Here is a 102,950-nt window from a genome sequence, read left to right on the forward strand (position 1 = left end):
CCGTCCTCTCCCCGAGGCCGGGGGTTTTTTTATGGCCGAGGTTCAGGCCGCTCGCGTTTCGCCGCCTAGCAGCGTTATGATTTCGCCATTGATATAGCTGGAGTCGCTGTTCGAGGCGAAAAACACAAACGCCGGTGCAATTTCTTCCGGTTGCGCGGGCCGCTTCATGGGGGTATTGCTTCCATGCTGGGCGACTTTTTCGGCCGGTTTATCGACAACATTCAAAGGCGTCCAGACCGGACCCGGTGCAACGCAATTGACGCGGATGCCCTTTTCGATCAGATTGAGCGCAAGCGATTTTGTGAAGGCATGAATGGCGCCTTTTGTGGTAGCGTAATCGATCAAATGCTTGTTCCCTTCCAAACCGGTAATAGAACCGCAGTTAACGATCGCATCGCCGTCTTTCAAATGCTTGACCGCGGCCTTTGCCATACGAAAGTAGCCGTAGATATTGGTTTTAAACGTTTTATCGAATTGCTCATCCGAAATCTCTTCAATGGACTCCTGGTTTTGCTGGTAAGCCGCGTTATTGACCAGGATGTTCAGCTCACCGAATTCCTGAACGACTCTCTCCACTGCGTTTTGGCAAAATTCCGGACTGGTTACATCGCCGGCAATCAGCACACAACGGCGGCCTTCTTTTTCGACTTGCCGTTGCGTCTCTTCGGCATCTCTTTGCTCTTCGGGGAGATAAGTAATCGCGGAATCAGCGCCTTCGCGCGCAAAAAGAACTGCTACCGCACGGCCGATTCCCGAATCGCCTCCCGTGATTAATGCGACCTTATCTTTTAATTTATCTGCGCCCTTGTAAGTGGGGGCAAGATATTCAGGTCGCGGAGTCATTTCAGCTTCAATTCCGGGGCGTTCCTGATGCTGAGCGGGCAACGGGCTTTTCGGATATTTTTCGCTCGGCGTTTGTTCTCCGGGCGAGTAAGATTTAGCTTCTTTGGCCATAAGCTTCCTCCTGTCATTACACTATACACTTGATTTTTCTATCAGGCCTAACTCCGGCACTGGAATACGATTTTCAGTCCCTTATCGTTGGGATTATATTTCGGATTCGATTGTTCAATCGGTCGAGGGGATGGGCGAATAATCGGTGGAAAATACAGTTGGGAGAAGCGAACCTCGCGGCTCCTATTCGAAAATGCGAAGCATGAAATCTTGATGATTGGCGCGGACGGGCTTCCAGAGCGGAGTCCTTATTTCTTGGTGGTTGGATAGATTTGAAGCAAATGGCTGAGAAATTTGGATAAGTGTGTGGCAGCTTTCAGTCAGCCGTGCAAGCCAAACCAGTCTACAGAGTGAAATGAAAGAGAATTCGCGGACTTTGCATGTTGGGCCTGAAAAAAATCTTCGATGATGTATTCCAGGCCATAAAAACTGATGCCATTGAATTCCTGGCAAAGCGATTCGAGCGGAGAGCTCGGGTTATGGACCGGTGCATTCTGCATATCAAATTCATCCATTTTGGCCTCCTGTGCATTTGGTCATAAGCGTCCTGCAAGCGCAGGGATACATACCCGATTAACCTGCATGAGACAAATAATTCGGAGAACGGCTTCTCTTCAATAAAATATAGTCAACAGATGCTGAATGCAGAGTGAACGAAATAAATAATCCTTTAGATGGGCCTTTCTATAACAAGGCGAAGCGAAGGCTAACGCCAGTGGATCGCCAGCCAGATGGTTTCCAGAACAGGATCCGTCCATTCGACGCGGTGGCGGCGATGCGCAGGTATGAGTAAATAATCGCCGCGCTTCAGATGCACGGGGTTAGCCTCATCTTGATAACTCAACGTCGCCCGCCCCTGGAGTAGGAGTACCCATTCATCCCAGCTTTGGTCATACCATTGATTCTCCGGGGTCGCATGACCTTTGGAAACGATCCGTTCGATTTCGATTCCGCCTTGTTTCAGAAGGGTTTCGAACAGTTCGTCCGGTAAGTGCTTCGGAACATTTGAGAAAAGATTGCCAAGCGTTGTCGAATGCATGTGTTATCTAATCGATTCGAAAACTGGGATTATAGTGGAAGGCCGAATTTTGAACATGAACCATTTATTCTGCGAGCCGCCGGGAAAGAATATGCCGAAAGCACAGTCACAGCTTCCGCATTGGGAACACTTCGATCATGACGCCGATATGGGAATCCGGGACATTGCGCCGACGCTTGCCGGAAGCTTTGAACAGGCCGCCCTGGCTTTGACCGCGGTCATCACCAATCCGAATACCGTCGGGAATACTCGGGCGCTTTCAATAAAATGCCAAGCACCGGATAATGAATTGTTATTCTTGGATTGGATCAACGAGTTGATCTACCAGATGTCGACGCAGCATTTGATTTTCGGTTGCTACAAAGTAAAAATTGAACAAGGCAAGCTGACCGCTACGGCCAGCGGGGAAACCGTGGACCGGGAAAGGCATCAGCCTGCCGTAGAGATCAAAGGCGCCACCTTTACCGAATTGCGGGTTTACCGGAACGAAGAGGCCATGTGGATCGCGCAATGCATTGTCGATGTCTAGGAGAAACGCGATGAATATCGGTCAGTTGATTCGACGCGGCGAAACCTGCTGGGAAATTCCGCCCACGAGCGCCATGCGGGTGCCGGCTGTCATCTATGCGGATGAAGAGCTGATTCGCGCGATGGACCAGAAGGTCTACGAACAAATTACCAATGTCGCGACTTTGCCTGGCATCGTGGAGGCGGCGTATGCGATGCCCGATGCGCATTGGGGCTACGGTTTTCCGATCGGCGGTGTGGCCGCGTTCGATCCTGATCAGGGCGGCGTGGTTTCGGCCGGCGGCGTCGGTTTCGATATTTCCTGCGGTGTGCGGACTTTATATACCGGCTTGACGATGGATATGCTTAGATCAGGCCTGCATCGGTTGGCGGATGAACTGTATCGGGCGATTCCGGCCGGGGTCGGCAGCCGCGGAAAAATACATTTGAATCCGCATGAAATGACCGCGATGCTGAGCGGAGGCGCACGCTGGGCGGTCGATCGGGGATTCGGGGAAGCAGCGGATCTGGAACGCATCGAAGAAGGTGGCTGCATGGCAGGCGCCGATCCGGCCCAGGTTTCAGCGAAAGCCCGGGAGCGGCAGCGGCAGGAAATGGGCACGTTGGGATCGGGTAACCATTATCTGGAAGTGCAGCGCGTCGTTGAAATCTATCACAGGCCGATTGCAGAGGAATTCGGTTTACGGACCGACGGCATCGTGATTACGATTCATTGCGGCTCCCGGGGGCTGGGCCACCAGATCGGCACCGAATTTTTGAAAGAAATGGCGATGGCGGCTGCCCAATACAAAATCGCCTTACCCGACCGCGAACTCGCCTGCGCGCCGATCCGTTCGCCGCTGGGCCAGCGCTATCTCGGTGCGATGCGCGCCGCGATCAATTGCGCACTGGCCAACCGCCAGATACTGACGCATCTGACCCGGAAGGCGGTGGATACGTTGTTTCCCGGCGTCCGCTTGAGATTGCTGTATGATGTTTCGCACAACACCTGTAAAGTGGAAAAATACACGGTAAACGGCCGCAAAAAGGAGTTGTATATTCACCGCAAGGGCGCAACTCGCGCTTACGGGCCGGGCCATCCGGATTTACCCGAGGCATTTCGCGGAGTCGGTCAGCCGGTGCTGATCGGCGGTTCGATGGGTACCAGTTCCTATGTGCTGTGCGGAACCGAAAAAGGCGCAAGCCAGGCTTTCAGTTCCGCTTGTCACGGTGCCGGTCGGGCAATGAGTCGGCATCAGGCTACCAAACAGTGGCGCGGCCGCGAACTGGTGGACGAACTGGCACGACAGGGCATCATCATTCGCAGCCCTTCGTTGCGAGGAATCGCCGAAGAGGCTCCGCTGGCGTATAAAGACGCCGGAGCGGTCGTCGACGCGGCAGACAAGGCCGGGCTGGCGCATAAAATTGCCAGACTGGAACCGGTCATCTGCATCAAAGGCTAAGTTACCGTTCCTATGCTAAATCGGATATTTGCCGACCTGACCGTAGTGATTCACTTCGCCTTTATCCTGTTCGTGATATTCGGCGGGCTGTTGGTATTAAAATACCCCAGGATGATCTGGGTGCACCTCCCTGCCGCGATATGGGGCGCGATGATCGAATTTGCGGGGTGGCTATGTCCCCTGACCCTGCTCGAAAACCGGCTGCGCTCGACGAGCGGCGATCATTACGCGGGCGGATTCATCGAGCATTACATCGTACCGATCATTTATCCTTCAATGTTGACCCGAGACATACAGATCGTATTGGGATTTTGCGTGATCTTACTGAACCTGGCCGTTTACGGAACGGTGTATGCGAGATGCCGCAAAATCAGCTAGTGCATCAGTTAAGAAACGGCGCATAGATCATTTGACGGAATATTCGGGGCGTTTTTGGATGATCGGTGACTTTGCCGTACATTGTTTTGAACGTCGGACGGTTATTAGCGGGCATCCCACCATCGCCGACCCATTCGATGCCGGCAGCGGCAGTCAGGCTTCCAATTCTTTCCATAGCGTGAATTCCGCGCAAACGGAGAGTGCTGTTTCGTTACGTTCAATAGCGACTCTTTGTTTCTCACTGGCCTGTAATTAGGGCTTTTCAATCATAGACGGATAAAATGCCGAAAGGGTAACGGCTCCACTTTATCGGGTTTGACCATGCAAGTAAAACAGATAGAAAGCATCGGCGATGTCGCCGACGCGAACTGGAATGCGCTGGCCGGGAGCGATTATCCGTTTATCCGTCATGAATTTCTGGCGGCGCTGGAAGAGAGCGGCTCGGTTTCGGAGTCAACCGGCTGGGTGCCGCGGCATCTGCTGGTATACGATGACGCAGAGCTGATCGCGTTGCTGCCTTTGTATCTGAAAACCCATTCGTACGGAGAATATGTGTTCGATCAGCAATGGGCGGCGGCTTACCGCCAGCATGGCCTGGCCTATTATCCGAAATGGCTGACCGCAATCCCGTTTACGCCGTGTCCGGGACCGCGCCTGTTAGTTAAAGAGGCGGTCAACCGGGCAAGCGTGATGCGGCTGATGCGTGAATTCATCCGGGAGCAGTCGATAGACGAGGGGATATCTTCATGGCATTGTCTGTTTCCTGTCGAACAAGAGGCCGGACAATGGCAATCGCAGGGATTATCGTTGCGTGAGGGTGTGCAGTATCATTGGTTCAACAGAGGCGCCCGGAGTTTCGGCGATTATCTGGAAACGTTCAATGCGGCCAAACGCAAGATGATCCGGCGCGAACGGCGAAAGGTCGGCGAAGCCGGGGTCGAGATGCGGCGCGTGCCGGGCGATCAGGTCACCGATGGGGAGTGGCAGGCGTTTTACCGGTTTTATGCCCTGACCTATTTGAAAAACGCTTCGAGGCCTTATTTAACGGCTGATTTTTTCAGGCGTTGCGCCGCCGCAATGGGAGGCCGAATGCTGCTGGTGCAGGGGCTCAAGCATGGAAAGACGGTCGCTGCAGCATTGAGCTTTATCGGCAGCGATACCTTGTATGGCCGCTATTGGGGCTGTGCCGAAGCATTCGACTCCCTGCATTTTGAGGCCTGTTATTACCAGGGATTGGAGTATTGCATCGAACACGGTTTGCAACGCTTCGATTCCGGTGCGCAGGGCGAGCATAAAATCGCACGCGGCTTCGAGCCGGTCCCGACCTATTCGCTTCACTGGCTGAAGGACCCCGCTTTTGCCGAAGCGATCGAAAATTTTTTGACGCGTGAACGGCAGGCGGTAAAAATCTACCGGTTAAATGCGGCGGATTACCTGCCGTTTAAAAAATAATCGGCGATGGCGGTTTGAAAATGGCCGGAGAACTGATACAGTCAATCATTTGTCTGATTCCGCACAAAACGCGGAACCGCATTTTTGTTTTACCCAAGTTTTTCCAAAATAGAGGAATGATCATGTCGGATTACAAAAGATACCAGTGCACGATTTGCGGGCATATTTACGACGAGAGTGAAGGCGATCCCGACAGCGGCGTGGCGCCGGGCACCCGTTTCGAAGACATTCCGGACGATTGGCGCTGCCCCGAGTGCGGCACCGTCAAAAGCGATTTCGAGTTGATCGGTTAGGATTGGTACGGGATATCGCATGCAAGTCGTGATTATTGGCTCTGGCGTTGCCGGGGTGACTTTTGCGGAGAAATACCGTGCTCTGGACGCCGATGCGGAGATTACCCTGGTGACCCGCGAGAATGACGGCTATTATTCCCGGCCCCTGCTTTCGCGCGGCTTCAGTAAGGATACGATCGAAGAAACGATCGTTCTGAAGCCGTTTTCGGCGCTTAGGGAAAACCGTATCGAGGTGATCAGCGGCGCCGATATCACCGCGATACATCGCGTCCCGCGCCGGGTCGATGTGGGTGGCGCGTGTCAGGAAAAATCGCTCAAATACGACAAGCTGATCATCGCGCAGGGCTCTTCCGCATTCGTTCCGCCCCCACTCAGGCCTTACCGCGAGCTGTTTTTTTGCCTGAACAGCTTGACCGATTTAAAGACGCTGCGCAAGTTCCGCTACGGTATCGTGAGCCAAAACCGCCGGCCGGACTGGGCGATCATCGGCGGCGGCTTGATCGGTTGTGAGGTCGCCTCCGATCTGGCCGTTTCCGGCGACAGCGTAACGCTCTACCATGCGACGAGCCGGTTAATGGAACGCCAGCTGGTCGAAGAGGATTCGCTGTCGCTGCTCGAAAACCTGAATCACGCCGGCGTCGACGTGCTGTTGAACCAATCCGTCCATAGTCTTGCCGACGAGAACGACAAGGTGTGCGTGCTGACCGAAGCGGCGGCCGAATTCGATGCGGTGATCGTGGCGTGCGGCTTCAAGCCGCGCACCGGACTGGCCGAACAGGCGGGGTTGGCGGTCGGGCGCGGGATCAAAGTCGACGATTGCCTCAGAACCGAAGACGAGCATATCTATGCGCTGGGCGATGTCGCGGAACTGCCGAACGGCAGGCTGTATGCCTACATCATGCCGATACGCCATCAGGCGAACTGGCTGGCGGCCCATCTGGCTGGTCAGGAACGCGGGAGCTGGACGCCGCCGGTTTTTACTACCAAAGCGAAGGTGCACGGTTTCGAAGCGGCGCATCCTTATCATCTCTAAGTTTTGCATCTCCGGCGAACGCTCGATTCTTACCGGTCCAATGACTGAACACCGTTATTCCGAGACGGAGCGCGCCGCCGTCTACCGGGCGATCTACGAGCGCCGCGATATGCGCCATTTCCTGCCCGATCCAATTGCTTCCGATGTGCTCAGGCGTCTGCTCGAGGCCGCGCACCATGCGCCCAGCGTGGGCTTCATGCAGCCGTGGCGGTTCATTCGGATTACTTCGAACGCCTTACGCGGGCAAATCCATGCGCTGGTCGAACAGGAGCGGGTCCGGACCGCCAAAGCATTGCACGAGCGCGAAGACGAATTCATGAAACTGAAAGTCGAAGGCATTCTCGACTGCGCAGTCGTACTGGTTGCGGCGCTTTCCGACCGGCGCGAGAAAGCCGTGTTCGGCCGGCGCACGATGCCGGATATGGACCTCGCTTCGCTGGCCTGTGCAATTCAGAATATCTGGCTGGCGGCCAGGGCGGAAGGCTTAGGCATGGGCTGGGTCTCGCTGTTCGAGCCTGAGGAACTCAAACGCCTGCTGGCGATGCCCGAAGGCAGCCAGCCGGCCGCGATCCTGTGCCTGGGCCATGTCGAACGGTTTTACGAAAAACCGATGCTGGAGCAGGAGCAGTGGGCGGAGCGGATGCCGCTCGACGATCTATTGTTCGAAGATCGCTGGAACAGCCGTGCCGACCCTGTTTGATGTTCGGCCGCTGCCCCGGGCCCTGGAGCGGGCTTTGCAGGCCAGAATCGATCAAAAGACCAAACCGCTCGGTGCCCTGGGGCAATTGGAAACATTGGCGCTGCGGATCGGGCTGATACAGAACAGCCTGACGCCTTCGTTGGATAAGCCCTGCATTATCGTATTCGCGGGCGACCACGGCATCGCTGCGGCCGGCGTCAGCGCTTATCCGCAAACGGTTACCGCGCAGATGGTCGCCAATTTTGCCGCGGGCGGCGCAGCGATCAATGTGTTTGCCAGGCAACATCAAGTTGATCTGCGGATTGTCGATGCCGGCGTGAATGCCGACCTTTCGGCGCTGCCCGGTTTGATTCATGCCGGTATCGGCAAGGGTACGGCCAATTTTCTGGAACAGCCGGCGATGGCGCCCGAACAATGCGAAACGGCGCTCGGCAGGGGGGCCGAACTGGTGCGGCAGCAGTATGATCGGGGCTGCAACTGCATCGGTTTCGGCGAAATGGGAATCGGCAATACGTCCTCCGCGGCGTTGATCATGCACTGTTTGACCGGCTTGCCGCTGGAACGCTGCATAGGCCGGGGGACCGGTCTTGACGATGCGCAGCTGCATCATAAATTCGAGGTTTTAAAACGGGCGTTAACCCGCCATCCGGAATTGACCGGCGCAGCCGAAGTATTGGCCACCTTCGGCGGCTTCGAGATCGCGATGATGACGGGCGCCTACCTGAAAGCCGCCGAACTGCACATGCTGATCGTCGTCGACGGCTTTATCGGGTGCAGTGCCCTGCTGGCGGCAGCGAAGATTTATCCTGCCGTGCTTGACTATTGCGTTTTCAGCCATATGTCAGAAGAACTGGGGCATCGGGCCTTGCTGGAACAGCTGAATGCAGAGCCTTTACTGAATCTGGGCATGCGGCTGGGCGAGGGTTCCGGTATCGCGCTGGCCTATCCGCTGTTGCGGTCAGCGGTCGCCTTTTTGAACGAGATGGCCAGCTTCGATCAGGCCGGCGTCGACCAAAAACTGTGAAGCTGTTGAAAATCCCTATCTTCACGATCACTTTTCGCCCTACGGAAAACTGAAGCGAGCATGAAGCGATTTTTTATCCTGATACTGAGAATCTGGCGGCAGCAATTGAAACTGTATTTGGCCGCGGCCTTGAACGGCGCGCTGATCGGCGTGCTGATTCTGGCGCCGAGCTACGATTATATCAGCGCGCGCGAGCAGTCTGTGGATCCGCTCTCTTCGTTCGAGTATATGTTCGGGCAAGTCGCCGACATGGTGATGGGCAGGATTTCGCACAATAATTTGATGCTGCTGATGTTCTATGCGGAAATCGGCGCGGTGGTCGGGCTGTTGTCGCTTTTTTTATTCAGAGTGATCCATCAGCGTTTCGTCCATATCGATTATTTGAAAATGGAACTGGACAAGGATTTGCCTTCGATCATCCGCCAGGGCGAGGGGCCTTACCTGGAATTCAAATCGTCGCTGCGCTGGGACATGGCGGAATCGCGGATCAATCGTGCGTTGGAAGGCGTGATACTGAAAACGCTGGCGGGCTTCTTGAACAGCCCTATCGGCGGGACGCTGCTGATCGGCGTGGCCGACAACGGCGAAGTGATCGGGCTGGAGAAAGATTATCAAACCTTGAAAAGACCCGATCAGGACGGTTTCGAACAGGCGGTGATGACGGCGATTTCGGCGAATCTCGGCGCCGACCTGTGCGCTTTCGTGCATGTGCTGTTCCATGTGATCGACGACAGGCATGTCTGCCGCCTGATCGTCTCGCCGGCGAACCGGCCGGTGTTCGTCGAGCAGGGCAACACGCAAAAATTCTATGTGCGAACCGGCGGCGCGACCCGCGATCTGAATATCAAGGAAGCGCTGGATTTTATTGGCGGGCGCTGGAAAGGAATCAAGTAAACATGGAAGGCAGTCGTTCCCGGGGCTTCCGAATGATTTATCCTGAACGCTTCTGGCTGGCGCTCGGTTTCTATACCCGCCTTCCGTGCCCTCCAAGTCTCGATTACCGGCAATTGCCGCAAGCGGCGGTTTTTTTGCCGATGGTCGGCTGGCTCGTCGGCGCGTTATCGGGAGCGGCGTTTTATCTGGCGGCGCTGCTCTGGCCGCCGACGGTCGCGGCGGTGATCGCGTTGATCGCGGGGATTTGGATCACCGGCGCTTTTCACGAAGACGGCTTCGCGGATGTCTGCGACGGTTTCGGCGGCGGTTACGGCAAAGAGCGCATTCTCGCCATCATGAAGGATTCGGCGATCGGGGTATACGGTACGCTCGGTCTGATGCTGCTATTGCTGCTGAAGGTCGGCTTGCTCGGATCGATGGACGTTCGAATTGCGCCCTGGATTTTGCTGTCGGGACACAGCGTGAGCCGGCTGATGCCGCTGCTGTTGATGCGGCGATACCGTTATGCGCGAACCGAAAACAGCAAAAGCGGCGGGGCGATGTTCATGCCCAGGTTCGCCGATCTGTCGTTTGCGATGGCTATCGCGCTGCTGCCGTTCGTTTTCCTGCCGGCCGGTTGTCTGCTGGCGGCATTGCCGCCCGTGTTTTCCACACTGTGGCTGGGCCGGTATTTTAATCGGCATATCGACGGCTATACCGGCGATTGCCTCGGCGCCTGCCAACAGGTCGCCGAAATCGTGTTCTATCTGGGCATCGGCGCGTTATGGACATCTATCTGATCCGTCATACCCGGACCGCAACCGAAGCCGGACTGTGTTACGGCCGGACCGACGTGACTTTGTCGCCCGGCTTCAGCGAGGACGTGGCGATACTGCAACGGAAGCTGCCGGCATTGACTGACGGCTGTACGGTATTCAGCAGTCCTTTGACGCGCTGCATGCAATTGGCCGAAATTTTATCGCCGAGCGTGATTGTCGACGACCGGCTGCTTGAACTGAATTTCGGCCAATGGGAAGGCCGGCGCTTCGACGAAATCGACCCCGAATTGCTCAGCCGGTGGACCGGCAATTTCGTCGAGACCGCGCCGCCCGAAGGCGAGAGCTTTGCCGATCTCTGCGAGCGCGTCGGCGGTTTCTGGCAGGAACTGTTGCGCCAGCCGCACGAAGAGGTGCTGGTCGTGACCCACGCCGGCGCAATCCGTGCCCTGCTTGCGCGGGTGCTGGAGCTGCCGCCGGCGAATGCATTCCAATTGCGCATCGATCCCGGCTCGGTGCACAAGCTGCGCCGCCAGCACGATTATACCTATATCGATTATCTGAACCGATGATGAAACCGTTGGCTGTATTCGGCACCAGTTCCGATGCCGGGAAAACCACCCTGGTGATGGCCTTATGCCGGATTTTCGCCGACCGGGGAATCAGGGTCGCGCCATTCAAGGCGCAGAATGTCTCGAACAATTCGGCGGTGACCGTCGAAGGCGGGGAAATTTCCAGGGCGCAGTGCCTGCAGGCTGAAGCCGCGCGCGTCGAGCCGAGCTGCCGCTTCAACCCGGTGCTGCTGAAATCGCAAGGCAGCGGTTCGGTGCAGGTGATCGTGAACGGCAAGGTTTATCGAAATGAGTCGATCGCCGATTATTACGACCACATCGGCACGTTGCAGGCCGAGGTTGAGAAGGCGTTCAACGGCCTTCGAGAGGATTTCGACCTGGTGGTCGCCGAAGGCGCGGGCTCGCCGGTCGAGCTGAACCTGCTCGACAAGGATTTATCGAACACCTTCGTCGCCAAAACGTTCAACACAAAAAACATCCTGGTCGCCGACATCGAGCGCGGGGGCGTGTTTGCGTCGATTTACGGGACGCTCGAATTGATGGACCCGGTGATGCGGGCGAACCTGGTCGGCGTGATCGTGAACAAGTTCCGCGGCGATCGGCGCTTTTTCGACGAAGGCGAGAAAATCATTGCGGAACGCTTCGGCGTGCCGGTGTTGGGCGTCGTGCCGTTCCGGCCGCTAAATATCGACATGGAAGATTCGCAGTCGCTGCAGAACTACCGCCAGCGCCTCGGCGCGGTCAAAGTCCGGGTTGCGGCAATTGCCTATCCGGGGCTCAGCAATTATAACGACCTGGACGCCCTGATCGCCGATCCCGAACTCGACGTCGAGGTGCTGCACGGCTACCGCCCGTTGGCCGGCTTCGACATGGCGCTGCTGCCGGGCAGCAAGACCGTGATCCGCGATCTGCACTGGTTAAAGCAGCAGGGGCTGTTTGCGGAACTGCGACAGTTTACCGGGCCGATATTTGGTCTCTGCGGCGGCTATCAGATGCTGTGCAACAGGCTGCACGATCCCGATGCGCTCGAGCATGATGTGCCCTGCGTGGAAGAAGGGCTGGGGCTGATCGACGACGAAGTAATCTATCGAAGCCCGAAAATCCTCGCGCGCGGCGCCTACCGGCTATTTTCGGAAGAGGCGGTGCAGGGCTATGAAATCCACTGCGGCCGCCTTCAGAAACATCCGTTGTTCTATCGTCAGGGCCGGGTTTCGGGGACACACGTGCACGGGGTGTTCGATCACGATGCGTTCCGTACCGGCTATTTCCGGGCGATCGATCCGGCTTACCGGGGATTTTGCTATCCGGATTACCGCGAGGCGGAAATCAGCCGATTTGCGGAAACGGTCGGCGCGCATGTCGACATCGACCGGATTCTGGAAGCGTTATGAAAACCTTGTTTACCGGCGGCGTCAAAAGCGGCAAATCGCGTCTGGCCGAAGCGTATGCTCTGGAACAGGCGGGCGGCCGCAAGCCTTATTATTTGGCGACGACCGAGTTTGTGGATGATGAAATGAAGGAGCGGATCATGATTCATCGGCAGCGCCGTCAGGACAAATTCGTCACAATCGAGGCGCCGGTCAATCTGCTGGCGGCCTTGCAATGCTGCCCCGGCCCGGTGCTGGTCGAGTGCATCTCGATGTGGCTGAACAATCAGCTCTTTCACGGCGTGCCGGAGGCGGACATCCTGGCCGAACTGGAAGCGGCGATGCAATTGCCGTGCACGATGGTGTTGGTGCTGAACGAGGTCGGCCTGGGGATCATTCCGGACAATGCGCTGGCCAGGCAGTATGTCGATTTGTCCGGCAGGGCCGCGCAACTGATCGCGGCCCATTGCGAGCGGGTGTTTTTCTGCAGTGCGGGGTTAAAGCTGCAGATGAAATAGACAACCGTCAGGTAGGATGGAAAACGATGCCGTTAAGTTAAGCCGTCATCTCGGCAGGGATTGCCGGAATGACGAGTTTACCTTAACTTAATGGCATTGGGTGGAGAAGCAGTAGCGCATCCACCTCGCGAGAGAGACGGTTTATTAAGCCGAGGTGTGGCGGCTTTGAAGCGCCGGCAAAAAAGCCAGCAATTTGACCAGAGCGTAGCCCGCCGCGGCATAAAGCAGAGTCGAGCCGACATAAGGCAGATAATACGGCAGGCCGCCAGCAATATAGGCGCTCAGGGAAACCTCGTCAAAACGCCCGGAAAGCAGGTAAAAGCTGCCGTTCGAAATGATGAAGGCCGCCGTCGAGGCCAGCATCAGCATACCGACGTTCAAAGGCAGACCGATCCGGTCGAACGTTTTATATCGGCCGCAATAACGGCCGGCCAGCCACATCACCCCGTAAGTCGGAATCATAAAAACATAGGCCGGCGAAATGCAGTAAGCGCTGGTACCGTTCGCGATCGCCAGATAATCGATCAATCCCGCCAGGAGTAAAAGGAATGCGAGCAGGGCGGGTTTCCGGTAGAAGCCGGCAAAGAAAAATACCGCCAGCGACGCATCGGGCAGATGCAGCGCATCGCCGAAGTGATGATAGCGGGTCAGCACCATCAGCGCGATCAGCGGAATGGGTAAATACTTTGTTTGCAGCCATTGTGTCGTATTCATCAGATTATCTCCTGTCAATCGGTTTGCGAGTCTGTCCGCCCGGCGGCCGGTTATTATAAAGGATAAGGGCGGAGAAGTTTCGCTCCGCAGAAGATTAAAGTATCCAACAGTTGGGGGCGTTTATCCAGCGGATTATTGCGTTCGACGCTTAACATGCGGTTGGGGTTTGGTAGGCTGTCAAAAACGGTAGCTGACGGAGCCCTGAAAAGTACGTTGGTAATTGGTGGGGTATACCACGGGGTTATTGGTCCCGAAATCGACGAATTGCCCGTTCGCGCCGTTGAACAAATTTTGGATCGAAAAATCGACCGTCCAGTGTTTCCGGTCCGCCAACTGGTAAGTAAAGGTGGTCGCGTTGTAAGCCTGTTGTTTGCCCACTGAGTTGTCGAAGTCGCCTTCCGCATAACTGTCCGATTGATATTTATGGGAAAGGCTGATCGTATGATAGGGGAGCGGCAGCAGCGTACTGGTGAATTGTTTGCCGAGCGTCGCGAGTACGATGTGTTTCGGTTGGGCGGCGATTTGATAGGCTTGCGAGCCGACCTTGGCGCGCGTATCCGTATAAACGTAGTTGGCGCTGGCGTAAAAAAGAGCGAAATCCTTGTATACGGAGAGTTCTACGCCGTACTTGGAAGACGAGTCGTAGTTAGTGTTGGTGAAGGTGGAGCTGTTATAGAAAATCTCGTTGTTCAAATCCGAATAATAAAACTCCGCTTTCGCTTTAAACGTATCTTCCAGGTGTTTATACCCGATCGAATAGGTGTCCAATTCCATCGTATTGATGAAACCGTTGAAGATCTTCCCGATCAGCGTAAAGTCGGGGGCATACACCGGAGAAAAGAAACGGTCGATGTCGGGCGATTGAAATGCATGCACGTAACCGGCAAACACGGCATCGTTCCTGGCCAGGGAGAAATTCACCGCCGCGTTCACGCTCGCAGGGTTGACGGTTTTCGATAAAGGATTATTCGCTCCGTCGTTGTTGTGTTTGAAGGTGATGAAAGCCTGCCGGAAACCCGCATTCAAAGACAAACGTTCGTTCACGAAATAGTCGGCCGAAATAAAGCCGGCGACGTTGTTTTTTTCGGTGACCTGGCCCGGCTCCGCGCGCAGATTGTCGTTCAAGTCGAAACCGGCCAATACGGCGAAATCGTCCTGAATCGTCTGCAAGGTGAAGCGATGGTCTTCCCCTTCGTAATGCGGCAGATAATTGTAGGCAGGGTATTTCAAGTCCTTGGTTTTATTGGCATAGGTATAGGCCGCATTCCAGCGGTCGCTGAATTTGTACTTCATCGTGGTCACCCAGTCTTCCTTGTGTACGATATTGCGCGAACCGTTGGTGACGGCGGCATTGGGGTTCCGATTGAAGGTGTCCAAGGACATCGGGCCCGTATAGACGACATTGGAGTCGTCCTTGATGAAAGAGGTGAGGATTTCGAAATTGTCCTTTTGCAAACCCCAGGTCGCTTTGCCGTTTAAATTTTCGGTCGTATCCTTGCTGCCGTCCGCGAGCACCGGTTTTTTGCCTTCCGCATCGAGGTACGTGAAATTGCCGTCCGCCAAAATCTTGAACCCTTTGAAGTCGGTAACGGAGCCGAGATTGATGTGCTCGAGCTTGGTGTTGTAGGTGCCGAAACCCGACCTTACCGAGCCGTACCACGGCTTCCGGTCGAAAGAATTGTTGGTGCGGATGACGATAGTGCCGGCGCCGGCATAATCGCCGTAAAGCACTGAACCGCTGCTTTTGACCACTTCGATTTTTTCGATCGAATCGATGGGAACGGAGCCCAATTGCTGCGGCACCATGTCGATTTGATTCAACGAAACGCCGTCGACCAGGATGTTGATGTTTTGATAGCCGTCGCCGTTGCCGAAGCCGCGCATCGACAGTCTGGGCGTAATGACATTGCCAAAACTGGGGTCCGTCTGGATTTCGGTATTGTATTTGAAGAAATCCAGCAGATTGCTGACGCCGCTCTGCCGGATATTCTCTTTCGAATAGATGGTCACCGACTTAGGGGACAGCAACTCGTCCGCTACCGACGAGCTGGCAGTAACGGTAACCGGAGAAAGCAAGGCTTTATCCTGCGCTTTGACGTTGTAAGTTTCGACCGCTTCTTTCGCCGAAGGCAATTGATAGGAAGGTTTGACTTCTTTTTCTGCTTCGCTTTGGATGTCGGCGTTTTCCGCGGCCCATAATGGCGCCGAAAAAACCAGACCGGAAAATAAGAAGTAAAATCGTGAATCGAGCATTTTATCCTCTGCGCCGCCCGCGCATCTGGGTGATTGACAGGGCGGAGGATAAAACGCAGAGAAAGACGGGAGCTGCCGCGACTTTATCGTGCACAGCCCTCCGCTGTTCCGAATGATGCTTTCTCAGGCCGGTCTCCGGGCTTATAAGCGGCTGGTTGCCGGCATCATCGCCTTCCCATGCCTTAGCACAGTGGCGTATCGATGACGCTTGACTTATTTACCGTTGCGGGGGCAGCGCCGGTCTTGGAATTTCCTCACCGGCTTCCCGTTTAACCGTTGATCCTGAAGAACCAACGGAACCTTAAAGCAGGCGGCAATTATAGAGGGTGGGGGGAGGATGTCAATGAAAAAGGAGTAATTGCGGATTTTGCATCTTTCCGGATTTGTACGATTGGGCTTTGCTGAATCTACCTACGGCCTTAGCGATTTGCGCGGCTAAATTCATTTCTCTTCAAACTTTAACGCCTAATCCGGTGTTTTGGAAAGGGAACGACTTTATCCACAATTTCTGTGGATAAGTCTGTGGGTAAAAAGTGAATGGCGCGGCTAAAATCTGGAATTTACACAGGTTCCGTTAGATTGGCCACTTTTAAGTCAATACGGATTTGATATAAATAATCAATAACTTACGGGTTAATGTGTGCTAGGCAATAGACAAACTTTTAAATTCGGACTGAATCATTCGCCGCACTTCAACTGTGCATAAGTGACGGTAAAAAAATCCGGTTTGCATGCGGTACAATACGGCGTTGCTTATTGCGTTCTCCGGTCCTTACGAGCGCAATCCGAACTATTCGAGTTCCTGGTCCATCTGTTCGTCAATCCTTTCCTGATCTTCGGGCGAACAACCGCAAACGGCGTAGATCAGATTCTTTAAATTGTAGCTGCTGTTGGTTCCGATGGGACCTTCGCAGGTCAGACCGCCATAGTATTCGCCAACCTCGTAGCATTCGATTTTTTCGCCATTATTGGAACAATTGCCCGCCACCCCGATGCGGTCGGCGACATAAATATCCCGTTTATTGACAATATCGCAGGCAGATAAAGGACTATTGATAAGAAGCGCGACTAAACCCGTTAACCCAACCATTAGTTTCATAGTTCCTCCTCGTTATTGTGGCAGAGGGTATTGAATGGCCTTTACGCAACCCATGACAGGAAATACAGCGATAAGTTACATAAGGTTCCCAGTTTGACTGAATCTGGGCTGAGGGGGTTAACCGCTTTGCCGTTCACTCAATACGTCGATGCATCGCGTAAGCGGTGCTGAACCTTGCGCAACGCATCAAGCGCGAACAATGGATTTCCCTCGTCAGCCCGCCACTGCTTATTACATTCGCTGTTGTAGTAAATTATGAACGCGGTCTCTATTGGCGATAACGCCCTGATGCTGCATTTCGACCATGGCTCGAATATCGGCAGGCAGATCCTCATGCAAGGCTTTTTCGTAGGCCTCTACAGCATGCTGTTCACCGATTTCGCAGGCTTTCAGGATCGACTCTTTATCGTTTCCGGCTACTGCCGTTTTCAGATTCGACCACATCCGATGAGCCGCACCCGAAAAACTGCCTTCGGTTTTCGGTTCGCCGCCCAGGCGGCTTACCTCTTTTTGTAACATCGCGGCGCCTTCAGTGCAGCGCTGCGACGTTTTAGTGAAAAAATTCAAAAGTTCCGGATCGGCGACTCTCTCCGCACAATCGTTGAATTCCCGCTCGCCGTCTTTTGATATTTGAATCAGATCGTTAAGGACTGAAATTGTTTCTTCGTTGGTCATCGTGATACTCCTCGAAAGTTTCCCGACAGGAAAGGGTTAGGGTATTTCAGCTTGATCATATCGATCGGTAACAACTCGATTAGGCAGATAGGCCATTGCGGAAGTTCATGCCGGTTATGAATGAACGATGTACCGCCTGTTGATAGTTGAGCAGGTTCGATTCTCAGGAACGATTCCTAATGTCCGCCCTGGGATGAACATGATAAACTGAGTGTTTCGTCAGTCACTTTCCGATAATCGTTGCCGCCGCTCAGCTTATATATCCACATTCCCTGGTGCATCAAAAAATGCCCGTACTGTGATTTCAATTCCCATGCGGTGAAGGACGGTGCGCCGGAGGCGGCTTATATCGGTGCCTTATTGCGCGATTTGGACGAGGATATCCGGCGTTATGCGATAAACAGGCCGATCCGGAGCATTTTCATCGGCGGCGGCACGCCGAGCCTGTTTTCGCCGGAAGCGCTCGACCGCTTGCTGGACGGAATTGCGGAACAGGTACAGTTGCAGGACGACGCCGAGGTCACGCTCGAAGCGAATCCGGGTACTTTCGAAAGCCATAAATTCTCCGAATTCCGGACGCTTGGGATCAACCGGCTGTCGATCGGGATTCAGAGTTTCGACGACCGTTTTTTGCAGGCGCTCGGCCGGGTGCATTCGGCGCGCGAAGCGCTCCGTGCGGTCGAGATTGCGCAGCAGTCCGGCTTCGACAATCTGAACCTGGACTTGATGTTCGGTTTACCGGACGCAAGCGAAGGCAGCGCCGTCAACGACATTCGGACCGCGATCGGCCTGGAGCCGGCGCACATTTCGTTTTACCAATTGACGCTGGAGCCGAATACCTATTTCCATAAATTTCCGCCCCGGCTGCCGAGCGACGAGTCGATTTTCGCGGCGCAAAAAGCCTGTCAAGCGCTGCTGGCCGAGCACGGCTATGCGCAGTACGAGATTTCGGCTTACGCCCGGCCCGGCCGGCAGTGCCGGCACAATCTGAATTATTGGCGATTCGGCGATTATCTGGGCATCGGCGCCGGCGCGCACGGGAAAATTTCCCGGGCATTGCCGGGAAACATCGTCCGTACCTTCAAACCGAGAGGGCCGGAGCAATACCTTGCCGATACGCACCGGCAAGGCGGGGAACAGGCGATTGCCGAGCGAGATCTGCCGCTCGAATTTGTAATGAACCGTCTGCGTCTGAAGCAGGGTTTTATGCTCGACGACTTCTCGGCGGCGACCGGCCTTGCGCCTGCCGCGCTGGAACCGGGTTTGTCGGTCAATTGCAGGCAAAACCTCCTGATCCGGCAGGACGACCGTTTTGTGTGTTCCGAAAAAGGCTGGGATTTTCTGGATACGGTTTTGCAGAATTTCATCGCCTGAAGCTTTCTTTACTCTTAAAATATCTTTATTGCCATGCATGATTATCAAGCACAGTTCATCCGTTATGCGCTCGAGTGCGGAGTCCTGAAGTTCGGCGAATTCCAGCTGAAATCCGGCCGCAGCAGCCCCTATTTCTTCAATACCGGTCTGTTCAATACCGGCGCGAAGCTGGGCCGGCTCGGCCGTTTTTACGCGCAGGCCCTGATCCAGTCCGGCATCGAAACTGACGTCCTGTACGGGCCTGCCTATAAAGGCATTCCGCTGGTCAGCACGACGTCGATCGCATATGCGGAATTGACGGGAGGCGATATCCCTTTCGCATTCAACCGCAAGGAAAGCAAGGATCACGGTGAAGGCGGCACGCTGGTCGGTGCGCCTTTAACGGGGAATGTCGTGATTCTGGACGACGTGATCACGGCCGGCACCTCGGTCAGGGAATCGGTCGAGATCATTCGCGCCGCAGGCGCCGTCCCGGCCGGCGTGGTGATTGCGCTGGACCGCCAGGAGAAAGGCCTGGACGACCGTTCGGCGATTCGCGAAGTCGAGGAACGTTACGGTATGCCGGTCGTTTCGATCATTACGCTGTCCGATATTATCGGTTATCTGACCGGGCATGCCAGAGAGCTGCCCGGCGTACTGGAGGCGATCACAGCCTATCGCGACCGCTATGGTGTCTGACCGTATATTCTGCGGGGCAGACAAAAAAAAACCATTCCGTTACGCCTCGATTAATTATGGTCTACACTTAAAAGCAAATTCGCCTGAGGAAACGCTTGCGTTTCCGATAGCCCGGGTTGTTTTCTTAACAGTTTGAATTTCAACATCTTGTTGGTCCAGACATTCGACTCTTAACCGACGCATATCGAGTAATAATAAGGCTTGCCATGAGGAATCTGGAATTTAAAGAGCAAATGCGCGAGTATTCACAGTGGCGTTCGAAGCTGATGCAGGCGATCGAAATGTATCAGCAGTGGCGCCTGCGCTATGGCATGCATGACGCCGAAAGCGATAATACGATTTTGAACCTTCTGAGCGGCCTCAAATCCGATCGCATTACGTTGGCGTTTGCGGCTGAATTTTCCCGGGGCAAGACCGAGCTGATCAATGCGCTGTTTTTCGCCGAAACCGGCCTCAGGCTGTTGCCTTCCGCGCCGGGCCGCACCACGATGTCGCCGACCGAATTGTTCTGGGACGAAGAGGGCGGCAGCTATATTCGCTTATTGAACATTGAAACGCGTCTGGAAGATGTTTCGCTGATCGAGTTGAAGCAAGAGCCGCAACGCTGGAAGCATATTCCGCTGGATTGCAATTCCCCTACACAAATGCAGGAAGCATTCAAGGAGTTGATGGCGAAAAAATCAGTGGATCGCGAGGTGGCCGAAAAATTGGGTTTATGGAGCAAGCGCGAAGCCGCCGAACAAGGCAACCTCAATCCCGCCAAAGTCGAAATTCCGTGCTGGCGCCATGCCCTGATCAGCTTTCCGCACCCTTTGCTGAAGGAAGGCCTGGCTATTCTCGATACGCCCGGCTTGAATGCACTCGGCACCGAGCCGGAACTGACTTTAAGCATGCTGCCGAGCGCTCAGACAATCGTGTTCCTGCTCGCCGCAGATACCGGCGTGACCAAGAGCGATCTCGAAATGTGGCGCAGCCATGTGTTCAGAGTCAGCAGCGGTAGCAAACAGAGCGTCGCTGTCGTCATGAACAAGATCGATGCGATGTGGGACGATTTAACCGGCGACAAAGGCTATGAAAATGCGATCCACTCGCAGATCAAGGCGTCGGCCGACATCCTGAAGATCAATGAAAAAGCCATTTTCCCCATATCGGCCAAGCAGGCCTTACTGGCGAAGGTCAAGCACGATCCGGAGCTTCTGGAGAGAAGCCGGCTGGCGACGCTGGAAAATTATCTGGCCAACGATATTCTGAAAGAGCGCCGGACGATCCTGATGAATGCGATCGTCCGCGACATCGGCTTCATGGTCAACGAATCTTTGAGTCTGGTCGATGTGTCTTACAGCAATGCGATTTCCCAGCTTGAGGAAGTCAAGAAGATCGATTTCGAAAACAAGGACATGACCGGCAAGCTGCTGGCCGAAATGCGCGACAGGCAGAATCAGTACATGGCGACGGTCGAAAATTTCCAGACCAGCCGTCAGGTGTTTCTGACGCAGGCGAAAATGCTGGTCGATTCGTTCGGCAAAGAGCGGGTCGACGAGATCGTGAAACGGACCCGCGAAGACATGGCGAAAAGCCTGACGACTTACAGTATGAAGCAGAACATGCGCAAACTGTTCGACGAACTCCGCGATCTGTTGCAGGATTCGGTCGATTTGACGAACGAAACCCGCCGGCTGATCAAGGCGATTCACAAAAAATTCAAGGATGAATACGGTTTTGTCGAAATCGAGCCGCAGCTTTTTTCGATTTCGACCTATCAGCTCGAACTGGAGCAGATTTTCGCCGAAGGTGAAGCATTCCGCGCCAGCGCCAAAACGACGATGACCGAGCAAAGCATCGTAATCAACAAATTGTACGGCACGCTGATCGCGAAGGCGCGGCATATCCTAAAACAGGCGCACGACGACGCGGCGACCTGGAGCAGCAACGTGATGACGCCGCTGATGCATCAGATCAAGGACTACAAGAAACAGATCGACGGCCGTCTGCTGATGCTCCGGAAGATCAACGAATCGAAAGGCAACGTGGCCGAAAGCATTACTTCCCTCGAAGAACAATTGAAACAGATCAGAAAGCAGCGGGAAGAGCTGGTTTTTATGATCAAGATGATGCGGACGGAAGGTCTGCAGTTCGACAATAAGTGATATAGATCGGCTGTTATTCGATATCTCTTCTTGGCGAAGACCTGCCAGGTTTTTAAAACCTGGCAGGTCTGCACAACAAGCTCAGACCGCTCAGGGCTTGCTGAAGATCAGATCCCAAACTCCGTGTCCCAGCCTGATCCCGCGCTGTTCGAATTTTGTTAAGGGGCGGTAGGCGGGACGTTCGCAAAATCCTCCCGCTTCACTGGTATTCGCCAGCTTGTCTTGTCCGGACAATACCGCCAGCATGTGTTCGGCATAGGGCTGCCAGTCGCTGGCGGCATGAAAATATCCGCCCGCTTTGAGCTTTTTGCTCAGCAGTGCGATAAAGCCGGGCTGCACGATCCGTCTTTTGTGATGTTTCTTTTTCGGCCAGGGGTCCGGAAAAAACAGGTGGACGCCGCTCAGGCTGTCGTTCGGAATCCGTTTTTCGAGAATCTCGACCGCATCATGGCAATAGATTCTGACGTTGGTCAGATTCCGCTCCGCCAACAGCATTAGCAGGTGGCCGACGCCGGGCCGATGTACTTCAATCCCGATGTAATCGATCTCCGGATTTGCCGCCGCCATCTGCGCCAGGCTTTCCCCGTTGCCGAAGCCGATCTCGACGCAAAGCGGCGCATTGCGTTCGAAGACCTGGGCAAAATCATAATCGGCGTTCGGATCGAGTCCGTAAGATTTCCAGCGATGGTCCAGCGCATGCTGCTGGCCGGCGGTCAGCCGCCCCTGGCGGCGAATGAAACTCTGGATTTTGCGGGGAAATGAAACTTCGGTAGAAAACATACGCGCGTTAATAGGGTACGCTGCGCGTACCGCTTCTGATGATTTCGGGTTTTTCGTTAAATCGGCAAAGTACGCACTCGGCAACCGCTCCCTGCGTTGCTCTAACTCCTGCCTCCCTGCAGTCGTCGGCAATTGCTCTGTCCATGACCACCCTTGTGGTGGCATTGCCCTCGATCGCGTGTTTCCGACGCGATCTATCTTCCCCCCCCATCCATGGGGTCGTACCTCCTGCGCCCGTGCAGTCGAGCATACCCTGCCATTCTGCAAAAAAGAGAGATTAAAAAAACAGCCCTTCCAGCGGCGAAGAGGCGGAAGCAAAACGTTTCTTCGGCATTCGTCCCGCCAAAAAGGCTTCGCGGCCGGCCTCAATGCCTTTCTTCATTGCGGAGGCCATCAACACCGGATTTTTCGCGGCCGCGATCGCGGTATTCATCAATACGCCGTCGCAACCGAGCTCCATCGCGATCGCCGCATCGGAAGCGGTGCCGACGCCGGCGTCGACCAGAATCGGCACTTTGGCGTTTTCGACGATCGTCAAAATGTTATACGGATTGCGGATGCCGAGGCCCGAGCCGATCGGCGCCGCCAGCGGCATCACCGCGACGCAGCCGATTTCTTCGAGTCGTTTCGCGGCCACCGGATCATCGTTGGTGTACACCATGACGTCGAAGCCTTCCTTGACCAGCTGCTCGGCCGCGACGTAGGTCTGCGCAACGTCCGGGAACAGCGTTTTGGGGTCGGCCAGCACTTCCAGCTTGACCAGTTTATGGCCGCCCAACAGCTCCCTGCCCAGGCGGCAGGTACGGACGGCTTCTTCGGCGGTATAACAGCCGGCGGTATTCGGCAGGATCGTATATTTATCCGGCGAAATCACGTCGAGCAGATTGGGCTCGTCCTTGTTCTGGCCGATATTGGTGCGGCGGATCGCCACGGTCACGATCTCGGCGCCCGAGGCTTCGGTCGCGCGCCGGGTTTCTTCGAGATCCCGGTATTTGCCGGTGCCGACCAGCAGGCGCGAGCGGTAGGATTTGCCTGCGATCACGAACGTATCGTCCTGGCCGCCGCCGATCGCATGCACGATCTCGATGCGGTCGCCGTCTTTCAGTTCCTGGGCGGCGTATAGGTCGTAAGGCAGGATCTCCCGGTTCAGCTCGACCGCGATTTTTTTACCGGTCAATTCCAGCTCCGAAATCAGTGCGGCGACCGTACTGTGTTCGGCGCATTCGCGCGCCGAACCGTTGATAATGATATTCATGCGTTAACTCTTTTGTTATCAAATGACCGGCGCGCGCGCACGGCTTCAGCCAGTTTGCGCAACAGCGGTGCGGTATCCTCGAAACTGATGCAGGCATCGGTGATGCTCTGGCCATAGATCAAAGGTTTGCCCGGTGCGACATCCTGTTTGCCGGCAACCAGATTGCTTTCGATCATCGCGCCCATGATTCGGTGATCGCCGCCGGCAACCTGTGCGGCCACATCTTCGCCGACGATCAGCTGGCGCTGGCATTGCTTCAAACTGTTCGCATGGCTGAAATCGATCATGATGTTCGGCCGGAGCTTCGCGGCGATCAAACCTTCCGCGACCTTCTCGACGCTGACCGCGTCGTAGTTCGGCTGGTTGTTGCCGCCGCGCAGGATGATATGGACGTCTTCGTTGCCGGTAGTGGAGAAAATGGCCGAATGACCGCCCTTGGTCATCGACAGGAAGTGGTGCGGGCTCATGGCAGCACCGATCGCGTCGATCGCGATCTTGATCGTGCCGTCGGTCGAATTCTTGAATCCGATCGGACAGGAAACGCCGGAGGCCAGTTCCCGATGCCCCTGGCTTTCGGTAGTGCGCGCGCCGATCGCGCCCCAGGCGATCAGGTCGGAAATGTATTGCGGGCTGATCAGATCGAGGTATTCGGTTGCGGCCGGCATGCCCAGGCTGGCGACATTGAGCAGCAGGCGGCGCGCGATGCGCAGGCCTTTATTGATGTTGAAGCTGGAGTCGATATCGGGGTCGTTGATCAGGCCTTTCCAGCCGACGGTGGTACGCGGCTTTTCGAAATAGACTCGCATCACGATTAGCAAGTCCTCTGCCAGTTCGTCCTTGAGTTCCTTCAGGCGTTTGGCATAATCGATCGCTGCCATCGGATCGTGGATCGAACAGGGGCCGACTACCACCAACAGGCGGTCGTCTTCGCCGGTCAGAATGTGATGAATTTCCTGGCGCGCTCTTGCGGTGGTCTCGGCCGCTTCGTCGGTAATCGGCATTTCATCGTGAACCTGAAACGGTGCGATGACTTCCTTCGTTTCGCAGATTCTCAGGTCGTCGGTTTTGTATTTTGTATGCATGGGATACTAACGGGCAAAAGCCGAATACGGTTTAAAATCTCTTATTCTACTCTTTTTTGGCGGTTTGCGGATAGCTCTGCTGCGCAGTCAGCCTTCGTCGAAAAATCGCTCGGGATATTCGGCAGCGGAAAGATGCGAGCTATGAAGGTAGGCCTCGGACTGCATTTCCATTAGCCGCGAAACCGTACGCTCGAATTCGAAGGCGCCGTCGCCCTCCAGATACAATTCCCGGGGAGGGGCTTCGGCGGTGCAGATCAGTTTGACCTTGTGTTCGTAGAGCGCATCGATCAGCGTCACGAAGCGCTTGGCTTCGTTCCGGTAGGCGGCGGTCAGCTTGGGAATGTTCGCCATCAGGACCGTGCCGAATTCGCTCGCGATTTTCATGTAATCCGCCGCGCCCAAAGGCTGGACGCACAGTTCCTCGAACGAAGTGTAGGCGACGCCGCGATGAGCGGCGTTCAGGCGCACAGTGCGTCCGAAGACCGGCAGCTCGACAGGCCGCATGGCGGCGAAATGCGTCAGTTCGTTATAGCTTTGCAGGAGAAACGCATCAGCCTGTTCGTCCAGCGGATAGGAATAGGTCGTTTTCGGAGCCTCCGGATGGCGCAGGCGAAAATCTTTTTTAGCCGCCAGTTGGAGGATATTGGCCTCTTTCTGCAGGACTTTGATGAAGAACAGAAATTGTTCGCGCTGCAGGCCGCCCTGGTAAAGATCGTTCGGATGGCGGTTCGAAGTCATCACGGTGACGACCCCGAGTTCGAACAATTTGCTGAACAGCCGGCCCAGGATCATCGCGTCGGCAATGTCGGTCACATGGAATTCGTCGAAGCAGAGAAGGCGGGTCGATTTTCGGATTTGCCGGGCCAGTACGGGCAGCGCGTCGGGCGTTTTTTCCTGCCGGCAGCGGTGCACGAAGCGGTGCACCTCGGTCATGAACGTGTTGAAATGCACGCGCCGTTTTTGCGGCAGCGGACAGGTTTCGAAGAACAATTCCATCAGCATCGATTTGCCGCGGCCGACGCCGCCGTAGATGTACAGGCTTTTACACCGGGGCAGGCGGGGAGAGAAAAATCTCTGCGGTGCCGGTTTGGCGGCGTGCGCGGCATGCGCGACAAGGTCGTTCAGCAGATCCTGCAGGTGCGCCAGTACGCCGTGCTGAGCGGCATCGTATTGAATTTGGGCGTGGTCGATCAGCTCGAAATAGCGCCGTTCGAGTTCGCCCGACAGGTCGGGCAGGGGAGAGGTCGGTCGGGTTTTCTTCAGGAATTTTTTAAGCATGAAAGAGGATTGCAGCGCCTCCAATCTCAAACCGGGCAATTATTGATCGTTCCCAGGCCGGAGCGTGGGAACGATTTCTGCTTCACCGATGGGCTACGCATTTAGCGCGACTTTGTCCGCCTTCTCCCGGTAATTCTTGATCCGGTCGAAATTCAGGTAGCGGTAGGTATCGTCTGCCGTTTTGCCGATTTGCGCGGCATACTGCATGTATTCGTCGACGGTCGGAATCTTGCCGAGGATCGAGCAGACCGCCGCGAGTTCGGCCGAGGCCAGGAACACGTTCGCGCCGTTGCCGAGCCGGTTCGGGAAGTTACGGGTCGAAGTCGACACCACGGTCGAATTCTCGCGTACCCGCGCCTGATTGCCCATGCACAGCGAGCAGCCGGGCATTTCCATGCGTGCGCCGGCCTTGCCGAACGCGCCGTAATAGCCTTCTTCGGTCAGCTGGTTCTGGTCCATCTTGGTCGGCGGAGCCACCCAGAGCCGGGTCGGCAGGTCGCCTTTCTGCTGGTCGAGCAGTTTGCCGGCGGCGCGGAAATGGCCGATGTTGGTCATGCACGAGCCGAGGAAGACTTCGTCGATCTTAGTCCCCGCGACTGCCGACAGCGGCTTGATGTCGTCCGGATCGTTCGGGCAGGCCAGCAGAGGTTCCTTGATTTGGTCCATATCGATCTCGATGATCTCCGCATATTCGGCATCCGGATCGGGCTCCAGCAGCACCGGATTCGCCAGCCAGTCTTCCATCGCCTTGATCCGGCGTTCGAGCGTGCGTTTGTCGCCGTAGCCTTCCGCGATCATCCACCGCAACAGCGTGACGTTCGAGTTCAGGTATTCGCGGATCGGCGCTTCGTTCAGCCGGATCGTGCAGCCGCCGGCCGAACGTTCGGCCGAGGCGTCGGACAGTTCGAACGCCTGTTCGACCTTCAGGTCCGGCAGCCCTTCGATTTCGAGAATCCGGCCCGAGAACACGTTTTTCTTGCCTTTTTTCTCGACCGTCAAAAGGCCTTTCTGCAGCGCGACGTACGGAATTGCATTGACCAGGTCGCGCAGCGTGATGCCGGGCTGCATCGTGCCCTTGAAGCGGACCAGCACCGATTCGGGCATGTCCAGCGGCATGACGCCGGTCGCGGCCGCGAACGCGACGAGCCCCGAGCCGGCCGGGAACGAAATGCCGATCGGGAAGCGGGTGTGCGAGTCGCCGCCGGTGCCGACCGTGTCGGGCAGCAGCATCCGGTTCAGCCAGGAATGGATGATCCCGTCGCCGGGACGCAGCGAAACGCCGCCGCGGTTCATGATGAAGTCGGGCAGGGTATGCTGCATTTCCACGTCGACCGGCTTCGGATAGGCCGCGGTATGACAGAACGACTGCATCACCAGGTCGGCCGAAAAGCCGAGGCAGGCCAGATCTTTCAGTTCGTCGCGGGTCATCGGCCCGGTCGTATCCTGCGAGCCGACCGTGGTCATGTGCGGCTCGCAATAAGTGTTCGGGCGGATGCCTTCGACGCCGCAGGCGCGGCCGACCATTTTTTGGGCGAGCGTGAAGCCCCCGCCGCTGTCCTGTACCGCGCCCGGACGGCGGAAGGCGGTCGAAGGCGGCAGGCCCAGCGCTTTCCGCGCCCGGTCGGTCAGGCCGCGGCCGATGATCAGCGGAATCCGGCCGCCGGCACGGACCTCGTCGAGCAGCACGTCGGTCTTCAGTTCGAACGTGCAGACGAGTTCGCCGCTATCGTGGCGCTTCACCACGCCTGCGTACGGATAAATGTCGACCACATCGCCCATCGCCATGCCGGTCACGTCGCATTCGAACGGCAGCGCGCCGGAATCTTCCATCGTGTTGAAGAAGATCGGCGCGATCTTGCCGCCGATGCAGACGCCGCCTTCACGCTTGTTCGGAATATAAGGAATGTCGTTGCCCATGTACCAGAGCACCGAGTTGGTCGCCGATTTCCGCGACGAGCCGGTGCCGACCACGTCGCCGACATAGGCGACCGGAAAGCCTTTCTTTTTTAGTTCGGCGATCTGTTCCGGCGCGTTGGTGATGCCTTCGCGCGGCATTTTCAGCATCGCTTTCGCATGCAGCGGAATGTCCGGGCGCGACCAGGCGTCCGGCGCCGGCGACAGGTCGTCGGTATTGGTTTCGCCGGTCACCTTGAACACGGTCACGGCCAGTTTTTCGGGGACTTCCGGCTTCGCGGTAAACCATTCCGCCTCGGCCCAGGACTGGAGCACCTGCTTCGCAAAGGCGTTGCCGGCTTCCGCCTTGGCCTGTACATCGTGGAACGCGTCGAAGATCAGCAGCGTATGCGACAGCCCCTTTGCCGCGATCGGCGCGAGATCGGGACGGTCGAGCAAGTCGATCAACGGTGCGACGTTGTAGCCGCCGAGCATCGTGCCCAGCAGGCGGGTGGCCTCAGTGGGTGACAGAATCGGCGAGGTCGCCTCGCCTTTCGCGATCGCGGTCAGGAATCCGGCTTTCACGTAGGCCGCCTCGTCGACGCCGGCCGGAATCCGGTTGGCAAGCAAGTCCAGCAGAAAATTTTCTTCGCCCGCCGGGGGATTTTTGATCAGTTCAATCAGTGCGGCGGTTTGAGCGGCGTCGAGCGGCTTCGGCACGATGCCTTCGGCGGCGCGTTCGGCAACGTGTTTACGGTATTGTTCTAGCATCAAAGGCTTCCTCTGTTCGGGATGGCGCGGGAGCATTCTCCAAGGCCGGAGAATGCTTCAGCCGGCAAATTTCATCTGTTCTGACAGCAACTTAGCTATTGCGTTCATTCCATCGCGTCGACGATCGCATTGCCCATCTCGATTGTGCCGGTCTTGGAGTTGGGATTCAAATCCGGCGTGACATGCTTGCCTTCGCTGACGACTTTTTCGACTGCCTTGATCACCCGGTTCGCCGCTTTGGGTTCGCCGAGATGGCTCAGCATCATCGCGCCGGCCATGATTACCGCGGTCGGGTTCGCGATGTTTTTGCCGGCGATATCCGGCGCACTGCCGTGCACCGCTTCGAACAGGGCCGCATCGTTGCCGATGTTCGCGCCCGGAATCAGGCCCAGGCCGCCGACGAGACCCGCAGTCAGGTCGGACAGAATGTCGCCGAACATGTTCGTGCAGACGACTACATCGAATTTTTTCGGATCCATCACCATGTGCATGCAGGCCGCATCGATGATCTTTTCGTCGAACTGGATGTCCGGATAGCGCGCCGCGGTTTCGCGGGCGACGTCCAGAAACAGACCCTGCGTATATTTCAGGATGTTGGCCTTGTGGCAGACGGTGACCTTTTTGCGGTTGTTCTCGCGCGCGTATTTGAACGCATAGTCGATGATCCGCTCGGAGCCGCTCCGCGTGACGACCGCCAGGCTTTCGGCGATGTCCTTTTTGGGAGTCAGGTAATGCTCGAGTCCGGCATAGAGGCCTTCGGTGTTTTCGCGGACGATCACGATATCGACGTCGTCGTAGCGGGTCTTGACGCCGGCCCAGCTCTTGGCAGGGCGGACGTTGGCATACAGTTCGTATTTCTGGCGCAGTGCGACATTGATACTGCGGAAGCCGGAGCCGACAATTGTGGTCAACGGCCCCTTGAAAGCGACCCGGGTCTTGTCGAACGATGCCATCGTTTCGTCGGGCAGCGGCGTGCCGAATTTTTCGTGCGCGCCGAGGCCGGCGTGCGCTTCTTCCCATTGAATCTTTGCGCCTGACGCGTCGATTACTTTGACGGCCTCATCCATAATCGAAGGGCCGATACCGTCGCCTTTTATCAAGGTCACCAAATGCATTCAAAACTCCATAAATTTAAAGAAAAAACAAAATCAATAGCTTGGATGCCCATTTCGGGCAAAGGCCTTACAATACCGAAACCACCAGCGCAAACACGAACACGAAGATCACGAACAGCGTAAATTTGGCGCGTCCGCCAAGCCCGGCCCACCAGCGTTTTACTTCGGCCTTCAGCGCGAGCTTGACATTGCCGGTTTGAAAGATGCGCCGGCATTGGCCGCGGAACGTTTGTTCCTCTTCGGCAGCGGCTTCCTGATCGATCAGCTCGATGATTTTCGAGTAATAACTCCCGCATTTGGGGCATTTCTTCTCGGGAAGCGGGTTTTCATGACCGCAAGCAGGGCATTTTTTCATCATGCAGCACCTTAACCGGGGACCGAAGCAAAGAATACGCCAATCCTTCAGAGGTTCGGCTTTTATTTTGGTGTGGCTATTGTAACTCGAAACGGCCGGTAAACGTGTGCAGTCTCATGGGCACACGGCGGAATCGAAGACGCAATATCCGGCTGTATCATGGCGAAAGCCGGGCGAATGCTCAGCCATGTAGAAAGCCATGGCGGATATTCGACGGTGTTTTGGGGAACGTCCGCTCTGTCCCGTCATAAATCTTCCCTGAGTCGTTCACTGGATTGCCAACCCGTTCATCGGTTGCTATGATATTAAATCAATCGATTGATTTATTTTCGAGCAATTTACCGGGGCGGCATGGCCAGAAACAGAAATATCGAAACAGAACTTCATGATGCGCGCAGTCGACTCGTCAGCTCGGCATTGCGTCTGTTTGCCGAGAAGGGGTTCGAGGCGGCCACTACCCGCGAAATCTGCGAAGCGGCGGGGGCGAATATTTCGGCTATCCGCTACTATTTCGGCGACAAGGCGGGCCTTTACCGGGCCGCCTTCACTGAACCGCTGGGCGACGCGCCCTGTCACTCCGATCTTCAGGCTTATTCAAGCCTCCCGTTGGCCGAAGCGCTGGGCCGGCTGTTCCGGGAATTTCTCGAACCGTTGAAAAAGGGCGAGGAATTCCAGCTGGTGATGAAGCTGCATTTTCGGGAGATGATCGAGCCGACCGGCGCCTGGCAGCAGGAAATCGATGCGGAGATCAAGCCGCAGCATGAAGCACTGGTGGCGCTGCTCAAGGCGCATTTGCGGCTTCGGGATGTCGATGTGGATGTGCATCGGCTGGCTTTTGCGATCATCGGCATGGCGGTGCATTTTTATGTGGGCCAGGATGTCGTTTCCGCTATTTCGCCGCCGGTATTGACCGGTCCGAACGCGATCGATGTGCTGGCGGAACGTCTGGCCGGTTATGCCGTTTCGATGATCGAAGGCGAGGCCCGGCGGCGGGCGCAGGAGGCCGGTTGTGAGATATAAGCATCTGCGGCTGCTCTTTCCGGGCTTGCTGCCGTTTTTGCTGTCGGCCTGCGGCTTCGGCGGCCTGCTGGCCACGGTGGGCCCCGATTACCGAAAGGCACCAGTGCCGGCAGCGGCGAGTTGGCAGGCGCCCATGCCCGGCGACGATCATTTGCCCGTTGCCCACCGGGGCGAGCCGGCGGAATTAAACCGCTGGTGGGCGCGTTTTAACGATCCTGTGCTGAGCCGTTTTTTGGGGTCCGCCCAGCAGGTGAGCGCCACCGTTGCCGATGCCAAGGCGCGCATCGAGCAGGCCAGAGCCAACCTGGTCAGCGCGGATGCGGCCTTATTGCCCAGTATAGACTTTAGCGGCGGCGCCACGCGCTCCTCGGCGTCCTTCGGGGGCGAACCGTTCATTTGGAACCAGTTCCCGTTCGGGCTCCAGTCCCGCTGGGAAATCGACTTGTTCGGCGGCCTGGCCCGCCAGGAAGAGGCGGCGCGCAGCCAGCTGGAATCGAGAGACGCCGCCTGGCACGATGCCCGGGTGGCGGTGGCGGTCGAAGTCGCCGATGCGTATCTGGCGTATCGCTATTGCGAAGCGCAAGTGCAAATCGTAAAGGCCGACACCGAGTCGCGCCGGGAATCGGCGCGCCTTTCGGATATCGCAGGCCGGGCCGGATTCCGTGCGCCGAGCGACGTCGCGCTGGCGAACGCCAGTGCCGCCGAAGGCAACAGAACGTTGCTGCGGCAACAAACGGAATGCGAACGCTCGATAAAAGGCCTGGTTGCCCTGACCGGCCTGCCGGAAACTGAAGTACGCCAATTACTGACAGGAGTTCCGGAGCATCTGGCCAAGCTGCCCAGCCCGCCGGCCTTCCGAATCGGTTCCGTGCCGGCGCGCGTGCTGATGCAGCGGCCCGACCTGACCGCCGCCGAACGCGATATGGCGGAAGCCAGCGCCAAAATCGGCGTCGAGCAGGCCAAACGGTTTCCAAAATTGAGCCTGTCCGGAAACATCACGCCGACCTTGCAAAACATGAACGGAGCGGCGTTTTTTCTCGCGGAAACCTGGTCCATCGGCCCGACGCTCAGTCTGCCGCTGTTCGATGCGGGCAAACGGGCGGCCGATGTAGAGGCGGCGCGAATCCAATACCAGGCGACAGAAAGTCAATTCCGCAGCAAGGTGCGCACGGCGGTAAAAGAAGTGGAAGACGCTTTGGTGCGCCTGGACAGCGCCAACCGGCGCCTGCCCGAGGCGCAACAGGCCGTCAGCGGTTATCGCGCCCATTTTCAGGCGGTCCAACAGCTTTTCGACGTCGGCCTGGGCAATTTGCTCGACGTCGAGACCTCACGGCGCAGCCTTTTATCCGCCGAGATGGCGCTCAAAGAGTTGGAACAGGAGCGGGTCAGCGCCTGGATCGCCCTTTACCGCGCCGCCGGGGGCAGTTGGGACGGGAATGAGGATTCGGGGAAAAGCGGCGCGGCCGCCTCGGCACTCCCCAAAAACCGGAGCGGTTTTTTAGATCGGCAAGTCGGTTTCACCGAAGGTAAATCATGACAAAAGGTAAAACGAGGGTGTTCCTGGTCGCCCTAGGCGTATTGATCGGTTTAGGCGTTTTTATCGGCGGACGCAGTAACCAGCCTGCCGCAGACACGGTTGCCGCGCCCAAGCCCGCACTCAGTGTGACGGTCGTCCAGCCGGTCCTGCGCGATATCGCCATGAAACTGAACGCGAACGGTTCGATTGCCGCCTGGCAGGAGGCGGTGATCGGCTCCGAAATCAGCGACCTGCGGTTGACCGAGATCAATGTGCAGGTGGGGGACAGGGTCAGGAAAGGGCAGGTGCTGGCGGTTTTTTCCGACGAGAGCGTATTGACCGATGTCGCCCAGAGCCGCGCGGCACTCGCCGAGGCCGAGGCGAATCTGGCCGATGCGCGCGACAATGCCGAACGGGCGAAGCAGATCATGGCTTCCGGGGCATTAAGCGGTCAGCAGGTGAACCAGTACCTTACCGGCGAAAAAACCGCCAAGGCCAAGGTGCAATCGGCCAAAGCGCAGCTGGATTCGCAGCTCTTGCGTCTCAAATACACCAAAGTGCCGGCCAGCGACGACGGCGTGATTTCATCCCGTAGCGCCACCCTGGGCGCGGTAGCGGCAAGAGGGCAGGAATTGTTTCGCCTGATTCGGCAAAATCGGCTGGAATGGCGGGGGGAAGTCACCGCCGCCGAAATGGCGCAGCTCGAAGTCGGCATGGCTGCCAGTGTCGAGGTGCCCAATGTCGGCCGATTGCAGGGGCGAGTCCGCGCGCTGGCGCCGACCCTTGATGAAGACAGCCGCAATGGCCTGGTTTACGTGGATTTACCGGATGCCTCGGAGCATGGCCTACGCGCGGGAATGTTCGCCCGCGGCGAATTCGACATCGGCACCAAGGCCGGCCTCACGGTGCCTCAAACTGCGCTTTCCCTACGCGAAGGCTTCAGCTATGTATTCAGACTGGGCGAACAAAACGGCGATTTGGCCAAAGTTTCGCAGGTGAAGGTGCAATTGGGCCAGAGGAACGGCGACAGTTTCGAGATTCTCTCGGGGATTACACCGGAAGATCGCCTGGTAGCCGGCGGCGCCGCCTTTCTGGCCGACGGCGATACGGTAAAGGTGGTGCAGCCATGAACGTCTCCGCCTGGTGTATCCGCAACCCGATGCCGGCGCTGATGCTGTTCGTGCTGTTGAGTTTCGGGGGAATATTGAGTTTCCGGTTGATGAAGGTCCAGAACATGCCGGATCTGGACCTGCCTACCGTAACCGTATCGGCTTCGCTGCCCGGCGCCTCGCCGTCGCAGCTGGAAACCGAGGTGGCGCGGAAAATCGAAAACGCCGTCGCCACCTTGCAGGGCCTGAAACACGTCACCACGAAAGTGCAGGACGGCAGCGTCACGATCACTGCCGAATTCCGGCTCGAAAAGCCCGTCCAGGAAGCTCTGGACGATGTGCGTTCGGCCGTTTCCAAAGTGCGCGCCGACCTGCCGGGCGATCTGCGCGATCCGGTCGTCACCAAGCTGGATGTGGCCGGCTCCCCGATTCTGGCCTTTACTGTCGCGTCCTCGCAGCGCGACGACGAAGCATTGTCCTGGTTCGTGGAAGACACCGTCGCCAAAAAACTGCTCACCGTAGCCGGCGTGGGCCAGGTGAACCGGGTGGGCGGTGTCAGCCGGGAAGTGACCATTGCCCTGGATCCGGTCAAATTGCAGGCGCTGGGCGCAACGGCTGCCGATATTTCCCGGCAGCTCCGCGAAATCCAGCGGGAAAGCGCGGGCGGCCGCGCCAACCTCGGCAGCGGCGAGCAGCCGGTGCGTACCCTGGCCAATGTTGCCTCGGTTGAAGAAATGCGGCCTTTGCCCATCGCGCTGGCGGACGGCCGCCGGATTCGGCTCGACCAGGTCGCGGCCGTCGACGATACGGTGGCCGAGCCCCGTTCCCTGGCCATGCTCAACGGCAAACCGGTGGTGGCGTTCGAAGTGACGCGCAGCCGCGGCGCCAGCGACGTGGAGGTGGGCGCCGGCGTGCAAAAGGCATTGACCGAGTTGCGCGCTGCCCATCCGGATATCGAGTTTACCGAGGCCTTCGATTTCGTCACCCCGGCCCGGGAAGAATTCCGCGGTTCGATGACCATGCTGTACGAAGGCGCCCTGCTGGCCGTGCTGGTCGTCTGGCTGTTTTTAAAAGACTGGCGGGCGACTTTCGTTTCCGCCGTTGCGCTGCCGCTGTCGATCATTCCGGCCTTTTGGGGCATGAACTATTTCGGCTTTTCCCTGAACGGGGTCACCCTCCTGGCCTTGTCCCTGGTGGTCGGCATTCTGGTGGACGATGCGATTGTCGAAGTCGAAAACATCGTGCGCCACTTGCGCATGGGCAAAACACCCTATCAGGCGGCCATGCAGGCGGCGGACGAGATCGGCCTGGCGGTGGTCGCCACCACGTTCGCGCTGGTGGCGGTATTCTTGCCGACGGCCTTCATGAGCGGGATTGCCGGACGCTTCTTCAAGCAATTCGGCTGGACCGCGGCGCTGGCCGTGCTGGCTTCTCTGGTGGTGGCGCGGATGCTCACGCCGATGATGGCGGCCTATCTGTTGAAGGGTCGCGGCCATGCAGAGCCGTCGGAAGGGCGCCTGATGCGGGGTTATATGAAGCTCGCTGCCTGGTGTCTGCAGCACCGCCCGACGACGATGATCGCTGCGGCGGCGTTTTTCATCGGGTCCCTGTTTCTGATTCCGTTGTTGCCCCAGGGTTTCATCCCCCCCGACGACATTCCGCAGACCCAGGTTTTCGTCGAATTGCCGCCCGGCGCCAGCCTGGTACAAACCCGGGCGGCGGCGGAAGCCGCCCGGCACCTGGTGGCGGGCGTGCCGTACGTGAAATCGACTTACACCACCATCGGCAGCGGTTCGGCCGGCAGCGATCCTTTTGCGGCCTCGCAAGGCAGCGAAGTGCGCAAAGCCACGCTGACGATCCTGCTGGCTAATCGTCAGGACCGCCCCGTGCGCAAGCAGGCGATCGAGCAGGACATTCGCCGGGCGCTGCAAGATTTGCCCGGCGTACGCACCAAGGTCGGCCTGGGCGGCTCGGGCGAGAAATACATCCTGGTGCTGAGCGGCAACGATCCGCAGGCGTTAAGTGCCGCGGCCCGCAACGTGGAGCGCGACCTTCGGACCATTCCCGGTCTCGGCAGCATTGCGTCCAGCGCCGCGCTGGTCAGGCCGGAAATTGCGGTAAGGACCGATTTTGCCCGCGCGGCCGATCTGGGCGTCACCACCACCGCGATCGCGGAGACGCTGCGCATCGCCACGCTGGGCGATTACGACTGGTCTTTGCCCAAGCTCAACCTCGCCCAGCGTCAGGTGCCGGTGGTGGTGAAGCTGGCTGCGGGCGGACGGAGCGACCTGTCGGTGCTGGCACGGCTCGCGGTGCCGTCTCTCAAGACGGGGTCGGGATCGGTGATGGTGAGCCAGGTAGCCAGCCTGGAGCTATCCAGCGGGCCGGCGGTGATCGACCGTTACGACCGCTCGCGCAACATCAATTTCGAGGTCGAACTTTCCGGGCTGCCCCTGGGCGAAGTGGCGGAGGCGGTGCAAAACCTGCCGAGCATCCGCAATCTGCCCGCCGGGGTAAAGCAGATCAATATCGGCGATGCCGAAATGATGGCGGAGCTTTTTTCCAGTTTCGGTCTGGCCATGCTCACCGGCGTGCTGTGCATCTTTATCGTGTTGGTGCTGCTGTTCAAAGAGTTTTTGCAGCCGATCACTATCCTGGCGGCGCTGCCGCTGTCTTTCGGCGGCGGCTTCGTGGCGTTGCTGCTGACCGGCAAGGCGTTTTCGATGCCGTCCCTGATCGGGTTGGTCATGCTGATGGGCATCGCCACCAAGAACTCCATATTGCTGGTCGAATATGCGATCGTTGCCCGCCGCGATCACGGCATGTCCCGGCCGGCGGCGCTGCTGGACGCCTGCCGCAAGCGCGCCCGGCCCATCGTGATGACGACCATTGCGATGGGGGCAGGCATGCTGCCGATTGCGGTCGGCGCGGGCGAAGCGGACGCCTCCTTCCGCAGCCCGATGGCGGTTGCCGTGATTGGCGGCCTGGTGACTTCCACTTTGCTCAGCCTGCTGGTGATCCCGGTGGCTTATACCTATCTGGACGATTTCAAGCAGTGGAGCAAGTCGCTCCGGAAGCGCTCTGCCGGCATTAAGGCATCCTCCGTTGCGGGATCGAAATGTTCGAGCTGAGGCCGCTATACGGGATTGGGGCAGATCATTAAATCCATCGGTTGTCCGGCGGGACCAGCGTTCAGGTCGAACGGTCGGGGTTGATTTCGTTCATGGTTCGATAAACGCGGGGCTTAATCCAGGCTCAACTTGAATACTTTTGGAGCTTACGAGAATCGCTGGGCAGGTGCCGGGAGTTATCGCAATACATTATTTTTAAAATGTATTGTCATATTTTCAGAAAACGGTTGTTGATAATATTCAACGTCGAGAATCTGTCGTAGGCTCAAGCCGGGCGATTAGGCGGCGAAGAGTATAAAATCAATGAATCAGCTGGATGAGTCACCTTGGCTTTTCCTGGAGAATCAACTGGAAATAAGCATAAAATGCCGCATCCAGCTAAGATTTTGAATAAATTATTGACATTAGTTACTGCAATAACTTTACGCTGAAAAAAAGCGTCATTATTTCGTGTCGCTATCTATTTAGGGAGTTTTAATCGAGCTGCTGTGCATTGACTCCTCGGGATCTCTAGCCCTAATGCTTTCATACGTTCAATATGTCCTGCGATGGCTTTCCTCAATGCTTCTTGTGCATCGTATTTAGTTGCTCCTTTCACCGAACATACGGGAATATCGGGGCTATAAGCCGTAAAACCAGTCCGAGTCGGTTCGATGATTGCTAAATATGTCATGTATAAAAAATCCTTTAATAATCGCTATCGTTATGTTTTTGCCTCTCCTTGCTTGCGTTCGCTCTCCCTGTCACCGAGGTCAGTCGGCAATTCAAGTATAAAATATTGGGAGTATTGCAATACCCGAAATAATGGATAAGTTAGAGATAGAGAATAGGTAAATAAAGTATCCATACCTGGGAAGGGTAAATCACGATCTATGCAAGAAAAGGCTGGGTACAGACATTCCATTGGATTTTAAAACCGTGGCTCGTTCACGAAAATAACGAAAAATACTAAATAAATCAAAGTAATAGTCTGTGCGGATTGATTAGCCGCAGAGCGCCGCTTTTATAAGCAATAACTTAGATATAAGTAATAACTTACTGAAGTTTTTTGTGATTTTGGTGTGTTCCGTCGACCGGCTGTTTTTTTAGATTGAACGTTTTGAGGTAGCTTGATCCAATCGGCCGATAGCGCCATCACTGCGTCTCCACAAACAATAGGGGATCGTCTGTTTCTCAGGACATTGGGGCAGGCGATCAGGTGGAACGCTTACCGTACAAGTGTTAAGTTTCCGTATTTCATTGGCCTAAAAGGATTATTCGCGCGTCCGAATTTTTAACTGCGATATTTGGGTTAAAATGCCCGGCTTTTCAACCTTTAACAGCCTGCCATGTCCGAAAATACTGTTCCCCAAGTTGCCGTTATCGGCGGAGGCCCGTCCGGGCTGATGGCTGCCGAAGCGTTGAGTCTTGCAGGCGTACAGGTCGATGTGTACGACGCGATGCCGTCGCTCGGCCGCAAGTTTTTGCTGGCCGGCATCGGCGGGTTGAATATCACCCACAGCGAAGACTATGCCGCCTTCTGCGCCCGCTACGGCGATCGCCGGCCGCAGCTGCAAGCCATGCTCGACCGGTTTCCGCCCGAAGCCTTGCGGGGGTGGGTGCATGGACTCGGTATCGAGACCTTCGTCGGCAGTTCGGGCCGCGTCTTTCCTACGCAGATGAAGGCCGCGCCGCTGCTGCGGGCCTGGCTGCATCGCCTGCGCAGCGCCGGCGTGCGTTTCCACGTGCGTCATCGCTGGCTGGGCTGGGATGTAGACGGTGCCTTGCGGCTGGCCAATCCGGAGGGTGAAGTGGCGATCAAGCCGCAGGCGACGGTGCTGGCTTTAGGCGGCGCCAGCTGGCCGCAATTGGGGTCGGATGGCGCCTGGGTGCCGTGGCTGCAAGGGCGGAGCGTTGGAATCGAGCCGCTGCAAAGCGCGAATTGCGGCTTCGAGGTGGCGTGGAGCCGGCATCTGCGCGACAAATTCGCCGGCGCACCGCTGAAGTCGGTCGCGCTGACATTCACCGATGCGCAGGGCCGCACCGAGCGGCGGCAAGGCGAAATGGTAGTCAGCGCGCACGGCGTGGAAGGCAGCCTGATCTATGCGTTTTCGCAGCGGCTGCGCGACTGCCTGAATGCCCACGGCAGCGCCACCTTTTCGCTCGATCTGGCGCCGGGACGCGGCGCGGAGCGGATCCTAGCCGAACTCGGCCGGCCGCGCGGGTCCCGGTCGCTATCCAGCCATCTGCAAAGCAGGCTCGGCCTTGCCGGGGTCAAGGCGGCCCTGCTGCATGAGGTACTCAGCAAGGAACAGTTTACCGATCCGGCCGCGCTCGCGGCGGCGATCAAGGCCTTACCCATCACGGTACGCGCACCCTTTCCCCTCGCCGAAGCGATCAGCACCGCCGGCGGCGTCCGCTTTGACAGCCTCGATCCCAACCTCATGCTTACCGCGCTGCCCGGCGTTTTTGTCGCGGGCGAGATGATCGATTGGGAGGCGCCCACCGGCGGTTATCTGCTCACGGCCTGTTTCGCCACCGGCCTGCACGCAGGTTTGGGCGTGCGCGACTGGCTGAGTTGTCACCTTCCATCCTGAAAGATTGGCGGAGCCGTGCCGGATGATCAGGCCCTTCTCCGGCCTAATATTTTATGCATTGCATCTTGCCGATGCTGATGATGAGGGATTCCGGCGCCGTTTTTTCAGTGAGTTTCTTTAAAAGTAAAAATTCAATTACAATCGCGGGCTAATGCGCTTCAATGGGTCTGCTGGGAGCAAAACTGGCGAGTATCGGAGAATAGCCTATCCTTAACGCTTAAACGCCATAATTTTTACTCCAAAACAGAGAATAACCTATGCATAACGCCAAGGGATTTTTTCTACAGTTTATCGCGCTGGCAGGCCCCTACTGGAATTCTGAAGACAAGGCCGTCATCCGTAAGCAGGCCCTGGCGCTGATTCTGCTCACCATCCTGCAGATCGCGATGGCGATCCTGATCAATGCCTGGAGCGCGGATCTTTTCGATGCGCTCGAGCAGCATTCAATGACGGGGCTCCTGAAACAGATCGGTCTTTTGGTGTTGATTTTCGTGGCCGGCATTCTGATCATTTCGAAGCACCTGACGGTCAAGCGCAGCCTGCAGATCGGCTGGCGCCGCTGGCTGACCGAGCGGGTCAGTTCGAAATGGATGGACCATGGCAAGCAATATCAGGTCATCTTTATGCCGGGCGAGCACGATAATCCGGACGGACGTATCGCCGAGGATATTCGCATCGTGACCGAAGAAGCGATTCAACTGCTGCATTCGCTGTTCTACAGCCTTTTACTGCTGATCAGCTTCACCAAGATTTTATGGACGCTTTCGGGTACGTTGACTTTCACTCTGGCCGGGACGGAGATTGAGATTCACGGCCATCTGGTCTGGATTGCCATCATTTATGCGATAGGCGCTTCCGTTCTAGGCTGGTGGGTCGGACGGCCCCTGGTCAGCGCGACCAATGTAAGGCAAACGGTGGAAGCGAATTTCCGTTTCGGATTGGTCAAGGCCCGCGAAAATTCGATGGCGATTGCGCTGATTCATGGCGAAGGCAACGAAAAAGAACGCTTCAAAACCTTGTTTGAAGCCATTTCGGAGGCTTACGACCGGCAAACCCTGGCCTGGCGGGATATCATGATGTTCACTTCCGGCTATTCGGTGCTGTCGATGGCCTTTCCGATTCTCGTTTCCGCGCCGCGTTATGTATTGGGCTCTATTTCGCTCGGCGCCTTGATGCAGTCGGCGCAGGCCTTTCAGCACATGGCTTCGGCGTTGTCCTGGCCGGTCGATAACATGGCTGCGGTTGCCAACTGGCGCGCGTCGGCGGACCGCGTGTTGGGATTGGTACAGGCGCTGAGCCATCTGGAAGAGGAAATCGCCTGTGCCGGGCAAGATCGAATCTGTCTGTCCAAGTCGCAATTACCGGTTCTGAGTGTGCATGATCTTTGCCTCACTAAGCAGGACGGCGAAGTGATCGCGTCAGGTATCGATTTGGAAGTCAAGCCGTTTGAACGCGTCCTGGTAAACGGCAATACTGCTACCGGCGCAAGATTGTTCAAGGCAATTGTCGGACTCTGGCCGTGGGGCAGCGGGCGGATCGAACTGCCGGACGACGAACCGATGTTTTTCATGCCGCCGCGTCCTTATCTGCCGAGCGGCACGCTCAGGGAGGCGATCTGTTATCCGCACCGGCCGGACGATTTCAGTACGGCGAAGCTTAAAGAAACCCTGAACAAAGTCGGCCTTGGCGAGTTGCAGGAGCAACTGGATGGCGTCGAAAACTGGGAAACTGCACTGAGCCGCGAGCAGCAGCAGCGCTTGGGCGCAGTACGGTTATTGTTGGATCGTCCCAAGTGGATACTGTTGCAGGAGGCATTCGATTCGCTGGACCCGCGCGGCGAAGTCGAGATGCTGCGCCTGATCCGCGAAGAACTTCCCGAAGCCGCAATGCTGACCATCACCAACCAGCCGACTGCGGATGCGTTCCATCAGCGCCGCATCGTTTTGCCGTAAGCGAAGCGGAATCAACGGTGTTCCGCGGGGCGGCTACAGCATTTCCGTGGCGCACGTCTCGTCGTTAATATATACATCCTGCAGAACTCAAGCATCGGAGTTCTGTGAACGCAGTCTAATTTAAAATCCCCCCTGCCCCCCTTTTTCAAAGGGGGGAAAGCGGCAGCCCTGTCAAACGTTATCCGTTATCGATGTGGTCAATACTCCTGCCCTCCTTTGAGAAAGGAGGAGAAGCGGCATTGTCAAAGGGGATGCGAGGGCAGGAGTCGCTTCAACAGCGGCTAAAACGACATCTCCCTTTGAAAAGAGAGCGAGTCTGCCGGCAACATTCCCCCTTTGAAAAAAGGGGGGGCAGGGGGGATTTGCTCTGCAAATAGTGGATGGGGCAACGCTGATGCAGCGCTTAATTCGCATTAAAACCGGTCTTTGGCGCGGAGATGCCAGAAATCCATCGCCAACTGCTGCGCCGCTTCCTGCGTATCCGCTTTGCCGAGCAGTTTTAACGCCACCGCCGCGGTGCCGGTGATCGCGGCAGCGGCAAACTCATCTTCGGTCTCGCCCCGCCACACCTTCGCCAGTTGCGCCGGATCGAGCGCTTCGGGTTTCACATGGCGTTTCGCAAACAAGGCCGGCCATTCCTCGTCGAGCAATTCGCCGCGATGCACGCTTTGCACGAGGCAACTCATGTCCGGGTTACGCTCGGTCTCACCGCCTTCGCCTTTCAGCACGGCGGCGTGCGGCTGTTGCAATAACTGCGCGGCGAGCTGGTGCACGGGCCGGTAGCCGGGATGGAAGATGCCTTGAATGCTGTAATCGGCGTCGAGCGGGTTCAGCAGCCGCACCAGCGTGTGCACCGGCGAGCGCAGGCCCAGAATCGGGCGCAGCTCGATGATCTCGTGCAGTTTCGGGCAGAAATTTTCCAAGGACAGATAGCTGAATGAACGCTCGGCCAGCTGTTGTTTGGCTTCGGCGATCGATTGCGCGGGCGAAAGCCCCAGAACAGCCAGCATGTCTTCGGTATAAAGCCGCCCGGCCGCCGGTCCCTTGGCGCCGTGCATCAAGACCTTTACGCCGTTTTCGGCAAGCAGGAGCGCCGACAATAAATACCAGGGCAGATGCCGGCGTTTGCCCGCGTAGGTCGACCAGTCCAGATCGACGAGATTCTGCGTGTCGCCCACATCGAACGATTCGCGCGCGGCCTGCACGAACCCGGCCAGCTCTTCCGGCGTTTCCTCCTTCACCCGCATCAGCATCAGAAAGGCGCCGAGCTGGATCGGCAGCACTTCGTCCGCCAGGATCATCCGCATCGCCCGGTAGGCTTCTTCCCGGGTTAAGGGTCGCGAGCCGTGTTTGCCTTTGCCGAGAATCCGGATGGTTTCGGCGAACGGGTGTTCGGGCGTGGAGGTTTGCAAATGGTGCGAAAAAGTCATGGTTTTATCATCACGTAATGATCGAGCAGCAATACCGCGAACAGCACGGTAATATAGACAATCGAATAGCCGAAAGTCTGCATGGCGGTCTTGTTGTCCTTCCGGCGCATCATCAGGATGGCGAGATAAATGAACCCCAGCCCCAGGAGCAGTGCGGCGGCGAGGTAAATCAGGCCGGTCATCCCGGTCAAATAAGGCAGTAAGGTTACGATCAAAAGCAGCAGCGTATAGAGCAGGATCTGCAGGCGCGTGAATTCGTTGCCGTGGGTTACCGGCAGCATCGGGATGTTCACTTTGGCGTACTCTTCGCGCCGAGCGATCGCGAGCGCCCAGAAATGCGGCGGCGTCCAGACGAAGATGATCAGCATCAGAAGCAGCGCGTACGGATGCACTTGGTTGGTCATCGCGGCCCAGCCCAAGAGCGGCGGAGTCGCTCCGAAAACGCCGCCGATCACGATGTTTTGCGGGGTCAGCCGTTTCAGGTAGACGGTGTAAATGAACGCATAGCCGAACAGCGACACGAAGGTCAGCACCGCGGTCAGCACGTTGACCTTAATTACCAGCAGCGCCATCGACGCGATGCCGAGGACCGCGGCGAACGCGATCACTTGCGAAGCAGTCAATTCGCCTTTCGGCAGCGGCCGGTTTTCGGTCCGGCGCATCACGGCGTCGGCCTTGCGGTCGATAAACTGATTGATCGCAGCGGCCGAAGAAGCGGCCAAAGCGATTCCGGCGACGCTGTAAGCCAGGGTATCGAGCGGCGGCATGCCGGGCACCGCCAGCAGCATCCCCACGACTGCGGTAAACAGCATTTCCAGGACCACATTCGGCTTACACAGGGTCAGGTATTTTTTCCAGGCCAGGGCCGGAGAGAGGCTCGTCATCGTAAATCACACCATCCTTCACAATTCTTATAGAATACAGGGAACGCTAGCTGATGGAAATAGTCGGAAGCGCTAACATTGGTCAACAAGAGGGAGTCATGAAAAAGCGATTATTTTGCGCGCTATTGCTCGGCCTGCCGGCCTATGCCGGCGCCGCGGAGCCGAAAGTTTCGGAACATATACTCAAAAACGGCCTGAAAGTTTTGGTCCAGGAGGATCACCGTTCGCCGGTCGTGGTCTCGCAGGTTTGGTACAAAGTCGGTTCCAGTTACGAGCCGGGCGGCATCACCGGTATTTCGCACATGCTCGAACATATGATGTTCAAAGGCACAGACAAGTTGAAACCGGGAGAGTTCTCGCGGATCATCGCCGAAAACGGCGGCGAGGAAAATGCGTTCACCGGCACCGACTACACCGCTTATTTTCAGACGATGAACGCCTCGAGGTTGGCAGTCAGCTTCGAACTGGAAGCCGACCGGATGCGGCATCTGCATCTGTTGCCCGAAGAATTGAAGAAAGAACTGGAAGTCGTGACCGAAGAACGGCGAATGCGTACGGAGGATAATCCGCAGGCGAAAGTCGGCGAATATTTCTCGGCCGCGGCCTATACGAACAGTCCTTACCAGCATCCGGTGATCGGCTGGCCGAGCGATATCGCCCATTATACGGTCGAGGATCTGAATGCCTGGTATCAGCGCTGGTATGCGCCGAACAATGCGACCCTGGTCGTGGTCGGCGATGTCAAGACCGACGACGTGTTCGCGCTGGCCGAAAAATATTTCGCCGAACTGAAGCCGAGCGAAATCAAGCCGATCAAACCGCAAACCGAAGTGCCGCAGCTCGGCGTGCGCAGGATCACCGTGAAGGTGCCGGCCAAACTGCCGTACTTGGCAATGGGCTATAAGGCGCCTTCGCTGGCGACCGCGGCAGAGGACTGGGAAGCCTATGCGCTGGAAGTGCTGGCCGGCGTACTGGACGGCGGCAACAGCGCGCGGCTGTCTTCGCGTCTGGTACGCGGCAAACAGATCGCGGTCAGCGCGGGCGCGGGTTACAGCCTGGCTTCGCGGCTGTCCTCCCTGTTCGAACTGGAAGGCACGCCGGCGGAGGGCAAAAAAGTGGGCGATCTGGAAGCCGCGCTGAAAAAAGAAATCGCGGAGCTGCAAAAAACGCTGATCGGCAAAGAAGAACTGGAGCGGATCAAGGCCCAGGTGCTGGCCAATCAGGTCTATCAGCGCGATTCGAATTTCTATCAGGCGATGCAGCTCGGCATGTTCGAAACGGTCGGCCTCGGTTGGCCGAAAGTCGATGAATACGTGAAACGTATCCAGCAGGTCACCGCCGAACAAGTGCGCGACGTCGCGAAAAAATACCTGGTCGAGGACCATCTGACCGTGGCCTATCTGGAACCTCAGCCGATCAACGAACCCGCCGTCCACAAGGGAGACAAGTAATGCGTAACAGTTTATGGGGATTATTCTTGCTCGCGGTCAGTCAGGCCGTCTGGTCGTCCGTCAACATCGAGCATTGGCAAACGGCGCAAGGTTCCCGGGTTTTTTTCGTACATACCGAAGGCTTGCCGATTGCGGACATCGTGATCGATTTCGATGCGGGCAGCGCGCGGGACGGCAAACAGGCGGGGCTGGCGGCGCTGACTTCGAACGTGCTGGACACAGGGGCCGGCCAGTGGAATGCGGACCGGATCGCCGAACGCTTCGAGAGCGTCGGGGCGCAGTTCGAGACGGGCATTTCGAGCGATACGGCGAGCGTTACGCTGCGCACCTTGACCGAAAAGCCGCTGTTCGACAAGGCGGTCGAAACGCTGCATGTCATCCTGACCAAGCCAACCTTTAGCGAGGCCGACTTCCAGCGCGAGAAAAAACGGACGCTGGCCGGGCTGAAAATGCGCGAAGAATCGCCCGGCGATCTGGCCGATATCGCCTTTTCAAAGGCGCTCTACGGCGAGCATCCTTATGCGCATCCGGAAACCGGGCTGATCGAAACGGTGGCTACTTTGAAAGCGGCCGATCTGCGCGCCTTTTACCGGCAATATTACGTTGCCGCGAATGCGGTCGTCGTGCTCGTCGGCAACCTGAGCCGGGAGCAGGCCGAAGCCACCGTCGCCGCTCTGTTGAAGGATCTGCCGGCCGGACAAAAGGCCGCGCCGCTGCCCGATGTGGCGATGCCGGGCAGGGCGACCAGTCAGTATACCGCGTATCCGTCGACCCAGACCCATGTGCTGGTCGGGCTGCCCGGCATCGACCGCAAGGATCCGGATTTTTTCAGCCTGTTTGTAGGGAATCACATCCTTGGCGGCAGCGGCCTAGTGTCGAAGCTGTTCGAAGAAATCCGCGAGAAGCGCGGGCTGGCCTACAGCGCCTACAGCGGCTTCAAGCCGATGCAGAAGAAAGGGCCTTTCGTGCTCGGGCTGCAAACGCGCAACGACCAGACCGGCGAGGCGTTGAAGGTGTTGAACCGGACGCTGGCCGATTTTATCGCGAAAGGTCCGACCGAAGCGGAACTGACCGCCGCGAAGAAAAACATCACCGGCGGCTTTCCGATGCGCTTCGACACGAACAAGAAGCTCGCCAATTATGTCGCGATGATCGGCTTTTACGATTTGCCGCTCGACTATCTGGATACCTTTACGCAGAAGGTTGACGCGGTTACGGTCGCCTCGATCGTCGATGCGTTCAAACGCCATGTCGACCTGAACCTGTTGCAGACCGTGACCGTCGGCGGCGACGCGCAGGCGAAAAGTGGCCAATAAGGTCCGGATCATCGGCGGCGAATGGCGCAGCCGCCTGCTGCGCTTCGACGATGCGCCGGGGCTGCGCCCGACGCCGGGCCGCGTCCGCGAAACCCTGTTCAACTGGCTGCAATACGACATTCTCGGCAGCCGTTGCCTGGACTTGTATGCCGGCAGCGGTGCGCTGGGCTTCGAGGCCGCCTCGCGCGGCGCGAAGGAGGTCGTGCAGGTCGAAAGCGATGCGAAGGCCTGCAAAAATCTGCGCGCGAATGCGGCCGCGCTGGAATCGAACCGTAACCGTATCGTGGAAAAGGATGTGCAGCGGTTTCTGTCCGGACCGGCGGAAGCCTTCGATCTGGTGTTTCTGGACCCTCCGTTCGCAAAAAACCTGGCGCTGACAACCTGCCGGCTTTTGGAACAGAACGGCTGGCTGGCGGACGCTGCGCGGATTTATGTCGAAACCGAGGCTGGTCTGGTGCTTGAGGGGCTGCCGGGCAATTGGGAATTATTGAAACATAAAACGGCGGGCGAGGTGGCTTATCGGCTATTTGCCCGGGCCTCTCAGCCTGGATAAAACCCTTTCCCTGGGGACAATGCCCTTGAGTTAATGAGCGTAGGGTGGATAAGCGAAGCGCATCCACCAAAAAATTGCCGGATGCGTTGCGCTTATCCGGCCTACCGGTGTCCTGAGGGAGAGGGCATCAAAATCGAAATTTTCTTTCGCCTGCCGCGTCGATTCCTTTACATGGCGTCTTGGGTTAAAATCGCCCCTTTTTAAAATCCCATTCCCAAGCCCATGAAAACCACCGCGATCTATCCCGGCACTTTCGACCCGATCACGCGCGGGCATCTGGACTTGATCGCCCGGGCTTCCAAGCTCTACGACAGGATCATCGTGGCGGTCGCGCTGAACAAGGGCAAGACGCCGCTGTTCTCGATGGCCGAGCGCGTCGAACTGGCCGCCGCGGTCACGACCGAATTCCCGAACGTCGAAGTCAGCGGCTTCGATACCTTGCTGGTCGAATTCGCCCGGAAAAAAGGCGCGCATGTGATCTTGCGGGGGTTGCGCGCAGTATCGGACTTCGAATACGAATTCCAGCTGGCCGGGATGAACCGCCGGCTGGCGCCCGAGCTCGAAACGGTGTTTTTGACGCCCGCCGAACAATATGAATTTATTTCCTCGAGCATGATCAGAGAGATAGCGCAGCTGAAAGGGGACGTATCGAGCTTCGTTCCCGATCTGGTGCACCAGCGTTTAATCCAAAAATTCAGTTAGGAGTAGTTACCCACCATGGCCCTTAAAATCAGCGACGAATGCATCAACTGCGATGTCTGCGAACCTGAATGCCCGAACGGCGCCATTTCCCAAGGCGAAGAGTTTTACGTGATCGATCCCCAACTGTGCACCGAATGCGTCGGCCACTACGGCGAGCCGCAGTGCATGGCGGTCTGTCCGGTCGACTGCATCGACAAGGATTCCGAACATCCGGAAGACAAGGAGTCGCTGTATCAGAAATATCTGAAGTTGACGGCGGCTTGAGAAGCGGGTAGGTAGCTCCGATTAGCGATAGCGTAATCGGAGGAATTTTGTCCTCTCAAATGCGTGCGATTACGCTATCGCTAATCGCACCTACGGTCCTTCCGGCACCCACAAATCATCCAATTGCAAAACCACCTCGGCGAATGGCGCCGCGCGCACCGCGTCGTCGTCCTTCCACGTACCTTCAAGCAGCCAATGGCCGTCCGATAAACTGTATACTTCCAGCGTACGGATATCGGGGTCGAGCAGCCAGAGCCAGTTGACCTGTTGCGCGGCGTAAATCGGCATTTTGACCGCGCGGTCGGTGCGCGCGGTGCCGGGCGAGAGCACTTCGCAGACCCAGTCGGGGGCGAGGCTGAAATAGGCCTCAGCGGGTAGCGCCGGCAGGCGCTCCCGCCGCCAGCCGGCCAGGTCGGGGACCAGGATGTGCGGCCCCAGATGCAGTTCCGGCTCGAACAGAATCCACCAGCCGCCGGGGCCGCCGCGTCCGTAATGAAACGGTTCTCCGAATCTCATGCTGAGCCCGGAGATCGCCAAAGCATGTTTGGGCGCCGGCCGGGGTTGGGTGATCAGTTGACCGTGGATAATTTCGCCGATCACATGATCGGGCAGATCGAAGAGGTCTTCATAGGTGGCGAAGCGCTGCGCGGGCTGGTTCATGGTCTGCCTCGAATTTCCATTCGGTGTCGATGGGTTTATCTTAACGCGTTCGTTTGGTTTAAGGTAGTTCGTGTAGGGCGGAATAGCGAAGCGTATTCCGCCGGATGTCGAAATCCTATGTGGCGCAATACGGCTTCGTCTATTGCGCCCTACGGTTCCTGTTTCCTGTACACCGGAAGATAAAGATGCGTAGGATGTGCTGAACGAAGTGAAGCGCATCAAGAGTTCTTCAGGAGATTGTTCGCGATCGATACCCTGAAGGGCACTCGATGCGCCTCCTTACGTCGGCACATCCTACAGTTTATTTACTCGGCTATGGTGCCCGATACCGTAACCGGTTACCGGGAATGATTCAGCCAGCCGAGGCTTGCCGAAGTATCACCGACTGGCTTGTATTCCGCGCCAACCCAGCCGTCGTAGGCCGATGAATCGATCGCCGAAAACAGCGCCGCCCAATCGGCGCTTCCGGTGCCGGGCTGCCCCCGTCCGGGACAATCGGCGAACTGGATATGGCCGATGCGGCCGGCATATTTCGCGATAAACGCGGCCGGATCTTCGCCCATTCTGAGCATGTGGTAAATGTCGTATTGCAGGCAGATATTCGCCCGCTGCAGTTCGTCCTGCACCGCCAGCATCTTCGCGCTCGTGTCGATAATAAAGCCGGGCATGTCGAGGCTGTTGATCGCTTCGAACACGGTCTTGATGCCCAAGGGCGTGAACGCGTCGGCGGCCAGGCAAAGATTGCGTTTGAAGGTGTCGAGATAGAGGGCGATGCGCGAAGGATCGAGGCAGCGGCCGGGCAGTACGTTGATCGCGGGGGGCTGCAGCACTTTCGCATATTCGACCGCCAGCGCGAGCGCTTCCCGGAACCGGGCCTGTTTTTCCGGCACGCAGGCCAGTCCTTCGCCGCCCTGCAGCAAGCCGTCGGCCGGCACGTTGAACAGGACCAGCTGGAGATCGTATTCGTTCAGCTTCCGCCGAATCGGCTCGGCTTCGAGTTCATAAGGAAACTGGATTTCGACCGCGTTAAAGCCGGCCGCGCGCGCGGCGGCGAAACGGTCGATCAGTTCGACTTCGGTGAACAGCATGCTCAGATTGGCCGAAAAACGCGGCATCAGTCTTTCCTGTAAAGCTTGATCAGGGTTGCCGGGTCCTGCTCCAGGTAGCCTTGGCTTCCGTGCAGCTGCATCAGCTGCGCCGCGAGTCCGGACATCGGCAGCGCGTTTCCGGTTTGTTTGGCCAGTTCGGCCGCCATCTGCAAATCCTTCAATAAAGTCTTCACGCGCCATTTGACCGGCTCGAATTTTTCGAGCGCCATCTCGGGGCCGGCGATCTGCAAAGGTTTCGAATCCGCAAAGCCGCCGGCCAGCGCGGCCGGGATTTTCTCCGCCTCGACGCCTGCCTGTTTCGCCAGCGCGATCATTTCCGCGATCACCAGCATGTTGCAGCCGACGATCATCTGGTTGCAGATTTTGGTGATCTGGCCGCTGCCGACCGGGCCCATGTGCGTCAGTTGCTTGTACAGCGGCTTCAGCACCTCGCGGGCGATCTCGATATGGCCGGGTTCGCCGCCTGCCATCACCGCAAGCGAGCCCTGCTCGGCGCCGGCGACGCCGCCCGATACCGGCGCATCGACCCAGCCCATGCCGCAGTTGTCGTGCAGCGCGGCCGCAAACGCACGGGTTCGGTTCGGGTCGATGCTGGACAGGTCGATCACCAGCTTGTCCGGCGCTCCGTGATCCAGGATGCCGTGATGAAGCGCCCATTCGACCGCCGGCGTGTCGGCCAGACAGATAATCACCACGTCGGAAGCGCGCACCAGCGCCGCGATGTCCGGCATCGCTGTAGCGCCGGCGGCGATTACAGGCGGCAGTTTCTCCGCGCTGCGGTTCCAGACGTTGACCCGGAAGCCGTGCTGCAGCAGCCGCAGCGTCATCGGTTTGCCCATCAGGCCGATGCCGATGAAGCCGAGAATAGGGAGTGAGTATGACATGAATTATTGTAGTGGCGGAGGTTTTGAGTCGTTCAGGGCGGTTTAACCGGAACGCCCTGCTTCTTTGCGAGCAGGCGCGGCGGAGCGCTTCATTCGAGGGGCGGCAAAGCCTTGTCCTCGGACAAGGCTTCCAGCAGCGCCTGCTGTTGATCGGTAAAATCGAATATGCCCTGCTGCAGCTGAAACCAATAGCGGCTGATTGCACCCGGTTCGCTGTCGTCCAGGCTTCGTTCGAGATTGTGGGCCCGCCTCCGAATGTTTTCGAGGCCGCAAAAACTCAGCGAGCCGTGCAGCTTGTGGGTGATTTCCCGGGCCAGGTCGTATTGCCGGCGGTTGAGCGCATTCTGGATGCCCTCCAACTGCTCCGGCAGTTCGGCGAACAATTGCGCGAATATCGTGAAAGCAAGTTGCTTGTCGTTGCGGGTTTTGGCCAAAATCATGAGGAGGTAATCCTGGCCGTCGCCGGATGCCGTCCCGTTGCTGTCGCGCATAGTTGTCCATTCTGTAAACCGATGGGGCAGAAAGCATCGCCGCGCGGATGCCCGGTTCCGGCGATCGATCTATATTGCGTTTTATTTTATGGTTATTATGTTCCGTTTCAAAATTCTATCGAGCCGCCCATGAATTACGTCGAATCCGCCCTCGCCGTTCCGTCCGAATTACAAGCCGTGCATGCCGCCCATCTGCAGAAAATCGCCGAACGGTTGGCCGAGCTGAACCTGAAGATGCCCGATCTGCCCGAGGTGGCGGAATCGTTGCCGAAAGTCTGGTGCGGCAGTGCGTTTGTCGCCGAACAGTGCTGTAAAAGTCCGGAACTGCTGATCGATCTGGCCGATTCCGGCGACCTGACGCGCGCTTATGCTGTCGACTGTTACAAGGCCAGGCTGGACGCGTTGGATCCCGATTCCGAGACTGCATTGATGGCCGCGCTCCGGAAATTCCGCCGCCGCGAGATGGTGCGGATCGCCTGGCGCGATCTGGCCGGCTGGTCGGACCTGCCGGAAACCCTGATGGACCTGTCGCTGCTGGCGGACTCCTGCATCCAGTACGCGCTCGATTTCCTGTACCGGCAGGCGGTTGCCAAGCGCGGCACGCCGCTGCTGAAGGACGGCAGCCCGCAGCAGATCGTGGTGCTCGGGATGGGCAAGCTCGGCGCCTACGAATTGAACTATTCGTCCGACATCGACCTGATCTTCGCCTTTCCGGAAGAAGGGGTGCTGCCGGACCGCAAGGAAACCAGCTACGGCGAATTTTTTACCCGCCTCTGCCAGAGCCTGGTGCGGGTGCTCGACGACATGACCGTGGACGGTTTCGTGTTCCGGACCGACATCCGGCTCCGGCCTTACGGCGACAGCGGCGCAGTGATCATGACCTTCGACGGGATGGAAAACTACTACCTGACCCAGGCGCGCGAATGGGAACGCTACGCGATGATCAAAGCGCGGCAGGTGGCGGGCGACTTCAAGGCCGGCAGTCAGTTGATGGCAATGCTGCAGCCCTTCGTCTACCGGCGCTACCTCGATTACGGCGCGTTCGAGGAACTGCGGTCGCTGAAGCAGCAGATTACCCAGGAATTGAAACGCAAAGACCGGATGGAAAACGTCAAGCTCGGACCGGGCGGGATCAGGGAGATCGAATTCATCGGCCAGGCGTTTCAGCTGATCCGCGGCGGCAAGGAAAAGTCGCTGCAGCAGCGCGGCATCATGGCGGTGCTGAAACGCCTCGGCGAATTGCATCTGCTGACCGCCGAGGACGCCGAGCAGTTGCAAAAGTCCTACACGTTCCTGCGCATCGTCGAAAACCACATTCAGGAATACCAGGACAGGCAGGCGCACGATCTGCCGGTATCGCCCGAGGCCCGCGCGGCGCTGGCCTATTCGCTCGGTTTTTCCGGCTGGGATGCGTTTAAACAGGAGCTGGACCGGGTCAGAAAAGCCGTGCACGAAGTGTTCGACCAGGTGTTTTCACTGTCCCGGCAGGAAAATCATCAGGAAGCCGGCCGGCTGATCTGGAACGGGAGCGGCGAAGATGCCGAACGGCTCGCGGCCTGCGGTTTTACCGATCCCGAGGCGACGCGCGAAAGCCTCAGGGAATTCAAGGCTTCGGCGGCGGTGCGCCGGCTGACCGCGAAAGGCGCCGGCGTCCTGGATCGCCTGATGCCGCAAGTGCTGGAGGCGATGCGCGAATTCGAGCGGCCCGATGAAGTGTTCAAGCGGGTGCTGGACATCTTTGCTGCGGTCGCGGGCCGAAACGTTTACCTGGCCTTGCTGTCCGAAAACCCGCAAGCCCTGGCGCTGCTGCTCCGGCTGGCCGCCGCCAGTCCCTGGATCTGCCGCTATCTGGCGCAATATCCGGTGGTGTTCGACGAGCTGATCGACGCCCGGACGCTGTTCGCGCCTTTGAAGAAGCAAGATCTCGCCGAACAGCTGGACCGGCTGCTGCGAGCGGTCGGCGTGGAGGAAATGGAGCAGGCGATGATCCTGCTCCGCCAGTTCAAGCAGCAGCAGGTACTGAAGGTCGCGGCCGCCGATTTGATGGGCGCGATTCCGTTGATGGTGGTCAGCGACTACCTGACCTATATCGCCGAAAGCATCGTCGAAAAAACCGTCGAATGCGCCTGGCGGGCGCTCGCGCAAAAGCACGGCCATCCGCCCGGCAGCGACGGCGGACGCACTGGGTTCGGCGTCATCGGCCTCGGCAAGTTCGGCGGTATCGAGCTCGGCTACGGCTCCGACCTCGATCTGGTGTTCATCTACGACTGTGCGGACGGCAATGCGTTGACTGCGGGCGACAAGCCGATTTCGACCACCCAATTTTACGGCAGGCTCGGTCAGCGGGTCCGGCACATCCTCGATACCCGGATGCTGTCCGGCGTGCTCTACGAAGTCGACATGCGCCTTCGGCCCAACGGCGACTCCGGCCTGTTGGTGTGCCACATCAATGGCTATGAAGATTACCAGAAAAGCCAGGCTTGGACCTGGGAGCACCAAGCGCTGGTACGCGGCCGCTTTATCGCCGGCGATTCGCGGCTGAAAGCGAAATACGAAGCGGTGCGGCATGCGGTCCTGAGTTTGCCGAGGGATGCCGAGGCGTTAAAAAAAGAGGTTCGCGAGATGCGCGAAAAAATGCGCGCCGCGCTGGCGCCCAAGGAAAACGGAAAATTCGACCTGAAGCAGAGCAAGGGCGGCATTGCGGATATCGAGTTCATTGTGCAGTACGGGGTATTAAGTCAGGCCGCGGGCCATCCGTCGCTGACAACGTACACCGACAATATCCGGCAACTGGATGGCTTGGCGGATGCAGGATTTTTGTCCAAAACCAATGCCGAAACGCTCAAGGCGGCCTATTGCGCTTACCGCGATTACGGCCACAAGCTTGTCCTGCAGGACGAGCGCGCGGAAATCGGCCAATCCGAGGCGGAGGAGCTGAGCGCCCAGGTCGAGCTGTTGTGGCGGCAAATCATGGAGGCATAGCCAATTACGCTATGTCAATTAACGTATCCTTTTTGTGCCATATGCCTTGGCGTGGCGCCGAACCGCCTTTCCGGCGCCTGCCTTAAACAAAATACGGAAAAATGGTGCGGCATTTGGCACAGCGATTGTCGGAACGATTGAAAAAGATCGTCCGGCGGCGGGGTACAGAGCTTTGCCGAGGGCAAAAAATAGCTTTAATAAAAGGATGCGGCATCGGGTTGCCGGGGAAAATAACCCCTTTGGCAAGAGGCCGGTCCGCCAGCAGCGATTATTTTCTGGCATGCTATGTGCTTTATGATTGACGTCATGGCTATACTCGGCGCTGCCTTGCGGAAAGGAATGGGATAGCGCATTTCCCTACCGGAACGATGCCATGCTCCGTCACTCGCTTAACCCGATACACGGCTCTCTCATTGTTCGAGGTATTTTTTCGAATGCCCTCGCAATGTCTTCAACCCGGATGTGCCGTGCAATGCGGAGGGTCCGGGTCTTTTTTCTTTATTGAGCCTGTTCGGGCTCGTGTCTTTCCCCGTTTCGAACCGAAGATCTGTATTGCCGAACGGCTGTGCGCCAAACGGAAGCTCCGGGCATTTAATTAAACTATGTTATTTAACACAGTTTAAGCGTGCCATATGCCGTAATTTTGAGACAGCGGAAGGGGTTCGCGAGGATTCGGCACGCGCGGAAGATCGATCTGCCGAAAGGCGGCCAGACAGTTCGGAATGTCGATCAGCGGCATTATATGACCGATTTTGTTGGGTATTTGGACGGGCATCGCTCTTGGAATAGAAAAAATGAACCAGAGCATGTTGTGGCAGGGATAATCAAGAATGAGGCAAAAAGAAGCGATAATTACGGTGGCATGGCAATTGCATAACATGGATATTGCATGTCATCACTAGAAGGCTGGATTTGTCCAAGGCGTGCAATGGCATCGAGCTTAATTAATTAGAATAATCACAAATGCCTAAGGGGGGCATAATGAAGCGTTCCACAATAAAAACGACAGCATCATTTGTGTTTGTGGCGACATTGGGCATCGGTCAGGCCTATGCGCACACCGGCGTAAGGGATCAGGTCGACGAAGGCAAAGCCAGCTATAACGGCTTTACCATTACCCACGGCTGCGCTTCCGGAGCCGAGGGACAGTCGGGCCAGGCTTATCCGGTGTTGGGGCAGACGGCACTGTTTCCCTCCGGCAGCACGGCGGTGTGGCGGGATGGCACAGGTGCCGTAATCCAGCAAGGCGGCGACGGCAACGGCACGATCTCGGCGGCCTCTTTGTCGCTGAACGTCACCGGTTATGCAAGCATGTCCTCGGCCTTTGCAACCTCGCAGGAGATTGTCGATACGACCGGTGTCGTGCGCGGCCTGCACTGGCGCGACGGAGCGATGGAGCCCAAGTTGAATACTATTACCCCGTTCAAAATCACAGCCCCCACCATCAAAGACAATTGCGTCAGGACTTTGAAGATCCGGGTTGCGGTCATCAACTGGTGCGACCTGAAAAAGAACGAAGCCAACGACGCCAAAGGGCCTTACAAAAAGCCGAAGGATGCTTTCGGTCGCCCGATCCCTCTCACTTCAATCGTTGACGTGAGCAACGGTCTGCAGACTAATGTCGCGGACTCGCCGCTTTATAAGAGTATGAGCGGCGGCAACGGCGACAACAACCGTGCCGACTGGTGGTTTTATGATTTGTACGGCGGCAGCCAATTGTATAAGGACCCTGAAGTCATCGGCTCTGCCGCCAATTACTGGTCGGCGGCAATCACTGTGAATAACAGCGCGGCGGATACCGCGGCCTGTGGAGGCACTTTGGTCGATTATACGGTCGAACCCGCCGGCATCGATCTGGATACTTACCTGACCGGTCCGAATACCCAGCCGTTCACTTCGGGAAATGGCCCGTTCTAACGATAACCAAAATATCTTGAAGGGAAACTCCGCATGCCCCCGCGATCAGGCGCTGGGACATGCGGCCGCTTAAGGCCAAGCGCGGGACGTGTCTTGGCTTTTTGCCGTTTATGAAGGAGCGGAACTTCCTCTCCATCGGGGCAATCTACGGGATTGGCCGGCGGCTTCGTTCCGCGTTCCGGAGCGGCGAACGGATTATTGTACAAAGTGGGCAAAGGTGTATACTTGCCCGGATTTATTATCGGCGTAGCGCCCGACTGATGCTGCGCCTCAAAAGGCTTAAATACTGATATAACCAAGCGGGTCGATAAGGATTGTTAAAAGTCAGAGGGTTAAGACGCCAAGCGTTTTGTGTATATAACGGCCTCTTGCAGGGGCGCGGGGATATGATGAGATTAACGAACAAAGCCATTGCCGCATCGGTTGGAACGCTGCTTTTAGGCAGCGTTTCGGCCGTGGTGCAAGCAGACATTCTGGACCAAAGCCTGGGTAATTTTATTGGCGCGACCGATTCGTACCGGATCACTTGCCAGTCGAGTCCGGATGGGGCAATCGGCCAGACCGATCACCTCAATTTCAAAATCATCGATACGACGCCGTCGAATGACGGTTCGTCACCCCTGTTACTGAATATTCATGTCAAGAAAGGCAGCAATCGAACCGGTTTCGTGACCCACGACGAAACGGAAGTAACGCCGGGAACGCAGCGGGAATTCGAGGTGGCGGGCGGCAAGGGTACGTATAAAATCGCTATCGACACCCTCGGCACGACGGATACCTCGAAAACGACAAAGCACACCTTTTCGGTCGAGACGCGCTGCTTGAACGATAATGGCGAGTTTACCAAGCCGGCGGTTGCAAAAATCAAGACAAGGACCGTCAAAAACGGTAAAAAAGCCAACTTGACGGCTGTTTGCGGCAAAAACAAACTGACCGGCGAAACCAGCAAGCTCTACGTGAAATTTGCCAATACGACGGCGGACCCGTCGCGCGTGGTGCTCAACGCCCAGGTACTGAAAGATAATTCGGCAACCAATGTCACGGACGGCAACGGCGATGACGTTTATAGCGATGCAAGCAATCTGAAAGGCGGCAACGGCGACTACACGGTATTGGTCAACAGTACCGCCTACGCTTCTCAGCAGGACAATGCCAGAGATTACACGATTGAATACCAGTGCGAAAATAGCGCCAATGTCGATACCGGCACGGCCGATATTGTGCAGGTTCAGGATCAATGAGACGGGCCATCAGCAACCGTATTTTGAAGTTGGTAAAAGAGTAAGATCCGTTTGAAGTGGGGCGGCCATGAGAAATAAGAGAAAGTTTTTAATGCAGATTGGGATCGTCTGGCTGTGCCAGGCGTCGGGCGTTCTGGCCCACGATCAGAGCGGAAGTCTGGGCGCTCAAGCTTCGGCTACCGATTACTACGAGCTGGAGTGCTTCGATGACGGCAACGGCTCTCCCGAGCATTTGTTTTTTGAAGTTCGCGGCGATACCAGGAATACGGCGGTACAAGTCAGCGGGCAAGTCGTCAACGGCAGCCAGGCGGCCAGCGCGACCGATCATACGAGCGGGGACAGCAGCTATAGCCCTCAGTTGAAAGTCGTTCACGAAGGTGATAACGATGTGTATCGCATGGTAATCGACAAAAACGGCCCCGGCGTAGCCCAATATTCGCTGCAATATCACTGCGAAACGGGCAACGGCGTTCATACCGGAACATCCGATCTCAAGTTTTTGCAAGTCCAGTAATCTGCGGATACGCAATGAACACGACAGGAGAGAGAATCGGCGGTTGCTGCTATACAGCCTCGATATTCAACCGCCTGACTGCATTTCACTCTTTCGAGCGCACAGCCGAAGCCACCGCTTCAGCCTCCTTCGATTAAAGTCATCCCGGTCATTTTTTTCATGTTAACAATCCACCAAAAAAAATTAGCCCTGTCCGGGGCGTTGTCGGCATTGCTGCTGTCGATGCCTTTATCTGCGGCTGAGCGCGGCGAGACTGCCGGCAATTGCGCCTTATCCATGCTGGATGGCTCCGGCAGTGTGGCATTGGACAAATTCAAGGGAAAGGTGGTCTATCTCGATTTCTGGGCATCCTGGTGCGGACCCTGCGCCAAATCGTTTCCGTTCATGAACCGATTGCACGAAGAGCTCGGCGGTAAAGACCTGGCGATCATCGGCGTCAATCTGGACGAAAACCCCGAAGATGCGCAGGCGTTTTTAGCGCAATATCCGGCCAATTTCACGATTGCCGCCGACAAGGGCGAACAGTGCGCCCGGCAGTTCGACGTGAAGGCGATGCCGTCGACGTACCTGATCGGCCGGGACGGCGTCATTCGGGACGTGCATCTGGGCTTTCGTGCGGATGAAGGAAAAGCGCTGCGCGAAACCGTGGAGAAGCTGTTGAACGAGAATCCTTCGGCGGCGGCCGCGCAATGATTTTACCGGTTCGAGGGACGTGCATGGCGCTGGCTTTTTTTCTGGGGATCGGTGCGGCCGGTTGCGCGGAAGTCGCGCCCTGGCAGCGCGGCAATCTGGCCAAGCCGCAGATGGCGCTGGAGCCCTATCCGCTGCAGAGCTCCTTTCGCGGCCACATCTACGGCAGCCGGGAAGCCGCTTCCGGCGTGAGCGCGTCCGAGGGAGGTGGATGTGGCTGCTATTGAGCCGGTTCAACCGGCCGACGACGCTCAGAAACCGTCGGCAGGTCCTTTAAATGCCTTGACCGCCGCCGCCCTGGCGCTGCCCGGCCTGGTGTTGCCGGCGGCGCAAGCGGCGGACGATGAATTTGCCGTCCAGTACGGCCATTACCAGGAAGAGAATCGCCAGCTGTTCGGCGTCGAAAGCAAGTTCCGGCCGATTACGGTCGATACCCTGCAGGGCAGCGGCAATCTCAAGCTCACCGACCGGGTCAAGTTTACTTTCAATTACACGCAGGATACCTGGTCGGGAGCGACGCCGATCGCAACCGCGCCGCTCGACATGCGCGGCAACAGCACTTCGAATTCGCCCGACGGCATAACCGGCGCCACGCCGAACATCGTGGGCGATTTATTCTTCGATTCGAACTTGAATCCCTTGCGGACCGACGGTTTCGGCACTGTGGTCGGCGGTCCCGACCGCCGCCTAGTGCATACGCTTTCTTCCGCTTCTCCTGAAACCCGCAAGCAAGGCAGCTTCAAGCTGGGTTACGAATGGGACGAGGCGGCGCTGGACGTAGGGGGGGGCGTTTCGGTGGAGGACGACTACGAATCCGGCTTCGTCAACCTGGGCGGTCGGCTCGATTTCAATCAGAAACTGACTACCCTGAGTGGCGGCTTGAGCTATACGTCGAGCGATACCAACGCGCGAATCGATCACGATGCGTTGCCGTATATCAATACCGGCGCCTATGACGGCCAGATCGAGCGGACGGCGGAAGGCGGAAAGATCATCCATGGCGAGCGTAAGGATTGGGGCGCGCATCTCGGCCTGACCCAGGTTCTGAACAAGAACGCGCTGATCGAGGCCGGCCTGGGCTATACCCTCGGCAACGGCTATATGGAAAACCCTTACAAGGTCGTCGAAGTCGCCTTCATCAACGACAATATTCCGCCGCCCGAGGGTGCGGCCTATGTAGGGCAAGTCCGCGCTTTGCTCGAACAGCGCCCGGACGTGCGCAACCAGTTCAACGGGAATTTGGGGTATGTCCAGCATATCGACGCGCTGGATGCGGCGCTGCATTTCAATTACCGCTATTATCTCGACGACTGGGGCATCAACGCCCACACCTTCGAATCCGACTGGGTGCAGCCGCTCGGCCATGGCTGGAGCGTGACGCCGAGAATCCGCTATTACTCCCAGGATGCGGCCGATTTTTATACTCCCTACCTGATTTCGAACCAGCCCTACAATTCGGGCCGGTTTAACCGCAATCTGTTGCCGAATCATTTTTCCAGCGATCATCGCCTTTCCGGTTATGGCGCCTTGAGCGGCGGCGTGACGGTCAGCAAAAAGTTTGCGAAAGGCGTCGACGTCGACCTGGGCTTCGAATATTACACCCACCAGGGCGGCCTGAAAATCGGCGGGGGCGGCGAGGGCGACTACGCGGATTTCGATTCCTGGAACGTCAACGGCACGCTCAAGGTCAATCTGGAAGCCCTGGCGGCGGGCGCCGACCACGGCAGCCATGCGCATCACCACCACCATCACGGCGCTACGGCCCCGGCCGGCGTGATGTTCGACCACATGCTGGGCAAGAACGGCTTCATGGTCGGCTACCGTTACATGTATAGCAGTCAGAGCGGCGACATGCTGCACGGCTCGAATTTGGTCGGCGATCCTGCGATCGTGGCCGGCGGCTGCGGGCCTAACCCGTGCTTCGTCAAGCCGAACAGCATGGCGATGCACATGCACATGCTCGACATCATGTATGCGCCGACCGATTGGCTGAACCTGATGGTGATGCCGCAGTTCATGGACATGAGCATGACGATGCGCCGATTGACCGGCGCGCCGCCGGATGACGAAGCGCCGGACGGAGGCGTGCATATCCCGCACCATGTCGAGAACGGGCACGAAACCGGCGGCATCAGCGACATGGGGGTGTATGCGCTGGTCAAGCTGTTCGATGCCGGCCGCCATCACCTGCACATGGGGCTCGGCCTGAGCATTCCGTTCGGGGCGGTCGACATCGAACTGCGGCGCAATCACCAGGTGGAAGGCGGCCTGATCCATTACGGGATGCAGCTCGGCAGCGGCACGCTCGATTTCAAGCCGAGCCTCACCTATACCGGCAATTACGAAGACTGGGCGTGGGGCGCGCAGCTGAGCGGCACCAAGCGTCTGGAAGACCATGGCGAAACCGGTTACCGCTTGGGCGACATCTTCCAGACCACGGCGTGGGGCGGCTACGGGCTGACGAACTGGCTGACTGCGACCCTGCGCGGCGTCTATACGATTCAAGGCGCGGTACAGGGCGAGTTTAATCAATTCATCGACCGGTTGGGGCCGATGGATTATCCGATGAACTACGGCGGCCGGTTTTGGGACGTCGGCTTCGGGCTCAATGCGACAATTCCGAGCGGCGACCTGGCCGGCAATTCGCTGGGTGTCGAATGGCTGCAGCCGGTCGCCACCGATTACAACGGCTATCAGCTGGACCGCGACGGCACGTTGTCGGCGACCTGGCATTATGCGTTTTAACCGATGAGGCTTCGTCTTCGGAAGACCTGCCAGGTTTTAAAAACCTGGCAGGTCTATAGGACGCCCCCTAAAAATGTTTTCGGTAATCGCCATAACCTAACCCTTGCTTCCGCAATGTAACGGCGATGTCGACGAATCCCTTTTGACCGCCGCTGCGGTGGGCACCCAGAGGTTCACTCCGCCTTGAATACCCTTGAACTATATCGGCACGATTTCAAAGCCATGGGCACGCCCTGCGAAATTCAGCTTTTCGCGAAAGTTAGGGCTTCGGCCGGGCGGGCGGCCGAAGCCGCCGTTGCCGATATTGCGCGCCTGGAAGCGCGTTATTCGCGCTACCGCGCCGACAGTTTCCTGTCCGAAATTAACCGCATTGCGGCGAAAGGCGGGCGGATCAAGGTGGACGATGAAACTGCGGGCCTTTTGAATTACGCGGCCACCTGCCATGAACAAAGCGGGGGACTGTTCGATATTACCTCGGGCATCTTGCGGCGCGCCTGGCGCTTCGACAGCGGCGCGTTGCCGGAGCAAAGTCTGATTGACGATTTGCTCGCCAAGGTCGGCTGGGACAAGGTCGTCTGGGCGCCGCCGGTACTCGAATTCCCACTGCCCGGCATGGAGATCGATTTCGGCGGCGTAGTGAAGGAATATGCCGCCGACCGGGCCGCCGGCCTGTGCCGGGCGGCGGGCATCCGGCACGGCATGATCAATCTCGGCGGCGACATCAAGGTGATCGGCCCGCGCGCGGACGGCAGCCCTTGGCGAATCGGCATTCGCCATCCCAGGCAAAAAGGAGGGCTCCTGCAAACGGTGGAACTGTCCGAAGGCGCGATGACCAGCAGCGGCGATTACGAACGCTGCCTGACGATCGGCGATGTGCGCTACGGACACATTCTGAATCCGCGTACCGGCTGGCCGGTCGGGCACCTGGCGTCGGTTACCGTGATCGCCGACTTCTGCGTGGTGGCCGGCAGCGCTTCGACTATCGCCATGCTGAAGGCGGAGGCGGGGCCGGCCTGGCTGGAGTCGCTCGGGCTGCCGCATCTTTGGATCGACGTGAACGGCGGAACGGGCGGGACTTTGCAAAATGCTGCCGTTCACTCTCAATAAGGCTTTAGGAATCCGACATAACGTACAACGTTGTTAACAGGCTCGAACGTTTCGGGCTCTATCTGACCGTATTTCTGACCGGCGCCTCGGTAATGGTGATCGAACTGTTGGGCACCCGGATGATCGCGCCGTTTTACGGCGCGAGCCTGTACGTCTGGTCGTCGCTGATCTCGGTCACCATGATGGCGCTGGCGATCGGCTATTTTGTCGGCGGGCGCTGGGCCGACCGCGCGAGGCGCAGCGGCCTGTCGCTGATCGTGGCGTTGGCGGCGGTGTTGACGCTGCTGATTCCCTGGCTGACCCGGCCGGTGCTGCTGGCGACCGATCCTTTGGGCCTTCGCTTGGGCGCGTTGGCCAGCGCCCTGGTTTTGTTCATGCCGAGTCTGACGATGCTCGGGATGGTCGGGCCGTTCGCGATCAAGCTTGCCACTTCGCGCCTGGACGGCGTCGGTTCGAGCGCGGGCTCGATCTACGCGGTCAGCACCTTGGGCAGCGTGGCCGGTACGCTGTTTCTCGGCTTTTATCTGTTTCCTTTGCTGGGTTCGCGCGAAATTTTCATCGGTACCGGGGTGTTTCTGCTGCTGCTGGCGGTGTCGCTCTCGGTATTCGAACAAAAGCGCCTGGCGATGAATTCGGCCATCGTTTCCAGCCTGTCGTTACTGGTCATCGGCCTGGGCTTGCTGCCCAAAATCGTCGATGCGGGCCATTTTCAGGACCGCAGCGGCAAATTCCGGATGCTTTCCGAAGAAGAAAGCCTGTACGGCTGGGTGCGGGTGATCGACCAGCCCGCGCGCAACCTGCGTATGCTGACTTCCGACGCGTCGATGATCGGCGCGGCCGGCATCAGCGACGGCGGCAACCGGCTCAGCTATCAGGACATCGTCGGCATGATCCCGGCGCTCAGGCCGGGCATGAAGCGCGCCCTGATCGTGGGTTTGGGCGCCGGCAAGATGGTCGATGTGCTGCAGGGGCGCTACGGCATCGAAACCGACACGCTGGAAATCGACCCGGCGGTGGCGAAGGCGGCCAGCCGTTATTTCGGTTTCCATCCGGACGGAAAGAACATCATCGGCGATGCACGCTATGAAATCCGCCATCTCCAGGGGCCCTACGATCTGATCATCCACGACTGTTTTACCGGCGGCTCGGAGCCCGCGCACCTGCTGACCGTTGAAACCCTGCAGCAATTGAAGGGGCTTTTGTCCGAACAAGGGATTCTGGCGGTCAATTTTGTCAGCTTTGCAGAAGGAAAGGACAATCTGGCGCTGCCTTCGGTCGCGAGGACGATCGACCGTGTGTTTCCGCACCAGTCCCTGTTCATTTCGGAGCCGGGCAAAGACTTCAACGATTTCATCTTTCTGGCCGCCGACCGGCCGATCGATCTTTCGACCGACTCGCTCTTTGCGGATCAGGCTGGCTGGTTTAGGGACCGCCAGTTTCAAGTCGACAAGAACCGCGGCGTGCTGCTGACCGATAATCTGAATCCGCTCGAGCACCTGCAGGTGAGAAAATCCGAGCAATACCGCAGCGTGCTGGTCGATTGGTTCGGAGCCGATCTGCTGGTCCGCTGATCCGATCCCCCCTTCTAATGGCGTGAAGATAAGCCGGAATCAGCCGGCTCAAGGGAGTGCAAAGCAAGGTAGGATGGGTAGAGCGAAGCGAAACCCATCAAGAAAGCCATCAATGCGATGTCCGATATGACTATTCACGATGGGTTTCGGCTATCGCCTCTACCCATCCTACGACCCTTTGTCGCTCCGTTTTGTCGGTTGCAAAGCCAGCTTTGCAACGCCTTGGGAGTAATTTGGCGGTATTGCCCCCGTTCTGTTTCTCCAATGTCGTGTCGAAGCGGTCCGAATGCCGATCAATGAAAGCCGGTATGGCTGGTGCTGACTTTATAGTACAATTCCCCTTCCATATTATGAGGTATGCGCCGGTTACTCGGAGGCATTGCCGTCGAACAACAATCCCTGCGTTGAAGCGGAAAATAGATAAAAATCTTTCCGCTTTCAATGACGGCAGAATTTTTAAGATTAAAACATAAGAATACTTTGGAGTATCCGAGATGACGATGGACGATAGAGACGGCTATATCTGGCTGGATGGAAAATGGGTTGACTGGCGCGATGCGAAAACTCACGTCCTGACCCACACGCTGCATTATGGCGGCGGTGTATTCGAAGGCCTCAGAGCCTATCATGCCGAAAAAGGCACGGCCATCTTCAAGATGAAGGAGCACACCGACCGCCTGTTCCGCTCCGCGCACATCATGAACATGCCGATGCCGTTCACCAAGGATGACATCAACGACGCGCAATGCGGCGCGATTGCGAAGAACAATCTCGACAGCGCCTACATCCGCACGATGTGTTTCTACGGCTCCGAAGGGATGGGGCTGCGCGCCGACAACCTGAAAGTGCATGTCATGGTCGCTGCCTGGACCTGGGGCGCGTATCTCGGCGCCGACAACATGGAAAAAGGCATTCGGATCCGCACCTCGTCCTATACGCGCAATCACGTGAACAGCACGATGCTGAAGGCCAAAGCGAACGGCAACTATATCAATTCGCTGCTGGCGCTGCAGGAAGCGATCTCGACCGGCTATGACGAAGCCTTGCTGCTCGATCACGAAGGTTACTGTGCGGAAGGCAGCGGCGAAAACCTGTTCGTGATCCGTAACGGCAAGCTTTACACGCCGGAAACGACCTCCGCACTGGAAGGCATCACCCGCGACACGATCATGACGATCGCGGCCGAACAGGGCCTGGAAGTGATCGTGAAACGAATTACCCGTGACGAAGTGTATATCGCCGACGAAGCGTTTTTCACCGGTTCCGCCGCCGAAGTGACGCCGATCCGCGAATACGACGGCCGTAAGATCGGCAACGGCAGCCGCGGTCCGATCACCGAAAAGCTGCAGTCGCTGTATTTCGACTATGTGCACGGACGCCGAAGCGACCATGCCGAATGGCTGACTTATGTCGCCAAATAAATTTGAAATCTGACGCCGTCTCCGCCATTACGAAGAAGATTCTGGTCGTCGGCCCGTCCTGGGTCGGCGACATGGTGATGGCGCAAAGCCTCTTTATCGCGCTGAAGGCCGCCGATCCGGCCTGCAGGATCGATGTGCTGGCGCCGGCGTGGACCTTTCCACTATTGGACAGGATGCCGGAAGTCAATCGTTCGGTTGCGATGCCGCTTTCGCACGGCCAATTCGGGCTGGCGGAGCGGATCAAACTGGGCCGGCAGTTACGCAGCGAAGCCTATGATCAGGCGATCGTGCTGCCCAATTCCTGGAAATCCGCGCTGGTTCCCTTCTTTGCCCATATTCCTCTTCGCACCGGTTATATCGGTGAATGCCGCTGGGGCCTGTTGAACGATGCCCGCAGGCTCGACAAGCAGACCCTGACGATGACCGTACAGCGCTTCGTGGCGTTGGCGTTCCCGAAAAACGCCGCTCAGCCTCCCGCTTATCCGGTTCCCGCGGTTCCGGTTGAGCCGGCGCGGCAAGCGGCGGTTGCCGAAAAATTCCGGGTCGAAATCGGCGGCAATATCTTGGCTTTATGTCCCGGCGCCGAATACGGCCCTGCCAAACGCTGGCCGTCCGGGCATTTCGCCGAACTGGCCGAGCGCAAAATTGCCGCCGGCTGGCAGGTCTGGCTGTTCGGTTCGGAGAAAGACAAGGTGGTCACCGCCGAAATCAACCGGCTGGCCGGAGGCGCCTGCATCGATTTTGCCGGCCGCACCCAACTGAATGAAGCGGTCGATCTGCTGTCGCTGGCTCATGCCGTGGTCAGCAACGATTCCGGCCTGATGCATCTGGCGGCCGCGCTGGACAAGCCGCTGGTCGCGATCTACGGCTCGTCGGATCCCGGCTTTACGCCGCCGTTGCATGCCAAGGCCCGGGTCGTCTCGCTGCATCTGGATTGCGCGCCCTGCTTCAAGCGCGTCTGCCCGTTGTATCCGGCCGATCATCCGGATCACGCCCGCTGCCTGACCGGGATCGGTCCTGAGCAAGTCCTGGCGTTATTGCCCGGCTAAGCGGCTGATGCGGATTGCGATCGTTAAACTCTCCGCGCTCGGCGACATCGTGCATGCGATGGTTGCGCTGCAGTTCATCAAGGAACGGTTTCCCGAATGCCGGATCGACTGGATCGCCGAAGAACGCTTTGCGGGCGTGTTGGCCGATAACCCCGATTTGAACGAAATTTTGACCGTCAATTTAAAAGCCCTCAAAACCGACAAGATGCGGTTTTTCGCGGAGTTCCAAAAAATCCGCGCTTTTGCGGAACGCAATTACGACCTGGTCATCGATGCGCAGGGACTGCTCAAATCGGCGATCGTCGCCCGATTGATCGGCAAAAAGATTGCCGGCTTCGATGCCGGATCGATCCGCGAAAAAGCCGCGTCCTGGTTTTATGATCAGAAAATCCATTGCGCGTACGATGCCAATACCATCGACCGCAATGCGCGGGTGCTGTCAGGGCCGTGGGGATTCGAGATCGTCCCCGAACAAATCCGGAATAAGCAGCCGTTTCTGTTTTATCGGAACCCGTCGCCCTGCATTGACGATTATTTGCGGCGGGACCGGAAAAATATTGTGTTGGTGACCGGTTCGACCTGGGAAAGCCGAAATTATCCGGCCGAAAATTATGTTAAGGTTGCCGAGGCGTTGGGGCAAAATTGCCTGGTGGTCTGGGGCAGCGAGCAGGAAAAAGCGCGCGGCGAATGGATGGCGGCACAGTCGGACGCTATTAAAGTGATGCCGAAGCTCGATTTGAACGACCTAAAGGCATTGATTGCGCGTTGCGACCTCGTGATCGGCAACGATACCGGGCCGACGCACATGGCCTGGGCGCTGAATCGGCCGTCGCTTACGATCTTCGGACCGACGCCGGTCAGCCGCGTATATCAGACCGGCATCAACCGCGTGGTCAAGTCCGCCTCGAAAGTGAACCCTTATAAATTGAACAAAAACGATTTTTCGATTCGCGAAATCGAGCCGCAGGTTATCGTTCAGGAGGCGGCAAGACTGATCGGGCGGTAAAATGGCAGGTCTTCACTAAAGTCTTAGCTGTGTACGATCTTCATACCCTGCCGGTCAGGATTGCGATGTGATGATCGCGGACGAGCCGAGAACGGGCAAGGATTTGGTGGCCGAGTCGATTCATAAAAATTCGGGACGGACGGCTGCGTGGCCTTTTAGTCGCGTCGATTGTGAAACTTTATCGGAGGCAGAGGGTCAGATTGGGTTTTACGGTGCGGAAAAAATCGGAAGCACAGGCAGGAATTCGTGGGTGGATTGATCGAATTGACCCCGGAGGAACCCTTTTTTCCGGACGGGTATTTGACCGCTGAAAGAATATCGCCCCAAAGCCGGCCGGGGTGCAATTCTTTCGGCAATGCGTTATGCTAGTTATAGCCTTGCCAAGACAGCCAAGATTTTGAATGTTTTCAGTATCGCGCTTTACAGCCTGATCGATAAATAAAATTTACATTTCGTGTCCAGTCAGTATAAATCTTCTCAAAGGTTGGAGTAACCGGCTCCTGTTTATTCTTTAATATCGTTCATCCGCGATCTCACCGATCCAAGCCTTATTTTGAAGTTCATCACATCATTGAGGGATGCAGCATGGCAATCGTAATGGAAAATGCAGCGAAACCTTATCAAGCCTTCCTCCAGATTCTGCTCGACAGAAACAAACTGTCCGCGAACGAATTGAAAAAAGTCGAGCGGATGCAGAAGTCTTCCGTAGCCGAAAGTCTGCCACATCTTTTGGTCAAGCTGGGTCTGTGCTCCGAGCACGATGTCGCCGATGCGTTTGTCGAATCGGGGGATTTCGAGAAAACCCTGACCGGCGACTATCCGCTGGAGGCGCCGCTGCCCGAGAGCGTATCGCTGCGTTTCCTGAAAAACTTCCATGTGATCGGGATCGGCGGAAACGACGATGAAGTCCAGGTCGCGATGATGGATCCGGAAGACCGCTTCGTGATCGATGCGCTGATGTTGGCGACCGGGAAACGCGTTTCTGCGAAGGTCGGCGTGCTGTCCGAAATCGATGCGGCGCTGGAAGTGCAATACGGCGAAGGCCGGTCGCAAATGGACCGGATCGTCGACGATCTGACTGTCGACGAAGTCGGCGAAGAAGATCTGGAGCATTTGAAGGATTTGGCCAGCGAAGCGCCGGTGATCAAAATGGTGAATCTGATCATGCAGCGCGCGATCGAAACGAAAGCTTCCGATATCCATATCGAGCCGTTCGAGCATGCATTGAAGGTCAGACTGCGCATCGACGGCGTGCTGCAGGACATCCATTCGCCGCCGGTCAAATCGACCGCGGCGGTGATCTCGCGGATCAAGATCATGGCGAAGCTGAATATCGCCGAGCGCCGGCTGCCGCAGGACGGCCGGATCAAGGTCCAGATGCTCGGTAAGGAGCTCGATTTGCGGGTTTCCACGATTCCGACGATGTACGGCGAAAGCGTCGTGATCCGTTTGCTGGACAAGGAAAACATGGTGTTCGATTTCGCGGCGCTTGGTTTCTCAGGACGGCATTCCGAACAGTTCCTGGAAGTGCTGGCGCAACCACACGGCATCATTTTGATTACCGGTCCGACCGGCAGCGGTAAATCGACCTCGCTGTACGCGGCGCTGAAACTGTTGAATACCTCCGAACGCAAGATTATCACGGTCGAGGATCCGGTCGAATATCAGCTCGAAGGCGTCAACCAGATCCAGGCCAAGCCGCAGATCGGTTTGACTTTCGCGTCCGCGCTGCGGTCGATCGTCCGGCAGGACCCGGACGTAATCATGATCGGCGAAATGCGCGACCTCGAAACCGCCAAGATCGCGGTGCAGTCGGCGCTGACCGGCCACCTTGTGCTGTCGACGCTGCATACGAACGATGCCGCCGGCGGGATCACTCGGCTTCTGGACATGGGACTGGAAGAGTATCTGCTGAGCTCGACCGTCAACGGCATCCTGGCGCAGCGGCTGGTCAGGAAGCTCTGTCCGCAATGCAAAGAAGGGCAGCCGGCACCGTTCGAAGTGGTCGCCGAACTGAATCTTCGCCGTTACCGGCCGGTGGGCGACATTACTTTATTCAAGCCGGTCGGCTGTGCCTCTTGCGGCGGTTTGGGCTACCGGGGACGGATGGCGATCATCGAGTTTTTGCCGATGACCGATCCGGTCCGCAAATTGGTCATGGCGCATGAAGAAGCCGGCGTGATCCAGAAACTGGCGATCGCAGAAGGCATGCGGACGATGTACGAAGACGGCCTGGACAAGGTGGTGCACGGCATCACGACCCTTGAAGAAGTCTTGCGAGTAACGACGGAAACCTGATATGCCGCTGTACGCCTATAAAGCGATCAACAATCTCGGCGAGACCGAGGAAGGGGTCCGGGACGCCGGCGATGAGCCCAGCCTGATCGGGCTTCTGCAGTCCGAGGGCTATATTCCGATCAAGGTCTGGCCGGCCAGCGCGAAAACATTTCTCGGCTTGAGTCTGGGAGTAAAACAGACCAAGTTGAGTCAAAAGGAAATCGCGCTATTTACCGGCGAACTGGCCACTTTGCTCGACTCCGGCCTGCCGCTGGACAAATCGCTGACCGTGCTGATCGATCTGACCGTAGACAATGAAAAGCTGAGCAAGCTGATCGCGAGAGTGCTGGAGAAAGTCAAGGGAGGCGCTTCGCTGGCCGATGCGCTGGAAAAACAGTCCGGCGTGTTTTCGCGTTTTTACCTGAACATGATACGGGCCGGTGAGGCCGGCGGCAGCCTCGGCGAGGTCTTGAACCGGCTGGCGGAATACCTGGAACGCTCGCGCGAATTGAAGGATACGGTCAGCACGGCGCTGATCTATCCGGCGGTGTTGTTGGTGATGTCCCTGGCCTCGCTGTTTGTGATGCTGATCTTCGTGGTGCCTCAGTTCACCGAAATGTTCGAAAGCGCGGGGCAGGAATTGCCGGTTTCGACCCAGATCGTGGTCGGCATCGCCGAATGGCTGCAAAGCTATTGGTGGCTGTTGATCGGGGGGGCGATCTTTGCGGTCGCCTATATGAAATTTCAACTGGCCGACCCGGTCAGAAAGAAAGTCTGGGACAGCCGTGTTCTTAAACTGCCGCTTGCCGACCTGGTGATCCTGACCAAGGAAACGGCGAACATGAGCCGGACCTTGGGAACTTTATTGGGCAACGGCGTTTCCATACTTTCGGCGCTGGCGATCGTCAGGGAAACCGTCGACAATCTGGTGCTGGTAGATGCGATCCAGCATGCGGAAGAAGAATTGAAGCAGGGCAAACGGATGTCCGATGCACTGGTCAAAACCGGGATCTTTCCGAAAATGGCGGTACAAATGATCAAAATGGGAGAAGAGACCGGGCATCTCGAAGAAATGCTGCTCAGAGTGGCGGAAATCTACGATAAACAGTTGAAAGTTGCGATCCAGCGCATGCTGGCTTTGCTGGAGCCCGCGCTGATCATCACGCTGGGTCTGATGATCGCAGGCATTATCGTTTCGATTCTGCTGGCGATTTTGAGCGTCAACGATTTGGCTTTTTAAAGTCATGGGATGAGGTTTGCCAGGGAAAAGGCCTGCGGCCGTTCGGATTTGGGCGGAACGACAATTTTTAGTAGAAATGAAATATTCAACGGATATTTAATGCATAACTATAAAGAAATGAGACACATTCATTATAAGCAGACCGGTTTTACCTTGCTGGAATTACTGGTCGTTCTGGGAATCATCTCGATGCTGGCCGGCCTGGTCGGGCCGAAAGTGATGAAGCACATGGCGGATGCGAAGACCAAGGCGGCGAAAGTGCAGATTTCCGAATTGAGCCAGGCATTGGAAATGTACAAGCTGGACATGGACCGTTATCCTACCTCCTCTCAAGGTTTGGCGGCGCTGGTCGAGGCAGCCGATAATTCCAAACGCTGGAACGGGCCTTATTTAGGCAAATCGAAAGTGCCGGTGGATCCGTGGCAAAACGAATACCATTATGTTTCGCCCGGCGAGCACGGTTCGTTTGATTTGTATTCTTTCGGTGCGGACGAAAAGGAAGGCGGCGAAGGCGAAGACCGGGACGTGGTGAACTGGGAATAATCGCCCGCTGGTTATTAGGGCCAGCCCGGTCCATATTCAGCGCCGATGCCTTTTCCGTCTTGCTCGGCCAAAGGCGTGCGCCAAAAATGATATGACGCTTTTTTTACCCGCTTCCTGCGCTCGGTCAAAGGGTTTTACCCTGCTTGAGCTATTGATCGTATTGGTGATCATCGTATTGGGATTTTCGGTGGTCGCGCTGAATATGTCGTCGGGTGCAGGCACCTTCGAACATAAGTCTGCCGTCAGGGATGTCGTATCGGCGTTGCGTTATGCGCGTGGCCAGGCGCTGATGGCGCACCGGGAAATGACCGTCGCGTTCGATCTGACCGCCAACACGTATAAACTTAGCGGCCGTGAAGAAATTTATAAGATTCCCGATTCGATTGCAGTCACGGTGGTGACTGCGCAAAGCGAGCTGACCGGGGAAGGCCAAGGCAATATCCGCTTTTTCGCCGACGGCTCCTCCACCGGCGGGCGAGTCGTGCTGGATCGCGGCGAAGTGTCGAAGCAGATCGATATCAATTGGCTGACCGGCCAACTGGAAATCGAAGACGTCACGCGCGACGATCGGCCGAGGCGCCGCAGATGATCCTCCTGCAAAAACCGCATAAAGTGCAGGGCGGCTTTTCGCTGCTGGAGATTCTGGTTGCCTTCTCAATCATGGCGATCTCGATAGGCATGCTGCTCAGTATTTTTTCTTCGGGGCTGCGCAATGCCTCGGTTTCCGAAGAATACACCGCTGCCGTGCAGGTTGCCGAAGCGATGATCGCAAGGCCCGGTACCGAAGTGCCGTTACAGCAGGGACAGTCGGCCGGCGTGGTCGATGACAAATACCGCTGGGAACTGGCGGTCGCACCTTTCGAGCTCCCGACGACCGAAACGATCGACACGCGGACCATTCCCGCCCAACTCTTCATGGTGACCGCTGCCGTCAGCTGGGAGGAAGGCGGCGGCAACGAGCGCCGGTTCGAATTGTCCGAACTTAAATTGACGACGAATGCCGATGCGAAACCTTAAAGCGGGCCGGGGGTTTACGCTGATCGAAGTATTGCTGGCGATGACGCTGCTCAGCGTGATGATGACGCTGCTGTTCGTCAGCCTGAAAATCTGCGCGGAAAGCTGGGAGAAAGGCGAGAAGAAAATTTTCGAAGTCAGCGAAACCGCCGGCGTCGTCAACTTCTTTCAACGCCATTTGGTGATGGCGAAGCCTCTCTGGAACGATTTTACCGAAGAACAGCGGCTTTTTTCCTTCCAGGGCGATAGCCAATCGCTGCAATTCGTCTCTTCTTTTCCGGCGAGTGCGGGCAGGGCCGGACTGCAGCTGTTTACCGTGCGGTTAGTGAGCGAGAACAGGCAGAATGCGATTAAAGTGACCATTACGCCGTTTTATCCGGTTGCCGAAGGTGATGAATGGCTTACGGAGGAAGAGACATTGATCAAGGGAGTTGCGGGGTTTTCGCTGGCCTATTTCGGCCCGGAGGCAGGAGAAACCGAAAGTCGCTGGCTGGAGCAATGGCGGGAAAGAGATCAATTGCCCAAATTGGTCAGAATCAAGATCGACCTCGAAAATGGTGTTTTCTGGCCGGAAATGAATTTCGAATTGAAGTTGGCTGCTGCTGCAGGCGCTTCAGGTCCGGATTCCGAGGAAGCCGGCGCCGAAGAGGGTGACAGTTCGCAAACCGATGATGATGCGCAGGATCAGAATGATGATACCGAATGATGCCTGTAGCGCCGGAACCGGTCGGATGCCGGTGCATTTCCGCCCCTTGGCGGTCGCGGTGCAAACTGATAAAGGCTTTGCGTTGGTGCTGGTGCTGTGGGTGTTGTCGCTGTTGATGATCATGGCGGCCAGTTTTTCGCTGACGATGCGGAGGGAGACGGCAGTGGTTGCCGGGATTACCGGGGGCGCGAAGGCGCTGGCGGCGGCCGAGTCCGGGATTGCGATGGCGGAGATGATGCTGCTGAATCCGGATTCCGCCAAACGCTGGCATACCGACGGCAACATTTACCAGGTGCAATTTCTGGATGCGCTGGTAAGAATCAGGATGGAAGGCGAGACCGGCAAGATCGATCTGAACGGCGCGAATCAGGCGCAGTTGCAGCAGCTGATGGCGCAGCTTCCGATTGAAAAAGAACAACAGACCGCCTTGGTTTCGGCAATCATGGATTGGCGGGATCCCGACGATCTGGTCAATATCGATGGAGCGGAAAAAAATGACTACAAAAAGGCCGGCAAGCTTTATCAGCCCAGAAACAAACCGTTTCAGTCGCTGGAAGAACTGCAGATGGTTTTGGGAATGGACGAGTCGATTCTGGAGAAATTAGAGCCGATGATCACTATCTATTCCGGCAAGCCGCAAGTCGATTTGTCGCAGGCTTCGAGAGAGGTAATGCTGGCTTTGGGACTGGATCCGGCATTGGTCGATCAATGCATCGAATTGCGCAGGCAGAGCGCGATCACCGGCATCCCGATCCAATCGGCCAGCCTGGCTCCGGAATTCAATTGCGGATCGGGCCAGAGCAATATTATCGAGATTATTGCCGAGTCCCGGCTTGAAAACGGTTCGGGCGCCATCATCAAAACCATAGTGGCAAACAGTCCGGCGGACGGCGGCGGTTTGCCGTTTCGGATTTTAAACTGGAAACGCGAAGAAAGGGCCGATACATCGTTATTTTCCGAGGACAAAGACTCATTATTAGTGACCCCGAATGCTGAATCTTAATTCGACGATCGAACTCGACTTTAAAAAGTTTTTCAGATGGTGGCGGAAAGAGCTAGCTTTTTTAGTCCCTGAAAAGTTCCGGCTTCTGATCAGCGACGAACACGACACCGTGATCGTCAAAACCCGAGGCCGTCAATTCGAATTGGCTTATGCCGGTGAACCCGGAAATCCCTTGGCCCTGTTGAGCCGTAATGAGGAAGGCGCGGCCGACTTCGAGATGTTGCGGACGAAAGACGAGAGGCTGGCCAAAGCCAATTTTGTGCTTCGGCTGCACCGTGCGGAAGGACTTTGCAGGGAGCTCGTCCTGCCTGCGGCTGCCAAAGAGAATCTGGCTCAGGTGGTTTCCTACGAATTGTCGAGATTTACCCCGTTCAAGCCGGAGCAGGTCTATTTTTCAGTGAAACCACTGGCTACGCAAGGTGAGCCCGGCATGATCAATGCGATGCTGATCCTCACACCGCGCGAGGTGCTGGATGGGCTTTACGCGGAGCTCAAGGCGATCGGCATTGCACCGTTATTGGCCGATTACGAGGGAGTCGAAAACACTCCGGAGCAGATCGACGAGGCCTATGATTTGTTGCCGGAGCAGCTTAGAACGAACGCCGGCAAAACTCCGGCCCTGATTTATGGTGCCCTGGCAGGAACCGTTACCCTGCTTCTGGCGGCCGTGTTATTTTTGCCCGTGTTGTTCGAATATCAGACGGTCGCGCTGTTGCAGGAAAAAATCGATGCGATCGAGAAAGACGCGAAGAAGATTAAAGGGATGCAGGCCGAAATCGATGACGTGATAGCGGAAACCGGCAATCTGATCAAAGCGAAAAACGCGTCGCCGCCGGTCATCGAAATGTTGAATACGCTGAGCGCCTTGATCAAGGACGACAATACATGGCTGACTTATTTACAATTTGCGGACGGGCATTTGCAGATACAAGGAGAATCGCCTTCCGCGTCCGGATTGATCGCGGTATTGGAGGATTCGGACATTTTCACGAATGCCAAATTTGTTTCCCCGGTGACTCAAAATACAGCGACCGGTTTTGAGCGGTTTCAGGTAACCGCCGATATTGTCAAAGCGGAAGTTCCAGGTGAGCAACGAAAAAAATAGAAACATTCAGCGATGGCTGGCGATTGGCCTGCTGGCCGCTTTGGTCCTGCTTCTGATCGCTGCCGTTTTCGTGCCGGCAGTCGGCAAGTGGATAGAATTGCGCGAAGAAAAGGACCAACTGGCGATCAAGTTGAGGCAGTACGAAAGAATACTGGCCGGCAAGGATGCCGTGGTTAAGGGCATGGGGTCCGTCAAGGAGGCGATCCAGCAGCAGAACTATTTCAACAGCCAAACGACCGAAGCGCTGGCATCGGCCGAAGTGCAGGAATTCATCAAAAAGGCGATCGTGGATGCGGGAGGCAAACTCAGCAGTACCCAGGCTTTGCCGGTGAAAAGTAAAGATAACTTCAGCCTGTTGACGGTCAGCGTGCGGATGACCGGTAATTCGGAGGTGTTGCGGTCGGTTTTGTACAAGCTTGAAACGTCGGCGCCGCTGATCATCATCGATCAACTGGACATACGGCCCATGCGCGGCGTAAGAAACCGGCGTACCCGCCAGATCGAACAGACCAATGATTTGAATATCAATTTTCAGGCGGTCAGTTTTATGAGGAAAAAGGCCGAATGAATATCAATAACAAAATCTTAAAATTGGTATCGGCAATTTGTACGGGGTTGCTGATCCTCATTGTGATGGAATGGCTGATAGCGAAGTATTCTGAAAACCGCCTGCTGAAATCGATCGAATCGTCGACTTCATCGAATGCCTCGACTGACCGGTTGCCGGAAGTCGACCTCGAAGCGAAACCGGAAGAGAGTTACGCCGATCTGGTGTCCAGGCCGTTATTTTTGAAAGGAAGAAAACCGGTTGAAGAGAGCAGCGCCGAAAACGAGAAGGAGCAAGCCGGGAACGGAACGTTCGATTGGCGGCTGGATGGTATTTATACCGGCAGAAACGGGCTCTCGGCTTTGCTGAGCCGGAGCAAGGAAGCGGGCGCTTCTCCGGTTCCGGCGGCCGGATCGGCGCCGCCCGCCTCAGGCCCGAAGGCAAAGCCCGATAATTACCGAAAAGTCTCGGAAAACGAAGACGTAGACGGCTGGCGTTTGGTCCAGATCAAAACGGATAGGGTGGTTTTTGAGTTGGGGGGAGAATCCAAGGAATTGGTATTGAGAAAACCCAAGCCGAAGGAGTTGTCGCCGGAAAAAGAGAGAAACCCGGATCAACAACAAGCGCAGCGGAATGCACGGCGACCGCAAGCGAGAACAAAAGATACAGAGCAACAGGATGAGGCTAGCCGGCGAAGATCCGATAGAGGGCAACCTGTTGACTCCGAATCCGAGCCTGATGTAGATGAATCCGAGAATGGCGAAAATGAAGAATAATTTGATGACCTTAAGAACCGCTTCGTATTTGGTAGCAGCAGGGCTGACGCTGTCCGGCTGTGAACTGATGGGGCCGAAACCGCCTGAGAAGCTTAAATTGACCCCGATATCGCCGGGGCTCATGAACGAAAAAAACGGTGTGGTATTTGAAGGGCTGCAGAATAAAAATCCGTCGGAAGATGCGTTGCGGTCGAAGATCGAATTATACCCCGCTTCCGGCCGTCCTTCGCCCAAACGTCCAGGTGGAGCGAGATCAGGTTCCGGTGTCGGGCAGCCTCAAGCCAAAACGGCGGGGCCGGGCACGTATAGCCTGAATTTCGACGAGGCCGACCTCGGCGAGGTTTCAAAGGTGATCCTCAGCGATATCTTAGGGCAGAATTATATCTTGAGTCCTAAGGTGGCCGGTAAAGTGACGCTGCAAACGACCGAGCCTTTGGCCCGGGAGGAATTGCTGCCGGCCCTGGAAATGGTGCTGCGCGAGAACAACGCAGCCTTGGTCAAGGAGGGGCGCATCTACCGTATTGAACCCGCGTCCGATGCCGTGTTCAGTTCGAATGTAGGCCAGGGCAGTGGAGGTAAGGCGGGATTCCAGAGTCAAGTCATCCCGATCCGCTATGTTGCGGCGGCGGATTTGCTTGAGGTGATCAAGCCGCTGCTGAATGAAAAATCCGCGATTAATGTCGATGCGGGCAAGAACACGCTGATCGTGTCCGGGTCCTTGGCGGAAATTGAGCGAGTGATGGATATGGTGGCCACTTTCGACATCGACATACTCCGCGGGCGCTCTTTCGGCTTGTTTCCTTTGGCGCATGTATCCCCCGAGGACGTGATCAAAGAGCTGGAAGCGGTGTTCAACTTGAAGGAAGGTGAAGAGAAAAGCACTTTTTTCCGTTTTCTGCCGATTGAGCGCTTGAATGCGGTATTGGCGATCACTCAGCAGCAGGAGTACTTGCACGATATCGAAAGCTGGGTGTTCAGGCTGGATAGGGCGACCTCGGCGAACGGCGGCGGAGTGAATGTCTATAAGGTCCAGCATATGGATGCCGTTGAGCTGGCAGACATCCTGAACGCGATTTTTACCGGAGCCGCCATGCCGAGCAAGCAGGCCAAGGTTGCGCCTGGGCAGACCGCAGCTACGATCACGAATAAAAATACCGACAAGTCGGCTTCAGCCCGAAGAGAAAGGACGGCGTCGACCGGAAAATCCGGAGATGCATCGGTTTCGAACGTTGGAGAAAACGTCAGGATCATTGCGGATGAATCGAATAATTCGATCGTGACCGTGGCGACCCCGCAGGAATACGAGGTGATTCACAAGGTGATCACGCAGCTCGACGCGATGCCGTTGCAGGTGCTGATCGATGCGACGATTGTCTCGGTGACGTTAACCGATAATTTGAAATACGGAATCCAATGGTACCTAGGGCATGCGAACGGGCAGGCGGCCGCTACGCGAGGCAGCGGCGCCGCCTCTTCGCGAACGGACGAAAACGGCAATTCGACCGGCCAAGCGGATCTGGCGGCGATTGCCGCCGCCGCAGTGACCGGCGGTTTCGGCTATTCGTTCATCAGTCATTCGGGTGACATTCGTGCGATATTGAGTGCGGAAGCGAACGACAACAAGTTAAACGTGATTTCCTCGCCGTCGATCATGGTATTGAACAACCACGAGGCGTCGATACAGGTCGGCGATGAGATTCCGTTGCGGACCTCGCAATCCACCAGCGTGACCAACGTCAATACAGGCGTCATCGGTAGTAATCAGACGACAGGCGGGTTGATTACCAGCGGTATCCAGCAACGGAAAACAGGGGTTAAGCTGAAGGTCAAGCCCCGTGTCAATGCGAATGGTTTTGTGATCATGGACATCGAGCAGACCGTGGAAACGCCGAAAACCACGACCGTCAGCGAAATTGACTCTCCGACCATTCAAACCCGTGAAATCACCAGTAATGTTGCCGTACAGAGCGGCGAAACGATCGTACTGGGCGGTCTGATCGACGAAAACGATACCAATAACCAAGGCGGCATTCCTTTCCTGCACAAACTTCCGTTGATCGGACCGTTGTTTGGCACTACAAGTAAGGAAAAGCTTAAAACCGAACTCGTGGTGTTAATCACTCCCCGCGTGGTGAACACCAAGCTGGATGCGAGCCTGATCGCGAATGAATTCAAACGCAAATTGACGGGACTCTACGAAGATTCGCCTGTTCCGGATCAGTCCGTGCGCACTGATTGATCTGTAGTGAAAGGGCTTGGGGGGCCTCCCTGCCGGGAGGCCGTGCGGTCGTACCGATCCTGCGTTTTTGAAACTTTACGGAAGGTCTGCCCAGGCCAAGGTTTAGGGGGCTAAATCATGGAGTGGCTGCTGTCCACTAGGATTTTCAGTACCTTGCCGGTCTGCAAGCCGTTGGCGAGCGCGGGCGCATTCGAGCGCTTCAAGTCGCTCATCGAAACATTGAATTTTTTGCAAATCTGGGTCAAAGTGTCGCCTTTTTTCACCGTATAGTGGACTAAACGCAAAGAATTGGAAGAAGAGGCGACCTGCTGCTCGCGGCCTTTAATGATCAGCTTGCGGCCGGGGACGAGCGCAGTTTTTAGGGTGATCCGGTTCCAGCTTGCCAATTCTTTGGGGCTGATCGAATAACGCTGACCGATATTATAGAAGGTATCTCCCTTTCTGACCGTATGGTAGGTCTCGGACGGGCGAGAAGCTTTTGCCAACATCACGGCGTTGCCGGTCGATTTGGCGGCAGACGGAACTTTTAGAACGGCGCCGTAATTGATCGAGCTTTTGCCCAGATGGTTGGCGCTGCGCAGATTCTGTACCGTCGTGTGGTGCGATCTGGCGATCGACGCCAAGGTTTCGCCGCGCTTTACCTTATAGCTGGCAAAGCCTCCTGTCGGGGCAAGGGAAGTATAATGCGCGGTCGGCTGCCTGGTTACCACTGGTTCGGGTTTGTGATAATTGGCCTCGGCAATGATTTGTTCCTGCTGTTCCGCGATCAGTTTGGTATAGTTGAACCGTTCATAATAAGGAATTTCGGCCAGATTCTTTTTGAACAAAGGCGCGTTTTTGACCGGTATCAGCAAGCGATGCGGCCCGTCCGGCGCCGTGCACCATCGGTTGAATCCCGGATTCAGCCTGAGGAACTCGTTGAGCGGCGTATTCGCCATCTGCGCGGCTTTGCTCAGATCGAGCGGAGCCTTGATATCGACGACTTCGAAATAGGGTTTGTTCGGAATATGTCGTAGCGGAATATTGTAACGGTCCGCGTTTGCGAAAATCTTGGCGACGGCGAGCAGTTTCGGGACGTAATGGTAGGTTTCGTCGGGCAGGCTCAACGACCAGTAGTCGGTCGGCATGTCCTGATCCTCATTCCGTTCGATGCACTTTCTGACATTGCCCTTGCCGTAGTTGTAGGATGCCAGAGCCAGCAGCCAGTCGCCGTTAAAGTTTTCGCTGAGTTGTTTCAAATAGGTGGTCGCGGCTTTAGTCGATGCGTAAACATCTCGGCGGCCGTCGTACCAGGAGTTTTGCTTGAGGCCGAATTCCTGGCCGGTGGAAGGAATGAATTGCCATAGTCCGGAAGCTGCGCTTTTGGAATAGGCGTTGGGTACGAAAGAGCTTTCGACGACAGGCAAGAGGGCCAATTCGCCGGGAATCTGCTTCGCCTCGATCTCGTCGAGGATGTGGTGCATATAGGGTTCCGCGCGTTGTTGCAGGGAAATCAGCGACTGAGGATGCTGCAAATACCAGTTGATTTCGCGGTCTATCCGTTCGTTATTGATTTCTGGCAGGGCGTAGAGCGATAACAGCCGGTCCCATACTGTTTCGTATTGCTCGTTGTTCGATTTGTTCTTTCTATGGGAAAGATAAGAAAAGCGGCCGAAAAAGCTGTTGTCGTCTGGTGAAACTTGCGGCGGCCTTTCGCTGACGCTCAGCGGTTCTTTAGAAGATTGCGAACACCCGGCCGCTACCAACGTTAACGACAGAGACAGTAATTTGAATGACCTGTTAGAATTAATTTGCATTTTCTAACCCTTTTTTTATCTATAAAATGCTGATTCTATGGCATCATAAAAAAACGACGCCCCGTCAGCAGATTACAAGCGAATCCAGCTGCGACACATGGCGGTTGTCATTTTTGCAAACGAATTTTTCAAAGTCGTTTATAACTGCAGAGTATATAACATTTTTCCCGAAAAACACTAATTTATCCTCGGCCGTTAACTTGCGATGAAGCGCGACTTTTTATTTTCCTATTACCGAACCCTGCGCGGCGAAGTGCTGAGGCGGCAGGAGACGGACTACTTGCAGCGCTCGATTACGGTCAGCTGCAAACAGACGATCCTGCAAATCGGTGCCTTGGGGTGGGAAACGGAATTGGTCGATTGCTCTTTATATAAGTATTACACCATTTTAGATCCGGAAGGATTGGGCGCTCCGGCTGCTAAAAAAATCAGGGCGGAAGCCAGCCGCCTGCCTTTGCAGTGCGACAGTGTCGATATGATTATTTTGCCCCATTTTCTGGAGTTTGATCCCTGCCGCCTCCAAACCATGCGCGAAGTCGAACGCGTATTGAAGCCGGAAGGAATCCTGGTGGTGGTCAATTTCAATCCATGGAGCCTGAGGATAAGATACGAATATTTATGGGAGCGGCATAAACATGATGCCTGGTCCGGGCATTTTATCAGCCGAACCCGTGTCATCGATTGGCTGAAGCTGCTCAATTTCGAAGTTATTTTATTCACCGAATTCAATGCGAAATCGGTACGTTCGACCCACGGCAAATTTATGGAAAACTGTTATTCGTTAGGCGCTTCTGCCTATGCAATCAAAGCCATCAAGCGGCGCTACAATATCATTCCGTTGACTCCGGTTTATCAGGCCAAACCGCGCCTGGCGCTAGTCAATTCGATCAACCCCACGTCCCGGGTCGGCTCATGACGGATCCGGTGGTGATTTATACGGACGGCGCTTGCAGAGGTAATCCGGGGCCGGGCGGCTGGGGTGTGATTCTGAGCTACAAAGGGATCGTCAAAGAATTATATGGAGGCGAAATGGAAACGACCAATAACCGTATGGAATTGACGGCAGCCATTCAAGGGCTGGAAGCGCTGAAAAAGCAATGCAAGGTGGAATTGAATACCGATTCCAAATATGTCTTGCAAGGCATTACCGAATGGCTGCCGAACTGGAAGAAACGGGGCTGGAAAACCGCAGGCAACAAATCGGTCAAGAATGAGGATTTATGGCGCCGGCTGGATGCCGCCGGCAGCCGGCATATGATCGAATGGAAATGGGTCAAAGGGCATTCCGGGCATAAGGAGAATGACAGGGCAGATGAGTTGGCGAATCTGGGGATTGACAGATTGAAAGAGCGGGCAATAGGCTAAAGGAGCAAGACAAGTTACCGATGTGAAACGGCAACAGTCCCTATTTTTTCCGAATTCTGCGGCTACCCCCGGTACGGCATCAGTGTAGACCAGGACTTCGCCAACCTCGCGGCGGAGGACGCCCTCCTAATGATAAAAAAGAGGAGTTACAACGCGAGATCGAGGCGCTGGAACTTGAGAAACGGCAGCGGCATCAGACAGGATGCAGCTGTTAACGATCTTGGGCCTCAGGAGTCCAAAGGCCCGGCGGGTGCGGTTAGAACCGTGGTAGCGGACAGAGGACGGCAAGGGCCGGCCTTGCGGATGTAAGGCGGTGACCTTACAGTGTGGCGGCCTTAAAGGTTCCGCCGCTACTGCCTCTATTCGGGCAATCCCGGCACGACGTTTAGAGACTCACCCCCTGGCAAGTTTACTGAAGGGGTCAATGACAGGGTCTTCGAACGACGCTCCCCGCAAGCCATGAGCGATCACAGCATCAATAAACAAGCGAGTTACAAAAACGCATCCGACATCATCGGGGATTTTGAAAATAGGAATATTCAAAGGCAGTTTGTCTTCGACAAATTTATAGCTTTTAATCCGAAGGGTGTGTGAAGGATCATGCGTAGCCTAAAGAATATCGGACGCATCTTTATCCAAGCAATCGACCGTTGTTAATACGTTCAGTGCATAGTAGGCTTTGCCGCACAGTTCTATGAGCGGCAAAATCTCGCAATGCTCACCGATCAAAGGATCACGAACCTCTACAGCCTTTTTGGAAAGGACAGGCGCTGAGTTCATCCCGGATACAAAATCACGTAGCCGTTTGCTCTTACCCTCGATACGGATTTCGGGAGGGGGGGCCAGACATCAGCCGTAGGAACCGCAACAAAGTTTTTTTGAAAATAGTCGATTGCCATGCGGATATTTACATCCTTATTGCAATCGTAACCAAGCTTCCACAATTTCATATTTTTATTGTGATTGTTGACGAAGAGTATTAGCCAAGTCCTGCAAGCCGTTTACTGCTTGCTCAGGCGTAGTCCAATTCCTAGAAGCTTCATTCACAGCCCTGTAATAGTCATCAGTATGTAAGCTTTGATGAAAATCCCTTGGCAAGCCAATCCCATTAACAGCATCGTCAATACCAATTCCAAGGGCATTTAATCTGAATTGCCCCGGGTTTGATGGCGGCTTCAACTTTTGAGACGATGAAGCGATGAAAGAGAAACCCATAAATCATCATTCACCCGAATTTCGGGAACGGGCGGTTCGCACGGTACGGGAGCATCCGGGCGAATACCCTTCGGAAGGGTCTGCAATTCAATCCATTTCTGCCCAGATCGGCTGTACGGCGGAGACGTTACGCCGCTGACTCAGGCAATCGCAAAAAGCCAGCAGTGAGGCGAAAGGTTCGATCAGCAGCGAAGCGGAACGCATCAAGGCATGGGAACGCGAAGTGTGCGAACTGCGACAAGCCAACGCAATCCTGCGCAAGGCGTCGGCGTATTTTGCCTCCGCGGAGCTCGACCGCCGCTTCAAGCCAGGAAGGCATTTATTGATGAGCATCGTGATGATTACGGGGTCGAGCCGATCTGCAAGGTGTTGCCGATTGCCCCGTCGACGTATTACCTGCATGCGGCACGTCGGGCCAAGCCTGAGCTGCGCGCTGTCCGAGCCCGAAGCGACGAGGTGCGGGGTCAACAGATTCGTCGGGTCTGGGAAGCGCATTTCCAAGCTTACGGTGCGCGCAAAGTCTGGCGTCAATTGCCGCGTGAAGGCTTTTCTCTGGCGCGTTGCACGGTCGAGCGCCTGATGCGGAAAATGGAACTGAAAGGGATCGTACGCGGCAAAACGGTCAAAACGACGATCAGCGATGCCGACGCCGCGTGCCCTTTGGATCGCGTCAATCGGCAGTTCAGCGCCGAGCGGCCGAGTGCGTGGGTAGTGGCGGATTTTACCTATGCCAGAACCTGGCAAGGCTTCGTTTATGTCGCTTTCGTGATCGATGTCTTTGCCCGTTATATGGTCGGCTGGAAAGTCTCTGCTTCTGCACAGACTTTTGTCCTGGATGCCTTGGAGCAGGCTCTCTATGACCGCCAACCCGCCGGAGAGGGGCGCCTGCTCCACCCTAGCGGCCGCGGCGGGCAGTACGTTTCGATCCGCTCTACCGAGCGTTTGGCAGAAGCCGGCGTTGAGGCTTCGGTGGGTAGCGTAGGTGACTCCTATGATAATGCCCTGGCCGAAACCCTCAATGGGCTGTATAAAGCCGAGGTGATTCACCGGCAATCCTGGAAAACCCGCGAAGCCGTGGCGCTGGCCACTTTGACCTGGGGCGACGGGTTTAATCATCGGCGGCTGCTGGGTTCGAGCGGCAATCGCCCTCCCGCTGAAGCCGAAGCCAGGCATGATCGACAACTTTCCGAGTCGGCGCTTGTCGCATGACTCACAACCCACAGCCTCCGAGAAAACCGGGGCGGTTCACTTGAATTTTTTTTCGGATAGCGTGCGTGGTCGTGGCGCTTCCGTGGAGTATTTGTCCCGTCGCTTTTCCTCTTTCAGTTGGGAATAGGTTACACCATTTATATGTGGGACTAAACACCTAATCATTTGAATATTGAGAGAATTGTCTTGCTGTCTTCTCTCTATTTTTTTTGCATCAGATCTTTTAATCCCGCAAACGGATTGTGCGTAGCGGCAGGGGATGAGGTTTTTAGGGTCGGCGAGCTGCCGAAGCGCATTTCCTCGTAACGGGAGTGTTCGTTGTCGTGGCAATAAACGCACAGCAATTCCCAGTTGCTGCCATCCGGAGGATTGTTGTCGTGGTTGTGATCCTTGTGATGAACAGTCAATTCGCTGAGATTTCTGGATGTAAATTCCCGCGCGCAACGGCCGCAAATCCACGGATACATCTTGATCGCCCGTTCCCGGTAGGTGGCTTCCTTAAGTTGTTGATTGCGTTTGACCTCGGCGATGAATTGATCCATTTTATCTTTGTCGAGGGTTGTTTTTTTTATAGTCACGGCAAAAAATCTCCGAAAAGGCGGATAAAACGAAAAAGGAATGCTTTTTCCGGACATGCGGGATTGCGGGATGGGCAAAATCGCAGCGTCGCGTTGTCAATGGGCATGCCGTTTGGCCGGCGCTTCGAATGTTCCTGCTACCGCTGAGCAAAAAGTATTCCTGTCCTGTATTAAAAATAACAGGCAAACATCAGGCATGCAACGCATTTTAAATAGCTATGTCCGGTTGGATAGAGACGAATCTATTGGTCCGGTCCAAGCTAGGCGATGACGGTTGTCTCGATGTTTTCGGAACTGAACCGGTAGTTCTTATTCAGGCAGTGTTCCAGCCATTTTTGCAGAAAGTAATTCAAGCGCCATTTATAATTCATGATTTCCAGGCTCAGGCCGGGGTTCCTGTAGACCTTGGCGACGGCGGCGCGGGCATGGTCGCTAATCACTTCGGCCAGCTGCAGGTCCAGATAAAGCCGTATTGTCACGGCGGGTTCCAGAAACTCTTCCAGATTCCGTTTGAAACTGTGGCTTAACAGGATCGTCAGCGTATAGGGCGAGCGTTCGAGCACTTCGAGATGGAGGGCGGAACTGTTGTCGGCGACGCCGATCGCGGTATCGCGGCAGTCGAACAGATGCGGAATCAAACGCAGGAGTTTCTGGTAATTGGCGGCGCAGATCTGTTCGAGGCAGAAGGACTTATTGACGGGATTCAGTTGACTCATAATCGTGGCGAATCTTCGCTGTAGCAGGCATAGGCGCTGGCGGTTTCCCAGAGCACGACTTGCGCGACATTCAATCCGGCCTGCTGAAGATAGCGGTAAATCATTTTGCTGAGCACTTCGGCGGTCGGATGTTCGTCGAGGGCCAGAAAGCGTTCGTTGTTCGCGATCAGCATCGGGATGATCGGATCGTCCTTGTGCAGTAAAAAGTTATGATCGAGATATTGATCGATATAGGCTTCGACAGCGTCCCTGAGGTCCGAAAAATCACAGACCATTCCTTGATCGTTAAGCTGTTCCTGCCTGATTGAAATCGAGGCCTTGACGCTGTGCCCGTGCAGATGGCGGCATTTGCCGGGATGGTTCATCAACCGGTGCCCGTAACAGAAATAGACCTCTTTGGTGATGGTGTACATGTCAATCAACATCCTTTGATGCTTTTGATCGCCGCGGCGATTTCGAAGCCGCGGCCGGTTAAGGGGATACAGCGGACGATTTCGATGAAGGCGGTAACCGGAGGGCCGAGCGGGCTTTTGACGACGTGTATCTTTGCGGCTTTGCCCAGCGGCAGCGCCTCGGGGAGGACAAAAGAGACGCCCGCGCCGCTGATGGTTTTGCAATGGCCTACGAGTTGTTCGGTCGAACCGGCCAGTTTGACGACGATTTCGCCGCCGCTCGTCAGTCGCGCGTGATGACGTTGTTCATTCGGATCGGGCAAAATTTATAACCTGGATTGAGTGGTAAAACAAAGGAATTCGGAAAACGCGGTGGTTTTACTGTACCCAGCTTAGCAAAAATCAACCGGAAAAGAAAAGCCTCTTCGTGCGTGCCGGCCTGGTCCGCCTATTTTGCCGGTATTTGGCCTGCAAAAGGGCCGGAATTTCGGTAAGATGTGCAGCCTGACCCGCTGCCGTTCGGCTTGAAGGCCGCGCCGTGCCCGGGAGGCTCCATAGCCGTATACGGGGGACGGCCGGCGCCGAGTGTGCGGGGGCGTAAATAACAAACGAAGATCATCGAGTGGGTATCAATGACGAAAGCAACGGTATTAACAGGCATTACGACCACGGGTACGCCGCACCTGGGCAATTATGTCGGCGCGATTCGGCCGGCGATCGCGGCGAGCAAGAACGACAATGTCGCGCCTTTTTATTTTCTGGCTGATTATCATGCATTGATCAAATGCCAGGAGCCGGACAGGGTACGGCAGTCCAGCCGTGAAATCGCCGCGACCTGGCTTGCCTTGGGCCTTGATACCTCGAATGCGGTTTTTTACCGCCAGTCGGACGTTCCCGAGATCCTGGAATTGACCTGGATTTTGACCTGTGTAACCGCCAAAGGTTTGATGAACCGGGCGCATGCCTACAAGGCCGCCGTGGCCGAGAATGAACAAGGGGGCGAAAAGGATCCGGATAAGGGGATCACGATGGGGCTGTTCAGTTATCCGATTCTGATGGCGGCCGATATTCTAATGTTCAAGGCCGACAAGGTGCCGGTCGGCAAGGATCAGATTCAGCATATCGAAATGGCGCGGGACATCGCGGCGCGCTTCAACCACATTTACGGTGAGCATTTTACCTTGCCCGAAGCGGTGGTCGAGGAGCACGGCGCGACCTTGCTGGGACTTGACGGACGCAAGATGAGCAAGAGCTACAACAACACGATACCGCTGTTCGAACCCGAGAAAAAACTCAGAAAGCTGATCAACAAGATCAAGACCAATTCGCTGGAGCCGGGCGAGCCCAAAGACCCGGATACCTGCACGCTGTTCAGTGTTTACAAAGCCTTTGCCACCCAGGCCGAAGTCGCCGAAATACGGCAGCGTTATGCGGACGGCATCGGCTGGGGCGAGATGAAACAGGTATTGTTCGAATACATCAACGAGCATATCGCCCCCGCCCGAGAGCGGTACGAGGCGTTGATGCAGGCGCCGGACCATATCGAGCAGCAGTTACAGGAGGGAGCGCGGAAGGCGCGCGCGATCAGTGTTCCGTTCCTGAAGGAATTGCGCGAAGCGGTCGGTATTTCCAGGATAGCGGTGTGAACGACATTACCTTCAGCAACTGGCTGCGGGAGTCCCTGCAGTTTATCGGCCGCGGCCCCGGCATCTGGTTCGGTTGTTGCCTGGCGATCGGTTTGCTGATGCTGCTGGGGCATATCTCTTTGGCGCTGGGCGTGTTCGCGTCGGTTGTCAGCCTGTTCGTCGGTGTCGGCGTGGCGAAATATATCGACCTGAAATACAGCGCGGATAACCCGGTACCGTTGTCGTGGGCAATCAAAAAAAGCCTGCCGCTGGCCATCCTGGCGGCAGGCGCCCTGGTTTTTTTCTGGGGCGTTTTCAGGACGGTTGCAGGCGTCACCGCCGGCGACTGGCAGAACATCGCCAAGTTTTTCTTCGACTGGGAGTACACGCCGGAAAACCTGCAGCGGCAAACGATGCGCGAGTTGGCGATCTGGCTGTTCGGCTATGCGAACGTCGCACTGATGTTTTGCCTGTTGATGCTGAACAGCTTCGCGAGCTGGTTCAGCTATCCGCTGATGCTGTTCAGAAATTATCGTTGGAGCGCGGCGAAAGAGGAGGGGAGACAAGTGCTTTCCCGGCACGCGAATGCGTTCTACAAGATGCAGGGTTTCATTTTCCTGCAGGCGATGCTTTGCCTGTCCGTGACGCCTTTCTTGACGCCGGTCCTTTATATGCTGACGTCGACAATGATGTATGTGTCTTACCAGAGTTTGTTCGGGGCCAAGACCAAGTAAAAAGCGTTAAATGCAACCAAGGATTTGGCCGATATTAATTTCCTGGTATGAGGGGTAGACCAGCCAGGTTTTTAAAACCCGGCAGGTCTTGGGCCGTGAAGTGGTTTGGAGCCGAATCCTAACTTCTCGTCAGATTTTTTCGAACAGCGGAAAGGATTGCTGCAGCGTGGGCAACTGTTCCGCCGGCAGTTCGAGCACAAGGTTGATCTGCTCGGCAAACTGCTGATCGACGATACGCCCATTCAGCTTTTTGAGCAGATATTCGAGAGGCTGCAGCTGGCTGTACGTCACCGATAATTTGACATTGGCCATCTCGATAAAAGGTTCGATGTCGGCTTCGTCGATCACCCGCTTGGCTGCGTTCCCGTAAGCGCGGGTCAAGCCGCCGGCACCGAGCTTGATGCCTCCGAAATAGCGGACCACCACCAGCAGCACGTCGATCAGATTTTTGCCTTCCAGATGTTGAAAAATCGGTTTTCCGGCCGTGCCGGACGGCTCGCCGGCGTCGTGGAACCGGTAGACGAAGCCTTGCGGCGTCCTCAGGCGGTAAGCGTAAACGACATGCGTGGCGTCGGAGTATTCGCCATGCAGACGGTGCAGGTGCCGGGCGACCGTTTGCTCGTCCCGGCATGGAAAAATCATCGCGATGAATCGCGACTTTTTGATGTTGTCTTCAATCGTGTGTTGAGATTTGACACAATACAAGGATCACTCCGAATCTGGACCGCAAACCGCGTATGATAACAACACATCCGCACCCTTCCGAAAAAATTCACCATCAGGTCGACCGCAACCGCCTGCTTGAAGAATTCCGGCGCCTGTTACCGCCCGCGTCGATTTTGACCGAGGCCGAAGCGCTACGCCCTTACGAATGCGACGGCTTGTCAATGTACCGCTGCCTTCCCTGGGTGGTGCTGTTGCCGGAGAACGTGGAACAGATTCAACGGATCATGAAAATTTGTAGCCGCCACGGCGTGCCGGTCGTGGCCAGAGGAGGAGGAACCGGGCTGGCCGGGAGCGCCTTGCCGCTGGAAAACGGGGTGCTGCTGGTTTTATCCAAACTGAACAGGATCCTCGAACTCGATCCCGCTAATCGGCTGGCCAGAGTGCAGCCCGGCGTGCGCAATATTGTGGTCTCGGAAGCGGCGCGGCCTTACGGCTTGTTTTATGCGCCCGATCCGTCGTCGCAGATTGCCTGTACCCTGGGCGGCAATATCGCGGAAAATGCCGGCGGAGTGCATTGCCTCAAGTACGGCTTGACGACCCATAACGTGCTGGAAGTCAGGATCGTGACGATGGACGGCGAGCTGGTGACGCTCGGCAGCGGCGGACTGGATGGGCCGGGGCTTGATTTGCTGGCGCTGATGGTCGGTTCGGAAGGCCTGCTTGGCATTGCGGTCGAAATCGCCGTCAAGCTGCTGCCGCTGCCTGAGGATACACAAGTCGTGATGGCGGCATTCGACGAGGTCGAAAAGGCGGGCCGGGCGGTTTCGGAAATCATTGCGGGAGGCCTGCTGCCCGCTGGCCTGGAGATGATGGACCACGCGATTATCCGGGCGGCCGAGGATTTTGTCGGAGCCGGTTACCCGGCCGAGGCGGAGGCGATTTTGATCGTCGAATTCGACGGGATGCGGGAGCAGGTCGAAGAGGATTTGGCGCGCGCGCTCGGCTTGCTGGATGCATGCGGCGCTTATCGGCTCGACGTCGCCGCCACGCCTGCGGACAGGCAGAAATTGTGGGCGGGCCGTAAATCGGCCTTCCCGGCGGCAGGAAGAATCAGCCCCGATTATTACTGTATGGACGGCACGATTCCGCGCCGTTTTCTGGCCGAAACGCTGAAAAAAATCGCCGACTTATCCCGGCAGTACGGTTTGGCCGTCGCCAATGTATTTCATGCCGGCGACGGCAATCTGCATCCGCTGATTCTTTACGATGCGGCAAAATCCGGTGAGCTCGCTAGGGCGGAGCAACTGGGCGGGGCGATCCTGGAGCATTGCATTGCGGTAGGCGGCACGATCACCGGCGAGCATGGCGTCGGCATCGAAAAAATCAATCAGATGTGCCTGCAGTTTCAGGCAAACGAACTGCAGCAGTTTCAGGCGGTCAAGCGCGCTTTCGACGTGGAGGGGTTATTGAATCCCGGCAAGGCGGTTCCGAGCTTGCACCGCTGTGCGGAATGGGGAGCGATGCATGTGCATCAGGGCCGCTTGCGTTTTTCGGATATCGAGCGGTTTTAGAAGCAAGGCGATCGGCGAAACCTTCCGCTGCCAAGGCGAAGGGTCAAATCAGTTGACCGAGTCCGAACGCGCCGAGATAGGTCGTTATGAAATACAGCAAAGCCAGCACGATGCTGGCGATCACATTGATTTCGACGACCTTTTTGAAGATGTAGGTAACCAGAGTAAAATCCCAGAAAATCAGCGCAAACAGAAGGTAATAGCTGAACGGATCCTCGCTGACGGTCACCCAGATCATTACCGGTATGACGAACAGAGCGACCACATTCGCGCAGAGCATCATTGCGGTCGTCACCTGCACGAAACCGTACAGTGTTTTATTGAAAAACATCATCAGACCGATAAACAGCACGGTTAACCCCGTTTCGAGCGCGACTTCGTAAAACGACTCGATCGGATCGTCGGTCATGTTGGCCTGCAGGAAATACTGGACCAGGAAATAAAAAATCAGATTCTGCTTAAAGAAACCGGTCGACCGGGTCAATTCGAGCGGATTGTGCCTAAACCAGCATAAAGGCAGATACTGCCTGATGATGTCGACGGTTGCCATGGTGGTACGAACCCGTATGGTACGCTAGCGGCCGATGATGTTTAATCAGGGTATTTGTTTGGGCCCCTTGTTGTCGGCAAAAACGTCGAAAAGCTGTGCATTATAGGCGCTGAACGTGTCGTTCAGCGATTGGACCAGATCCTTCGTTCTGCTCGTCAGTTGAGCCAGCCGGACCTTGGTTTTTTTATTCCAGAGGGCGGGTTCGGTGACCGGCAGCATCATCCGCGAGAAAGTCAGGTTTTTTTCGAACATCCCGGCCGGATTCTCGAGCAGGTTGAGTTCCTTTTGCCGGTTATTCAACTGGTTGATCACCATCTTCGCGTGCAGCCGGCTAAAGATCAAATGAATCGGCGTCATGATCACGATCAGCACCAGCAACGAAATCGGTCCCAAAATCGGGTCGATCAGCGTCGCCAGGACAATGCCGGTGTTGATTTCGGCGAACAGCGCGAGCACGATGAACAGGCTGAGCACCAGCAGACTGGACATGTTGACTCGTTCTTTCCAGGTCGCGATGCCTTTTTTGACTTCGGGCACGATGACGTTTTCGATTTCGGCGATATTGCTTTCGAGTGCCTGCAAAATCCGGTACGTCCGGTCGTAGCCGACATTGGCAAGCCGCTGATCGATCAGGCTGAAGTCGACCTTGCCCGACTGCGGGATGAATCCGCTGTCCTGGCTCGGCAAAATCATGAACTGGCCGGAGGAAATGCCGAGATCGGCCAGTCGCCGCTGCCAGCTGGAGATGATCTCGCCGGTTCTTGCCGAGTTCAGCGCGGCAGGGGCATCGATCAGATAAATCACTTTGTTGGTGTCCTGATGCCGTTTGATCTGTTCGATCAGGTCATCCAGCAAAGGCGACGGCGTCTCGAAGGTATCGGTGAAAACAAATACCGTATCGGAATTCTCGATTGCGTAACTCACCAGAAAGGACGTCACGGCGGTAGCAGGCGTCGCGCTGATGCTTGGCGCTTCGATGAACAGCTTGCCTTTCAGGTGATCGCTCGGCAGCGTTTTGAGTTCCAGGTAGGCGTTGATGCGGCTGCCTTCGCCCGGCTGCAACTGTTCGAGCTTGCGGCTGATTTGATAAAACGGGAAACGATGATCGACATCGAGCGCCGTACCCGGCAGGGTGGTCGGGCTGGTCTGATTGTTGTGCAGCAGCACCGAGAATTTGTTATGCGAGGTTTGCAGGCCGGTGAGCTGGAGATCGGAGCCGAAATAAGCATTCATGAATTTCGACTTGGCATTCGATGCCCCGCCGATCAAGGTGACAATCGGCCACCAGGAGCATTTGGTGGCGGTGGTGTCGTCCGCACCGATCAGGCCGAGGTCGTACTCCAGCTGGTCGAGCTCATGAAAGACTTTGGCGGTTTTTTGCAAAATCGGGCTGTCGCTGGCGAAGTATTTTTCCAGATTGGACAGGTATCTGCTTAAAGTCTTTTCAGTCATGTCTTCACACCGGTCTGTTAAATTTATTATTGTTGGTATAAAAAGCCCCATGCTTGCCGCCATGTTTCGGGCTGGCGAACGGATACTCGGTATTCAGTACACCAATGAACATGAGCGACAGAGGCCCGCTACCGGTTTGTTAGTCCGCGCTTTACAAATTTTTAATTCGCTTGGGCGAGGAATCCACATGAGCCGTCGCGCACACACTTACCAAAGCGGTTAAAAACCCTTACCCTTGCTCCGAAAGAAAACCGCAAAAAAAGCGTATTTGTACGATGATACAAAAAATGGAAAAAATATCAAAGGTATTTTATTGATCGAAGACGTGGGGATTCGGGCTCGGCAGGCGGTTACGGCAGAGCGTGAGGCTCGGGTTTTGAACGATGATTCACCGCAAAGCCGTTTTGTCTGTACTCGACTGCTTGATCGGGTGAAGCGCGCCGATCGGCCGAATTTTTGCCTGGTAGAGGTTTTGTGGATTTTTATCCACGCGGACAGTGAATTTGTGTATATTTGATGGCTTTTAAACCGGGTCGTTTAGAGGGCCCCCTGTTTGAATAGCCGATCGACTATGACGCAGCCGTATTTTTTTCGTTTGCCTATCTTGATGCTGATTTTCTTGTTGGCGGGGTGCGCGTGGCCATGGGTCGGCAATCTCGGCGGCACAGGTTTGAGCAAGGAAGAGTTTGCGCGCTATGTCGAAGAAGTGTTCCGCTTTCAAAACCGGATGACCAGCGAGGTGATGATGCTGACGGCAACGGACGAGGGCAACGACTTTCCCGGCTTGCTGAAATCCGAACAGCGCATGCAGCTGGTCTGTGCGCCATTGAACGAATATGTGTCCCGCGATATTGAAGGGCTCGGCAGCGGCCTGAGCCTGCAGCGGCAAGTCGTCAAGACCGCCTTCGATTGCGACCGCGCCGCGCATGAGGTCGATCGGCTGTTGAGACATTGAGCCGGTTGCCGCCTTGCGAAGAGGGCTCAGGAAAAGCCTGTCCTTAGTCGCCCATTTCGTAGGTGTTCCGTCCCTTACGTCTCACCGGGCGCAAGACCGTTGGCTGAGGCGGTTGACTTTGGTCGGGTTCGGGGTAATCCAGCGTGTAATGCAGTCCCCGGCTTTCCTTGCGCAGCATGGCGCTGCGGATGATCAATTCGGCAACGATGACCAGATTGCGCAGTTCGAGCAGATCGCTGGTGACCCGGAAATTGCCGTAATACTCGGCGATTTCCTTCTTGAGCAGTTCGACCCGATTCCTTGCCCGATGCAGCCGTTTGTCGGTCCTGACGATCCCGACATAATCCCACATGAAATTTCTGAGTTCGTTCCAGTTGTGCGAGACGACGACCTCTTCATCCGAATCACTGACCTGCGACTCGTCCCAGGCCGGAAGCGTCGGCGGCGGAGCAATCTCCGGCAATCTCCTGACCAGGTCGATATGGGCGCGTTCCGCGAAGACCAGGCATTCGAGCAGTGAATTGCTGGCCATCCGGTTGGCTCCGTGCAGTCCGGTACAGGCGACTTCGCCGATTGCATACAGATTGGCGATGTCGGTGCGCGCATAGCTGTCGGTCATGATGCCGCCGCAGGTGTAGTGGGCTGCCGGCACGACCGGAATCGGCTGGCGGGTAATGTCGATGCCGTAGTCGAGGCATTGCTGGTAAATGGTCGGGAAGTGCTCGCGGATGAAGGCTTCCGGCTTGTGGCTGATGTCCAGGTAGACGCAGTCGATGCCGCGCTTTTTGATTTCCGCGTCGATGGCGCGGGCGACGATGTCGCGGGGGGCGAGTTCGCCGCGTTCGTCATAAGTGTGCATAAACGGCGCGCCGTTCGCCAGGATCAGCTTGCCGCCTTCGCCCCGCACCGCTTCGCTGATCAGAAAGGCGCGTGCCTCGGGATGATAGAGGCAGGTCGGATGAAACTGCATGAATTCCATGTTGCTGACCCGGCAGCCCGCACGCCAGGCCAAGGCTATCCCGTCGCCGGTCGAGCTTTGCGGGTTGGTGCTGTAAAGGTAGACTTTATTGGCTCCGCCGGTTGCCAGCACGACGGTGCGCGCGGCGATCGTTTTGACCTGTTGTTTCTCCGTATCCAGCACATAGGCGCCGAGAATGCGCCTGCCGGTCGGGCTGTCGTTGTTTTCTGCGGGGCCGGTGATCAGTTCGACCACGTTGTGGTTTTCGAACAGTTCGATATTGGCATGCTCGCGCGCACGTTCGATCAGCGAGAGAGAGACGGCTTTGCCGGTCGCGTCCGCGGTGTGTACGATGCGGCGGTGAGAATGCCCGCCCTCGCGGTGCAGGTGCAGTTTGAATTCGCCGGATTCGGTTTCTTCCCCGGTAAAAATCACGCCCTGGCTGCGCAGCCAATTGATTGAGCTTTTTCCGTGCGTGACGGTCAATCTGACAATTTCGGGATCGCAGAGGCCGGCGCCGGCAATCAGGGTATCCTCGATATGCGATTCGATCGAGTCGCCAGCGTCGAATACGGCGGAAATACCGCCCTGTGCATAAAAAGTGCTGCCTTCGGTTAACGCAAATTTCGAAAGTACGGCAAGACGGAGGCCGTGCTCGGCCAATTTTAAAGCTAAACTTAAGCCGGCGCCGCCGCTGCCGATGATCAGGACATCATAATAGGGTGCTGGAGTATGCATCTGAAAGTGAAGAAGATATGCGGAGTGATAGCCGGAGAATGAGTTTTGCTAACCGGGCGAAAGCATAGTGCGTTCGGTTGAGACTAGTATTAATCGGCAATTTATGTTAATTGAATACGGTATAACAAAAAAAATACATTTGCTTAAGGAAAACCACGAATCAAGCGGATAAACTCCTTTTCTCGTTAGGAAAAGGCTGGGGCGGAGATATGTTAAATCAATAGCTTATCTTCTCGTTTCGACCTTTTCCAGGAAGAAGAGAGCGCTTATCCGGAGCTTCCTTAAGGGCTAGGCTGGCTTAGTTCGCAAGCATGATGGATAATAGCCATTTTTGCCGCGAGAGCAATTATTTTTGTTACTGCCGAACTAATACAGTTTAATTCTGTCCATTCTACCATCCACAGGCACAAGTGAAGAGTCATTCAAGGGCGAGCGAACAATTGGACGAAGACCTGGTATTGCGAGTGCAGCAGGGCGACAAGTCCGCATATGATCTTCTAGTGATCAAGTACCAGCATAAGATTGTCCAGTTGGTCAATCGCTATGTTAAAGATCCGAGCGAATCCCAAGATGTCGCGCAGGAGGCTTTCATTAAAGCCTACCGGGCGCTGGGCAGTTTCCGCGGCGAAAGCGCTTTTTATACCTGGCTCTACCGGATCGCGATCAATACGGCGAAAAATTATCTGATGTCCAGGTCGAGACGAAATGTCGATATGCAGATAGATGTTCAGGATGCGGAAGTCTATGAAAACCTGCCGCAACTGCATGGTCAGGAAACTCCCGAACGGGAACTGCTGAGCCGCGAGATTGTCGAGACAATCAAGTCGGCGATCGCAAAACTGCCCGAAGAAATGCGGGTGGCCATTATGCTGAGGGAATTTGAAGGAATGAGCTATGAGGAGATTGCTCAGGCGATGGATTGCCCTGTAGGAACCGTGCGTTCACGCATTTTTAGGGCGCGCGAAGCAATTGATAGTAAACTCAACCCCCTGCTCGATTGACGGTGATATTCGATGCATGAAGATCTGATTCAAAAAATTTCTCGATTCCTGGACGATGAGCTTCCTGAAGACGAAGCATTGAGCCTCTTACAAAAAATGCGGATCGATTCCGAGCTGGCCGACAAGATGCGCCGTTATGAGACGGTCAGTCACGCAATCAAAAACGACGATTTATTGGTCGCGGCAAGGCCCGATTTCGTTAGTTCAGTCAGTAGCCGGATTCAGCTCGAGCCGACTTACCTGATTCCGAACGCCGAACGGCGCTGGATTCGAAACCGACGTTTTACGCGTCCGCAAAAAATTGCTGCCGCCGCCGCGTCGGTTGCGGTGATTGCTCTTGTTGCGCACCTGCAGCGGCCCGAGCCGGCTCCGAACCAGAAAATGGTAGTCGCCGCAATCAAGTCTTCGGCCGTCTCGACTGACTCCGCTCCCGCTCCTAAACCGGTGGCTTCCACAATACCTCGAGCTTCCTATCCGGTCAACCGACAAATCAGCGATTATCTGCAAGCTCACAGCAGCATTTACACGCAGGGAGAGGTTGGCTTCCACCCTTACGCACAAGTCACTCAATACAGTCAAAAATGACGCTGGTTGTTCGCTTCATCCTGATATTTTTCTTTTCAACCGGATCGGTTTTCGCTGAAGATAACAAGTTAACTGCCAGACATATCTTGACGAATATGATCCAGGCCTTGAGGACTCTCAATTACGAAGGCACTGTCGTGTTTTGGCGCAACGGCAGGCTCGAAACCATGAAATATTTTCATGCGGTCGATCATGGAAAGGAGCAGGAGCGCCTGGTCGCTTTGAACTCGCCTTTGCGGGAAGTCGTCAGGAACGGCGATGTGGTCAGTTGCCGTTACAACGATACGCAAGGCGTGGTGTTCGACCATCGGCCCTACGAGCGCTCTTTTTTGGTCAATTTTTCCAGAACGCTGGCCGAGCTGGACGATTTTTATGAATTCTCGCTCTCCGGCAAAGAAGACGTGGCGATGCTTCCCGCCTATGTGATCGATATTGAGCCGAAAGACGAATTTCGGTATGCGCGGCGGATTTGGGTCGAAAAGCTTCAGTTTTTGCCGTTGAAAACCGCCGTCTACGATGCTTCGGGCGCGCTTCTCGAACAGGTCGTATTCACCGAACAGCATGTCAAGGCGGCATTGCCGTTCAGGGAAGCGGGACCCGAGGCCGGACAAGCAAATACGTTGGCGGGGCAGGCAATAAAAGACGGCAATACCGGCGTTTTACCGTTTACCGTAACGGACTCACCCGCCGGTTTCAGACCGATCTATTTTGCGCGAAAAACGATGCACGATTCCCATTTGCCTGTCGATTATTTATTGATGAGCGATGGCCTCACGTCGATTTCCGTCTATAAGGAAAACAAAAGTCCCGAGATGGAGCTGGGGTTGCGGTCGGTCGGCGCAACCAATTACTACAGCCTCAGTCTTGGAGATTATCAGATAACGGCAATGGGCGAGGCACCGCCGGAGGCCGTGAAATCTATCGTTGAGGGCGTCAGGTTGAACCCGCCAATCGTTCAGAAACTTCAGCCAAAATAACTTTTGATGCGTAAGAAAGTCGGATCGATGACCCGGGAAGCCGACAGGGCTGTCCCGATATGCAGCGCTTTGAGCTTTTTCTATCGCGCTGCATTGTTCGGCTAAGCTGTGCGAATCGGCGCTCTTTAATTTTTGAACAGTTTATTTTCGGCCCTGTCGCTCATGCTCATGAGCGGACAGGTGATAATTTTTATTGATTGGGATTAGAAATTTTATGCTTAAAAGGCTCGGTTGGTCCGTTTTTCTGGTCTTTTTGTGGGGCCATGATGTGTACGCGCAATTGCCTGATTTTACCGAAATGGTCAAAAGAAACGGCGTGGCGGTCGTCAACATCAGTACCACCCAAAAAGCTTCTCCGGAAACCAGCAATCTTCCTCCCGAACAACAGCTGCCCGAAGGCTTGCCTCCGGAAATGGAAGAGTTCTTCAAACATTTCTTTAATGGGCCGGGGGGCGATTACATTCCGAGGGATACGCAATCGTTGGGTTCCGGATTCATCATCTCGTCGGACGGCTATGTGCTGACCAATCATCACGTGGTCAAGGATGCCGACGAAATTGTCGTCAAGCTGACCGACAGAAGGGAACTGCTTGCAAAACTGGTCGGTTCCGATGCACGGACCGATGTAGCCCTGCTGAAAGTGGAAGCCAAAGACTTGCCGACCGTAACGATCGGATCGCCGGAAAAACTGCAGGTCGGCGAATGGGTGCTGGCGATCGGCTCGCCTTTCGGCTTCGAGCAGTCGGTAACGGCCGGTATCGTCAGTGCGAAAGGGCGCAGCCTGCCCGGCGGCAATTATGTGCCGTTCATCCAGACCGACGTGGCGATCAATCCGGGCAATTCGGGCGGCCCGCTGTTCAATATGAACGGGGAAGTCGTCGGCATCAATTCGCAGATCTATAGCCGGACCGGCGGTTTCATGGGCTTGTCGTTCGCGATTCCGATGGACATCGTGAGCAATGTCGTCGATCAGATCAAGACGAAAGGCAAGGTGTCGCGCGGATGGCTCGGTGTGCAAATCCAGGATGTGACCCGCGAGCTGGCCGAATCGTTCGGCATGAAGCGTCCGCACGGGGCGCTGGTCGCGAAAGTCGTTCCGGGCAGCCCTGCGGAGAAGGCCGATATTCAAATCGGCGATATCATCACCGAATTCAACGGCCACGAAATCGAAACCTCGGGCGAGCTGCCGCCGATGGTCGGCATGACGCCGATCGATGAAAAAGCGGAAATCAAGCTGATCCGCCAAGGCGAGACGATGACCGTGCCGATCCAGATCGGTTTGTTGCCGGAGCAGGAGGAAAAGTTGGCGGATGCCGGCAATAAAGGCCAGATCAAACCCGATAATAAACTCGGCATTACCGTCACCGAACTGACCGCCGAGCAGCGGGAAGCGCTGGAAGTGACGAAGAACGGAGTGCTCGTGCAAAATGTCGGCAAAGGGCCGGCCAAGGAGGCCGGAATTCAGCCGGGCGATGTGATCTTGCGCATTCAGAGTGCGGCGATCAAAAACGTCGCCGATTTCGACAAGGTGGCCAAAAACCTGCCGGAAGGCAAACCGATTGCGCTTCTGGTTCAGCGGCGCGGTAATCCGATCTTTTTGGCGCTTAAGATAGGCAAGTGATCTTGCCGCTTCAACCGGCGCCGCAGGCAGATGCCTGCGGCGCCGGCCCCCTCTCTCCTCGGGTTTTTAAACCTCGACTAAAAAGCCTCTAAAGCGGGCATTTATCTGTTCGAAAATCGCAGCGATCTTGTCTTCGGAATAAGGAATACGGTCGAATTTTCCCCACACCGGAGCAGGCCAGGCCGGGTCGGTCTTATACCTTACGATATGATGGATATGGAGCTGGGGAACCAGGTTGCCGATGGCTGCGATATTCATTTTGTCGGCCTGGTAGAGGGCTGCAAGATTTTCCGCGAGAAAACTCGATTCCGCCGTCAAGGTGATCTGATCGACCTGGCATAATTGATAAATTTCGGTCAGGCCGGTTTTTTCCGGCACCAGAATAAACCAGGGATAGCGGCTGTCGTTCATCAGTAGGAGCCGGCACAATCCGAAGCGCCCGAGCGTGATGGCGTCTTCCGCCAGACGCGGATGCAGGGTAAAGGATTCGTTCATCGGTGAGAGTCAGGGGCAGGAAAAATTCAGGCGTTCCATCAAATAACACAGGCAATCCTGTCGGATCACGCGCTCGTCCAGTGTCAGCATCGATGGCATCGTCGGGCGGATGATTTGCAGCGTGCCGTTGTGCAGGCCGAAGAACTGGCCGGCCACATCATGGCCCTGTTCGTTCTGGACGAGGAGGAGGGAGGAGAGCGGGACCTTGCTAACCTGCCCCAGCACCGTGCCCGCCGCAATTTCGGTAAAATTCATCCGCTCCAGATCCTCGCTTAATAATAAATCCGAGTCGCTTCGGCTGAAGCTGAACGAGACATGGTCGGCAATCCGGGCCTGTGCGACCGTATGGAACAGGTCGATGTCGCCGACGTGCACCGGCTGCTCCGGCAACGCGGACAGATGCAGGCTGCTGTCCAGAAACTCGAACGCATGATCGACGCCGTATTGCTGGCCGGGACGGCCGCACTCGATCGTTACCGAAGGGCATAACTCGGCGAATGCGGCCGACTGTACGCCGGTAGGACGCCTGAAATAAACGACCAACCGGCCGAACAGCGTTGCCAACTGCAGAAAGCGGTTATCGAGCCGGTTGATGCAGGCGTAATGCGGATTCAGGCCGGTATTGTTATGGATATCGATGCTTGCGAAGGGCCGGCGTTCCCGCATCGCCTCGAATACCGCCGCAGCCATCGCGGTTTCCGGGGAAGCCGGCAATTCGGTGCCGGGCCAGATGCGGTTGTAGTCGGGCTGGTGCTCCAGCCGGCGGACATCGCGTGCGGCTGCATCGACATTGCCTAAAAAGAGCGCGAGCGACCGCGGCAGTTCCCGATTTCGGTATTTTTTGAGCAGGCGCTGCACGGCCATGAAGCCGGTCGGTTCGTTGCCGTGCAAGAGCACCGAGACGAACAGCGGTTCGTCCAGCCTGCCCGCCAGATGAATCAGCGTAGGTTTCGGCAACAGCGCCCGTAAACGCACCGTGTCGATATCCAGCAAGCCGGCCGGCAGGCTGTCCAATTGGGTAAAAAGACGCTCCGTCACTGCCATTCGCCGACCGGTTTGCCGCTGTTCTGATTTTTGAGATAGGAACGGGTCATCGCTGCAAAATCGCGTTGATGTTTTCCCGCATAGCGCCTTTGCCAGCCGCAGCCGTTTTGCTTGTTTGCGAGGCGTTGGCGGATAATTCCCAAGTAATTGTCGATGTCGGATGCACTGACGCCGAATGACTGTAAACCTTTAACCGCACGCGGCAGGAATTCGGTTCGCAAAAGCTGCTCGATCCGGTGCCGGGAACCGTCGGACCAGACGAGCGTGCTGTCGAGACCGTGCCGGGCGGCATGATAGAAGTTGTCCTTGGCTTCCGGGAAAGTCAGCGGCAGGCCATGCTGCATCGCCTGCTCGCAGAGGTTTTGCGCCAAGCCGAAATAGAACGCCGCATTGGCGATCGCATCGACCGGGGTCGGGCCGGCGGCCGGCGTCCGGTGCTCGATCCGGATATGGGGCGTGCCGTCCGCGTCGAAGCCGATCAGGGGGCGATTCCAGCGCCAGATCGTGCCGTTGTGGAGGCGCAAATGCGCGAACTGTTCGGCGTCAGTATCCAGATTGACCGGCAGCAAGGGCGGAAAATGCGCGAGATTTTCTTCGAAGCATTCGAACACCGACTGCCGCAAATAGCCCGAGCCGAAGCTGACGCGATGCAGCGGGCCGCGTGCTGCCCCGTTGTAACCGCCTGTTTCGGCGGCCTGTTCGAATAACGGAATCCGGGTTTCGTGCCAGAGCTCCTTGCCGAACAGAAACGGCGAATTGGCGCTGACCGCCACGACGGGAGCGGAGGCGATGATCGAGGCGTTATAGAAATGGTGCGCCGATTCCAGCGGCAACTGAATGTGCGTTTGAAAAGAGGTCGTTGCCGATTCGATCATCACATTATGATGGTCGAATTTGAGATGTTCGCTGCCGTGGATATCGATATGGATCGGCATCCCGCGCGCCTGCAGGATCTGCTCGTTCAAGGCCTTGTAACGGTGCATCTCGGACATGTTGCCGAGGTGCAGGTCGCTTTGCGCAAGGGTCGGCAGAATGCCGATCATGACCGCGTTGTGATTCATCCCTTCGGCATGGCGGACGGCGTTTTGCCAGATGCGCTCCAGGCGGTCGTGCAGTTGGCCGAATACACTACCGGTCAGGGGCGCCGGTTCGCAGTTCAGTTCGAAATTGAACTTGGCGAGCTCGGCGCTGGCCAGCGGATCGTTCAGCGTCTCCAGATACTGTTTATTGACCGGCGCGGGACGCATCGCCCTGTCGACCAGCCAGGCCTCGACCTCGAACCCGGCAACGGGCGGCCGCTTCGAGCACGCGTTCCGTTCGATTACCTGCTTGAGCAACATGGTTTCCCGGACAAGTCTCTGGCGGAAAGCGATAAAATCGCCTTCTTCAAATTGGGTCCGCGTGATTTCTTGTCCCATGGCGGCATTCCTGGCTGACAGCAATAGCCCATCATACGGGCTTTTCAAAGGCAGCGTCAATGGTTGGCGCTTACGGCTCATCACCTATCAGTTTCAGATAAACTATGCCGTGTACACAACTATTGATTCA

Annotated in this window: 98 protein-coding genes, 2 pseudogenes, 1 riboswitch and 1 other annotated feature; of the genes and pseudogenes, 63 read left to right on the forward strand and 37 right to left on the reverse strand. The window is 56.4% G+C overall.

Annotated elements, in window-relative coordinates:
* Positions 1-42: 42 nt before the first annotated feature.
* The 3 genes from JJL52_RS18065 to JJL52_RS18075 form a co-directional block, all read right to left on the reverse strand.
* The gene (locus tag JJL52_RS18065) at positions 43-954 is read right to left on the reverse strand and encodes an SDR family oxidoreductase (protein WP_202053891.1); all 912 of its coding nucleotides are present in this window, start codon (positions 952-954) and stop codon (positions 43-45) included.
* A 320-nt stretch (positions 955-1,274) separates the two neighbouring features.
* Entirely contained in the window at positions 1,275-1,469 is a 195-nt protein-coding gene (locus JJL52_RS18070) for a hypothetical protein (protein ID WP_202053892.1), read from the reverse strand.
* Positions 1,470-1,660: 191 nt separating this feature from the next.
* Positions 1,661-1,993: a cupin domain-containing protein gene (locus JJL52_RS18075; protein ID WP_202053893.1), complete on the reverse strand. Its 333-nt coding sequence runs from the start codon at positions 1,991-1,993 to the stop codon at positions 1,661-1,663.
* Between the two features lie 55 nt (positions 1,994-2,048).
* On the opposite strand from JJL52_RS18075, the gene JJL52_RS18080 reads away from it, so the two are divergent.
* The 3 genes from JJL52_RS18080 to JJL52_RS18090 are packed head-to-tail and all read left to right on the forward strand — an operon-like array spanning position 2,049 to position 4,341.
* Entirely contained in the window at positions 2,049-2,522 is a 474-nt protein-coding gene (locus JJL52_RS18080; RefSeq protein ID WP_236994347.1) for an archease, read from the forward strand.
* Positions 2,523-2,532: 10 nt separating this feature from the next.
* Positions 2,533-3,963 (forward strand): RtcB family protein, encoded by a 1,431-nt coding sequence (locus JJL52_RS18085; protein WP_202053894.1) that lies wholly within the window; start codon positions 2,533-2,535, stop codon positions 3,961-3,963.
* 12 nt (positions 3,964-3,975) lie between these two features.
* Entirely contained in the window at positions 3,976-4,341 is a 366-nt protein-coding gene (locus tag JJL52_RS18090) for a DUF2784 domain-containing protein (protein WP_202053895.1), read from the forward strand.
* Positions 4,342-4,345: 4 nt separating this feature from the next.
* Here JJL52_RS18090 and JJL52_RS18095 read toward each other — a convergent pair whose 3' ends face one another.
* A complete protein-coding gene (locus JJL52_RS18095) occupies positions 4,346-4,516 on the reverse strand; it encodes a hypothetical protein (protein WP_202053896.1) in 171 nt (56 codons plus the stop codon).
* Between the two features lie 146 nt (positions 4,517-4,662).
* Here JJL52_RS18095 and JJL52_RS18100 point away from each other — a divergent pair, with 146 nt between their 5' ends.
* The 10 genes from JJL52_RS18100 (at position 4,663) to JJL52_RS18145 (ending at position 12,949) form a co-directional block, all read left to right on the forward strand.
* Positions 4,663-5,793 carry a GNAT family N-acetyltransferase gene (locus JJL52_RS18100; protein WP_202053897.1) on the forward strand — a complete coding sequence of 377 codons (1,131 nt, stop codon included), beginning with the start codon at positions 4,663-4,665 and terminating at the stop codon, positions 5,791-5,793.
* A gap of 122 nt (positions 5,794-5,915) precedes the next feature.
* Positions 5,916-6,086 (forward strand): rubredoxin, encoded by a 171-nt coding sequence (locus tag JJL52_RS18105; protein ID WP_202053898.1) that lies wholly within the window; start codon positions 5,916-5,918, stop codon positions 6,084-6,086.
* Between the two features lie 19 nt (positions 6,087-6,105).
* Entirely contained in the window at positions 6,106-7,119 is a 1,014-nt protein-coding gene (locus tag JJL52_RS18110) for an NAD(P)/FAD-dependent oxidoreductase (RefSeq protein WP_202053899.1), read from the forward strand.
* A 40-nt stretch (positions 7,120-7,159) separates the two neighbouring features.
* A complete protein-coding gene (bluB, locus tag JJL52_RS18115; RefSeq protein ID WP_202053900.1) occupies positions 7,160-7,819 on the forward strand; it encodes a 5,6-dimethylbenzimidazole synthase in 660 nt (219 codons plus the stop codon).
* On the forward strand, positions 7,803-8,843 hold the full coding sequence (gene cobT, locus JJL52_RS18120) for a nicotinate-nucleotide--dimethylbenzimidazole phosphoribosyltransferase (RefSeq protein ID WP_202053901.1): 1,041 nt from the start codon (positions 7,803-7,805) through the stop codon (positions 8,841-8,843). Before bluB ends, cobT begins: the two co-directional genes overlap by 17 nt.
* 60 nt (positions 8,844-8,903) lie before the next feature.
* Complete coding sequence (locus JJL52_RS18125) at positions 8,904-9,737, forward strand: AlbA family DNA-binding domain-containing protein (RefSeq protein WP_202053902.1); 834 nt, start codon at positions 8,904-8,906, stop codon at positions 9,735-9,737.
* A 32-nt stretch (positions 9,738-9,769) separates the two neighbouring features.
* A complete protein-coding gene (gene cobS, locus JJL52_RS18130; protein WP_202053903.1) occupies positions 9,770-10,516 on the forward strand; it encodes an adenosylcobinamide-GDP ribazoletransferase in 747 nt (248 codons plus the stop codon).
* Positions 10,501-11,064, forward strand: coding sequence for an alpha-ribazole phosphatase (cobC, locus tag JJL52_RS18135; RefSeq protein WP_202053904.1), 564 nt, complete (start codon positions 10,501-10,503; stop codon positions 11,062-11,064). Before cobS ends, cobC begins: the two co-directional genes overlap by 16 nt.
* On the forward strand, positions 11,061-12,455 hold the full coding sequence (locus tag JJL52_RS18140) for a cobyric acid synthase (protein WP_202053905.1): 1,395 nt from the start codon (positions 11,061-11,063) through the stop codon (positions 12,453-12,455). Before cobC ends, JJL52_RS18140 begins: the two co-directional genes overlap by 4 nt.
* Positions 12,452-12,949 (forward strand): bifunctional adenosylcobinamide kinase/adenosylcobinamide-phosphate guanylyltransferase, encoded by a 498-nt coding sequence (locus JJL52_RS18145; RefSeq protein ID WP_202053906.1) that lies wholly within the window; start codon positions 12,452-12,454, stop codon positions 12,947-12,949. The genes JJL52_RS18140 and JJL52_RS18145 overlap by 4 nt, the downstream gene beginning before the upstream one ends.
* Before the next feature lie 144 nt (positions 12,950-13,093).
* Here the strand turns inward: JJL52_RS18145 and JJL52_RS18150 are convergent, their stop codons facing one another.
* From JJL52_RS18150 to JJL52_RS18165, 4 genes are all read right to left on the reverse strand, one after another.
* A complete protein-coding gene (locus JJL52_RS18150) occupies positions 13,094-13,663 on the reverse strand; it encodes a hypothetical protein (RefSeq protein ID WP_202053907.1) in 570 nt (189 codons plus the stop codon).
* Positions 13,664-13,840: 177 nt separating this feature from the next.
* Positions 13,841-15,916 (reverse strand): TonB-dependent receptor plug domain-containing protein, encoded by a 2,076-nt coding sequence (locus tag JJL52_RS18155; RefSeq protein ID WP_202053908.1) that lies wholly within the window; start codon positions 15,914-15,916, stop codon positions 13,841-13,843.
* 109 nt (positions 15,917-16,025) lie between these two features.
* A riboswitch (cobalamin riboswitch) is annotated at positions 16,026-16,235 on the reverse strand.
* 471 nt (positions 16,236-16,706) lie between these two features.
* Positions 16,707-17,015 (reverse strand): hypothetical protein, encoded by a 309-nt coding sequence (locus JJL52_RS18160; protein ID WP_202053909.1) that lies wholly within the window; start codon positions 17,013-17,015, stop codon positions 16,707-16,709.
* 231 nt (positions 17,016-17,246) lie between these two features.
* A complete protein-coding gene (locus tag JJL52_RS18165; RefSeq protein WP_202053910.1) occupies positions 17,247-17,690 on the reverse strand; it encodes a PA2169 family four-helix-bundle protein in 444 nt (147 codons plus the stop codon).
* Between the two features lie 240 nt (positions 17,691-17,930).
* On the opposite strand from JJL52_RS18165, the gene hemW reads away from it, so the two are divergent.
* The 3 genes from hemW to JJL52_RS18180 all read left to right on the forward strand — a co-directional run bounded on the left by hemW (position 17,931) and on the right by JJL52_RS18180 (position 21,889).
* Positions 17,931-19,064, forward strand: a complete 1,134-nt coding sequence (hemW, locus tag JJL52_RS18170) for a radical SAM family heme chaperone HemW (protein WP_202053911.1) — start codon at positions 17,931-17,933, stop codon at positions 19,062-19,064.
* A 33-nt stretch (positions 19,065-19,097) separates the two neighbouring features.
* Positions 19,098-19,742, forward strand: coding sequence for an orotate phosphoribosyltransferase (gene pyrE, locus JJL52_RS18175; protein WP_202053912.1), 645 nt, complete (start codon positions 19,098-19,100; stop codon positions 19,740-19,742).
* A gap of 206 nt (positions 19,743-19,948) precedes the next feature.
* Complete coding sequence (locus tag JJL52_RS18180; protein WP_202053913.1) at positions 19,949-21,889, forward strand: dynamin family protein; 1,941 nt, start codon at positions 19,949-19,951, stop codon at positions 21,887-21,889.
* A gap of 90 nt (positions 21,890-21,979) precedes the next feature.
* On the opposite strand, the gene trmB is transcribed toward JJL52_RS18180, so the two are convergent.
* From trmB to JJL52_RS18215, 7 genes are all read right to left on the reverse strand, one after another.
* A complete protein-coding gene (trmB, locus tag JJL52_RS18185; protein WP_202053914.1) occupies positions 21,980-22,669 on the reverse strand; it encodes a tRNA (guanosine(46)-N7)-methyltransferase TrmB in 690 nt (229 codons plus the stop codon).
* A gap of 277 nt (positions 22,670-22,946) precedes the next feature.
* Positions 22,947-23,924: a sulfur carrier protein ThiS gene (thiS, locus tag JJL52_RS18190; protein WP_202053915.1), complete on the reverse strand. Its 978-nt coding sequence runs from the start codon at positions 23,922-23,924 to the stop codon at positions 22,947-22,949.
* On the reverse strand, positions 23,921-25,006 hold the full coding sequence (locus JJL52_RS18195) for a 3-deoxy-7-phosphoheptulonate synthase (RefSeq protein WP_202053916.1): 1,086 nt from the start codon (positions 25,004-25,006) through the stop codon (positions 23,921-23,923). The genes thiS and JJL52_RS18195 overlap by 4 nt, the downstream gene beginning before the upstream one ends.
* An 87-nt stretch (positions 25,007-25,093) precedes the next feature.
* Positions 25,094-26,284 (reverse strand): cell division protein ZapE, encoded by a 1,191-nt coding sequence (zapE, locus tag JJL52_RS18200; protein WP_202053917.1) that lies wholly within the window; start codon positions 26,282-26,284, stop codon positions 25,094-25,096.
* 93 nt (positions 26,285-26,377) lie between these two features.
* Positions 26,378-28,948 carry a bifunctional aconitate hydratase 2/2-methylisocitrate dehydratase gene (acnB, locus tag JJL52_RS18205; RefSeq protein ID WP_202053918.1) on the reverse strand — a complete coding sequence of 857 codons (2,571 nt, stop codon included), beginning with the start codon at positions 28,946-28,948 and terminating at the stop codon, positions 26,378-26,380.
* Between the two features lie 104 nt (positions 28,949-29,052).
* The gene (locus tag JJL52_RS18210) at positions 29,053-30,063 is read right to left on the reverse strand and encodes an isocitrate/isopropylmalate dehydrogenase family protein (RefSeq protein ID WP_202053919.1); all 1,011 of its coding nucleotides are present in this window, start codon (positions 30,061-30,063) and stop codon (positions 29,053-29,055) included.
* 67 nt (positions 30,064-30,130) lie between these two features.
* Complete coding sequence (locus tag JJL52_RS18215; protein WP_202053920.1) at positions 30,131-30,418, reverse strand: hypothetical protein; 288 nt, start codon at positions 30,416-30,418, stop codon at positions 30,131-30,133.
* Positions 30,419-30,769: 351 nt separating this feature from the next.
* On the opposite strand from JJL52_RS18215, the gene JJL52_RS18220 reads away from it, so the two are divergent.
* The 4 genes from JJL52_RS18220 to JJL52_RS18235 are packed head-to-tail and all read left to right on the forward strand — an operon-like array spanning position 30,770 to position 37,194.
* Entirely contained in the window at positions 30,770-31,438 is a 669-nt protein-coding gene (locus JJL52_RS18220) for a CerR family C-terminal domain-containing protein (RefSeq protein ID WP_202053921.1), read from the forward strand.
* Positions 31,428-32,975 (forward strand): efflux transporter outer membrane subunit, encoded by a 1,548-nt coding sequence (locus JJL52_RS18225; protein WP_336885088.1) that lies wholly within the window; start codon positions 31,428-31,430, stop codon positions 32,973-32,975. Before JJL52_RS18220 ends, JJL52_RS18225 begins: the two co-directional genes overlap by 11 nt.
* The gene (locus tag JJL52_RS18230) at positions 32,972-34,084 is read left to right on the forward strand and encodes an efflux RND transporter periplasmic adaptor subunit (RefSeq protein ID WP_202053922.1); all 1,113 of its coding nucleotides are present in this window, start codon (positions 32,972-32,974) and stop codon (positions 34,082-34,084) included. Before JJL52_RS18225 ends, JJL52_RS18230 begins: the two co-directional genes overlap by 4 nt.
* Complete coding sequence (locus tag JJL52_RS18235; RefSeq protein ID WP_202053923.1) at positions 34,081-37,194, forward strand: efflux RND transporter permease subunit; 3,114 nt, start codon at positions 34,081-34,083, stop codon at positions 37,192-37,194. The genes JJL52_RS18230 and JJL52_RS18235 overlap by 4 nt, the downstream gene beginning before the upstream one ends.
* A 460-nt stretch (positions 37,195-37,654) precedes the next feature.
* Here JJL52_RS18235 and JJL52_RS18240 read toward each other — a convergent pair whose 3' ends face one another.
* On the reverse strand, positions 37,655-37,867 hold the full coding sequence (locus JJL52_RS18240) for a type II toxin-antitoxin system HicB family antitoxin (RefSeq protein WP_202053924.1): 213 nt from the start codon (positions 37,865-37,867) through the stop codon (positions 37,655-37,657).
* Between the two features lie 655 nt (positions 37,868-38,522).
* Here JJL52_RS18240 and JJL52_RS18245 point away from each other — a divergent pair.
* The gene (locus JJL52_RS18245; RefSeq protein ID WP_202053925.1) at positions 38,523-39,770 is read left to right on the forward strand and encodes a TIGR03862 family flavoprotein; all 1,248 of its coding nucleotides are present in this window, start codon (positions 38,523-38,525) and stop codon (positions 39,768-39,770) included.
* 257 nt (positions 39,771-40,027) lie between these two features.
* Positions 40,028-41,722 carry an ABC transporter ATP-binding protein/permease gene (locus tag JJL52_RS18250; RefSeq protein WP_202053926.1) on the forward strand — a complete coding sequence of 565 codons (1,695 nt, stop codon included), beginning with the start codon at positions 40,028-40,030 and terminating at the stop codon, positions 41,720-41,722.
* Positions 41,723-42,135: 413 nt separating this feature from the next.
* Here the strand turns inward: JJL52_RS18250 and JJL52_RS18255 are convergent, their stop codons facing one another.
* Positions 42,136-43,152, reverse strand: a complete 1,017-nt coding sequence (locus JJL52_RS18255) for a glycosyl transferase family protein (protein WP_202053927.1) — start codon at positions 43,150-43,152, stop codon at positions 42,136-42,138.
* On the reverse strand, positions 43,149-44,036 hold the full coding sequence (cyoE, locus tag JJL52_RS18260; protein ID WP_202053928.1) for a heme o synthase: 888 nt from the start codon (positions 44,034-44,036) through the stop codon (positions 43,149-43,151). The genes JJL52_RS18255 and cyoE overlap by 4 nt, the downstream gene beginning before the upstream one ends.
* A 98-nt stretch (positions 44,037-44,134) precedes the next feature.
* On the opposite strand from cyoE, the gene JJL52_RS18265 reads away from it, so the two are divergent.
* The 5 genes from JJL52_RS18265 to JJL52_RS18285 all read left to right on the forward strand — a co-directional run bounded on the left by JJL52_RS18265 (position 44,135) and on the right by JJL52_RS18285 (position 48,322).
* Entirely contained in the window at positions 44,135-45,487 is a 1,353-nt protein-coding gene (locus JJL52_RS18265) for a M16 family metallopeptidase (protein WP_202053929.1), read from the forward strand.
* Positions 45,487-46,803, forward strand: coding sequence for a M16 family metallopeptidase (locus JJL52_RS18270; RefSeq protein ID WP_202053930.1), 1,317 nt, complete (start codon positions 45,487-45,489; stop codon positions 46,801-46,803). The genes JJL52_RS18265 and JJL52_RS18270 overlap by 1 nt, the downstream gene beginning before the upstream one ends.
* Positions 46,793-47,356 carry a 16S rRNA (guanine(966)-N(2))-methyltransferase RsmD gene (rsmD, locus tag JJL52_RS18275; RefSeq protein ID WP_202053931.1) on the forward strand — a complete coding sequence of 188 codons (564 nt, stop codon included), beginning with the start codon at positions 46,793-46,795 and terminating at the stop codon, positions 47,354-47,356. The genes JJL52_RS18270 and rsmD overlap by 11 nt, the downstream gene beginning before the upstream one ends.
* Positions 47,357-47,578: 222 nt before the next feature.
* Positions 47,579-48,058 carry a pantetheine-phosphate adenylyltransferase gene (gene coaD, locus JJL52_RS18280; protein ID WP_202053932.1) on the forward strand — a complete coding sequence of 160 codons (480 nt, stop codon included), beginning with the start codon at positions 47,579-47,581 and terminating at the stop codon, positions 48,056-48,058.
* Between the two features lie 15 nt (positions 48,059-48,073).
* Positions 48,074-48,322, forward strand: coding sequence for a YfhL family 4Fe-4S dicluster ferredoxin (locus JJL52_RS18285; RefSeq protein WP_202053933.1), 249 nt, complete (start codon positions 48,074-48,076; stop codon positions 48,320-48,322).
* A 90-nt stretch (positions 48,323-48,412) separates the two neighbouring features.
* Here the strand turns inward: JJL52_RS18285 and JJL52_RS18290 are convergent, their stop codons facing one another.
* The 4 genes from JJL52_RS18290 to JJL52_RS18305 all read right to left on the reverse strand — a co-directional run bounded on the left by JJL52_RS18290 (position 48,413) and on the right by JJL52_RS18305 (position 51,466).
* Positions 48,413-48,982, reverse strand: coding sequence for a Uma2 family endonuclease (locus JJL52_RS18290; RefSeq protein ID WP_202053934.1), 570 nt, complete (start codon positions 48,980-48,982; stop codon positions 48,413-48,415).
* A gap of 338 nt (positions 48,983-49,320) precedes the next feature.
* On the reverse strand, positions 49,321-50,097 hold the full coding sequence (locus JJL52_RS18295; protein ID WP_202053935.1) for a hydroxypyruvate isomerase family protein: 777 nt from the start codon (positions 50,095-50,097) through the stop codon (positions 49,321-49,323).
* A complete protein-coding gene (locus tag JJL52_RS18300; RefSeq protein WP_202053937.1) occupies positions 50,097-50,975 on the reverse strand; it encodes an NAD(P)-dependent oxidoreductase in 879 nt (292 codons plus the stop codon). The genes JJL52_RS18295 and JJL52_RS18300 overlap by 1 nt, the downstream gene beginning before the upstream one ends.
* A gap of 89 nt (positions 50,976-51,064) precedes the next feature.
* A complete protein-coding gene (locus JJL52_RS18305) occupies positions 51,065-51,466 on the reverse strand; it encodes an Hpt domain-containing protein (protein ID WP_236994348.1) in 402 nt (133 codons plus the stop codon).
* Between the two features lie 129 nt (positions 51,467-51,595).
* On the opposite strand from JJL52_RS18305, the gene glnE reads away from it, so the two are divergent.
* Positions 51,596-54,448, forward strand: coding sequence for a bifunctional [glutamate--ammonia ligase]-adenylyl-L-tyrosine phosphorylase/[glutamate--ammonia-ligase] adenylyltransferase (glnE, locus tag JJL52_RS18310; RefSeq protein ID WP_202053938.1), 2,853 nt, complete (start codon positions 51,596-51,598; stop codon positions 54,446-54,448).
* An 18-nt stretch (positions 54,449-54,466) separates the two neighbouring features.
* Here glnE and JJL52_RS18315 read toward each other — a convergent pair whose 3' ends face one another.
* Together JJL52_RS18315 and JJL52_RS18320 are read right to left on the reverse strand one after the other, a co-directional pair.
* A complete protein-coding gene (locus JJL52_RS18315) occupies positions 54,467-54,730 on the reverse strand; it encodes a hypothetical protein (protein ID WP_202053940.1) in 264 nt (87 codons plus the stop codon).
* A gap of 337 nt (positions 54,731-55,067) precedes the next feature.
* Complete coding sequence (locus JJL52_RS18320; protein WP_202053941.1) at positions 55,068-55,256, reverse strand: hypothetical protein; 189 nt, start codon at positions 55,254-55,256, stop codon at positions 55,068-55,070.
* A 173-nt stretch (positions 55,257-55,429) separates the two neighbouring features.
* Here JJL52_RS18320 and JJL52_RS18325 point away from each other — a divergent pair, with 173 nt between their 5' ends.
* The 23 genes and pseudogenes from JJL52_RS18325 (at position 55,430) to gspD (ending at position 79,159) form a co-directional block, all read left to right on the forward strand.
* Positions 55,430-56,365: a hypothetical protein gene (locus JJL52_RS18325; RefSeq protein ID WP_202053943.1), complete on the forward strand. Its 936-nt coding sequence runs from the start codon at positions 55,430-55,432 to the stop codon at positions 56,363-56,365.
* 386 nt (positions 56,366-56,751) lie between these two features.
* Complete coding sequence (locus tag JJL52_RS18330) at positions 56,752-57,606, forward strand: HU family DNA-binding protein (protein WP_202053945.1); 855 nt, start codon at positions 56,752-56,754, stop codon at positions 57,604-57,606.
* A 91-nt stretch (positions 57,607-57,697) separates the two neighbouring features.
* Positions 57,698-58,120, forward strand: a complete 423-nt coding sequence (locus JJL52_RS18335; protein ID WP_202053947.1) for a hypothetical protein — start codon at positions 57,698-57,700, stop codon at positions 58,118-58,120.
* A 159-nt stretch (positions 58,121-58,279) separates the two neighbouring features.
* The gene (locus JJL52_RS18340; protein WP_202053948.1) at positions 58,280-58,813 is read left to right on the forward strand and encodes a TlpA family protein disulfide reductase; all 534 of its coding nucleotides are present in this window, start codon (positions 58,280-58,282) and stop codon (positions 58,811-58,813) included.
* On the forward strand, positions 58,810-59,037 hold the full coding sequence (locus JJL52_RS18345) for a DUF4266 domain-containing protein (RefSeq protein ID WP_202053949.1): 228 nt from the start codon (positions 58,810-58,812) through the stop codon (positions 59,035-59,037). Before JJL52_RS18340 ends, JJL52_RS18345 begins: the two co-directional genes overlap by 4 nt.
* A complete protein-coding gene (locus JJL52_RS18350) occupies positions 59,024-61,555 on the forward strand; it encodes a DUF3570 domain-containing protein (RefSeq protein ID WP_202053951.1) in 2,532 nt (843 codons plus the stop codon). The genes JJL52_RS18345 and JJL52_RS18350 overlap by 14 nt, the downstream gene beginning before the upstream one ends.
* Before the next feature lie 183 nt (positions 61,556-61,738).
* Entirely contained in the window at positions 61,739-62,662 is a 924-nt protein-coding gene (locus JJL52_RS18355) for an FAD:protein FMN transferase (RefSeq protein WP_436231530.1), read from the forward strand.
* Between the two features lie 92 nt (positions 62,663-62,754).
* Positions 62,755-64,233 carry a fused MFS/spermidine synthase gene (locus JJL52_RS18360; RefSeq protein WP_236994349.1) on the forward strand — a complete coding sequence of 493 codons (1,479 nt, stop codon included), beginning with the start codon at positions 62,755-62,757 and terminating at the stop codon, positions 64,231-64,233.
* 494 nt (positions 64,234-64,727) lie between these two features.
* On the forward strand, positions 64,728-65,654 hold the full coding sequence (locus JJL52_RS18365; protein WP_202053952.1) for a branched-chain amino acid transaminase: 927 nt from the start codon (positions 64,728-64,730) through the stop codon (positions 65,652-65,654).
* 71 nt (positions 65,655-65,725) lie between these two features.
* A complete protein-coding gene (gene waaF, locus JJL52_RS18370; protein ID WP_436231532.1) occupies positions 65,726-66,703 on the forward strand; it encodes a lipopolysaccharide heptosyltransferase II in 978 nt (325 codons plus the stop codon).
* Positions 66,704-66,710: 7 nt separating this feature from the next.
* Positions 66,711-67,709, forward strand: coding sequence for a lipopolysaccharide heptosyltransferase I (waaC, locus tag JJL52_RS18375; protein ID WP_202053956.1), 999 nt, complete (start codon positions 66,711-66,713; stop codon positions 67,707-67,709).
* Between the two features lie 61 nt (positions 67,710-67,770).
* Positions 67,771-67,968, forward strand: a pseudogene (locus JJL52_RS21855) (sigma 54-interacting transcriptional regulator); the annotation flags it as partial.
* Positions 67,969-68,294: 326 nt separating this feature from the next.
* Positions 68,295-70,007 carry a type II secretion system ATPase GspE gene (gene gspE / locus JJL52_RS18385; protein ID WP_202053960.1) on the forward strand — a complete coding sequence of 571 codons (1,713 nt, stop codon included), beginning with the start codon at positions 68,295-68,297 and terminating at the stop codon, positions 70,005-70,007.
* 1 nt (position 70,008) lies between these two features.
* Entirely contained in the window at positions 70,009-71,226 is a 1,218-nt protein-coding gene (locus tag JJL52_RS18390; protein WP_202053962.1) for a type II secretion system F family protein, read from the forward strand.
* Between the two features lie 99 nt (positions 71,227-71,325).
* Positions 71,326-71,769 carry a type II secretion system major pseudopilin GspG gene (gene gspG, locus JJL52_RS18395; RefSeq protein WP_202053965.1) on the forward strand — a complete coding sequence of 148 codons (444 nt, stop codon included), beginning with the start codon at positions 71,326-71,328 and terminating at the stop codon, positions 71,767-71,769.
* Between the two features lie 91 nt (positions 71,770-71,860).
* The gene (locus tag JJL52_RS18400) at positions 71,861-72,358 is read left to right on the forward strand and encodes a GspH/FimT family protein (RefSeq protein ID WP_202053966.1); all 498 of its coding nucleotides are present in this window, start codon (positions 71,861-71,863) and stop codon (positions 72,356-72,358) included.
* The gene (locus JJL52_RS18405; RefSeq protein ID WP_202053967.1) at positions 72,355-72,786 is read left to right on the forward strand and encodes a type IV pilus modification PilV family protein; all 432 of its coding nucleotides are present in this window, start codon (positions 72,355-72,357) and stop codon (positions 72,784-72,786) included. The genes JJL52_RS18400 and JJL52_RS18405 overlap by 4 nt, the downstream gene beginning before the upstream one ends.
* The gene (locus tag JJL52_RS18410) at positions 72,773-73,489 is read left to right on the forward strand and encodes a prepilin-type N-terminal cleavage/methylation domain-containing protein (protein WP_202053968.1); all 717 of its coding nucleotides are present in this window, start codon (positions 72,773-72,775) and stop codon (positions 73,487-73,489) included. Before JJL52_RS18405 ends, JJL52_RS18410 begins: the two co-directional genes overlap by 14 nt.
* Complete coding sequence (locus JJL52_RS18415) at positions 73,473-74,492, forward strand: type II secretion system minor pseudopilin (protein ID WP_202053969.1); 1,020 nt, start codon at positions 73,473-73,475, stop codon at positions 74,490-74,492. The genes JJL52_RS18410 and JJL52_RS18415 overlap by 17 nt, the downstream gene beginning before the upstream one ends.
* Complete coding sequence (locus JJL52_RS18420) at positions 74,479-75,597, forward strand: PilN domain-containing protein (protein ID WP_202053970.1); 1,119 nt, start codon at positions 74,479-74,481, stop codon at positions 75,595-75,597. Before JJL52_RS18415 ends, JJL52_RS18420 begins: the two co-directional genes overlap by 14 nt.
* Complete coding sequence (gene gspM, locus JJL52_RS18425; protein WP_202053971.1) at positions 75,578-76,165, forward strand: type II secretion system protein GspM; 588 nt, start codon at positions 75,578-75,580, stop codon at positions 76,163-76,165. The genes JJL52_RS18420 and gspM overlap by 20 nt, the downstream gene beginning before the upstream one ends.
* The gene (locus tag JJL52_RS18430; RefSeq protein ID WP_202053972.1) at positions 76,162-76,920 is read left to right on the forward strand and encodes a hypothetical protein; all 759 of its coding nucleotides are present in this window, start codon (positions 76,162-76,164) and stop codon (positions 76,918-76,920) included. The genes gspM and JJL52_RS18430 overlap by 4 nt, the downstream gene beginning before the upstream one ends.
* Positions 76,910-79,159 (forward strand): type II secretion system secretin GspD, encoded by a 2,250-nt coding sequence (gene gspD / locus JJL52_RS18435; protein ID WP_236994352.1) that lies wholly within the window; start codon positions 76,910-76,912, stop codon positions 79,157-79,159. Before JJL52_RS18430 ends, gspD begins: the two co-directional genes overlap by 11 nt.
* Positions 79,160-79,269: 110 nt before the next feature.
* Here gspD and JJL52_RS18440 read toward each other — a convergent pair whose 3' ends face one another.
* Positions 79,270-80,955: a lytic transglycosylase gene (locus tag JJL52_RS18440; protein ID WP_202053974.1), complete on the reverse strand. Its 1,686-nt coding sequence runs from the start codon at positions 80,953-80,955 to the stop codon at positions 79,270-79,272.
* Positions 80,956-81,160: 205 nt separating this feature from the next.
* Between JJL52_RS18440 and JJL52_RS18445 the strand changes: the two genes are divergently transcribed.
* Together JJL52_RS18445 and rnhA are read left to right on the forward strand one after the other, a co-directional pair.
* On the forward strand, positions 81,161-81,871 hold the full coding sequence (locus tag JJL52_RS18445; RefSeq protein WP_202053975.1) for a class I SAM-dependent methyltransferase: 711 nt from the start codon (positions 81,161-81,163) through the stop codon (positions 81,869-81,871).
* Positions 81,868-82,320: a ribonuclease HI gene (rnhA, locus tag JJL52_RS18450; protein WP_202053976.1), complete on the forward strand. Its 453-nt coding sequence runs from the start codon at positions 81,868-81,870 to the stop codon at positions 82,318-82,320. Before JJL52_RS18445 ends, rnhA begins: the two co-directional genes overlap by 4 nt.
* Positions 82,321-83,274: 954 nt before the next feature.
* Here the strand turns inward: rnhA and JJL52_RS18455 are convergent.
* The gene (locus JJL52_RS18455) at positions 83,275-83,535 is read right to left on the reverse strand and encodes an AHH domain-containing protein (RefSeq protein ID WP_202053977.1); all 261 of its coding nucleotides are present in this window, start codon (positions 83,533-83,535) and stop codon (positions 83,275-83,277) included.
* On the opposite strand from JJL52_RS18455, the pseudogene JJL52_RS18460 reads away from it, so the two are divergent.
* Positions 83,519-84,744: pseudogene (locus JJL52_RS18460) on the forward strand (IS3 family transposase). The gene JJL52_RS18455 and the pseudogene JJL52_RS18460 overlap by 17 nt on opposite strands.
* Positions 83,803-83,919, forward strand: a sequence feature (AL1L pseudoknot). Its footprint overlaps the pseudogene before it by 117 nt.
* A gap of 200 nt (positions 84,745-84,944) precedes the next feature.
* Here JJL52_RS18460 and JJL52_RS18465 read toward each other — a convergent pair.
* The 4 genes from JJL52_RS18465 to JJL52_RS18480 form a co-directional block, all read right to left on the reverse strand.
* The gene (locus JJL52_RS18465; protein ID WP_436231531.1) at positions 84,945-85,322 is read right to left on the reverse strand and encodes a YajD family HNH nuclease; all 378 of its coding nucleotides are present in this window, start codon (positions 85,320-85,322) and stop codon (positions 84,945-84,947) included.
* Between the two features lie 260 nt (positions 85,323-85,582).
* Positions 85,583-86,038 carry a DUF1249 domain-containing protein gene (locus JJL52_RS18470; RefSeq protein ID WP_202053978.1) on the reverse strand — a complete coding sequence of 152 codons (456 nt, stop codon included), beginning with the start codon at positions 86,036-86,038 and terminating at the stop codon, positions 85,583-85,585.
* Positions 86,035-86,451: a 6-pyruvoyl trahydropterin synthase family protein gene (locus JJL52_RS18475; RefSeq protein WP_202053979.1), complete on the reverse strand. Its 417-nt coding sequence runs from the start codon at positions 86,449-86,451 to the stop codon at positions 86,035-86,037. The genes JJL52_RS18470 and JJL52_RS18475 overlap by 4 nt, the downstream gene beginning before the upstream one ends.
* Before the next feature lie 5 nt (positions 86,452-86,456).
* Positions 86,457-86,753 carry a PilZ domain-containing protein gene (locus tag JJL52_RS18480; protein WP_202053980.1) on the reverse strand — a complete coding sequence of 99 codons (297 nt, stop codon included), beginning with the start codon at positions 86,751-86,753 and terminating at the stop codon, positions 86,457-86,459.
* A 309-nt stretch (positions 86,754-87,062) separates the two neighbouring features.
* Here JJL52_RS18480 and JJL52_RS18485 point away from each other — a divergent pair, with 309 nt between their 5' ends.
* Positions 87,063-88,076: a tryptophan--tRNA ligase gene (locus JJL52_RS18485; RefSeq protein WP_202053981.1), complete on the forward strand. Its 1,014-nt coding sequence runs from the start codon at positions 87,063-87,065 to the stop codon at positions 88,074-88,076.
* Positions 88,073-88,789 carry a hypothetical protein gene (locus JJL52_RS18490; protein WP_202053982.1) on the forward strand — a complete coding sequence of 239 codons (717 nt, stop codon included), beginning with the start codon at positions 88,073-88,075 and terminating at the stop codon, positions 88,787-88,789. The genes JJL52_RS18485 and JJL52_RS18490 overlap by 4 nt, the downstream gene beginning before the upstream one ends.
* Before the next feature lie 129 nt (positions 88,790-88,918).
* Here the strand turns inward: JJL52_RS18490 and JJL52_RS18495 are convergent, their stop codons facing one another.
* Complete coding sequence (locus tag JJL52_RS18495; RefSeq protein ID WP_202053983.1) at positions 88,919-89,494, reverse strand: YigZ family protein; 576 nt, start codon at positions 89,492-89,494, stop codon at positions 88,919-88,921.
* 32 nt (positions 89,495-89,526) lie between these two features.
* Here JJL52_RS18495 and JJL52_RS18500 point away from each other — a divergent pair, with 32 nt between their 5' ends.
* Positions 89,527-91,026, forward strand: coding sequence for an FAD-linked oxidase C-terminal domain-containing protein (locus JJL52_RS18500; protein WP_202053984.1), 1,500 nt, complete (start codon positions 89,527-89,529; stop codon positions 91,024-91,026).
* Positions 91,027-91,069: 43 nt separating this feature from the next.
* On the opposite strand, the gene JJL52_RS18505 is transcribed toward JJL52_RS18500, so the two are convergent.
* Both JJL52_RS18505 and JJL52_RS18510 read right to left on the reverse strand, forming a co-directional pair.
* A complete protein-coding gene (locus JJL52_RS18505; protein ID WP_202053985.1) occupies positions 91,070-91,576 on the reverse strand; it encodes a hypothetical protein in 507 nt (168 codons plus the stop codon).
* A gap of 45 nt (positions 91,577-91,621) precedes the next feature.
* A complete protein-coding gene (locus JJL52_RS18510) occupies positions 91,622-93,028 on the reverse strand; it encodes a P-loop NTPase family protein (protein ID WP_202053986.1) in 1,407 nt (468 codons plus the stop codon).
* A gap of 235 nt (positions 93,029-93,263) precedes the next feature.
* On the opposite strand from JJL52_RS18510, the gene JJL52_RS18515 reads away from it, so the two are divergent.
* Positions 93,264-93,545 carry a hypothetical protein gene (locus tag JJL52_RS18515; protein ID WP_202053987.1) on the forward strand — a complete coding sequence of 94 codons (282 nt, stop codon included), beginning with the start codon at positions 93,264-93,266 and terminating at the stop codon, positions 93,543-93,545.
* Between the two features lie 90 nt (positions 93,546-93,635).
* The gene (locus tag JJL52_RS18520; RefSeq protein ID WP_236994353.1) at positions 93,636-93,983 is read left to right on the forward strand and encodes a hypothetical protein; all 348 of its coding nucleotides are present in this window, start codon (positions 93,636-93,638) and stop codon (positions 93,981-93,983) included.
* A gap of 43 nt (positions 93,984-94,026) precedes the next feature.
* On the opposite strand, the gene nadB is transcribed toward JJL52_RS18520, so the two are convergent.
* Positions 94,027-95,679, reverse strand: a complete 1,653-nt coding sequence (gene nadB / locus JJL52_RS18525; RefSeq protein ID WP_202053989.1) for an L-aspartate oxidase — start codon at positions 95,677-95,679, stop codon at positions 94,027-94,029.
* Between the two features lie 410 nt (positions 95,680-96,089).
* Between nadB and rpoE the strand changes: the two genes are divergently transcribed.
* From rpoE to JJL52_RS18545, 4 genes are all read left to right on the forward strand, one after another.
* Complete coding sequence (rpoE, locus tag JJL52_RS18530) at positions 96,090-96,680, forward strand: RNA polymerase sigma factor RpoE (protein ID WP_005374805.1); 591 nt, start codon at positions 96,090-96,092, stop codon at positions 96,678-96,680.
* A gap of 12 nt (positions 96,681-96,692) precedes the next feature.
* Positions 96,693-97,265, forward strand: a complete 573-nt coding sequence (locus JJL52_RS18535; RefSeq protein WP_202053990.1) for a sigma-E factor negative regulatory protein — start codon at positions 96,693-96,695, stop codon at positions 97,263-97,265.
* Between the two features lie 86 nt (positions 97,266-97,351).
* A complete protein-coding gene (locus tag JJL52_RS18540) occupies positions 97,352-98,242 on the forward strand; it encodes a MucB/RseB C-terminal domain-containing protein (protein WP_272901760.1) in 891 nt (296 codons plus the stop codon).
* A 214-nt stretch (positions 98,243-98,456) separates the two neighbouring features.
* Positions 98,457-99,863, forward strand: a complete 1,407-nt coding sequence (locus tag JJL52_RS18545) for a DegQ family serine endoprotease (protein WP_202053992.1) — start codon at positions 98,457-98,459, stop codon at positions 99,861-99,863.
* A 66-nt stretch (positions 99,864-99,929) separates the two neighbouring features.
* Here JJL52_RS18545 and JJL52_RS18550 read toward each other — a convergent pair whose 3' ends face one another.
* Genes JJL52_RS18550 through JJL52_RS18560 form a run of 3 tightly spaced genes read right to left on the reverse strand, consistent with a single transcriptional unit; the run spans position 99,930 to position 102,820 of the window.
* Positions 99,930-100,358, reverse strand: a complete 429-nt coding sequence (locus JJL52_RS18550; RefSeq protein WP_202053993.1) for an HIT domain-containing protein — start codon at positions 100,356-100,358, stop codon at positions 99,930-99,932.
* Positions 100,359-100,367: 9 nt separating this feature from the next.
* Complete coding sequence (locus JJL52_RS18555; RefSeq protein ID WP_202053994.1) at positions 100,368-101,402, reverse strand: M14 family metallopeptidase; 1,035 nt, start codon at positions 101,400-101,402, stop codon at positions 100,368-100,370.
* A complete protein-coding gene (locus JJL52_RS18560; RefSeq protein WP_202053995.1) occupies positions 101,393-102,820 on the reverse strand; it encodes a glutamate-cysteine ligase family protein in 1,428 nt (475 codons plus the stop codon). Before JJL52_RS18560 ends, JJL52_RS18555 begins: the two co-directional genes overlap by 10 nt.
* Between the last annotated feature and the right edge of the window lie 130 nt (positions 102,821-102,950).

Source organism: Candidatus Methylomicrobium oryzae (assembly GCF_016745425.1).
Classification (GTDB): domain Bacteria; phylum Pseudomonadota; class Gammaproteobacteria; order Methylococcales; family Methylomonadaceae; genus Methylomicrobium; species Methylomicrobium oryzae.

What these genes read in the sequence shown, in the direction of transcription:
- JJL52_RS18065 (WP_202053891.1), bottom strand. Translation starts at nt 954, where the DNA reads ATGGCCAAAGAAGCTAAATCTTACTCGCCCGGAGAACAAACGCCGAGC.
- JJL52_RS18070 (WP_202053892.1), bottom strand. Translation starts at nt 1,469, where the DNA reads ATGGATGAATTTGATATGCAGAATGCACCGGTCCATAACCCGAGCTCT.
- JJL52_RS18075 (WP_202053893.1), bottom strand. Translation starts at nt 1,993, where the DNA reads ATGCATTCGACAACGCTTGGCAATCTTTTCTCAAATGTTCCGAAGCAC.
- JJL52_RS18080 (WP_236994347.1), top strand. Translation starts at nt 2,049, where the DNA reads ATGAACCATTTATTCTGCGAGCCGCCGGGAAAGAATATGCCGAAAGCA.
- JJL52_RS18085 (WP_202053894.1), top strand. Translation starts at nt 2,533, where the DNA reads ATGAATATCGGTCAGTTGATTCGACGCGGCGAAACCTGCTGGGAAATT.
- JJL52_RS18090 (WP_202053895.1), top strand. Translation starts at nt 3,976, where the DNA reads ATGCTAAATCGGATATTTGCCGACCTGACCGTAGTGATTCACTTCGCC.
- JJL52_RS18095 (WP_202053896.1), bottom strand. Translation starts at nt 4,516, where the DNA reads ATGGAAAGAATTGGAAGCCTGACTGCCGCTGCCGGCATCGAATGGGTC.
- JJL52_RS18100 (WP_202053897.1), top strand. Translation starts at nt 4,663, where the DNA reads ATGCAAGTAAAACAGATAGAAAGCATCGGCGATGTCGCCGACGCGAAC.
- JJL52_RS18105 (WP_202053898.1), top strand. Translation starts at nt 5,916, where the DNA reads ATGTCGGATTACAAAAGATACCAGTGCACGATTTGCGGGCATATTTAC.
- JJL52_RS18110 (WP_202053899.1), top strand. Translation starts at nt 6,106, where the DNA reads ATGCAAGTCGTGATTATTGGCTCTGGCGTTGCCGGGGTGACTTTTGCG.
- bluB (WP_202053900.1), top strand. Translation starts at nt 7,160, where the DNA reads ATGACTGAACACCGTTATTCCGAGACGGAGCGCGCCGCCGTCTACCGG.
- JJL52_RS18125 (WP_202053902.1), top strand. Translation starts at nt 8,904, where the DNA reads ATGAAGCGATTTTTTATCCTGATACTGAGAATCTGGCGGCAGCAATTG.
- cobS (WP_202053903.1), top strand. Translation starts at nt 9,770, where the DNA reads ATGATTTATCCTGAACGCTTCTGGCTGGCGCTCGGTTTCTATACCCGC.
- cobC (WP_202053904.1), top strand. Translation starts at nt 10,501, where the DNA reads ATGGACATCTATCTGATCCGTCATACCCGGACCGCAACCGAAGCCGGA.
- JJL52_RS18140 (WP_202053905.1), top strand. Translation starts at nt 11,061, where the DNA reads ATGATGAAACCGTTGGCTGTATTCGGCACCAGTTCCGATGCCGGGAAA.
- JJL52_RS18145 (WP_202053906.1), top strand. Translation starts at nt 12,452, where the DNA reads ATGAAAACCTTGTTTACCGGCGGCGTCAAAAGCGGCAAATCGCGTCTG.
- JJL52_RS18150 (WP_202053907.1), bottom strand. Translation starts at nt 13,663, where the DNA reads ATGAATACGACACAATGGCTGCAAACAAAGTATTTACCCATTCCGCTG.
- JJL52_RS18155 (WP_202053908.1), bottom strand. Translation starts at nt 15,916, where the DNA reads ATGCTCGATTCACGATTTTACTTCTTATTTTCCGGTCTGGTTTTTTCG.
- JJL52_RS18160 (WP_202053909.1), bottom strand. Translation starts at nt 17,015, where the DNA reads ATGAAACTAATGGTTGGGTTAACGGGTTTAGTCGCGCTTCTTATCAAT.
- JJL52_RS18165 (WP_202053910.1), bottom strand. Translation starts at nt 17,690, where the DNA reads ATGACCAACGAAGAAACAATTTCAGTCCTTAACGATCTGATTCAAATA.
- pyrE (WP_202053912.1), top strand. Translation starts at nt 19,098, where the DNA reads ATGCATGATTATCAAGCACAGTTCATCCGTTATGCGCTCGAGTGCGGA.
- JJL52_RS18180 (WP_202053913.1), top strand. Translation starts at nt 19,949, where the DNA reads ATGAGGAATCTGGAATTTAAAGAGCAAATGCGCGAGTATTCACAGTGG.
- trmB (WP_202053914.1), bottom strand. Translation starts at nt 22,669, where the DNA reads ATGTTTTCTACCGAAGTTTCATTTCCCCGCAAAATCCAGAGTTTCATT.
- thiS (WP_202053915.1), bottom strand. Translation starts at nt 23,924, where the DNA reads ATGAATATCATTATCAACGGTTCGGCGCGCGAATGCGCCGAACACAGT.
- JJL52_RS18195 (WP_202053916.1), bottom strand. Translation starts at nt 25,006, where the DNA reads ATGCATACAAAATACAAAACCGACGACCTGAGAATCTGCGAAACGAAG.
- zapE (WP_202053917.1), bottom strand. Translation starts at nt 26,284, where the DNA reads ATGCTTAAAAAATTCCTGAAGAAAACCCGACCGACCTCTCCCCTGCCC.
- acnB (WP_202053918.1), bottom strand. Translation starts at nt 28,948, where the DNA reads ATGCTAGAACAATACCGTAAACACGTTGCCGAACGCGCCGCCGAAGGC.
- JJL52_RS18210 (WP_202053919.1), bottom strand. Translation starts at nt 30,063, where the DNA reads ATGCATTTGGTGACCTTGATAAAAGGCGACGGTATCGGCCCTTCGATT.
- JJL52_RS18215 (WP_202053920.1), bottom strand. Translation starts at nt 30,418, where the DNA reads ATGAAAAAATGCCCTGCTTGCGGTCATGAAAACCCGCTTCCCGAGAAG.
- JJL52_RS18220 (WP_202053921.1), top strand. Translation starts at nt 30,770, where the DNA reads ATGGCCAGAAACAGAAATATCGAAACAGAACTTCATGATGCGCGCAGT.
- JJL52_RS18230 (WP_202053922.1), top strand. Translation starts at nt 32,972, where the DNA reads ATGACAAAAGGTAAAACGAGGGTGTTCCTGGTCGCCCTAGGCGTATTG.
- JJL52_RS18235 (WP_202053923.1), top strand. Translation starts at nt 34,081, where the DNA reads ATGAACGTCTCCGCCTGGTGTATCCGCAACCCGATGCCGGCGCTGATG.
- JJL52_RS18240 (WP_202053924.1), bottom strand. Translation starts at nt 37,867, where the DNA reads ATGACATATTTAGCAATCATCGAACCGACTCGGACTGGTTTTACGGCT.
- JJL52_RS18245 (WP_202053925.1), top strand. Translation starts at nt 38,523, where the DNA reads ATGTCCGAAAATACTGTTCCCCAAGTTGCCGTTATCGGCGGAGGCCCG.
- JJL52_RS18250 (WP_202053926.1), top strand. Translation starts at nt 40,028, where the DNA reads ATGCATAACGCCAAGGGATTTTTTCTACAGTTTATCGCGCTGGCAGGC.
- JJL52_RS18255 (WP_202053927.1), bottom strand. Translation starts at nt 43,152, where the DNA reads ATGACTTTTTCGCACCATTTGCAAACCTCCACGCCCGAACACCCGTTC.
- cyoE (WP_202053928.1), bottom strand. Translation starts at nt 44,036, where the DNA reads ATGACGAGCCTCTCTCCGGCCCTGGCCTGGAAAAAATACCTGACCCTG.
- JJL52_RS18265 (WP_202053929.1), top strand. Translation starts at nt 44,135, where the DNA reads ATGAAAAAGCGATTATTTTGCGCGCTATTGCTCGGCCTGCCGGCCTAT.
- JJL52_RS18270 (WP_202053930.1), top strand. Translation starts at nt 45,487, where the DNA reads ATGCGTAACAGTTTATGGGGATTATTCTTGCTCGCGGTCAGTCAGGCC.
- coaD (WP_202053932.1), top strand. Translation starts at nt 47,579, where the DNA reads ATGAAAACCACCGCGATCTATCCCGGCACTTTCGACCCGATCACGCGC.
- JJL52_RS18285 (WP_202053933.1), top strand. Translation starts at nt 48,074, where the DNA reads ATGGCCCTTAAAATCAGCGACGAATGCATCAACTGCGATGTCTGCGAA.
- JJL52_RS18290 (WP_202053934.1), bottom strand. Translation starts at nt 48,982, where the DNA reads ATGAACCAGCCCGCGCAGCGCTTCGCCACCTATGAAGACCTCTTCGAT.
- JJL52_RS18295 (WP_202053935.1), bottom strand. Translation starts at nt 50,097, where the DNA reads ATGCCGCGTTTTTCGGCCAATCTGAGCATGCTGTTCACCGAAGTCGAA.
- JJL52_RS18300 (WP_202053937.1), bottom strand. Translation starts at nt 50,975, where the DNA reads ATGTCATACTCACTCCCTATTCTCGGCTTCATCGGCATCGGCCTGATG.
- JJL52_RS18305 (WP_236994348.1), bottom strand. Translation starts at nt 51,466, where the DNA reads ATGCGCGACAGCAACGGGACGGCATCCGGCGACGGCCAGGATTACCTC.
- glnE (WP_202053938.1), top strand. Translation starts at nt 51,596, where the DNA reads ATGAATTACGTCGAATCCGCCCTCGCCGTTCCGTCCGAATTACAAGCC.
- JJL52_RS18315 (WP_202053940.1), bottom strand. Translation starts at nt 54,730, where the DNA reads ATGCCAGAAAATAATCGCTGCTGGCGGACCGGCCTCTTGCCAAAGGGG.
- JJL52_RS18320 (WP_202053941.1), bottom strand. Translation starts at nt 55,256, where the DNA reads ATGCTCTGGTTCATTTTTTCTATTCCAAGAGCGATGCCCGTCCAAATA.
- JJL52_RS18325 (WP_202053943.1), top strand. Translation starts at nt 55,430, where the DNA reads ATGAAGCGTTCCACAATAAAAACGACAGCATCATTTGTGTTTGTGGCG.
- JJL52_RS18330 (WP_202053945.1), top strand. Translation starts at nt 56,752, where the DNA reads ATGATGAGATTAACGAACAAAGCCATTGCCGCATCGGTTGGAACGCTG.
- JJL52_RS18335 (WP_202053947.1), top strand. Translation starts at nt 57,698, where the DNA reads ATGCAGATTGGGATCGTCTGGCTGTGCCAGGCGTCGGGCGTTCTGGCC.
- JJL52_RS18340 (WP_202053948.1), top strand. Translation starts at nt 58,280, where the DNA reads ATGTTAACAATCCACCAAAAAAAATTAGCCCTGTCCGGGGCGTTGTCG.
- JJL52_RS18345 (WP_202053949.1), top strand. Translation starts at nt 58,810, where the DNA reads ATGATTTTACCGGTTCGAGGGACGTGCATGGCGCTGGCTTTTTTTCTG.
- JJL52_RS18360 (WP_236994349.1), top strand. Translation starts at nt 62,755, where the DNA reads ATGGTGATCGAACTGTTGGGCACCCGGATGATCGCGCCGTTTTACGGC.
- JJL52_RS18365 (WP_202053952.1), top strand. Translation starts at nt 64,728, where the DNA reads ATGACGATGGACGATAGAGACGGCTATATCTGGCTGGATGGAAAATGG.
- waaF (WP_436231532.1), top strand. Translation starts at nt 65,726, where the DNA reads ATGGTGATGGCGCAAAGCCTCTTTATCGCGCTGAAGGCCGCCGATCCG.
- waaC (WP_202053956.1), top strand. Translation starts at nt 66,711, where the DNA reads ATGCGGATTGCGATCGTTAAACTCTCCGCGCTCGGCGACATCGTGCAT.
- gspE (WP_202053960.1), top strand. Translation starts at nt 68,295, where the DNA reads ATGGCAATCGTAATGGAAAATGCAGCGAAACCTTATCAAGCCTTCCTC.
- JJL52_RS18390 (WP_202053962.1), top strand. Translation starts at nt 70,009, where the DNA reads ATGCCGCTGTACGCCTATAAAGCGATCAACAATCTCGGCGAGACCGAG.
- gspG (WP_202053965.1), top strand. Translation starts at nt 71,326, where the DNA reads ATGCATAACTATAAAGAAATGAGACACATTCATTATAAGCAGACCGGT.
- JJL52_RS18400 (WP_202053966.1), top strand. Translation starts at nt 71,861, where the DNA reads ATGACGCTTTTTTTACCCGCTTCCTGCGCTCGGTCAAAGGGTTTTACC.
- JJL52_RS18405 (WP_202053967.1), top strand. Translation starts at nt 72,355, where the DNA reads ATGATCCTCCTGCAAAAACCGCATAAAGTGCAGGGCGGCTTTTCGCTG.
- JJL52_RS18410 (WP_202053968.1), top strand. Translation starts at nt 72,773, where the DNA reads ATGCGAAACCTTAAAGCGGGCCGGGGGTTTACGCTGATCGAAGTATTG.
- JJL52_RS18415 (WP_202053969.1), top strand. Translation starts at nt 73,473, where the DNA reads ATGATGATACCGAATGATGCCTGTAGCGCCGGAACCGGTCGGATGCCG.
- JJL52_RS18420 (WP_202053970.1), top strand. Translation starts at nt 74,479, where the DNA reads ATGCTGAATCTTAATTCGACGATCGAACTCGACTTTAAAAAGTTTTTC.
- JJL52_RS18430 (WP_202053972.1), top strand. Translation starts at nt 76,162, where the DNA reads ATGAATATCAATAACAAAATCTTAAAATTGGTATCGGCAATTTGTACG.
- gspD (WP_236994352.1), top strand. Translation starts at nt 76,910, where the DNA reads ATGAAGAATAATTTGATGACCTTAAGAACCGCTTCGTATTTGGTAGCA.
- JJL52_RS18440 (WP_202053974.1), bottom strand. Translation starts at nt 80,955, where the DNA reads ATGCAAATTAATTCTAACAGGTCATTCAAATTACTGTCTCTGTCGTTA.
- JJL52_RS18445 (WP_202053975.1), top strand. Translation starts at nt 81,161, where the DNA reads ATGAAGCGCGACTTTTTATTTTCCTATTACCGAACCCTGCGCGGCGAA.
- rnhA (WP_202053976.1), top strand. Translation starts at nt 81,868, where the DNA reads ATGACGGATCCGGTGGTGATTTATACGGACGGCGCTTGCAGAGGTAAT.
- JJL52_RS18455 (WP_202053977.1), bottom strand. Translation starts at nt 83,535, where the DNA reads ATGGGTTTCTCTTTCATCGCTTCATCGTCTCAAAAGTTGAAGCCGCCA.
- JJL52_RS18470 (WP_202053978.1), bottom strand. Translation starts at nt 86,038, where the DNA reads ATGAGTCAACTGAATCCCGTCAATAAGTCCTTCTGCCTCGAACAGATC.
- JJL52_RS18475 (WP_202053979.1), bottom strand. Translation starts at nt 86,451, where the DNA reads ATGTACACCATCACCAAAGAGGTCTATTTCTGTTACGGGCACCGGTTG.
- JJL52_RS18485 (WP_202053981.1), top strand. Translation starts at nt 87,063, where the DNA reads ATGACGAAAGCAACGGTATTAACAGGCATTACGACCACGGGTACGCCG.
- JJL52_RS18500 (WP_202053984.1), top strand. Translation starts at nt 89,527, where the DNA reads ATGATAACAACACATCCGCACCCTTCCGAAAAAATTCACCATCAGGTC.
- JJL52_RS18505 (WP_202053985.1), bottom strand. Translation starts at nt 91,576, where the DNA reads ATGGCAACCGTCGACATCATCAGGCAGTATCTGCCTTTATGCTGGTTT.
- JJL52_RS18510 (WP_202053986.1), bottom strand. Translation starts at nt 93,028, where the DNA reads ATGACTGAAAAGACTTTAAGCAGATACCTGTCCAATCTGGAAAAATAC.
- JJL52_RS18520 (WP_236994353.1), top strand. Translation starts at nt 93,636, where the DNA reads ATGCTGATTTTCTTGTTGGCGGGGTGCGCGTGGCCATGGGTCGGCAAT.
- nadB (WP_202053989.1), bottom strand. Translation starts at nt 95,679, where the DNA reads ATGCATACTCCAGCACCCTATTATGATGTCCTGATCATCGGCAGCGGC.
- JJL52_RS18535 (WP_202053990.1), top strand. Translation starts at nt 96,693, where the DNA reads ATGCATGAAGATCTGATTCAAAAAATTTCTCGATTCCTGGACGATGAG.
- JJL52_RS18545 (WP_202053992.1), top strand. Translation starts at nt 98,457, where the DNA reads ATGCTTAAAAGGCTCGGTTGGTCCGTTTTTCTGGTCTTTTTGTGGGGC.
- JJL52_RS18550 (WP_202053993.1), bottom strand. Translation starts at nt 100,358, where the DNA reads ATGAACGAATCCTTTACCCTGCATCCGCGTCTGGCGGAAGACGCCATC.
- JJL52_RS18555 (WP_202053994.1), bottom strand. Translation starts at nt 101,402, where the DNA reads ATGGCAGTGACGGAGCGTCTTTTTACCCAATTGGACAGCCTGCCGGCC.
- JJL52_RS18560 (WP_202053995.1), bottom strand. Translation starts at nt 102,820, where the DNA reads ATGGGACAAGAAATCACGCGGACCCAATTTGAAGAAGGCGATTTTATC.